This is a genomic window from Rhodococcus tibetensis, from assembly GCF_024438035.1.
In the GTDB taxonomy this organism is placed as follows: Bacteria; Actinomycetota; Actinomycetes; order Mycobacteriales; family Mycobacteriaceae; genus Rhodococcus_F; species Rhodococcus_F tibetensis.
The window spans coordinates 1-115,343 of record NZ_JANFQF010000019.1 but is presented as its reverse complement, the minus strand read 5'-3'; the positions used below and the strand labels follow the sequence as shown (position 1 = coordinate 115,343).

General features: G+C 64.8%; 90 protein-coding genes and 4 pseudogenes (1 of these 94 running past the window's edge). 54 read left to right on the top strand and 40 right to left on the bottom strand.

All coding sequences use genetic code 11. The annotated features are described in order from the left end of the window. The 12 genes from NOF53_RS20765 to NOF53_RS20710 form a co-directional block, all read left to right on the top strand. Positions 1–145, top strand: the 3' portion of a protein-coding gene (locus NOF53_RS20765) for an ArsR/SmtB family transcription factor (protein ID WP_255972228.1). 242 nt of this gene lie to the left of the window's left edge; only the last 145 of its 387 coding nucleotides appear in the window; its start codon lies off the left edge, out of view; it ends in the stop codon at positions 143–145. Continuing rightward, complete coding sequence (arsB, locus tag NOF53_RS20760) at positions 142–1,257, top strand: ACR3 family arsenite efflux transporter (protein ID WP_255972226.1); 1,116 nt, start codon at positions 142–144, stop codon at positions 1,255–1,257. Before NOF53_RS20765 ends, arsB begins: the two co-directional genes overlap by 4 nt. Further along, entirely contained in the window at positions 1,257–1,940 is a 684-nt protein-coding gene (locus NOF53_RS20755) for an arsenate reductase ArsC (protein WP_255972224.1), read from the top strand. The genes arsB and NOF53_RS20755 overlap by 1 nt, the downstream gene beginning before the upstream one ends. 35 nt (positions 1,941–1,975) lie before the next feature. Next, complete coding sequence (locus NOF53_RS20750) at positions 1,976–2,386, top strand: arsenate reductase ArsC (RefSeq protein WP_255972222.1); 411 nt, start codon at positions 1,976–1,978, stop codon at positions 2,384–2,386. 16 nt (positions 2,387–2,402) lie between these two features. Beyond that, complete coding sequence (locus tag NOF53_RS20745; RefSeq protein WP_255972220.1) at positions 2,403–2,816, top strand: arsenate-mycothiol transferase ArsC; 414 nt, start codon at positions 2,403–2,405, stop codon at positions 2,814–2,816. Positions 2,817–2,840: 24 nt separating this feature from the next. Beyond that, positions 2,841–3,260, top strand: a complete 420-nt coding sequence (gene arsD, locus NOF53_RS20740) for an arsenite efflux transporter metallochaperone ArsD (protein ID WP_255972218.1) — start codon at positions 2,841–2,843, stop codon at positions 3,258–3,260. A gap of 16 nt (positions 3,261–3,276) precedes the next feature. Continuing rightward, complete coding sequence (gene arsA / locus NOF53_RS20735; protein WP_255972216.1) at positions 3,277–5,043, top strand: arsenical pump-driving ATPase; 1,767 nt, start codon at positions 3,277–3,279, stop codon at positions 5,041–5,043. 202 nt (positions 5,044–5,245) lie between these two features. Continuing rightward, on the top strand, positions 5,246–5,620 hold the full coding sequence (locus tag NOF53_RS20730) for a PLDc N-terminal domain-containing protein (RefSeq protein ID WP_255972244.1): 375 nt from the start codon (positions 5,246–5,248) through the stop codon (positions 5,618–5,620). Between the two features lie 166 nt (positions 5,621–5,786). Continuing rightward, a complete protein-coding gene (locus tag NOF53_RS20725) occupies positions 5,787–6,230 on the top strand; it encodes a hypothetical protein (RefSeq protein ID WP_255972214.1) in 444 nt (147 codons plus the stop codon). Between the two features lie 124 nt (positions 6,231–6,354). Continuing rightward, positions 6,355–7,437: a M48 family metallopeptidase gene (locus NOF53_RS20720; RefSeq protein ID WP_255972211.1), complete on the top strand. Its 1,083-nt coding sequence runs from the start codon at positions 6,355–6,357 to the stop codon at positions 7,435–7,437. 179 nt (positions 7,438–7,616) lie between these two features. Continuing rightward, a complete protein-coding gene (locus NOF53_RS20715; RefSeq protein ID WP_255972209.1) occupies positions 7,617–8,084 on the top strand; it encodes an SRPBCC family protein in 468 nt (155 codons plus the stop codon). Positions 8,085–8,188: 104 nt separating this feature from the next. Further along, entirely contained in the window at positions 8,189–8,713 is a 525-nt protein-coding gene (locus NOF53_RS20710; protein ID WP_255972206.1) for a DUF488 domain-containing protein, read from the top strand. Between the two features lie 11 nt (positions 8,714–8,724). Here NOF53_RS20710 and folE read toward each other — a convergent pair. Together folE and NOF53_RS20700 are read right to left on the bottom strand one after the other, a co-directional pair. Further along, positions 8,725–9,319 (bottom strand): annotated as a pseudogene (gene folE / locus NOF53_RS20705) (GTP cyclohydrolase I FolE). 102 nt (positions 9,320–9,421) lie between these two features. Then, complete coding sequence (locus NOF53_RS20700; protein WP_255972204.1) at positions 9,422–9,913, bottom strand: DoxX family protein; 492 nt, start codon at positions 9,911–9,913, stop codon at positions 9,422–9,424. 90 nt (positions 9,914–10,003) lie between these two features. Between NOF53_RS20700 and NOF53_RS20695 the strand changes: the two genes are divergently transcribed. Beyond that, positions 10,004–10,762, top strand: a complete 759-nt coding sequence (locus NOF53_RS20695) for a helix-turn-helix transcriptional regulator (RefSeq protein WP_255972202.1) — start codon at positions 10,004–10,006, stop codon at positions 10,760–10,762. Beyond that, a complete protein-coding gene (locus tag NOF53_RS20690; protein WP_308213852.1) occupies positions 10,647–11,042 on the top strand; it encodes a DUF2254 family protein in 396 nt (131 codons plus the stop codon). The genes NOF53_RS20695 and NOF53_RS20690 overlap by 116 nt, the downstream gene beginning before the upstream one ends. Positions 11,043–11,107: 65 nt before the next feature. Here the strand turns inward: NOF53_RS20690 and NOF53_RS20685 are convergent, their stop codons facing one another. Together NOF53_RS20685 and NOF53_RS20680 are read right to left on the bottom strand one after the other, a co-directional pair. Next, entirely contained in the window at positions 11,108–11,737 is a 630-nt protein-coding gene (locus NOF53_RS20685) for a putative quinol monooxygenase (protein WP_255972197.1), read from the bottom strand. Positions 11,738–11,962: 225 nt separating this feature from the next. Next, positions 11,963–13,180 carry an NAD(P)/FAD-dependent oxidoreductase gene (locus tag NOF53_RS20680; RefSeq protein WP_255972243.1) on the bottom strand — a complete coding sequence of 406 codons (1,218 nt, stop codon included), beginning with the start codon at positions 13,178–13,180 and terminating at the stop codon, positions 11,963–11,965. 289 nt (positions 13,181–13,469) lie between these two features. Here NOF53_RS20680 and NOF53_RS20675 point away from each other — a divergent pair, with 289 nt between their 5' ends. Further along, entirely contained in the window at positions 13,470–13,880 is a 411-nt protein-coding gene (locus NOF53_RS20675) for a hypothetical protein (RefSeq protein ID WP_255972194.1), read from the top strand. On the opposite strand, the gene NOF53_RS20670 is transcribed toward NOF53_RS20675, so the two are convergent. From NOF53_RS20670 to NOF53_RS20635, 8 genes are all read right to left on the bottom strand, one after another. Continuing rightward, entirely contained in the window at positions 13,837–14,385 is a 549-nt protein-coding gene (locus NOF53_RS20670; protein ID WP_255972191.1) for an FUSC family protein, read from the bottom strand. The genes NOF53_RS20675 and NOF53_RS20670 overlap by 44 nt on opposite strands. A gap of 201 nt (positions 14,386–14,586) precedes the next feature. Beyond that, positions 14,587–16,023 carry an aldehyde dehydrogenase family protein gene (locus tag NOF53_RS20665; RefSeq protein ID WP_255972189.1) on the bottom strand — a complete coding sequence of 479 codons (1,437 nt, stop codon included), beginning with the start codon at positions 16,021–16,023 and terminating at the stop codon, positions 14,587–14,589. A gap of 247 nt (positions 16,024–16,270) precedes the next feature. Further along, the gene (locus NOF53_RS20660) at positions 16,271–16,801 is read right to left on the bottom strand and encodes a MaoC family dehydratase (protein WP_255972187.1); all 531 of its coding nucleotides are present in this window, start codon (positions 16,799–16,801) and stop codon (positions 16,271–16,273) included. Between the two features lie 3 nt (positions 16,802–16,804). Continuing rightward, positions 16,805–17,782 (bottom strand): HpcH/HpaI aldolase/citrate lyase family protein, encoded by a 978-nt coding sequence (locus tag NOF53_RS20655; RefSeq protein ID WP_255972185.1) that lies wholly within the window; start codon positions 17,780–17,782, stop codon positions 16,805–16,807. 9 nt (positions 17,783–17,791) lie between these two features. After that, a complete protein-coding gene (locus NOF53_RS20650; RefSeq protein WP_255972183.1) occupies positions 17,792–19,003 on the bottom strand; it encodes a CaiB/BaiF CoA transferase family protein in 1,212 nt (403 codons plus the stop codon). Continuing rightward, positions 19,000–20,190, bottom strand: a complete 1,191-nt coding sequence (locus tag NOF53_RS20645) for an acyl-CoA dehydrogenase family protein (protein WP_255972181.1) — start codon at positions 20,188–20,190, stop codon at positions 19,000–19,002. The genes NOF53_RS20650 and NOF53_RS20645 overlap by 4 nt, the downstream gene beginning before the upstream one ends. A 459-nt stretch (positions 20,191–20,649) precedes the next feature. Next, complete coding sequence (gene hisC, locus NOF53_RS20640) at positions 20,650–21,732, bottom strand: histidinol-phosphate transaminase (RefSeq protein WP_255972179.1); 1,083 nt, start codon at positions 21,730–21,732, stop codon at positions 20,650–20,652. Then, positions 21,729–23,411: a nitrite/sulfite reductase gene (locus NOF53_RS20635; RefSeq protein ID WP_255972177.1), complete on the bottom strand. Its 1,683-nt coding sequence runs from the start codon at positions 23,409–23,411 to the stop codon at positions 21,729–21,731. Before NOF53_RS20635 ends, hisC begins: the two co-directional genes overlap by 4 nt. 96 nt (positions 23,412–23,507) lie before the next feature. On the opposite strand from NOF53_RS20635, the gene NOF53_RS20630 reads away from it, so the two are divergent. From NOF53_RS20630 to NOF53_RS20610, 5 genes and pseudogenes are all read left to right on the top strand, one after another. Next, positions 23,508–24,335, top strand: a complete 828-nt coding sequence (locus NOF53_RS20630; protein ID WP_255972175.1) for a sulfurtransferase — start codon at positions 23,508–23,510, stop codon at positions 24,333–24,335. A gap of 6 nt (positions 24,336–24,341) precedes the next feature. Further along, a pseudogene (gene hemQ / locus NOF53_RS20625) lies at positions 24,342–25,050 on the top strand (hydrogen peroxide-dependent heme synthase). Positions 25,051–25,094: 44 nt separating this feature from the next. Then, entirely contained in the window at positions 25,095–25,571 is a 477-nt protein-coding gene (locus NOF53_RS20620) for a MarR family winged helix-turn-helix transcriptional regulator (RefSeq protein ID WP_255972173.1), read from the top strand. 49 nt (positions 25,572–25,620) lie between these two features. Beyond that, a complete protein-coding gene (locus NOF53_RS20615; protein WP_255972171.1) occupies positions 25,621–26,055 on the top strand; it encodes a DUF5313 family protein in 435 nt (144 codons plus the stop codon). A 96-nt stretch (positions 26,056–26,151) separates the two neighbouring features. Further along, positions 26,152–29,487 carry a protein kinase domain-containing protein gene (locus NOF53_RS20610; protein WP_255972169.1) on the top strand — a complete coding sequence of 1,112 codons (3,336 nt, stop codon included), beginning with the start codon at positions 26,152–26,154 and terminating at the stop codon, positions 29,485–29,487. A gap of 61 nt (positions 29,488–29,548) precedes the next feature. Here NOF53_RS20610 and NOF53_RS20605 read toward each other — a convergent pair whose 3' ends face one another. After that, on the bottom strand, positions 29,549–30,751 hold the full coding sequence (locus NOF53_RS20605) for an MFS transporter (protein WP_255972167.1): 1,203 nt from the start codon (positions 30,749–30,751) through the stop codon (positions 29,549–29,551). A gap of 151 nt (positions 30,752–30,902) precedes the next feature. On the opposite strand from NOF53_RS20605, the gene NOF53_RS20600 reads away from it, so the two are divergent. The 7 genes from NOF53_RS20600 (at position 30,903) to NOF53_RS20570 (ending at position 36,922) form a co-directional block, all read left to right on the top strand. After that, the gene (locus NOF53_RS20600; protein WP_255972165.1) at positions 30,903–31,283 is read left to right on the top strand and encodes an ArsR/SmtB family transcription factor; all 381 of its coding nucleotides are present in this window, start codon (positions 30,903–30,905) and stop codon (positions 31,281–31,283) included. A gap of 388 nt (positions 31,284–31,671) precedes the next feature. Continuing rightward, entirely contained in the window at positions 31,672–32,685 is a 1,014-nt protein-coding gene (locus tag NOF53_RS20595) for an alcohol dehydrogenase catalytic domain-containing protein (RefSeq protein ID WP_255972163.1), read from the top strand. A gap of 332 nt (positions 32,686–33,017) precedes the next feature. Continuing rightward, entirely contained in the window at positions 33,018–33,425 is a 408-nt protein-coding gene (locus tag NOF53_RS20590) for a hypothetical protein (protein ID WP_255972161.1), read from the top strand. Beyond that, on the top strand, positions 33,422–34,306 hold the full coding sequence (locus tag NOF53_RS20585) for an alpha/beta fold hydrolase (protein WP_255972159.1): 885 nt from the start codon (positions 33,422–33,424) through the stop codon (positions 34,304–34,306). The genes NOF53_RS20590 and NOF53_RS20585 overlap by 4 nt, the downstream gene beginning before the upstream one ends. Before the next feature lie 263 nt (positions 34,307–34,569). Then, complete coding sequence (locus tag NOF53_RS20580) at positions 34,570–34,965, top strand: PaaI family thioesterase (protein WP_255972242.1); 396 nt, start codon at positions 34,570–34,572, stop codon at positions 34,963–34,965. Positions 34,966–35,082: 117 nt separating this feature from the next. After that, complete coding sequence (locus NOF53_RS20575) at positions 35,083–35,820, top strand: IclR family transcriptional regulator (RefSeq protein ID WP_255972157.1); 738 nt, start codon at positions 35,083–35,085, stop codon at positions 35,818–35,820. 337 nt (positions 35,821–36,157) lie between these two features. Next, positions 36,158–36,922 (top strand): GntR family transcriptional regulator, encoded by a 765-nt coding sequence (locus NOF53_RS20570; RefSeq protein ID WP_255972155.1) that lies wholly within the window; start codon positions 36,158–36,160, stop codon positions 36,920–36,922. 676 nt (positions 36,923–37,598) lie between these two features. On the opposite strand, the gene NOF53_RS20565 is transcribed toward NOF53_RS20570, so the two are convergent. Continuing rightward, the gene (locus NOF53_RS20565; protein ID WP_255972241.1) at positions 37,599–38,918 is read right to left on the bottom strand and encodes an MFS transporter; all 1,320 of its coding nucleotides are present in this window, start codon (positions 38,916–38,918) and stop codon (positions 37,599–37,601) included. 485 nt (positions 38,919–39,403) lie between these two features. On the opposite strand from NOF53_RS20565, the gene NOF53_RS20560 reads away from it, so the two are divergent. Then, a complete protein-coding gene (locus NOF53_RS20560) occupies positions 39,404–40,624 on the top strand; it encodes an MmgE/PrpD family protein (protein ID WP_255972153.1) in 1,221 nt (406 codons plus the stop codon). 327 nt (positions 40,625–40,951) lie between these two features. On the opposite strand, the gene NOF53_RS20555 is transcribed toward NOF53_RS20560, so the two are convergent. The 7 genes and pseudogenes from NOF53_RS20555 to NOF53_RS20525 form a co-directional block, all read right to left on the bottom strand. After that, entirely contained in the window at positions 40,952–41,365 is a 414-nt protein-coding gene (locus NOF53_RS20555) for an ester cyclase (RefSeq protein ID WP_255972151.1), read from the bottom strand. Positions 41,366–41,549: 184 nt separating this feature from the next. Next, complete coding sequence (locus NOF53_RS20550; RefSeq protein WP_255972149.1) at positions 41,550–42,023, bottom strand: winged helix-turn-helix transcriptional regulator; 474 nt, start codon at positions 42,021–42,023, stop codon at positions 41,550–41,552. A 110-nt stretch (positions 42,024–42,133) separates the two neighbouring features. After that, complete coding sequence (locus tag NOF53_RS20545; RefSeq protein WP_255972146.1) at positions 42,134–42,709, bottom strand: TetR/AcrR family transcriptional regulator; 576 nt, start codon at positions 42,707–42,709, stop codon at positions 42,134–42,136. Positions 42,710–42,763: 54 nt separating this feature from the next. Then, positions 42,764–43,344: pseudogene (locus NOF53_RS20540) on the bottom strand (TetR/AcrR family transcriptional regulator). 35 nt (positions 43,345–43,379) lie between these two features. Further along, positions 43,380–44,573 carry an acetyl-CoA C-acyltransferase gene (locus NOF53_RS20535; RefSeq protein ID WP_255972144.1) on the bottom strand — a complete coding sequence of 398 codons (1,194 nt, stop codon included), beginning with the start codon at positions 44,571–44,573 and terminating at the stop codon, positions 43,380–43,382. Positions 44,574–44,645: 72 nt separating this feature from the next. Continuing rightward, on the bottom strand, positions 44,646–45,833 hold the full coding sequence (locus NOF53_RS20530; RefSeq protein WP_255972142.1) for an acyl-CoA dehydrogenase family protein: 1,188 nt from the start codon (positions 45,831–45,833) through the stop codon (positions 44,646–44,648). A 34-nt stretch (positions 45,834–45,867) separates the two neighbouring features. After that, on the bottom strand, positions 45,868–46,611 hold the full coding sequence (locus tag NOF53_RS20525; protein WP_255972140.1) for an SDR family NAD(P)-dependent oxidoreductase: 744 nt from the start codon (positions 46,609–46,611) through the stop codon (positions 45,868–45,870). 299 nt (positions 46,612–46,910) lie between these two features. Between NOF53_RS20525 and NOF53_RS20520 the strand changes: the two genes are divergently transcribed. The 3 genes from NOF53_RS20520 to NOF53_RS20510 are packed head-to-tail and all read left to right on the top strand — an operon-like array spanning position 46,911 to position 50,828. Further along, positions 46,911–48,200: an MFS transporter gene (locus NOF53_RS20520; RefSeq protein ID WP_255972137.1), complete on the top strand. Its 1,290-nt coding sequence runs from the start codon at positions 46,911–46,913 to the stop codon at positions 48,198–48,200. Further along, positions 48,200–49,840, top strand: coding sequence for an AMP-binding protein (locus tag NOF53_RS20515; protein WP_255972135.1), 1,641 nt, complete (start codon positions 48,200–48,202; stop codon positions 49,838–49,840). Before NOF53_RS20520 ends, NOF53_RS20515 begins: the two co-directional genes overlap by 1 nt. A 13-nt stretch (positions 49,841–49,853) precedes the next feature. Then, positions 49,854–50,828 carry an NADPH:quinone oxidoreductase family protein gene (locus NOF53_RS20510; RefSeq protein ID WP_255972133.1) on the top strand — a complete coding sequence of 325 codons (975 nt, stop codon included), beginning with the start codon at positions 49,854–49,856 and terminating at the stop codon, positions 50,826–50,828. On the opposite strand, the gene NOF53_RS20505 is transcribed toward NOF53_RS20510, so the two are convergent. Next, complete coding sequence (locus tag NOF53_RS20505) at positions 50,815–51,150, bottom strand: Dabb family protein (protein ID WP_308213851.1); 336 nt, start codon at positions 51,148–51,150, stop codon at positions 50,815–50,817. The two genes, NOF53_RS20510 and NOF53_RS20505, sit on opposite strands and share 14 nt — an antisense overlap. A gap of 477 nt (positions 51,151–51,627) precedes the next feature. Here NOF53_RS20505 and NOF53_RS20500 point away from each other — a divergent pair, with 477 nt between their 5' ends. The 4 genes from NOF53_RS20500 to NOF53_RS20485 all read left to right on the top strand — a co-directional run bounded on the left by NOF53_RS20500 (position 51,628) and on the right by NOF53_RS20485 (position 80,706). Further along, positions 51,628–51,897 (top strand): hypothetical protein, encoded by a 270-nt coding sequence (locus tag NOF53_RS20500; RefSeq protein ID WP_255972131.1) that lies wholly within the window; start codon positions 51,628–51,630, stop codon positions 51,895–51,897. Positions 51,898–52,024: 127 nt separating this feature from the next. Continuing rightward, positions 52,025–52,390, top strand: coding sequence for an HNH endonuclease (locus NOF53_RS20495; protein WP_308213850.1), 366 nt, complete (start codon positions 52,025–52,027; stop codon positions 52,388–52,390). Between the two features lie 269 nt (positions 52,391–52,659). Further along, complete coding sequence (locus tag NOF53_RS20490) at positions 52,660–79,314, top strand: non-ribosomal peptide synthase/polyketide synthase (protein WP_255972127.1); 26,655 nt, start codon at positions 52,660–52,662, stop codon at positions 79,312–79,314. Between the two features lie 261 nt (positions 79,315–79,575). Beyond that, on the top strand, positions 79,576–80,706 hold the full coding sequence (locus NOF53_RS20485) for a magnesium and cobalt transport protein CorA (protein ID WP_255972125.1): 1,131 nt from the start codon (positions 79,576–79,578) through the stop codon (positions 80,704–80,706). 110 nt (positions 80,707–80,816) lie between these two features. On the opposite strand, the gene lppU is transcribed toward NOF53_RS20485, so the two are convergent. Next, positions 80,817–81,407, bottom strand: coding sequence for an LppU family putative lipoprotein (gene lppU / locus NOF53_RS20480; protein WP_255972123.1), 591 nt, complete (start codon positions 81,405–81,407; stop codon positions 80,817–80,819). Positions 81,408–81,604: 197 nt separating this feature from the next. Between lppU and NOF53_RS20475 the strand changes: the two genes are divergently transcribed. The 7 genes from NOF53_RS20475 to NOF53_RS20445 all read left to right on the top strand — a co-directional run bounded on the left by NOF53_RS20475 (position 81,605) and on the right by NOF53_RS20445 (position 88,674). Beyond that, positions 81,605–82,648, top strand: coding sequence for an ATP-dependent DNA ligase (locus NOF53_RS20475; protein ID WP_255972121.1), 1,044 nt, complete (start codon positions 81,605–81,607; stop codon positions 82,646–82,648). Then, the gene (locus NOF53_RS20470; RefSeq protein WP_255972119.1) at positions 82,649–83,677 is read left to right on the top strand and encodes a DNA polymerase domain-containing protein; all 1,029 of its coding nucleotides are present in this window, start codon (positions 82,649–82,651) and stop codon (positions 83,675–83,677) included. A gap of 56 nt (positions 83,678–83,733) precedes the next feature. After that, positions 83,734–84,249, top strand: coding sequence for a DUF6764 family protein (locus tag NOF53_RS20465; RefSeq protein ID WP_255972117.1), 516 nt, complete (start codon positions 83,734–83,736; stop codon positions 84,247–84,249). Between the two features lie 90 nt (positions 84,250–84,339). Then, positions 84,340–85,545, top strand: a complete 1,206-nt coding sequence (locus NOF53_RS20460) for a serine hydrolase domain-containing protein (protein WP_255972115.1) — start codon at positions 84,340–84,342, stop codon at positions 85,543–85,545. Between the two features lie 17 nt (positions 85,546–85,562). Next, on the top strand, positions 85,563–85,784 hold the full coding sequence (locus NOF53_RS20455; RefSeq protein WP_255972113.1) for a dodecin: 222 nt from the start codon (positions 85,563–85,565) through the stop codon (positions 85,782–85,784). Positions 85,785–85,911: 127 nt separating this feature from the next. Continuing rightward, complete coding sequence (locus NOF53_RS20450) at positions 85,912–87,591, top strand: FAD-dependent oxidoreductase (protein ID WP_255972111.1); 1,680 nt, start codon at positions 85,912–85,914, stop codon at positions 87,589–87,591. 171 nt (positions 87,592–87,762) lie between these two features. After that, complete coding sequence (locus tag NOF53_RS20445) at positions 87,763–88,674, top strand: L,D-transpeptidase (RefSeq protein ID WP_255972109.1); 912 nt, start codon at positions 87,763–87,765, stop codon at positions 88,672–88,674. A 103-nt stretch (positions 88,675–88,777) separates the two neighbouring features. Here NOF53_RS20445 and NOF53_RS20440 read toward each other — a convergent pair whose 3' ends face one another. Then, positions 88,778–90,727: a M13 family metallopeptidase gene (locus tag NOF53_RS20440; protein ID WP_255972107.1), complete on the bottom strand. Its 1,950-nt coding sequence runs from the start codon at positions 90,725–90,727 to the stop codon at positions 88,778–88,780. 19 nt (positions 90,728–90,746) lie between these two features. Beyond that, positions 90,747–91,511, bottom strand: a complete 765-nt coding sequence (locus NOF53_RS20435; protein ID WP_255972105.1) for a pirin family protein — start codon at positions 91,509–91,511, stop codon at positions 90,747–90,749. Between the two features lie 338 nt (positions 91,512–91,849). Between NOF53_RS20435 and NOF53_RS20430 the strand changes: the two genes are divergently transcribed. After that, positions 91,850–92,029, top strand: a complete 180-nt coding sequence (locus NOF53_RS20430; protein WP_255972103.1) for a hypothetical protein — start codon at positions 91,850–91,852, stop codon at positions 92,027–92,029. Between the two features lie 12 nt (positions 92,030–92,041). Here the strand turns inward: NOF53_RS20430 and couM are convergent, their stop codons facing one another. From couM to couN, 3 genes are read right to left on the bottom strand one after another with little or no spacing between them, the layout of a single operon-like run. Continuing rightward, positions 92,042–92,515, bottom strand: coding sequence for a p-hydroxycinnamoyl-CoA hydratase (gene couM, locus NOF53_RS20425; RefSeq protein WP_255972101.1), 474 nt, complete (start codon positions 92,513–92,515; stop codon positions 92,042–92,044). Positions 92,516–92,525: 10 nt separating this feature from the next. Continuing rightward, complete coding sequence (couO, locus tag NOF53_RS20420) at positions 92,526–93,416, bottom strand: 4-hydroxyphenyl-beta-ketoacyl-CoA hydrolase (RefSeq protein WP_255972099.1); 891 nt, start codon at positions 93,414–93,416, stop codon at positions 92,526–92,528. Then, a complete protein-coding gene (gene couN, locus NOF53_RS20415) occupies positions 93,413–94,324 on the bottom strand; it encodes a 4-hydroxyphenyl-beta-hydroxyacyl-CoA dehydrogenase (protein WP_255972097.1) in 912 nt (303 codons plus the stop codon). Before couN ends, couO begins: the two co-directional genes overlap by 4 nt. 114 nt (positions 94,325–94,438) lie before the next feature. Here couN and couR point away from each other — a divergent pair, with 114 nt between their 5' ends. Continuing rightward, positions 94,439–94,879 (top strand): MarR family transcriptional repressor CouR, encoded by a 441-nt coding sequence (couR, locus tag NOF53_RS20410; protein WP_255972095.1) that lies wholly within the window; start codon positions 94,439–94,441, stop codon positions 94,877–94,879. Between the two features lie 114 nt (positions 94,880–94,993). Here the strand turns inward: couR and couL are convergent, their stop codons facing one another. Together couL and couT are read right to left on the bottom strand one after the other, a co-directional pair. Beyond that, positions 94,994–96,544, bottom strand: coding sequence for a p-hydroxycinnamoyl-CoA synthetase (gene couL / locus NOF53_RS20405; RefSeq protein WP_255972093.1), 1,551 nt, complete (start codon positions 96,542–96,544; stop codon positions 94,994–94,996). Between the two features lie 52 nt (positions 96,545–96,596). Beyond that, the gene (gene couT / locus NOF53_RS20400) at positions 96,597–97,925 is read right to left on the bottom strand and encodes a p-hydroxycinnamate MFS transporter (protein ID WP_255972091.1); all 1,329 of its coding nucleotides are present in this window, start codon (positions 97,923–97,925) and stop codon (positions 96,597–96,599) included. A 164-nt stretch (positions 97,926–98,089) separates the two neighbouring features. On the opposite strand from couT, the gene NOF53_RS20395 reads away from it, so the two are divergent. Both NOF53_RS20395 and NOF53_RS20390 read left to right on the top strand, forming a co-directional pair. Next, on the top strand, positions 98,090–98,422 hold the full coding sequence (locus NOF53_RS20395; protein ID WP_255972089.1) for an ArsR/SmtB family transcription factor: 333 nt from the start codon (positions 98,090–98,092) through the stop codon (positions 98,420–98,422). A gap of 13 nt (positions 98,423–98,435) precedes the next feature. Further along, on the top strand, positions 98,436–98,933 hold the full coding sequence (locus tag NOF53_RS20390) for an SRPBCC family protein (protein WP_255972087.1): 498 nt from the start codon (positions 98,436–98,438) through the stop codon (positions 98,931–98,933). A 253-nt stretch (positions 98,934–99,186) separates the two neighbouring features. Here the strand turns inward: NOF53_RS20390 and NOF53_RS20385 are convergent, their stop codons facing one another. The 3 genes from NOF53_RS20385 to NOF53_RS20375 all read right to left on the bottom strand — a co-directional run bounded on the left by NOF53_RS20385 (position 99,187) and on the right by NOF53_RS20375 (position 100,173). After that, positions 99,187–99,342, bottom strand: a complete 156-nt coding sequence (locus NOF53_RS20385; protein ID WP_255972085.1) for a DUF6131 family protein — start codon at positions 99,340–99,342, stop codon at positions 99,187–99,189. Between the two features lie 34 nt (positions 99,343–99,376). After that, positions 99,377–99,583, bottom strand: a complete 207-nt coding sequence (locus tag NOF53_RS20380) for a hypothetical protein (RefSeq protein WP_255972082.1) — start codon at positions 99,581–99,583, stop codon at positions 99,377–99,379. Between the two features lie 89 nt (positions 99,584–99,672). Beyond that, positions 99,673–100,173 (bottom strand): hypothetical protein, encoded by a 501-nt coding sequence (locus NOF53_RS20375; RefSeq protein ID WP_255972079.1) that lies wholly within the window; start codon positions 100,171–100,173, stop codon positions 99,673–99,675. A gap of 147 nt (positions 100,174–100,320) precedes the next feature. On the opposite strand from NOF53_RS20375, the gene NOF53_RS20370 reads away from it, so the two are divergent. Both NOF53_RS20370 and NOF53_RS20365 read left to right on the top strand, forming a co-directional pair. Beyond that, positions 100,321–100,950: an alpha/beta hydrolase family protein gene (locus NOF53_RS20370; RefSeq protein WP_255972076.1), complete on the top strand. Its 630-nt coding sequence runs from the start codon at positions 100,321–100,323 to the stop codon at positions 100,948–100,950. 31 nt (positions 100,951–100,981) lie between these two features. Beyond that, a complete protein-coding gene (locus tag NOF53_RS20365) occupies positions 100,982–101,878 on the top strand; it encodes an alpha/beta fold hydrolase (RefSeq protein WP_255972073.1) in 897 nt (298 codons plus the stop codon). Between the two features lie 2 nt (positions 101,879–101,880). On the opposite strand, the gene NOF53_RS20360 is transcribed toward NOF53_RS20365, so the two are convergent. Beyond that, positions 101,881–102,468 carry a phosphoribosylanthranilate isomerase gene (locus NOF53_RS20360; RefSeq protein WP_255972071.1) on the bottom strand — a complete coding sequence of 196 codons (588 nt, stop codon included), beginning with the start codon at positions 102,466–102,468 and terminating at the stop codon, positions 101,881–101,883. 64 nt (positions 102,469–102,532) lie between these two features. Here NOF53_RS20360 and NOF53_RS20355 point away from each other — a divergent pair, with 64 nt between their 5' ends. The 3 genes from NOF53_RS20355 to NOF53_RS20345 all read left to right on the top strand — a co-directional run bounded on the left by NOF53_RS20355 (position 102,533) and on the right by NOF53_RS20345 (position 105,613). Further along, the gene (locus NOF53_RS20355; RefSeq protein ID WP_255972068.1) at positions 102,533–103,837 is read left to right on the top strand and encodes an alpha/beta hydrolase; all 1,305 of its coding nucleotides are present in this window, start codon (positions 102,533–102,535) and stop codon (positions 103,835–103,837) included. A gap of 89 nt (positions 103,838–103,926) precedes the next feature. Beyond that, a complete protein-coding gene (locus tag NOF53_RS20350; RefSeq protein WP_255972065.1) occupies positions 103,927–105,162 on the top strand; it encodes an acyl-CoA dehydrogenase family protein in 1,236 nt (411 codons plus the stop codon). Positions 105,163–105,235: 73 nt separating this feature from the next. Continuing rightward, positions 105,236–105,613 carry a VOC family protein gene (locus tag NOF53_RS20345; RefSeq protein WP_255972063.1) on the top strand — a complete coding sequence of 126 codons (378 nt, stop codon included), beginning with the start codon at positions 105,236–105,238 and terminating at the stop codon, positions 105,611–105,613. A 3-nt stretch (positions 105,614–105,616) separates the two neighbouring features. Here the strand turns inward: NOF53_RS20345 and NOF53_RS20340 are convergent, their stop codons facing one another. The 3 genes from NOF53_RS20340 to abmR form a co-directional block, all read right to left on the bottom strand. Continuing rightward, positions 105,617–106,423 carry an alpha/beta fold hydrolase gene (locus NOF53_RS20340; protein WP_255972061.1) on the bottom strand — a complete coding sequence of 269 codons (807 nt, stop codon included), beginning with the start codon at positions 106,421–106,423 and terminating at the stop codon, positions 105,617–105,619. A 13-nt stretch (positions 106,424–106,436) separates the two neighbouring features. After that, the gene (locus tag NOF53_RS20335) at positions 106,437–108,017 is read right to left on the bottom strand and encodes an ABC-F family ATP-binding cassette domain-containing protein (protein ID WP_255972059.1); all 1,581 of its coding nucleotides are present in this window, start codon (positions 108,015–108,017) and stop codon (positions 106,437–106,439) included. Positions 108,018–108,159: 142 nt separating this feature from the next. Continuing rightward, positions 108,160–108,726: an ATP-binding transcription factor AbmR gene (gene abmR, locus NOF53_RS20330; RefSeq protein WP_255972057.1), complete on the bottom strand. Its 567-nt coding sequence runs from the start codon at positions 108,724–108,726 to the stop codon at positions 108,160–108,162. Positions 108,727–108,820: 94 nt separating this feature from the next. Between abmR and NOF53_RS20325 the strand changes: the two genes are divergently transcribed. The 3 genes from NOF53_RS20325 to NOF53_RS20315 all read left to right on the top strand — a co-directional run bounded on the left by NOF53_RS20325 (position 108,821) and on the right by NOF53_RS20315 (position 113,206). Then, entirely contained in the window at positions 108,821–110,623 is a 1,803-nt protein-coding gene (locus NOF53_RS20325) for a penicillin-binding transpeptidase domain-containing protein (protein WP_255972055.1), read from the top strand. Between the two features lie 97 nt (positions 110,624–110,720). Beyond that, on the top strand, positions 110,721–112,400 hold the full coding sequence (locus NOF53_RS20320; protein WP_255972239.1) for an NTF2-like N-terminal transpeptidase domain-containing protein: 1,680 nt from the start codon (positions 110,721–110,723) through the stop codon (positions 112,398–112,400). A 68-nt stretch (positions 112,401–112,468) separates the two neighbouring features. Beyond that, the gene (locus NOF53_RS20315) at positions 112,469–113,206 is read left to right on the top strand and encodes a sulfite exporter TauE/SafE family protein (RefSeq protein ID WP_255972053.1); all 738 of its coding nucleotides are present in this window, start codon (positions 112,469–112,471) and stop codon (positions 113,204–113,206) included. A 24-nt stretch (positions 113,207–113,230) separates the two neighbouring features. Here the strand turns inward: NOF53_RS20315 and NOF53_RS20310 are convergent, their stop codons facing one another. The 3 genes and pseudogenes from NOF53_RS20310 to NOF53_RS20300 all read right to left on the bottom strand — a co-directional run. Further along, positions 113,231–114,703 carry a peptide MFS transporter gene (locus tag NOF53_RS20310; protein WP_255972051.1) on the bottom strand — a complete coding sequence of 491 codons (1,473 nt, stop codon included), beginning with the start codon at positions 114,701–114,703 and terminating at the stop codon, positions 113,231–113,233. A gap of 60 nt (positions 114,704–114,763) precedes the next feature. After that, positions 114,764–115,141, bottom strand: a complete 378-nt coding sequence (locus NOF53_RS20305) for a DUF3054 domain-containing protein (protein WP_255972049.1) — start codon at positions 115,139–115,141, stop codon at positions 114,764–114,766. Between the two features lie 85 nt (positions 115,142–115,226). Then, positions 115,227–115,343: pseudogene (locus NOF53_RS20300) on the bottom strand (YceI family protein); the annotation flags it as partial.

The following is a 115,343-nucleotide window of genomic DNA, read 5'->3' as shown; positions in this document are numbered from 1 at the left end:
CGGACTGCTGGACTGTGAACGCCGCGGCACCTGGGTGTACTACTGGGTGATCCCGTCCGCGCTGCAGCAACTGTCTGCCGTGCTGCTGACCGAGGGCGGGCCCGTCGCGCCGTCCGAGGCGTGCGTGTCGGGGGTGCCCGCATGAGCGAAGTCGCTGCCACCGATCACCCCGCCGTTGTCGGCAAACTGTCCACCCTCGACCGATTTCTGCCGGTGTGGATCGGTGTCGCCATGGTCGCCGGTCTGCTGCTGGGCCGAATGATTCCCGGCCTCGGTGACGCCCTCAGCGCCGTGGAAATCGACGGCATCTCGCTGCCGATTGCCCTGGGCCTGCTGATCATGATGTACCCCGTGCTGGCGAAGGTCCGCTACGACCGACTCGACACCGTCACCGGCGACCGCAAACTCCTCATCGGCTCGTTGGTACTGAACTGGGTCCTCGGTCCGGCACTGATGTTCGCCCTGGCCTGGCTGTTGCTGCCGGATCTGCCCGAGTACCGCACCGGTCTGATCATCGTCGGGTTGGCCCGCTGCATCGCCATGGTCATCATCTGGAACGACCTGGCCTGCGGTGATCGGGAGGCCGCCGCCGTGCTGGTCGCGATCAACTCGGTGTTCCAGGTGATCATGTTCGCCGTCCTCGGCTGGTTCTACCTCTCGGTGCTGCCGGGCTGGCTCGGCCTCGAGCAAACCACTATCGACACCTCACCGTGGCAGATCGCGAAGTCGGTGCTGATCTTCCTCGGCATCCCGCTGCTCGCCGGTTACCTCACCCGTCGTTACGGCGAAAAGGCGAAGGGCCGTACCTGGTACGAGTCGAAGTTCATCCCGAGAATCGGCCCTTGGGCCCTCTACGGGCTGCTGTTCACCATCGTGATCCTCTTCGCTCTGCAGGGTGAGCAGATCACCTCCCACCCGCTTGACGTCGTCCGGATCGCGATCCCGCTGCTCGCCTACTTCGCGATCATGTGGGGCGGGGGTTACGCCCTCGGAGCAGCGATGGGGCTCGGCTACGAACGCACCACCACACTCGCGTTCACCGCCGCGGGCAACAACTTCGAGCTCGCCATCGCCGTCGCCATCGCCACCTACGGTGCCACCTCCGGCCAAGCCCTCGCCGGTGTCGTCGGCCCACTGATCGAGGTGCCCGTCCTCGTCGGACTCGTGTATGTGTCCCTGGCGCTGCGCAACCGCTTCTCGCACTCCGCCGGTTTCATTCCCGCATCTGAATCTTCCTCTGTGACAAAGGAGTTCTAGTGTCCGAGAACCCGCTCGATGAGGAACTGCGCTCCCAGATCCATCGGGCGCAACCGGAACTGCTGATGCCGCAAGCGATCCTCGACCGCACCGCCGCGGACCTGGCCGCCAAGTACACCGGCATCTTCTCCCCACAGACGGTGGAGCGCTATGTCTTCGAGTCCTACACCGCGCTGCGCCGCACCGCGAAGGTTCACACCCATTTGACGACGCTGGCCGGCCGGTTCGCCGCCGACCGACTCACCGCCCTCGCGCAATCGCACGGTGCGGCGCCGAAGGACGTGCCCGAGGTGCTGTTCATCTGCGTCCACAACGCCGGCCGCTCCCAGATGGCCGCCGCCCTGCTCGATCACCACGCCCAGGGGCGGGTGCACGTCCGCTCCGCCGGGTCTGCTCCGATTCACGCGATCAACCCGACGGTGGTCGAGGCGATGACCGAACTCGGCCTGGACCTGGGCGCCGAATACCCCAAGCCCTTGACCGACGACGTCGTCGCCGCCGCGGACGTGGTGGTCTCGATGGGCTGCGGCGACGCCTGCGCGATCTACCCCGGCAAGCGATATCTCGACTGGGCCCTCGACGACCCCGAAGGCCAACCGATCGAGACCGTCCGGGTGATCCGCGACGACCTCGATGCCCGGGTGCGGCAGCTGCTACGCGAACTCACCACCGTCCCTGCCTGACCCGCCCAAACTTCTTCCTCTGAAAGGATTTCCTTATGTCCACGACCCCGAGTGTGTTGTTCGTCTGCGTCCACAATGCCGGCCGCTCCCAGATGGCCGCAGGGTTCCTGCACCACCTCGCCGGTGATCAGATCGAGGTCCGCTCGGCCGGATCCGCCCCCGCCGAGAGCATCAACTCCGCCGCAGTGGAGGCCATGGCCGAGATCGGTATCGACATCTCCGATCAGTCCCCGAAGATCCTTACCCCGGACACCGTCCAGGCCTCCGACGTGGTGATCACCATGGGGTGCGGAGACGCCTGCCCTGTCTTTCCCGGGGTCAGCTACCGGGACTGGGCGCTCGAGGATCCGGCAGGCAAGGGCGTCGACGCGGTTCGCCCGATCCGCGACGAGATCAAGGGCCGGGTCGAGGCACTGATCGCCGAACTCGTTCCCGTCACCGCGTGAGAGGCGGGGACGACTGATGAACAAACCCTCCGTGTTGTTCGTGTGCGTGAAGAACGGCGGCAAGTCGCAGATGGCCGCCGGGCTGATGCGTAAGGCCGCCGGCGATTCCGTCGACGTGTACTCCGCCGGAACCAAGCCCGGCACCGCCGTGAACGCCCTCTCGGCGGAGTCGATGCTCGAGGTCGGTGTCGACATCACCGGCGAGACCCCGACTCTCGTCGACCCGCAGCTGGTCCGCGACGTCGATGTGGTGGTCACCCTCGGCCGCGAGGCGCACGTCGACCCCGTGGACGGGACCAGGTTCGAGAACTGGGACACCGTTGAGCCGTCCGAGCACGGCATCGACGGGATCGCGCGGATGCGGCTGGTCCGTGACGACATCGCCGCCCGTGTCGACCAGCTCCACAGCACCATCACCCATCCTGCCTGAAATCGGCCGAGGAGCATTATCCCCATGAGCACCATCGAAGTTTTCGAACCCGCCCTGTGTTGCAACACCGGCGTCTGCGGCGACGACGTCGACCAGGCATTGGTCACCTTCTCCGCCGACATGGACTGGGTCCACTCCAAGGGCGGTGACATCGCCCGGTTCAACCTGGCCAGCGAACCGCTCGCCTTCGCCGAGCGGGAACCAGTCAAGCAGTTCCTGCAGGTCTCCGGATCCGAGGGCCTGCCGCTGGTCCTTGTCGACGGCGTCACCGCGATCACCGGTCGCTACCCGGACCGCACCCAGCTCGCCAAGTGGGCCGGAATCATCACCGACGCCCCGGATGTGGTCGCACCGGCGGGGATCGCGGTGCTCGGGCTCACGGACACCACCGACACCGGATCCTGCTGCGCCACAGATGACAACAACAGCACCAGCTGCTGCTGAAAGGTTTTCCCCTGTTATGAAGTTTCTCGACACCCCGCCCCGCTTCCTGTTCTTCACCGGTAAGGGCGGGGTCGGGAAGACCTCGATCGCCTGTGCCGCAGCGATTCACCTCGCCCGCGCCGGCCACAGGGTGCTGCTCGTCAGCACCGACCCGGCCTCGAACGTCGGACAGGTCTTCGGGCTCACCATCGGCAACACCATCACCGACGTTGTCACCGTGCCGGGGCTCTCCGCGCTCGAGATCGACCCCGAACAAGCCGCCGACGCCTACCGCGAACGGATCATCGGACCGGTGCGCGGGCTGCTGCCGGAGAAGGAACTGGCCGCGATCACCGAGCAGCTGTCCGGGTCGTGCACCACCGAGATCGCCTCGTTCAACGAGTTCACCGCCCTGCTCACCGACAACGACACCGTCGCCGGGTTCGACCACGTGCTCTTCGATACCGCCCCTACCGGACACACCATCCGGCTGCTGCAGCTGCCCGGATCGTGGACCGACTTTCTCAACGACGGCAAAGGTGATGCGTCCTGCCTCGGCCCGATGTCCGGGCTCGAAAGGCAGCGCGCCGTTTACTCCGAGGCGGTTGCCGCTCTCGCCGACCGGCAGCGCACCCGCCTGGTTCTCGTCACCCGCGCCCAGCGTGCGGCGCTCGCTGAGATCGCCCGCACTCACACCGAACTCGCTGCCATCGGTCTCACGCACCAGCACGTCGTCGTCAACGGGCTACTTCCTAGTCCCGCGGATGGGGACGAGCTCGCCGCCGCGATTTATCGGCGCGAGCAGGGCGCCCTCGATGATCTTCCTCGCGAGTTGCGCGGCCTGCCGATTGACGAGGTCGAGCTCAAAGCCACCAATATGGTCGGCATCAGCGCACTCGAGCGCCTGTTCACCCCGGACCCTGCCGCGGCCCCGCAGGCCGCGGCAGGAGCAACTCCGTTGCCCGATGCTCCGCTGTCCGCCCTGATCGACGAACTTTCCGTATCCGATCACGGGCTGATCATGTGCATGGGTAAGGGCGGCGTCGGCAAGACCACCATCGCAGCCGCGATCGCCGTCGCCCTCGCCCAGCGCGGCCATCAGGTGCACCTGACCACCACGGATCCGGCCGCTCATCTCACCGAAACCCTCGACGGACTTCTCGAAGGCCTCGAGGTATCACGCATCGACCCCGCCGAGGCCACCGCGCAGTACCGGGACCGGGTGCTGGCCACCAAGGGCGCGGCCCTCGACGAACAGGGTCGCGCTACCCTGACCGAGGACCTGCTCTCGCCGTGCACCGAGGAGGTCGCGGTGTTCCAAGCGTTCTCCCGCGTCATTCACGAATCGCGGCGCAAGTTCGTCGTCGTCGACACCGCCCCCACCGGACACACCCTGCTGCTGCTCGACGCCACCGGGTCGTATCACCGGGAGATCGCCCGCCAGATGGGTGACACGGCGAATTTCACCACCCCGTTAATGCGGCTGCAGGACCCCGACCAGACGAGAGTTCTGCTGGTTACCCTGGCTGAAACCACGCCCCGCCTAGAGGCGGAGGGACTGCACGCGGATCTGCAGCGTGCTGGTATCCAGCCGTGGGCGTGGGTAATCAACAGTTCTCTCGCCGCGGCCGCGCCATCGTCCGAGCTCCTGCGACAACGAGCGGCCACCGAGCTCGGCGAGATCGACACGATCACCAGGACACACAGCAGGTATGTGGTGGTGCCACTACTCCAGTCGGAGCCGACCGGTGTCGGCGCCCTCGCTGCACTATCGACAACTCTCACCTCCGTGCCCACGCCCTGACAGCACGCCGGAACCGGGAGGTGCCGAGACCACACGAGCAAGCCGTTCCGGTGGCGTGAGGGCCAGCGAGATCGAAACCGATGCCTCCTCACCCCTCGGCGCACCGGCTGGGGAGCGACACGACGGATGTCGTAACGCAGGCACTCGATGCGGTGATGAATAGAGGGGCCGGTACCGGCCGGAAGTGACACAGGGGGTGGGTATGCCGTATCTAGGGTTGATCGTGCTGATTGTGTGGGTGGGTTGTCTGATCGACGTGATCTGCGCCGAGGAGTACCGGGTTCGGCATCTGCCGAAGACGTTGTGGTTGATCATCGTGATCCTGCTCCCGTTGATCGGATCGGTGCTGTGGCTACTCGTGGGCCGCCCGCACGGCGGCAGTTGGGCTGGGCCGCGGCAGCCGGCGGCGTCGGGGTTCCCGGAGTACGACCGGCCCGGCCGGCACGTCGCCCAGCAGTCCGAATCGGACGAGGAGTTCCTGCGCCGGTGCCGCGAACGGGCCGAGGAACAACGCCGCATCGCCAAAGAGCAGGAGAAGCGACGGCGTGAAGCAGGTGGTGACGACCCCACCGTGTGACCGCGATCGAGTTGCACAGGATCGGCGGTCGGTGCGCGGAACAGATCCACCGTGTTCCTGACATTCCCGCCCGCGGCTCCGTCAGAACATGATCCGACTGCACGGGTCGACTTCGGTCTGGCGTTTGTGTTTGTAACGGTTGTGCTCTCCAAACCGACCTGCTGGTATGAGACGTTCGCGGACTGCCCGGTCCACACCGCTGGCCGCGGCCGTGTGCGCCGTTGCGGCCATCTGGTCGGCACCATCGGCTGCGGCAGAGGTCATTGACGTCACAATCGTTCCCGGACTCGGCGGCGGCCCGACAACGCCGTACGGGGCCGGCTGTACGTATCTCGTGGTGGCCAGGACTGCCGCTCCGGCAGAGGCGGGCGTGTCAATCGTCGACTACACCGGTGCTTCCACGATGTTCCCGCAAGAATTGATCTGGGACACCGTCGATCCCTATTACAACTCGCCCGTCGCACTCGGTCATGCGTTCACCCTGTGGACCCCGACGGAACCCGGTGAACATTCACTGATGGCGTATCAGACGTCCGCCGGTGGACCGATCGAAACAGTGACAGTCAATCCGGGAACACCGATCGGGCCCGGTTGCATCGTCGCCCCGTGACCCCTGTGCCCCGGCACGAGCAGGGGCCAGGTGCACAGGTGCAAACACGCCCCGGAGGCGTGAACCACGATGGACGCCAAACACAGATTCGGCCCTGGGACAGGGCCGAGGTGAGGAGAATACGTTGAGCGCAGCACCGGATCGCACCCGGATGGAGTTTCCGGGGATCAGCTCGCGGGCGTGGGAACACCCTGCTGACCGCGCAGCTTTGGTCACCCTTCGCACGTTGAAGGGGTTCGACACCGTGTTGCGGACGCTGTCAGGATTGTTGCAGGAGCGCCAGCATCGGCTGATGTATCTGGCGACGTCGGTGCGGGTGGATGGACGTCAGTTCAGTGACCTGAATGACCTACGCGCGGACTGTATCCGCATCCTCGGCGCCGAGGAGACCCCGGAGTTGTTCGTGTTGCAGACCCCGGTGGTGCAGTCCTTCACCATCGGTATGGACAAACCATTCATCGTGGTCACCACCGGATTGTTGGATGTGCTGAACTACGAGGAGCAACGGTTCGTCATCGGCCACGAACTCGGCCATGCCCTGTCCGGGCACGCGGTGTACCGCACGATTTTGCTGCATCTGATGCGGCTGGCCGGGACGATCGGCTGGCTTCCGGTCGGTGGGTGGGCACTGCGGGCGATCATCGCAGGGTTGATGGAATGGCAACGCAAATCCGAACTCTCGGGTGATCGAGCCGGCTTGTTGTGCGGTCAGGACGTGCATACCGCGTTGCGGGTGCAGATGAAGCTGGCCGGCGGATCGCGGGTGAGCGAGATCGATACCGACGCCTTCCTCGCCCAGGCGGCCGAGTACGACGCCTCCGGCGATCTGCGGGACGGGGTTCTGAAGCTGTTGAACATCGAGCTGCTTGCGCACCCGTTCTCGGTGTTGCGGGCGGCGGAGCTGAAGAAGTGGGTCGACGACGGCGGGTATGCGGCGGTGCTCCGCGGGGAGTACCCGCGGCGCGGCGAGGACGACACCCGGATCGGCGACGAGTTCCGCAGTGCGGCACGCACGTATAAGCAGAACTTCGATGCGTCGAACGATCCGTTGATCCGGATGCTGCGGGAGATCGGCTCCGGGCTCGGGGGTGCGGCCACCGTGGTCGGCAATGGTGTGGGGGAGGTGGCCACCGACATCAAGGACCGATTCAACCACTGGCGCCGGGGGTCCGGGAACAACAGTGCGGGGCCCGAGACCCCCGAATAACCCGCCTCTCCTGCTTCCGTACACAGCGACAAGGGCAGTCAGTACACCGCGCTGCGATTCACCCAGCAGCTCGTCGACGCCCATGAATGTGTCCCGAGCCACTGATCGCCTACCGTTGCTGAGAAGTTTGCCGATCACACGCCCGCCCGCCGCGCGCGGGCTCGAAGAACGGAAGAATCATGTCAGCTTCGGAAATTCGGTTGAGTCGAACAATCGATGCGCCCGTCGGCGCGGTCTGGGCGGTCCTCACCGACCTGGATAACGCGGAGTCGGTGCTGAGCGGTGTGGAGAAGCTCGAAAGACTGGACTCGACGAAATACGAAGTCGGTACGCGGTGGCGTGAGACTCGGGTGCTGTTCGGTAAGTCGTCGACCGAGGAGATGTGGGTAGCAGAGATCGACCCCGAGAAGCGCACCGTGGTGAAGGCGTCGTCCCACGGTGCGGACTATACGACCGTCTTCACCTTGTCGCCTGCTGGCGACGGCACGACCCTGACCTTTCATTTCTCGGCGGAAGCTGCTGGCCTCGGCGCCTTTCCGAGATTCATGATGAAAGTTTTCGGCTCCTTCGCGCTGAAGGCCACCACTAAGGCGATCCGGCGCGATCTCGACGACATCGCCGACGCCGCCGAGAAGCGGGCCGGCTGACACCCTGCACCCATCCCGCCTCCGCGGCCGGGAGCTGCTGGCGCGCGCACCCAGCGGACACTCAGCGGGTGACGGTGGCCGGTCCCGAACGAAGGAGGTAGTCGATGCTGATCTCGGTGGGGCACGGCAGGCTCGGCCGGGAGGATATGGTGACGCTGCTACAGACGTCCGGCATCGAAGCGGTAGTTGACATCCGCCGATTTCCCGGCAGTCGTCACAACCCCGATGTCAGTAGTGGGGCGATGACGCGATGGTTACCGGACGCAGGAATCGACTATCGACACGAACCGCGGCTGGGCGGGCGCCTACGCCTGACGCCCGGCGTTGCGCGTGAAGACCCCTGGTGGCAGGTCGAGCAGTTCGCCGCGTACGCCGCGCATACCCGCACCACCGGGTTCGCCGACGCCCTTGCCGATTTGGTGGAGCAGGCGAGTCGGCAGCGAACGGCGATGATGTGCAGTGAGAGTGTGTGGTGGCGTTGCCACCGCCGTCTCGTCGCCGACGTCGCCGTCCTCGGCCATGAGGTCGAAGTCGAGCACCTCATGCACGACGGCCGACGAACACCTCATCTGCCCGCGGCGGGTGCCCGTGTCCGATCCGACGGCGAGGTGGTCTGGGACCGTGAGTAGCCCTTTCGGGGTCATCCGTTGACGCCGGCAAGCGCGAAGAATTCCTGACGCGAGCGCGGATCGTCGCGGAGCACGCCCAACAGAGCCGATGTGACGGTGGCCGATCCCACCGAATGCACCCCCGCAGGGTCATACAACTGTGCTCGGCCTCGATGACCACCCCGGCGCCTCGCGCATGCAGGTGTTCGGCCACCCAGTCGGCAATCTGCTTGGTGAGCCGTTCCTGAACCTGGGGACGGCAAGCGAAATGCTCGGCGATGCGGGCGAGTTTGGATAGTCCGATGATGCGTTCGCCGGGCAGGTACCCGATGTGGACGGTGCCGACGAACGGCAGCAGATGATGTTCGCACACCGATCGCAGTGGGACGTTGCGGACCAGAACGAGTTCGTCGTAGTCCTCGTCGTTCGGGAACGTGGTCAGATCGAAGGCGCGGGGAGTGAACAATTCGGCGTAACCGTGGGCCATGCGCCGGGGCGTCTCGCGCATGCTTTCCGAGTCCAAGTGATCCCGAGTGCTTCCAGAAACCCCGCTGCCGCCTCTTCGGCCGCAACCAAATCCCTACCTGGTGCATGAGGGAGAACGTGGAGGTTCGCGGTTGAAGGCATCATCGTTCCTTTTCGTCAGAAGGCGTGGTGGGAGGCCCACCGGGGTGGGCCTCGACGGATGGAAGTGTGAAGTTCGTGCGTCTGAAAATCGACGAACCCACGTCAGTGTCGCTGAGCCGCAGTCAGAGTCGGGGCAGGTGCGGTCCGCCGGTGCCAGGCCGGGTCGTACACGGATGCCAACCGGCCGAGGGTGAGGGCGGCGAGAAGCAGCCCGAAGTCACGCAAGGCGACATCGTAGAAGCCGGGGTAGCTCAGCAGGTTGACGATGATGCCGGCGAGCCATGCGGCGACGACGTAGGCCGCATAGCGTGGTTTGACCGCCACGGCAATGCCCGCGGCAATTTCGATCACCCCTACCACCAGCATGCCCTGATGGGCGGTGAAAGGAATGATGTCGACGATCCACGGCGCCAGATAGTGCTCCCAGTTGGTGAGCACGTTGGTGAACTTGTCGATGCCCATGGCGATCGGGAGCACGGTGAACCCGATCCGCAGTAGCAGGAACACCCCGTAGGCGGGATCGCTGCGGGCGCGTTGCAGGGCGTCCCCGTCGGCGTGGGTGGTGGTCGGCGATTGGGGCGTTGGAGTGGTCATCATGACCCCTTCTGTAAAAAGAATAAGATCTGTTTTTAGAATCGCCGCAGTCAACGCTTTTGTCAATACTCTTTGGTGTTACAGTGGGGCATGTCCACCCCGGGATCCGCTGACCCCGCGGTGCTGGCGGCGCTGAGTAACCTGGACGACCCGCTGCGGCGCAGGCTGTTCGAGTACGTGACCGAAGGCGACGCGCCTGTCTCGCGGGAGCAGGCGGCCGCCGCCGTCGAGATCGGACGGACCCTCGCGGCCTATCACCTCGACAAGCTTGCCGCCGCCGGCCTGTTGACGGTCAGCTACCAGCGGCCACCCGGGCGCGGCGGGCCCGGCGGCGGACGTCCGGCAAAGCTCTACACCCGGGCCACGACGGAACTGTCTCTCAGCGTGCCGCCACGGGACTACGAGATGCTCGCCCGGTTGCTCGTCTCCTCGGTGGAACAGGACACCAGGGGAGCGGTGCGGGCGGCGGTGAACGAGGCCGCCGTCGACGCCGGCAAGGCCGCTGCCGTCGCCGCGGGCGGAGATCTACTGACCGCTCTTCGCGGCTGCGGCTACTTACCCCAAGTCGACGACGACGGCCGCATCAATTTGCGCAACTGTCCCTTCCACCTCGTCGCCCGCGACCACCTGGACGTCGTGTGCGGGCTGAACTTACGCCTGGTCGAAGGCGTGATCGCCGGAAGTACCCAGCCCACGTCCCACGCGGAACTGAACCCGCGACCGGACCGGTGCTGTGTGGTGGTTCAACTCGCTACCGCAGACCCGGACCGTGAAAGAGAGGACCAAGGGACTGAGCTCGGCGATCAACGATCCGACGACCTCGACCGAAGTCGTCCTGCGCCTCGGTAGCATTCTGCGGTCGCTACTGACTGCGGACGTACCGGCGTTGTCGGTCGCCGGACCGCAACACCGGGTTCTCCTCCGTCCGTGGGTGCTCTCGCACAAGGAGTCCATAGAGCACGCTTTCGACCAGATACGTGCACAGGCAGATCCGCATGCTGATGGACACCATGCGGACCGATCCCGATATTCACCCTGCAGATTTGCGGCGGCTCGAGACCGTTGCGCAGGGTACGAACGATCCGGCAGAACATCCTCTACGGGAACCACATTCACCGCACAGCGATGAGTAGGGGTGCCCGCAGTGTCGAAGGCGAGGGGCGAGTCGCGCGCGGGAAGCGACAACTGGACAGTTCACGCCATCTCGGGGACGTGCAGGTGCGCGATGGCGAGCTCGAACTCGCAGGTATCGAGCACCTCGACGTTCGCGCTACGGACTGATTCGTCCCGGATGCTGTCGATGCGTTCTCTGTTGCGTTCCATTGCCTCGGTGCTGTCGAACGTCAGTGACGACACCCCGCGACCCGCGGCGTGGTCGAGCATCAGGCTGGCGCTGCAGAAGCCGTCGAGCTCCTCCATCGCGGGCAGGGCGGCCATCTTCCACACGTCGACGCCGCGGTCCATGTGGGCCGGCTCGGTCTTGACCCACGTGACCCGGCAGCAGGCCCCACGAGTTGAATGGTGGTCGCGATGCATGACAGCGATGTCCCACCGCGACACCTCCGTCGTGCCGTGGAACACCTCGGCGGCCGCGTCACGCAGATTCTGCACCGGTCCCTCGCTTGCGCGAAGCGATTCCTCGTCGCGCCACGAGCTGGTCGCGATGCACCGGCCCGAATCGCGATCGACCAGCAGGGACATTCCGAGGCAGCCCTCGATGTCCGCCAGCGTGGGCATCACGGTGTCGCGTATGTGCTTGATCCCGGCATCGATGTACGACGGATGCGCTTGAATTGTGGTTGAGCGTGCGAACATGATCGGCACCTTTCTCCTGAGGGCGGCGCCGACGCGGCGTCGCCGGTCATTCCCCGTGTTTCACACTGCTCCCCCAATCCGTCGGAGGCAATGGGTTGTGGCCGACATCGGGGGCAGCACGTGGTCTCTTTCGCTTCCTCGAGGTCGAGATGCGATCCAGCCCGGGTGTCCACGTCCTTGCCGATGCGCGGTCGGTGCGATCGAGACTCACTTCTACGTGCATTCGAGCTGGAGTCATTGTCCGGGGTCGGGTCGTGCCTGCAGCGCCGGCGCGGCGGCCGCCAGCAGCGCGCCGCGGTCTCGGTTCAACGGGGGATAGATGCGTCGGGTGTTGATGGTGATCTTGGTGGCTTTTGCTCGAGCGCCGCGCGACACCACCTGGCGATCCCACCCCTCGGTGTACACCGCACCAGCCGGTCCCAGGTCGAGAACCGTGGCGTACCAGGGAATGCGGAGCGGGAGCATCGGCGCTGCGAGCAGATCGCTTATGACGTTGTAGCCCGCGTAGCGGCCCATCGGGCGCCCATGCTGGCACGACATTACCGACAGGTGGTGGTCGTCCACCCTCGCCGCGGCGACGTCACCTGCGGCGAATACTCCGGGCGAGCCGATCACCCGCAGATAGTCGTCGACCGGCAGGCGACCGAACCGGTCGTGGTCGGCAGCGAGCTGTGCGGTCAGCGGGTTCGCCCGCATGCCCGCACACCAGACGACGGTGCCCGCGGCCAGCACCTCGCCAGAGGTGAGCTTCACGCCGTGCTCATCGACAGCTGCGACGCCGACACCCGTCATCGTCTCGACGCCGTTGTCGGACAGGGCGGCTTCGATCACCGGTCGCGCCGATGCCCCCATGTCGGACCCGACATGTGGGTTGTGGTCGATCAGCAGCACGCGCGGTGCGACATTGCGCCCTGCGTACACCTTTGCCAGCATCCCGGGCAACTCGGACGCCGTTTCGATGCCTGTAAGGCCGGCGCCGACCACCACCGCGGTCGCCGCGCCCACGTCCGCACGGCCGTCGGGAAGCGTGGTCAGGTGACGCTGCAGCTTCATTGCGCCGTCGTAGGTGTCCACGTCGAAGCCGAATTCTCGCAAACCGGGGATATCGGGTTTCGCTACCCGGCTGCCCAGCGCCATGACCAAGCGGTCGTACCTTCGGGTGCCCTGTTCCCCGTCGCCCGAGACGGTGACGGTGCGCGCCGTGGTGTCGATCGCCGTCACCTCGGCGGTGATGTGCCCGACGTCGACCGGGTCGAGCAGGTCGCTGAGCGGGATGCGGCAAGCGCTCAGGTCTGCCTCGTAGTTGCGGACCCGGATGTCGTGGAACGGCCGCTTGCTGATCAACGTGACATCGACGGTGCCTGCCGCGCCGAGTTCGTCGAGCCGCCGTGCCGCGCCCAGCGCTGCCCACAGACCGGCGAATCCCGAGCCGAGGACGAGGACGCGTTTCACATCGATCATTCCGACATCGTTTCAGGTCTAGGCCGGATGGTGGCTCGATTGTCATTAGGCGCGATGGTTCATCAGCTGAGTTGGTAGGCGGAGCGAGCGACCTACTGGGCCTGTTGCCGGCTGCCGCAATCGTTACCTTTCCGAAGTAGGAACCGGGACCGAAAACCCCGAAAACGTTGCGGCTCAGGAGCAACATCCGAGTATGAACCACTTTTCGGAAGATGCCGCACCGAGGCGGCCGCATGACCGATCGGTCCGCCCGATTCCCGCGCTGGCACCTGGTCAGCGTGTGTATATCGTTGAGGGCCGGCCGTGGTGGAGAGCGCTCGATCGACTGGTCGACGCCGATATGGACGGCACAAGGCGGTGGATCGGTGCCAAGAATTGCCGCGACGGCGACCTGCTACTCACCGTGTTGTCGACGGTTCCGCGGATGGTGGTCTCTCTGGAAACCGCGGACGGTGACGCCGAAGTTTCCACGGACAATATCCGGGTGCGGGAGGAGCGCACGGTCCTGTTCCGCCACGGCATTTCCTTCGATGCTGTGAAAGCTGGAGCGGAAATCAACCTTCAGCTGTACCGGCATTACGAAGATGAGGAGGCGGCGGTAATTTTGACCGCACTCGACGAGCAGTACCGTCTGAACAAGCCGTGGTTCACGCCGCAACGGTGGATTGAAGACCAGGGATTCGCGGTGTGAAAGGCGAAGATCGGGTTGCAGACCGGGTGACGACCCTGCACCTACCGTCACGACTGCTGCGGCAGCGGACCTCAGCCCATGCCGGGTCGGCGTGGGCTGCGGTGATCGCGGCGGTGGTGGAAGCGTGCAGGTCGAACTCCAGATCGTGGCAGAGTTCGGCGCCGGTGCCGGCGCCGGTGTCACGGTATCGGCGATTCGCGAGGATCGTGCCGGCGACTTGGTCGTCCGCATCGCACAGAATTCGCCGATACGAACGCGGAAGCACGGTCCACAGCACGACGAGCGCGACCGCGACACCGAGAACGGTTTCGGCGAGTCGGTCCCGGGTGACTACGACGAGGTCCACCTGAGTCCCGAGACTCCCGACTACCAGGGCGAGCGGCGCGATGAGCGCCATCGCCAGGCCGTAATGGCGGATGAGGAAAGCTTCCGTCCCCGCCATCAGGAGTGCCACGACGAGCACCAGCGCGGCGGCCGGAAGGTCGAGAGTCGACAGCGCGGCCACCGGGATGATCGCCTTCCGTGCCTGTCTCGTCCAATCAGCACGCAGCCAATCGGTGGCATGTGCCAGCGAATGCAGGGCCGACGCTGCCGCAGGTGCTGGGCGACGCCTCCCCGAAGCCGACCGATGAGGGCACCAAACGCTGGAGCGGATGCCTCGAAGAGCAGGATGCGGGTTCCTTCTCTGAGGTGTTGCCGCACGCCATCACAGGCGGGCGGTGATCGTCTTCAGTTGGCAGTAGTGCTTGAGTGCCTCGAAACCCTTCTCTCGGCCAAACCCGCTCAACTTGTAACCGCCGAACGGGGTTTCAACACCACCGGCAAAGTACTGGTTGATGAAGACTTGGCCCGCCTCGATCGCGCCGGCGACTCGGTGAGCGCGGCCGTGGTCTCGAGTCCAAACCCCCGCGACAAGTCCGTAATCGCTGTCGTTGGCGATCCCGACCGCCTCCTGGTCGGAATCGAATCGGAGCACGGTCAACACTGGGCCGAAGATCTCCTCGCGGGCAATGCGCATGGTGTTGTCGACGTCGACGAAGATGGTCGGCTCGATGAACAATCCGCGGCCGAGTCGCCCGCTGTCGGCGACTTTCCCACCGGCGACGACACGCGCACCTTCACGGGGCCCTAGTTCGAGATATGAGCGGACCTTGTCGAACTGGCCTCGGGTCGCCAATGATCCGATGTCCGGGTCCTCGATGCCGGGTCCGATGACCGTCTCCTTCGCCTGGTGGACGAGCCGATCGACCAGCTCGTCGTGCACTGACGAATGCACCAGCAACCGGCTGCCGGCAGAACAGACCTGTCCAGCTTTGGTGGTGAAAGCGGTCCACGCGCCTGCCGCCGCCGCGTCGAGATCGGCATCGCCGAAGACGATGTTAGGCGACTTGCCACCCAACTCGAGAGTGAGTGGAATCAACCGTTGGGCGGCAGCTCGCATGATGGACCGGCCAGTCTCGACTGAGCCGGTGAAGACAACCTTGCGAACCAGGGGGTGGCCTGTCAGCGCAGCTCCCGCGTCGGCACCGAATCCGGGGACGACATTGAGGATACCCGCGGGTAATCCCGCTTCCACGGCGAAGCGGCCCATCTCGAGGGCCGATAGTGGTGTGTCCTCGGCGGGTTTGAGAACCACCACATTGCCCATTGCGAGCGCCGGCGCGATTGCCCGCGCGGCCTGATTGATCGGCGCGTTCCACGGGGTGACGACACCAATCACGCCGAACGGTTCATTGCGGGTGTACGAGAGATACTCGGGCCCGAGTGGGATCGTCTCGCCGTGGACCTTGTCTGCGGCTCCGCCGTAATACTCGAAGTATCGTGCGGCAGTCTCGACATCCAGCTTCGACTGCGAGAGCGTCTGACCAGTGTCCAGCGTTTCGATTCGCGCGAGCTCGTCCGCGTGTACACGCAGTGTGCGAGCGATTTCGAGGAGGATTCGGCCGCGAGTAGCGGCCGGGGTATCACGCCATGGGGCGAAGGCGCTCTGCGCTACGGCAACAGCTGCCTCGATGTCTTCCGCCTCACCGAGGGCAACCTCGGCGATGACGTCACCCGTGGCGGGGTCGTGGGTGGGAAAGTATTGCCCACCCTTGCTGCGCTCGTCATGTCCGCCGACGAACGCTTCGTAACGTTCTCGCATAGTGCTTCCTTTTCCGGGGTGGTGCACCGCGTGGCCGGTCACGCCGCGGTTGTGCCGGGATCTGCGCAGCATTTCGCCGTAGCGTCGAACTTTCAGCGATCTCTGTCAAGCTCCGTCGGATCGTGAGATCCGTTGCGGTGGCTGAATCTCTATCAGGCGGGCTGGGTGCTGGCCTCATCGGGTGAACACCCAGCCCGCTTCGGATCGGCGGACGAACCAAGTACCCTCGATCGGCCCGCGCCGGCGACTACGCTTGTGGCAGAGGTCGAGCGGGTTGGTCGCCGCCGTGCGTGTCAGCGTAGCTTCGCTTGGGTACGAGAACTTTGCGTCTGAAAATACACACGACTTGCCCGTCCTGCTTGTAGCCGCGGGTCTCGACATACACGACGCCTCGGTCCTCCTTGGACTTCGAGGCGGTGACTTCCAGGACCTCGGTTTCACCGTAGATAGTGTCACCATGGAACGTAGGTTTGACGTGCCGCAATGATTCGATCTCGAGATTAGCGATCGCTTTGCCGGACACATCCTGTACCGACATGCCGAGCAGGAGCGAGTAGATGTAGTTGCCTACCACCACGTTGCGACCGAAATCTGTTGTTTCGCTGGCGAAGTGAGTGTTGATGTGCAAGGGGTGGTGGTTCATCGTGAGCAGGCAGAACAAGTGATCGTCGTATTCGGTGACGGTCTTGCCTGGCCAGTGCTTGTAGATGGCGCCCACCTCGAAGTCCTCCAGGTAACGGCCGAACTGCATGTTCTGTTCTTTCTCGGTGGTTGTCACGGTTCAGACTCCGGTCTTCGCGGTTTCGGGTTCGGCCTGCCATATGTCGAGGCGTTCCATGCCCGCGGCGCGGCCCTGACCTGCGATGACAAGCGCCATTTTGCGGGATGCTTCGTCGATCATCTCGTCACCCAGCATGACGGCGCCCTTGCGGCCACCTCGATCGGAGGTGAACCACTCGTAGGCGGCGAGGATGTTTTCGGCATGGTCGTAATCGGCCTGTGCGGGACTGAAGGTGTGGTTCGCCGCCTCGATCTGGCCAGGGTGCAGCACCCACTTTCCGTCGTAGCCGAGGGCGGCGGCACGGCCGGCTACCTGACGGAAGCCGTCGACGTTTCGGATTTGCACATAGGGACCGTCGATCGCCTGTAGTCCGTTTGCCCTAGCTGCCATCAAGATTCGCATCAGCGGGTAGTGAAACGCGTCCCCGATTTCGTAGCCTGGGGGCTGCTCACCGATGACCAGTGACTTCATGTTGATGCTTGCCATGAAGTCTGCCGGTCCGAAGATGATCGTTTCGGTGCGCGCAGAGGCGGCCGCGATCTCGTCGACGTTGATCAGTCCGGCGGCGTCCTCGATCTGCGCTTCGATGCCGATACGCCCGACCTCGAACCCCATGGTCTTTTCGATCTGGGTCAAAGTCAGGTCCAGCCAAGCGATCTGGGCTGCGGACTGCACCTTGGGAAGCATGATGCAGTCGAGGTTCTCACCCGCTCCTTCGACGACCTCGACCACGTCCCGGTAGGTCCAATGGGTGGTGAGGTCGTTGACTCGCACTACGCGGATCTTCGATCCCCAGCCGCCTTCGTTGAGTGCGGCGACGATGGTCTTGCGCGCGCCGGGCTTCGCGAGTGGTGCGCAGGCGTCCTCGAGGTCGAGGAAGACTTGATCGGCGTCGAGGCCCTTCGCCTTCTCGATCATCTTGGGGCTCGAGCCTGGCACCGCGAGGCAGGACCGCCGCGGGCGTTGCGATTTCGACATGGGATCTCCCTATCTTGTTTCTTCGAGTTGGTATACAGCTGTGGTGTTCTCGAACTGGGCCAACACTTCATCGGTATGTTCGCCCAGCAGCGGCGCTCGCCGAAGTTGGGTCGGGGGCGCATCCGCGAATTTGATCGGGGTGTTGGCGATCGTCAACGGACGGGGTACGCCGGGATGATCGACCTCGACCAACATGTTACGGGCGTGTACATGTGGATCGGTGTAGATGTCCTCGACGGTATTGACTGGTGCGACAGGCACCTTGCCGCCGAGTGCTTCCATGATCTGATTCTTTGTCCGCGTGGTGGTCCATTCGGTGACCGCAGACATCGTGAAGTCACGATTGGCGAGCCGACTGACGTTGTCCAGTGTGCGCTTGTCCGTTGCCAACTCGGGGCGACCGATCACCACGCAGAGTTGCTGCCAGTGATTATTGCCCGGCGCAGCAATACTGACCCACCCGTCAGCGGCCGGGACCACATCGAAAGGGCAGAGTAGGGGGTGGCTGTTTCCTTGCCGCGTCGGCACATCACCCGTGTAGGAGTGCTGGTACACGGTGCGTTCGCACATTGCCAGCATGGCGTCGTACATCGACACGTCGACGAAACTACCGACCCCGTCGCGGCGTGCACGGTGCACGGCCGACAGCACGCCGATAACCGCGAACAGTGCGGGCACGGTGTCCCCGAGCCCGGGACCCGTCTTGATCGGGGGGCGGTCGGGTTCGCCAGTGATCTCCATGAGGCCGCTGAGGGCTTGGACGGTGATGTCGTAGGCGGGCCAGTCCCGCATCGGGCTGCTACCGGTGCGTTCGTCACCGAATCCGCGGATCGCCGCGTACACGAGGTGGGGATTGGCCTCTCGGAGGCGCTCGTAGGATAGTCCGAGCCGGTCCATCACCCCGTGGCGAAAGTTCTCGACTACGACGTCAGCGTGTGCGACGAGTTCGAGCAACGAGGTGCGGCCCGCTTCAGTGGTGAGGTCGAGAACTACCCCACGTTTGTTGCGATTGACGCTCTGAAAATAGCCGCCGAATGCGTGTAATTCGTCGTCCGGTGCGAACGGTCCCTGTTCTCGGATGAAGTCACCATGAGGTGGTTCGACCTTGATCACGTCGGCACCCAGGTCCGCCAAGACCATGGTGGCGAATGGCCCGGCGAGCATTGTGGTCAGGTCGACCACCACCACATCGTTCAGTGGTCCCTCGGGCGGAAATCTCATCGTGCTTGCCTTCCGAGGATCGAATCCGAGATGATCTTCAGCTGGATTTCTGAGGTGCCCTCGAAGATTTTGGTGAGTTTCGCGTCCCGCCAGTGCCGTTCGACGGCGAAGTCGGTGGTGTATCCGGCACCTCCATGGATCTGAAGTGCCTCGCTGGTTACCCGCTCGGCCATCTCCGTCGCGAAGTACTTGACCATGGACGCCTCCACCGTGCTGGACTTGCCAGCGTCGACCGCCGCGCATATGCGATACATCAGTGAGCGCGCTGCCTCCACCTCGGTGGCCATGTGCGCGATCTTGAATCGGATGGCCTGGTTGTCCCCGATCGGTCGCCCGAATTGAACGCGTTGCTGTACATAGGAAATCGAGTCCTCGAGCGCACCGCGCGCGACACCAATCGCTCGTGCAGCGGTGTGGATTCGGGCAGTCTCGAGGTCTCCCATCGCGACCTTGAAGCCTTCACCCTCCGGCCCCACCAGGGCATCAGCCGCGGCGTAGGCGTTGTCGAATGAAAGTTCCCACGTTCGCCACCCGTGGTACCCGATCTTGCGTACCGGCGTACCTGTGACACCCTCGGGCAGCTCCCCACGAGGTTTCGGCATGATGAAGCAGCTGATTCCGCGGGACCGATGTTCGCGGTCGAGTGGTGCCGTACGAGCAAAAACCTGGAGGTAGTCGGCTCCGTCGGCGAACGTGCACCACATCTTCTGGCCGTTGATCCGCCACCCATCTGCGTCCCTGGCCGCCCGAGTGGATAGAGCTGCCACATCGGATCCAGCATCGGGCTCGGAAAGGGCAAAAGCGCTGAGGAAGTCTCCAGTCGCCATCCGAGGCAGGTACTTTCGGCGCTGCTCCTCGGTGAAGCCCGCTGTGAACTGCTGTCCACGAGCGATCAAACTGGACACACTCATCCACGCGCGGGCAAGTTCCTCGACAATGACGGCGTACTCGAAGACACCGAGGCCCAATCCGCCGTACTGCTCCGGAATGAGAACCCCGAAGAAACCCAGATCCGCCATCTTCCGGCGCAATTCCATCGGAATGTCACCCTTGACCGGGTCGAGCTCGTTCGCCACCGGCAGTACTTCCTTGGTGGCGAACTCCCGCGCCATCGCCTGGATCGCGAGACGCTCTTCGGTGAGGAATTCGGTTCCGGACGACCCGATGTCGTCAACTACTGCAGTCATGAGGCTGAACCCTTCGATGTGTGCCTCTCAGTGGCACGCTGTTCCATTAATGACCAGGATGCCCGACTGGCGCCAGTTGGTCAACCCTCCCCGCCAGTGAAGCGTTGATTGATCGAATCGGCGTCGGTGCACGCGTAGCGGACCAGTGGGATGGGCGGCCTCTCTCGCGGGTGTGACAGAACCATGCGACCGGTGCTGTGCTGGAAGAGCGTCATACCGGTACTGAGAGCGACCTGGAGGCGCACGCATATACGAGGCGTGCTCGCGCGCGTGGGGACGGCACCGCGTTGCCATCGACGAGGTCGATGCTGCCCTTACGCGGTGCGATGGGCCCGACCGCGAACCTTTCGGTCCTAGTGGTCGGTCCACAGCGTCCGTAGCGACGGCATCTCGTTGTGTCGTCAGACACTAGATGGGCTCCCACTGCGATTGTCTGCGCGAGTGAAAGCCGTCTGTCGATTAGCCGGCCATGACCTGCCGGTTGCTCAGAACGTCAACGCACGCGAGTAGATGGTCGTTGTCGCGCCGACTGCCTATTGAGATTCGAATTCCCTCGGGTCCGACCTGTCGGACGAACACACTGCGATCCGCCAGCTGTCGGACCTTCGCCATGGCACCGTGTTGCCGGGGGAGGAACAAGAAATTCGCCTGGCTGGGGACGACCTCGACTCCCTCGGCCGACAACGCACGAGAAATCCGGCTTCGCTCCGACACCGTTGCGGTGATCCGGGATTCGAGTGCACTCATCGCCTCGGGTTCGAGACACGCGAGGGCAGCAGCCTGGGCGACAGATGAGACGGAGAAGGGAACCTGTACCGCCCTGAGGAGAGCGCAGACCTCCGGGGACGACAGTGCATAACCGATACGCAGCCCCGCCAATCCTGCCGACTTCGACAGTGACTTCAGGACGACAACGTTGGGAAACCGGCCGAGAAGTCTGGTACCGCTGGCCGCGTTCGGGTCGGTGACGAACTCGCGGTAGCATTCGTCGACCACGACTACTAGATCATCGGGCACAGCCTCCAAGAAGGATTCGAGGGCGGCCTGATCGACGGTCGTGCCGGTGGGGTTGTTGGGAAGGCACAGGAACACCACACGTGTGCGGTCGGTGATTGCGGCGGCGATGCGGTCCAGGTCGAGTCGGTACTCGGAAGTGAGCTCGACTCGAATGGGGGTCGCGCCCACTAATTGCGCAGCGTGTTCGTAACTCGAGAAGGACGGCCACGGGTAGAGAACATCTGTTCCGGGGCCGGCGCAGGCGATGACGATGTTACGAAGCAGTGTGCTCGAGCCGCTGTCGACGACGACGTGATCGGCCGGGAGATGCCATCGTTGTGCGAGAGCGCCGGTCAGGTCATTGCTTGCGAAGTCGGGGTAGCGGTTCGTGTGCGTAATGCTGGTGCGGATCGCCGCCTGCACCCTCTCCAGCGGGGGAAAGGGTGATTCGTTCGATGCAAGCATCGCTGCCGAGCGAGCGAGCGGCCCGACGCGCCCGGGTATGTAACCGTCCATTTCGAGGATGCTGGCGCGATGCCGAATCATGTGAGATCAGATTCCGCGGCGCGCTGCACCCAGGACGCGAACTTTTCTGCTTCGACGCGGTCGGCGACATAGCGGCGAACCACGCGTTCGACGTAGTCGGCGACCTCGGTCGCAGGCAGTTTGTGTCCACGCAACTTGCGCCCGAAGCTTGTGTCCAAGCCGAGGCTGCCCCCGAGATGCACCTGGAATCCCTCTACCTGGTTCGAGTCGGCGTCGGCGACGATCATTCCTTTGAGGCCGATGTCTGCGACTTGTATCCGTGCGCAGGAATTAGGGCAACCGTTGAAATGCATAGTGATCGGGTGTTCGAGCTGATCCTCGATATCGGTCAGGCGTTGTTCGACCTCGGTGATGACGGTGGCCGCCCGCGCCTTGGTCTCGACGATTCCGTACTTGCAGAATTCGATGCCGGTGCATGCCATGGTGCTTCGTCGCCATGGCGTCGGCCGCGACGGGAATCCTAGGGTTTCGAGGTCGGATTGCAGTGAACCGATGTGTTCGTCAGGCACATCGAGGATCACCAGTTTCTGCATCGGGGTGATGCGGACTCGACGCGACCCGGCGGCCTCGGCGGCACCCGCGAGGTCGATGAGCATGGTTCCGCCGACCCTGCCGACGACGGGTGCGATTCCTACCGCGTGGAGACCATTCTTCTGGCGCTGAATACCGACGTGGTCGCGTGGTTCGTCGAGCGGTTCCGGCGCGGGCCCATCTGCCATCGGCCGTCCGAGGTACTCCTGCTCCAGCACGTTGCGGAACTTTTCGACGCCCCAGTCCGCCACCAGGAACTTGAGCCGTGCCTTCGCCCGCAGGCGTCGGTACCCGTGGTCACGAAAGAGGGACACAATGCCGATCCACACGTCGGGCACGTCCTCGAGCGGCACCCAGGCGCCCAGGCGCTCGCCGATCCGAGGATTCGTCGAGAGCCCACCGCCGACCCAGACGTCGAGTCCCGGGCCGAAGTCCGGGTGTTCTACCCCGATGAACGCGACATCGTTGATCTCGTGAACCACGTCCTGTAGTCCGGAGATGGCGGTCTTGAACTTGCGAGGCAAGTTGGAGTACTCAGGGTTGGCGATCAACCGCCGGGTGATCTCATGTAAGGCGGGCGTAGCGTCGAGGACTTCGTCGGCAGAGATCCCGGCCATGGGTGAACCGAGTACGACACGGGGAGTGTCTCCGGCGGATTCTGCGGTCGTCAGGCCGACACCTTCGAGTCGACGCCAGATCTCCGGCAAATCCTCCACTCGAATCCAGTGCAGCTGAATATTCTGACGGTCGGTCAGATCCGCTGTATCGCGGGCGAACTGCCTGGAGACTTCGCCGACGACCCTTAGCTGCTCGGTTGTCAGAGCCCCACCGTCGATTCGGATGCGGAGCATGAAGTGCTCGTCCTCGAGCTCCTCGGGGGTCAGGGTGGCTGTTCGACCGCCGTCGATGCCGGGTGCTCTCTGGGTGTAGAGGCCCCACCAGCGAAAGCGACTGCGTCGATCGGTCGGGTCGATGCCGGCGACACCGGTGTGGCAGTACACCTCCTCGATCCGCTTGCGGACATTAAGGCCGTCGTCGTCCTGCTTCACCTGCTCATTGATGTTGAGCGGTTCGCGTTCGCCCTGTGCCCACTGCCCCTCTTTTCGTAGGGGCTTCACTGCGGTAGGGCGGGTTCTCGGTGTCGTCATCGATGGTCCTCCAAATAGTGTGGCCAAAATATAGCGCACGAATAGATCGTGTGCTAACTATGTATGCACGAGCTATTACCCGAGCGAAGGATGAACATGAGTAGAAGCACTTTTCTGGTCGACGCCGACTGGGTCATCGACCACGCGCCGGACCCTGATGTCGTACTGGTCGAGGTGGACGAGGACACCGCGCAATACGACATCAACCACATCGACGGCGCGGTCCGCATCGACTGGAAGCGCGATCTGCAAGATCCGGTCCGCCGCGACTTCATCGACCAGCGATCGTTCGGAAATCTCCTGTCGGCCAAAGGTATCGCGAACAACGATACGGTGATTTTGTACGGCGGAAACAACAACTGGTTTGCCGCCTACGCCTACTGGTACTTCAAGCTCTACGGGCACCGAGACGTGCGACTGCTCGACGGCGGACGCAAGAAGTGGGAACTCGACGGGCGCCCGCTCTCGAGCGGAGACGTCATCCGACCGGTCACCGACTACGTCGCGTCCGAACCGGTGTCCGGGATTCGCGCGCACCGCGACGAGGTCATCGAGCAGATCGGAAGGACAGGCATTGTCGACGTCCGCTCTCCCGACGAATTCTCTGGCAAGATCCTCGCCCCGGCGCATTATCCGCAAGAGCAACCGCAGGTTGCCGGGCATATTCCGACGGCCGTCAACGTCCCGTGGTCCAAGACGGCAGCCGACGACGGCACCTTCCTGGGAGAGAACGAGCTCCGCGCCCTCTACGCCGATGCGGGTCTCGACGAGGCGGACGACATCATCGTCTACTGCAGGATCGGGGAACGTTCGGCGCACAGTTGGTTCGTGCTCCACGAACTGCTCGGCTACCCTGAAGTTCGAAACTACGACGGCTCGTGGGTCGAATACGGCTCGCTGGTCGGTGTACCGGTCGAGAAGTAATCAGCCGTGTCGCGCTCTCACATCAACGAACTCAACCAACGGGTCCGCTACATGATGTTCACGGTCTTCAAGGTGACCCCAGGTGCACTTCCGGATCTGCGGGGCGGCGTTGCCGAGGACGCGCAGGCAGCCTCGATGGGTTCGCAGATTTCGGTGTCACTGTCCGCGGGATCTACGAAGTCTCGGGTCTGCGCGCAGACGCCGATTTCATGGTCTGGACGCATGCCGAGTCCATCGAGGAATTGCAGCGTGCGTACTCGCGCTTTCGGCATTGCCGCCTCGGGCGGGTATGCGCACCCGTCTGGAGCGCGGCCGCGCTCCACCGACCCGCCGAATTCAACCGCAGCCACGTCGCCGCATACGTGGCCGATGAGCAACCGGGGCGGTTCGTATGTGTGTACCCGTTCAATCGGTCAGTCGAGTGGTATCTGCTGCCGGACGCCGAACGGCGCCGACAGCTTGTCGGGCACGGTCGCGCGGCCCGCAATTACGCGGACGTGCGGGCCAATACCGTGAGTTCCTTCGGGTTGAGTGACTACGGATGGATCCTGGCGTTCGAACGCGCCGGATCCAAGTCGAATCGTGGACCATGATGCGGGATTTGCGCGCTACGGACGCGCGTCGTCATGTCCGGTTGGAGACGCCCTTCTTCTCGGGCCTCGCACGGAGCTGGGCGTCCTCGTCGTTCCCTCCCGTGAACGGCCAGAATGGTTAGTGCAATATTAGTTATTGCACTAACCATTTTGGTATGATGATCATATGACCTTGGACAGTGACCAGCGAACTGCGGGTAACGACTTGCTCGCGCTCGATCGGCAGGTGTGTTTTGCGCTCGCCATCGCGAACCGAGCCGTGCTCTCCGTCTACCGTCCACTGCTCGAGCCGATGGGTTTGACCCATCCGCAATACCTGGTGATGCTCGCCCTTTGGGGAAAGTCGCCGATGGCTGTCAAGGAGATTGGCACAGCCTTGCAACTCGATTCCCCAACCCTCTCGCCGCTCCTCAAACGCCTCGAGGCTTCCGGACTGGTCACGAGGACCCGCAGCCGCGCCGACGAGCGGCAACTGAACGTCGAGTTGACCGATGCCGGTGTTGCACTACGTGCCGAGGCCGAGAAGATTCCGCCGGCCGTCATCGACAAGCTCGGCGTCAGCTTGGCCGAACTCGAAGATCTCCACAAGATTCTCACCCGGATCAATCAAGCCGCGATTCGAGCGGGAGCGCTGGATCACTGACGGCCCAGGTGTCGATGTCAACCTCAGCGCAATGTGAACAGGATTTGTGATGTCGCGACAGACCGAACGCACACGGCCGGGCCCGATTCAATGGCTCGGATACGCAGTAGGCCGCAAACTCCCTCACTCCATGCAGGATTGGGTTCGAAACGACCTGATAGGGGATCGGGCGGTTCCAAGGCACCTCGTACGCAGCATGGTGCCGTTCATCCCCGTCTTCGCCACCTTCCTACTTTTTCCCGGTCCCTTGTGGTTGCGCGGCTCCATGATTTTGCTCGGCCTCTTGCTCGCCCTCTTCTACGCGGTGTCGTACATGGCCCAGAATCGCGCACGACGACTCGAGCGGCACGGATTACCCTCCGATCTCGAGAACCCCAAAAAGGCCTCTCGGCACGAAGCAGAAAAGGCGGCGTACGAAAGACTTCACGGTCCGACGTACCATGGGCATGTAGAAGTACGACGGAGCGGAAACGAACTCGCCTAGCGTCGTAGATCGGGTGACAAGTCCTTCTGGAACCCGCGTGAATGTACGCTGGATTTCCTGAGGAAGCTGTGTCAGCCTCCGGATTGAAGCAGTCCGATGACGGAACCTGGATCGCAAGATACACAGCGCGCCGACCTGGACGCGGTCGCAGGTGAATTAACAGCGGCCGGCTTCGAGGACGTGCGGGAAATCGGCCGCGGTGGATTCGGCGTGGTGTACCGCTGTACACAACCGATGCTGGATCGAACGGTGGCGGTGAAGGTCCTGACCGCGCATCTGGACGAAGAGAACCGAGCCCGCTTCTTTCGCGAACAACGCGCGATGGGCCGCCTCACAGGGCACCCGAATATCGTCAGCGTTCTCAATGTCGGTTCGACCGTCAGCGGGCGTCCTTACCTCGTGATGCAATATCATCCGCAAGACTCACTTCAGGCCAGGCTTCGACTATCCGGCCCGTTGGGCTGGTCCGAAGCACTCCGCTTGGGCGTGAAGATTGCGGGTGCACTGGAGTCCACGCACCGGGTCGGTGTCCTGCACCGAGACGTCAAGCCAGCGAACATCCTGCTCACCGACTACGGCGACCCTCAGCTGACCGACTTCGGCATCGCTCACATCGCCGGTGCCTTCCAGACCGTGGAAGGCACCATCACAGGATCCCCGGCTTTCACCGCCCCTGAGGTCCTCGCCGGCGGTCCCCCGAACGCGGCTTCAGACATCTACGGCTTAGGTACGACACTTTTCTGCGTCATCACCGCGCACGCACCGTTCGAACGGCAAGAGGGTGAGCAAGTAGTCGCCCAATTTCTTCGTATCACCACGGCACCCGCACCTCGCTTCGAGGATCAGGACGTTCCTGGCGACGTCCGGGAGATCGTCGAACGAGCGATGGCTCGCGACCCGGCGAACCGGTTTGCCACCGCCGAACAATTCGGGCAGCAGCTGCGGACTGCGCAGGCACGACACGGTCTTCGTGTCGACGACATGGCGATACCGAACGGTTCTCGGCAGGACCCAGCCGATCCTTCCTCGCCCGGCGGGCTGATGAGCGGGCGCACGCTTCCACCCGCGACGCCGAATACTGCAGAAGTGGCATCCGCGGTCGGGCACAGTGCTGACATTCCGCCGCGGCGGCGCAGTAGTGCTGGAAACCTTCCCCTGGATCTGACCGGCTTCGTCGGTCGCCGACACGAGATTGCTGAGACACGCCGACAGCTCGCAGCCTCCAGGATCGTCACACTCACAGGTATGGGCGGCGTCGGCAAGACGCGGCTTGCCCTTCGGGTCGCGCACGATGCGCGACGAGGATTTGCGAACGGAGTCTGGTTGGTCGAACTGGGTGAGCTTCGGGATGCGCAGCTGGTGACCAACACCATCTCGGAGGCCCTGGGGTGCCGGCACCAATCGGGTAACTCGGCCCTATCGGCGCTCACCGAGTATCTCGCCGATAAGCAGCTGCTTCTCGTTATCGACAATTGTGAGCATCTACTCGAAGCGGTAGCTGCACAGGCAAATACGCTGTTGCGTTCGTGCCCGGGACTGCGCATTCTGGCTACGAGCCGCGAGCCTGTAGGACTCGCCGGGGAGGTGGTGCTGCGCGTACCACCACTGTCGGTGCCGGATGACCGGCGAGTTCCATCGCTTCGAGAGCTACCACAATACGAATCCGTCATGCTCTTCGTCGAGCGGGCCACGAAAGTCCAGCCCGACTTCGAACTTACGGCCGACAACCAGTCCGCAGTGACTCGGATTTGTCAACGACTGGACGGGCTTCCGCTCTCCATCGAGCTGGCAGCGGTGCGTTTGCGGGCCATGTCCGTGCAGCAAGTGCTCGATCGACTGACCGATCGACTTCAATTGTTGAAACTTGGTAGTCGCGCAGCGCCGAGTCGCCAACAGACACTTCGAATGTCTATCGATTGGAGTTACGAGCTGTGCTCGCCCGACGAACAGCAACTGTGGGCGCGGTTGACAATATTCGCTGGCAGCTTCGAACTCGACGCGGCCGAAGACATATGTGTCAGCGCCATGGCTTCGGCCGATCTACTCGACATGCTTGCGGCCTTGGTCGACAAATCGATCTTGATGAAGGAAGAAGCAGGTCCGGTGGTCCGCTACCGCCTTCTCGAAACCCTGCGAGACTACGGGCGGGAAAAACTCCAGGGACTGGGCGGCCTCGCAATTCTGCGGGAGCGACATCGCTGCTGGTACGAGAAACTGGTCGTCGGAGCGGAGACGGACTGGGTGAGTCCCCGGCAACTGGACTGTATCCACCGGCTCGATCGCGAACAGCCCAACCTGCGAGACACCCTTCGATTCTGTACAGAAACAGCGGAAGGCGCCGAAACTGGTCTACACATCGCGTCCGCCCTCTTCCCGTACTGGATCTCCCGGGGACATCTCAGCGAAGGCCGCCTCTGGTTCGGACGGCTACTGGAGGCGCACGACGGGCAGCCCATAGCTGATCGCACCAAAGTCCTCTACCAGAGCAGTGTTTTCGCCGGCATGCAAGGCGACACCGCTGACGAAGCGGCGCTACTTGTCGAGGCTGACACTGCGACCAATCAAAGCCGCGATCGCTCGATACCCGCGTTGGCACATTTTGCCGCCGGATGTTTGGCCCTTTACAGCGCCGACCCGGTGCGCGCCGCTGCCTCGTTCAACAGCGCTGTCACCGCTGCGGTGGACGAAAACTACCTTTTCTGTCGTATCTCCAGTCTGTTAGGTCTCGAGTTTTGCAGCATCTCGACAGGTGACGCGCGAAGCGGGTACCGGTTTCATGAGGAAATGTATTCGCTGACCGAACAATTCGGCGAGATCGTGTACCGCGGACGGTCCTGCATGACCGGCGGATGGGCATTGTGGATCGAAGGTGAGCCGGAGGGTGCTGTGGCTGTGCTCGAGGAGGGTCTACGGCTGTCGAGCCAGGTCGATGACCAGGTCGGCGTCGCTCGGTGCCTCCAAGTCCTGGCTTGGGTGGAAGCCGACCGACGCCATGCAGTTCGTGCCGCGACCTTGCTCGGCGCGGCTGACGGCATGTGGCGGGAGATCGGCGGGTCGGTTTCGACCTTCCTCGACAAGACTCACTATCAGCGCGAGTGTGAACAATGGACCCGCCGTGCGCTTTCCGAGCGGGAATACCAGCGGCAACTTCTGTATGGCCGGAATTTGGGCGACGACGAGGCAGTCGCCTTCGCCCTCGGCAGGCAGTCGCACAGTGCAAAGACGTCTCGGCCGGATACCCCGGTCGCATTGACCCGCCGTGAACGCGAAGTGGCGAACCTCGTCGCAGAGGGGTTGACCAATAGAGAGATCGCCGAGCGGTTGGTCATCGCGCAACGTACGGCGCAAGGGCATGTCGAACATATCTTGTCCAAGCTCGGATTCACTTCGCGCACGCAGATCGCCGCATGGGTTGCCGGCCGGTCGCCTTGACGATGTGCAGAAATCTCGCATCTGCGCGCTGGCGAATCGATCGCCCTGATGGGTGCCGCGCTCAGACAGCAATCGCGTCGTCGGCCCGCTCGAGAATTGTCAGGCTTTCTGGAGCAGGGTGGTCTGGGTGTCGACCTGTACTGATCCGCACGGCGATAAGTGCGACGAGTGAGCACACGATGACGATTGCTGCGAAGGTGGTGACGGCCGAGTGGAAGGAGGTGAACTGTATGAGGTAACCGGTTCCTACGGGAAGTAGAGCAGCCGGGATGTAACCGGCGATGTTGAGTGCCGCGTTAGATTCTGCGCCGTTTCGTGGTGGGACCCGGGTGCTTATCAGCGTCAGGGCGGCCAGCTGCCCCAGGCCCTGCGCGGCACCGGCAAGACCCGCAGCAATGACGAACACCGCGGGTGTCGAGGCGACGGTAATACTCACTATGAGGGTCGACATCGAGGCAAACGCGGCTATCGAACTCAACGCAAGGTGGGTCCGGAAATCGAAACGGGCGAGGGCGAACTGAACGCCGGTAGCCACGAGGAACATGCTGCATGCCGTCACCCCGGCGAGTAGGGCGCTGTGGTTGCCGATCCCGGTGACGAGGACGGTTGGGCCCAGGGAAAGAAAGAAGGACGTCGACGTTATTCCTGGGGCGAAGGCAGCGATCCCCCATGCCAGTTCGCGTCGATTGGGACGAGGAGCCGAAGGCCACGTCCAGAGGGGGTCAGAAGGGCGCTGCTCTACGATGGCACGTTGAATCGGTAGCTTTGTTGCGAGGACGAGTGCAAACAAGGATATGGAAACCACGATTCCGAATATCCAGAGCTGAGGCGTATCCACCGCTTGTGTAAGGGCGCCGGACAGCATTGGTCCGAGCCCGGCGCCGAATACCATTGCTGCAGAGGCGATCATGGAACCCGCCCGGCGGCGGTGTTCAGGTGCAAGGTCGATCGTTGCCGACATCCCTGCGGTGACGGCCGCGCCTACTGCGGCACCCGCCAAGAGCCTGGCCGCGAACAACCATGAGACGTCGGTGGCCAACAGGAAGAGTGAGGACGCCACTACTGCGGCAATCAGGCCGGGAACGAGAACGACCTTCCGTCCGTGTCGGTCGGCGAGCTTACCGGCGACGACGAGCGTGCTGATCAATCCAACTATGTACGCGCCGAAAACGACGGTCAAGGTTCCGGAGCTGAAACCCCAAGCGGCCTGCCAGCGCGCGTACAGCGGCGTAGGCGCATTCGACAGTACGAATATGGCTGTCACTGTGCTAGCGGCCGCCAGGGACCATTTCAGCTTCCTTCGGGGGATCGATGTCGCCATGCGAAGGTCCTCCTGTTCGATACTGGTCGTACCAGTACGTGATTTTTCGTACTTCATAGTACGACAAAATTCGTACTTAGACTATGGTGAATTCATGACTCGCCTCGCGCCGACTTACCGCAAGACAGAGAGCGAGGCGGCTCTGCCGCCGGCGCTCCCTGAACCGGCAACATCCGCACTACGCCTGGAGCGAGTGATGGGCGTGCTTGCCGACCCGCTCCGGCTGACGATCGTCAAGCGACTCCTGACGGACTCCGAGGAGTACGACCACACGTGCGGTTGGTTCGGCTTCGACCGCCCCAAGTCGAGCCTCACCCACCATTTCAGGGCACTCAGGGAAGCGGGCGTCATTCGGCAGCGGCAGCATGGTCTCGAGCGCCGTAGCCGCGTTCGGCTCGAGGACCTCAATGAACGTTTTCCCGGCCTCGTGGAGCTTGTTCTCAACTGGCAACCGGCCGACGGCGATGTTCTGTGAGCTCATCACCCGTGGAAACGGTCCCAAGTCCGCGGACAACCGAACGTTCGCCTTTCTGTCCGCGGCGCGGACCCCAGGTAATCGGTGCAAGGTGATCAGCCACTCGCGGCCGGCTCACCTCTCGAAGGCTTGATCTCTGTCAACCCTTGTCAGGAGCGTCGCTCAGGCGTTTGACTGAGGTATGGGCTTCGATGGCTCACGATGCCGGCCTGGGTCCTCTCTCGACTCGGACTTGGCAATGTGTTGTGCCTGTGGCGTCGTGCGGTGCGCCCGGTTGCGGAGTCGCAGCGTCTGCCCCTATTCGAGGGTGGATTCGAACGCTCGTCATCCCCTGACGAGCACGCCGCCATCGCGCACAGCGGTGCCCGGCCCGACAGTGAGGATCTAGATGCCGACCCATCAGGCAGTTCACGTTCAGTCCGCCGGTGAACGGATGACACTGGTCGATGTAGAAACGACGTCACCTCCAGGTAATTACGTCCGGATCGCCGTCTCTGCCTGTGGAGTCTGCGGTACCGACCACGCCTTCGTCAACGGCGGATTCCCCGACATGTCCTGGCCCCTCACCCCTGGGCATGAAATTGCCGGAACGATTGCCGAACTCGGTGCCGGGGTCGACAACTACACAGTTGGCGACCGGGTCTCGGTAGGTTGGTTCGGTGGACACTGCAGCCGATGCATCCCCTGCCGTCAAGGTGCCTTCATCTACTGCGAGAAGCTGCAGGTGCCGAGCTGGCAATACCCCGGAGGCTACGCCGAGTCGGTGACCGTACCTGCCAACGCACTCGCCCGGATACCGGGTGAACTTTCCTTTGCTGAGGCAGCGCCGATGAGCTGTGCCGGCGTCACAACATTCGACGCGCTACGGAAATCCAAGGCTGTCCCGGGTGACCGGGTTGCCATCCTCGGAATCGGCGGCCTTGGCCACCTCGGTGTGCAGTTCGCACGGGCGATGGGATTCGAAACGATTGCTGTCGCCCGTGGTGCCGGCAAGCGCGAGGACGCTCGCGCACTCGGCGCCGACCACTATATCGACTCCACCGACGGCGACGTCAGTCAAGCTCTGCGGGCACTGGGGGGCGTGGCGGTCATTCTGGCAACCGCAGCGAACTCGAAGGCGATGGGGGAGATGGTTGGCGGGCTGCTTCCGCGCGGAGAACTCACGGTCGTCGGTGTCACGCCCGAGCCATTACCCATCAGCCCCCTTCAGCTGATCACTCCGGGCATCACCGTGACGGGCCACCCCTCCGGTACCGCCCGTGATGTCGAGGAGGCAATGCAATTCGCTGTCTTGTCGGGGGTGCGCGCCCGAATCGAGGAACGACCACTGGCCCGAGCTGCGGAGGCCTATGCCGCGATGGAGGAAGGACGGGCGCGCTATCGCATGGTCCTCACGATGTAAACTGTCTTCGCGGAATGCGTTGCACCAGACGTTACTTCGTTGAAAGTAAGCGTCATCTACGAGCCTGGGCGTGCTCGGCACCTCCATGAGATGCGCGAGCGCTGAATCGCCGCCATGAACTCTGCCCAGGCGCCGCGAGAAGCGTTGTGACGGCAACCGTCGGTCTTCCACCTCGATCTCCATTGACTTTCCGTGAAACCGTGCACATACTCATTACTGACACGGCGTACCGCAGAGCGGCACGGAGTCGGGCGTCGTGGTCGTCGAGCCCACCGCGTGGTCGGTGTGGTTCGCGGTCGGACAGCGACTTCCCCCTGGAAAGGAACAGAATCATGCCATTTGTGGACACGGAGAGGTTCACCGAGGCGCTCAACTTGGATCCGGAATTCAAGATTGCGGCACGCTTCTGGGACGCCATCATCCGTTTGGAGATCGGCGACGAGACATACATATTGGTGGTCCGCGATGGGCGGCTGGAGTCGATGGCACCGCCGGGGGGCAACAACTTCATGACAGTCTCGCGGAACTACGATATCGAGGTCTCGGCACCGGCCGAGGAATGGAACAGGTTCTTTCAGCGAGTGCCTCGGCCGTTCTATCAGGACCTCTTTTCGGCGATTTCCCGGCACAACTTCCGATATGGCGGGGACATGAAGATGTTCTTCGCCTACTACGCCGCCTTACGGAGGCTGTTCGACTTCATGCGTTCCTACACCAGGGTTGCCGAGGAGGCGAAGTGACTACGACCAAGTTCGACAAAGCAGTTGGACGGTATGTGCATCTGATGATCGACGATATCGAGTATCGGGTCTACTACGAGGAGAGCGGCTCGGGTATTCCCTTGCTGCTGCAGCACACCGCAGGCTGCGATGCCCGCCAGTATCGCCATCTACTGGAGGATGAGGAGATCACGGCGAACTTCCGGGTGATCGCATGGGACCTGCCCTATCATGGCCGGTCCCTGCCGCCGCTGTCGGTACGTTGGTGGGAGCAGGAGTACACCCTGACCCAGGATTTTTTCATGAAGTTCGTGGTGGCCCTCGCCGACGCTCTCGACTGCCCGGACGCGGTCTACATGGGTAGTTCGATGGGCGGCAATCTCGCCCCGGATCTGGCTCTGCATTACCCGGGGATGTTCCGTGCCGTGATCGGCCTGGAGGCGGCCTTGCATTCGCCGGGCTTCTACCTCGACTACTGGTTCCACCCCGAAATCAGCAACGACTCGAAGCCGGCAGCGATGTACGCGCTCACATCGCCGACTGCACCCGAGGTCGGCCGCCGGGAGACAACATGGGTCTACAGTCAGGGGTCGCCGCCGGTGTTCAAGGGTGATCTGCAGTACTACAGCGTCGAGCATGATCTTCGGGATACGGCGAAGGACATCGATACCTCGAAGACCGCCGTATACATCCTCAATGGTGAATACGATTTCGCTACAGGACCCGAGGAGGCTGAGGAACTCGGGGCGCAGATCAAGGGTGCGAAGGTAGTCCCGATGAGTGGCCTCGGCCACTTCCCGATGAGCGAGGATGCGGAGCAATTCTTCCGCTGCATCAAGCCGGTGCTCTGGGAGATTCGGGACGCTGCCGTGCCGTCGAAGGCCCTTTCGGCTACCCAGTAGCTCCACCGACCGGTTGCGCGGCCGCGGACTCGTGGTGGTCGCGAGGGTCAAGCCGACGCAACCCGCGCGGGGCCGCCAGCGGTGGGGCGCCTCCAACCCCCGCCGTTGGTGGCCGCGCCACCCTCCACCGAAGGCGGGTCCGGCATTTCTGCCGTTGCGGTCGGCCGGCCCGTTGGGTAGGAGAGGCCGAAGCAAGAAAGGGGAATAGGGTTGTGGTGACTGAGGCCGCGTGGGCGGAGATACACGACGACGGGTTCATCGGGATGATTGGTCCATTACTCCGCCGCCACACAGCAACTGGCGCGCGAGAATACGGGCTGCGGTGCGGACTGAAGCACCGAAACCTTCGAGGAGTAGTGCAAGGGGGATTGATTACGGCCTTCGCAGACCGGGCACTAGGATCGACTGCCCTCCATGAATCCGGCACGCAGAACATGGCCACCGTGCAGCTGAACGTCAACTTTCTCAGTACCGTTCGGGTGGGCGACCTGCTGACGAGTTCGCCACGCATCGTGCGGCGTACGGCATCGATCGTTTTTGCCGATTCTGACCTGCGCGTCGACAACGTGGTAGTCGCTACGGCAACCGGAGTCTTCAAGATCCTTGCCAACAGTTCGCCATCAAGAAGATGTGGCACAGGCGAGGGCGGATACAGCTGACCTGCGAGTGCGTCGACCCGAGGGCTGGACATTTCGACATGCTGTGCCGATAATCGGCACAAGAGGAAATGTGTGCTGTCAGCGGCGCTCATTCAACGGCGGTCGAAGGGATTGCAAGTGCAGGGCATCGAACGGGGTTTGCGGGTACTCGAAGCTGTGGCAGAGGCTCAGCCGGTGGGGGTCGGGGAACTGTCACGGACCCTTCAGCTGCCGAAATCGACGGTTCAGCGCACTTTGCAGGCTTTGGCGTCGGCGGGTTGGATCCGTAGTGACGGAAGCGAATACACGAGGTGGAAGCTGACCTCTCGGGCGCTCGCGGTGGGTAGGCGTGGATGGGACAAGGGTGACCTGCGCACCGTAGCCCTCGAGCCGATGCGGGAGCTCCGGGATTTGACGAACGAAACCATCACTCTACAGGTTCGCGATGGCGCCGAGCGTGTCGTGCAGATCGAGCGGATGGACTCACATCAGGCGGTCCGCACATTTATCAAGGTCGGTGCCACGTATCAGCTACCCCACACTTCGGGAGGGTTGGCGATCCTCGCGCAGTTGCCGGACGACGAGGTAGACCGAGTGTTGTCGAGTCCAATCGAACAGCTGACTCCGCAGACCGACACCGATCCTGAGTCGATCAGGAAGAAGATCGACGAGATCCGTAGGGTCGGATATGCGGTAAGCATCAACCAGAATCGCATGGGTGTGTGCGCTGTCGGAGCGGCCGTGCTGGGAGAGGACCGATGCCCTGTCGGGGGCATCGGAATCTCGATGCCCGAGACACGGTTCGACGAACAGCGAGTGTCTTGGTGGGGAAGGCAAGTGAGCGACACAGCAGCGAATGTGAGCTCCCTGCTCTGATCCCGTGAGAGGTGTGTCGCATCGATCCGTGCGTTGCGACTCCCGCGCAGCGACCGTCACGAATTTCGGCTGGCGCGACGGGATCCGCGCAGCCGCGCAGCCGCGTAGCCGCGCCGCCGCGCCGCCGCGCGAGATCGATGAGCGTTCGGTCTCGATTGACGGTGAACGGTGCTGTCACGAGCTGCGCATTTCCACGGCAGCGTACCCGGCGGTAGGCGTGCGTGCCGCACACTGGCATAGCGTCTCAAACAACGCTACTCTGATGGCTGGACCTTCCCGACGGATCGGTATGCGATGGACGGCGCGGCGCGACACATGAACAAACCGGTGCGGGCTCATGGGTGACCGCAACAATGGAAATGAGCCAGCACATCGACGGGTGTCTCATGCGCTGCGCGAGCAGATTGCTGCAGGTCACTTCCACGGTGGCAGACAGCTTCCTACTGAACTTTTGCTTGCTGAAGAATTTGCTGTGAGTCGGCAGACAGTGCGCCGAGCATTCTACGATCTGGTAGCGGATGGCCTTGTGTACCGAATTCCGGGCCGGGGCACGTTCGTCTCCGAACACGCGAGTATGCGCCTTCGCCGTCTTGGATTCATTGAGGCACTGACCAACCTTCCCGCTGATACCACCACCGAAATCGTTGCGCCTCTTCGGCGCCGGATTGACATCGAAGCCGCAAGTCGACTGCGCCTCGACAGCGATTTCGTCAGCACGATCACGTACGTACGTCGTCATGCAGGTGGTGTGTTCGCGACGACGACCGTTTATCTTCCCGACGCGCATGCGCGCCACCTGTCTGGCGGCACGGAGATGCAATCAGGTGAGATCGGGTCGCAGACGATCATTGGTCTTCTGGAACCTCATCTGGCGTCACCAGTGGCAGATCTTGTGCAGTCGATCACGGTCGCACCGGCCGCCGAGTATATCGCCCATCATCTCGGCTGCCCCACCGGGCACCCGTTACTCCGTGCCGATCGCTTGTACCTCGACTCGGACAGTCAGGTAGTCGAGCTGGCGGTCAACTACTACTTACCCGAGAACTACACCTACCGAATCACTATGGGCAGAAGTCGACAGTCCGCGGCGAGCCACTACTGACGTCGACAGGAATCCGGGCCGTCGGCGGAATCCTCCAAATCGCTATGTCCGATCAACACTCGAGAAGGACCAACCCGGCCCTGTGAGTCATGGTTCAGGTGGAGTGTCGACTACAGGGGCGGCCTGTAACAGATTCGCTCGATCGCGTACTGAATGGGGCAGGGTGTTGGAGGCCCGGGTGGCGGTGGATACCCGCTCGCTAAAGCGCACAGATCGGCAGAAGCACAATGTGATGCAGGGGTGACCTGGCAGAAGCGTTCGATGAACCGGCGGGTTGTCATGCCGAAATGCTCGAGGATTTTCTCGGAGATAGGGTCCCCGTATGGGGCCCACATGCTGGCGAAGAGACTGATGCGCTCAGACTCGAGCCCAAGGCTTGGTCTGCAACGACGGTTTGAGGGACACGTACCGAATCTGCAGAATGTCCGCTGCTGGGGCTTCGGCGTCCGAGTGTTTGCGTCCTTTGCCGGCTTCGATCGGAGCAGCACGACGCCGTTCACGCCATCGGCGATACTCACGCGAGTCCACGTACTTTCCGCACTCATCGGAATCGGTGACGCCTGGCACCGTGGAAATGATGTTTCGATCGGTCAACCGCTCGGCCGCTACAGTGTTTGGCGTGATGCCGTCTGTAGCGACCGAGCGCTGGCGGTAACCGCCGGCAGCGCGAAGTAAGCTACGCCGGCACCGAGGGTTTCCGATCGGCATCACCCGATATGTCGCTTCGATACGTTTCCGGCACCGATATGGCACCTAGCAGCGTGACTATGGCGGTGACCACGATGTACCACGGAAAAAACTGGGCGTAGCCGGCATTGGCCAGGCTAGTGGCAACAAGCGGGACCGTTCCGCCGAAGAGTGCCACCGAGAGCGAGTACGGGAATCCTAGGCCGCTCACTCGGACGTGCGGTGGGAAATTCTCGACCATCACGGCTGACGTGATCGATGTGCACAGGCTCAACAGCAGTAGGCCGATGAGCTGGATGAAGATGAGTGTTGTGAAGTTCGTGCTCGAGATCGAGAGCAGGAAAGGCGTGACGATCACAGTGCCGATGCTGAATGCATACATGCACGGTTTGCGCCCGTATCTGTCGGAGATCAGCCCGGCGAGTGGCTGGGCAGCGGTGTAAAGAATCAGGGTGATGATCCCGACCGTCATGGCGGTGGTGGCAGAGGCACCGTTCTGGATCTGGAAGTAAGTTGTCAAGTAGGTAGCCCAGAAGTACTGTCCCACGCCCATTCCGGTTGCGATCGCGAACACAATGATGGACTGTCGGGGATAACGTTGCAGAGCAGCCAGTGGATTGCGGCCTGTCGGCGTGGCACCCGATTCGGAGTCGGCCACTTTGAGCGTTTCTTGGGTCCCGCGGCGAATATACCAGGCCGCGACCGCAGCTAATGCCCCGACAGCGAAGGGGATTCGCCAACCGTAGTCGCGCATAGCGTCTTCACCGATGAGTGCGACGAACACGGTAATGAAAGCAAGGCACGTCAATTTCCCCAGGCCGGAGGCGACGAACATGAAGCTCGAGTAGAAGCCGCGCCGCCCGTCTGGCGCGGATTCGACGATGAAGGCACCCGCCGTCGTGTACTCGCCTCCTGCGGACAATCCCTGCAGGATGCGGGCAACAGTCAAGATTATCGGCGCGGCGACGCCGATCTGGTTGTACGTGGGGCATAGGGCGATTAGCAAGCTACCGCCGGCCATAAGGGTGATGGTCAGACTCAGGGCTCGTCGGCGGCCGTACCGATCTGCGAAGAGTCCAATGAAGAGTCCTGCCAACGGTCGTGCGAGGAACCCGACGGCGAAAACTCCGAATGCGCCTAGGAGGGGCACTAGTCCCGACGATTCCGAGGAAGGGAAGAAGGAAGACGCGAAGTACACCGCTAGGTAGGAGTATGCGAGGAAATCGAAGAACTCGACCGAGTGTCCGATAGTGCCGGCAATCAGCTGCCGTCTCGGGTTTATTATCGCCGTCTCATCGGATGTGTCCATTTTCATTTGCTGAGCGCCTTTCGCGGAGGATGAGGTCGTTGACGGTGGTTTTGAAGGTTCTTGGGTGGTTCCGCGTGGTGGCGTTCGGCCCGGTAGGAACCGTCAGGAACCTTCGAATTCGCGGAACAAGATGCACGGGAGTGCCTCTACAGGTGAAACTTCGTTCAACTCGGTCCGGCTTCGATGCCACTGCGGCACGGTCGTTGCAGTTGGAAGTGAGACGTTCGATGCGAGTGCGGAAGCAGGAGAGGCAATCCGTCCGTGCTGCTGAGCGGCACAGTGTTTCGCCAGGTAAGTATCGTGCTTAGGGTCACAGCTGTCAAGGTTGACGTGCATGTGGTTGCTGCCGCCATATTCCCCGGGTTGAACGGCTCAGTAGCTGATGGTGAAGGCCTCCCACAAGGCTTGTGGGGTATGCCGCTCAGCGGTATGGTGTTCCGAACTGAAGTTCTTTTCAGGAGAACTCTGCAGAAAAGGAGTGGGTAATGACTGGTGCGGTGCAGGAGTCGAGCGTCGTCAGCATGCGTGATCTCGCACGATGGGCTGCCGGTATCGACCCAACGTCCGCAGATCTCGAGCTTGCGCAACGTGCTCTGATTGATACCGTCACCGTTACCCTTGCGGCACTCGATGATCCGGTAGCGGCGTGGACTGATGGCCTGCCGGCTGCGCTGCGTTGGGCAACGGTCGGGCACGTACTCGATTTCGACGATCTGCACATACCGTCCACGACGCACATCAGTGTGGTGTGCGTACCCGCCACCTTGGCAGCGGGCGGTGGTGCGCGAGAGTACCTAGCGGCGGCGGGCGTGATGGCGCGCCTTGGTAGCGCTCTCGGTTGGAACCATTACACGCAGGGATGGCATTCCACCGCGACGGTCGGTGCCATCGCGGCTGCTGTCGCAGCGGGGCTGTCTCTCGGGCTCGACTCGGACGGCGTTGCTACAGCGATGGCGCACGCTGTTCCCGCCGCGGGCGGTGTCCGTCAAGCATTTGGCACCGCAGGCAAGCCGATGCAGGTGGGATTCGCTGCGGATGCCGGCGTACGTGCAGCCCGACTCGCCGCAGCAGGCGCGACTGCCGACCCGCGCGCTGTCGATGAGTGGTTTCGGCTCGTCGGAGGCCGGAACTCCCCGCAACTTGCAGGTCCCCCCATTCCGGATGGTCTGGGGCTAAAGCTTCATCCGTGCTGTTACGCCCTTCAGCGCCCTATCACCGCGATTCGGTCGCTGGGTGCGCTTCCGATCGACGAGATTGCCCGCATACGACTGCACACTCCACGGAGTGCAGTTCTACCGTTGATTCACGACTATCCGAGTACGGGTCTGGAAGGCAAGTTTTCGCTGAATTACGGCATAGCCGCCACCCTGTTGGACGGGTTCCCCGATATCACAAGCTTCACGGATACTGCTGTACAGCGCCCGGAGGTGCGGAGCATCCTTGACCGCATCGGCCTGATAGCTGATCCTGAGGGGGATGGGGTACTCGCCGGCAACTGCAGGGTAACTGTCGAGTTCAGTGACGGATCACAGGTCGAAGCGGTAGAGGAACTCCCGATGGGGCATCCGCGTAGGCCTGCATCCAGCGAGGACTTCGAGGCTAAAGTTCGCGGATGTGTTGGTGAGGAGCGCTCAGGGGAGGTAATGACATTGGACTGGCTTTCGGCAGCGGAGTTGTTGCGGCGGTGTCTGCCAGGTAGTGGGTAAGGGCCCGCTCGATTCCAAAACGCATGCTGCACCGGTGGTTTCTGTGCTTCTTGTGGGTATAACCCGAGCCGTGTGCGGTTGCAACCTGAGGTGCATGTAAGCGCTCCTTGGGATCGTCGGTCGATGGGGACCGGCGAACGCACAGGACGGTTCCGGCTCGGCGGTAGGCTGGATTGGACACGGGCTGCAGACTGCTCCGGTGACGTGAGGAGGGGAACCTCACGTCACCGGGTTGGGTATCGCCGCGATGAGCAGGGGAGTCGGAGGTCGTGGCTGGACGAGTCACGCCACGACAAATCGTCTTCGGCGCCGTGAGTGGAGTGAATCCTAGGCCGTCAGCCGCCGGTACAGCTCCCATGCATTGCGCTCGACGCGGTTGGACTCGAGCATCCCATCGGTGCGGACGTTCCACACAGCGGTGCCCGTCAGATGAATGGGTTGCCCGTCCGGTTCGGTGCCCATGATGCCGCGGTTACGCCCGGTCATTTCCCAGAGCGAGGCGACGCGCGAACCGTCCGAGTTTTGGAAGGTCTCGATGGCGATGAACTCCAGATCCTCGACAGTGGCTTGGAAATTGAGCACCCATTCCTTGAAGTCGGCTCGGCCGCGGATCGCCTGTCCGCCGGTGACGATGACGAAATCATCGACGACGAGTTCGTCGATCGCGTGGGGATTCTGGGGTGACTGCCACACCCGGGCCCAGAAATTCTCGACTGCGCGAACTCCGTGTTGCACTGTCATTTTGCCTCAATTCTTTCTAACTTGGAAATACCAAGTTAGCATGGGTATGACGAGGCACCTCTGCCGGGCTGCACGAGTTACCCATGCGCCTGTGAGCTGCCGCCCTCGAGTTGCTGTGCGGGGAGGCACTTCTCGTCAAGGCATAGGGAGTTTCACGGACAGAATGGGCTGCGATCGACGAGGACTAACCCTGTGTGCCGGCCGTCAAAGCCGGATCAGATTGCTGGACATGAAGGCTGGACGCGCTCACGCGTCGACCGTCGTCGGTGACGAACGCCAGGGACACGGCCTCGCCGGTGGTCTCGTCGGTGTACTCGGGGGAGGTGCTACCCGGACGCGGCAGATGGTCGCGACCGAACTGGCCCAGTGCCCCGATAACGACGTGCAACTGCTTGCCTTTCTCGGTCAGAACGTACTCCTGACGTTCCCGCGACCCTTCCTGGCGATAGGCGCGGCGTTCGAGGATTCCTTCGTCGACGAGCATCGCCAACCGTGCGGTGAGCACATCGGACGCCACCCCGAGGCTGCGGGTGAACTCCGAGAACCGACTGTGGCCCCAGAAGGCGTCGCGGACGATGAGCAGCGTCCACTTGTCCCCCAGGACTGCGAGGGTGCGCGCGATGGAGCAACGGGCAGGGGTGGCCGGCGACGGACTCATGCGACGAGGATAGTCCTCACTGGCTTGGTGCGTCCAAGTCAGCGGCTCCGCCGCCCGTGAGTGGTTAACGAGTCCCTGCACTCGTTAACCACTCACGGGCGCGAAGCGCCTCACGCCCGCATCCCCGTGACGACGGCGTCGAGGAACTCGTCCGCGATCTCCTCGGGAGTCTCGGCGCCGGTCGGTGTGATCCACAGGTAGCTGTAGTTGAACATGCCCAGCAGGCCCTTGACCATCAGCCGTGGGAGAGGACGGAACTGTCCGTCGCGAATGCCCTCCGCCAGCGCGTTCCGCCAATGTGATTCGTAGCGTTCACGTTCCGCGATGATGCGATCTCGACGCACGTCGGTCAGGGCGTGGTACTCGCGGAAGAAGACCGTCCACTCCGCACGGTGCTCGGCGATGTTCCGCATGAGTGCACGTGCAAGACCGCGCAGCCGTTTCTCCGGATCGGCCTCGGACAGCGCGAGTCCGTCGGCCACCGTGTTCATCTGCGCGAGTTGCCGGCTGCTGATCTCGTAGAGGATTGCCTCCTTGCTGCCGATGTAGTGGTATAGCGCGCCCCGGCCCAGTCCGGTGGCCTCACCGATCTCGGCGACCCCGGTGCCGTGGTAGCCCGACTTCGCGAACAATTCGGCGGCCACCTGCAGGACTCGGTCCCGGTTGGCGTCGTACTTGTCGCTCATCGAAGGGCCCCTCTGTCTCCCGGCGGTCGAAGGTGTGAGTCTAGACGGCCCGGGTCACGGGTTCGGCGCGGCGAGCCCGGTGATCAGGGCGTCGAGAAACCCGTCGGCGATCTCCTCGGGGTGCGGGCGCCGTCGGCGGTGAGCCAGAGGTAGCTGTGTTGAACATGCCGAGCACACCCTTGATCGTCAACGGCGGTAACAGTGTGAACACCCCGCCTGGACGCCTTGGTCGAACGCGTGCCGCCAATGCGATTCGTACCGTTCGCGTGCCGCGACGACCCGCGCACGTCGCTCACCGGTCAGGGCGTGATACTCGCGGAAGAACACCGTCCACTCCGCGCGGTGTTCGGCGAGGTTGCGGAGCAGGGCCGCGCGAGACCGCGGAGGCGGCGCTCCAGATCCGGTTCGGTCAGGGCGAGCTCGTCGGCCAACTCGTTCATCTGCGCGAGTTGCCGGCTGCTGATCGCGAACAGGACTTCCCCCTTGCTGCCGATGTAGTGGTCGAGGGCCCCGCGGCGGAGCCCCACCGCCGTGCCCAGGTCGGCGATCCCGGTGCCGTGGTAGCCCGACCTCGCGAACAGCTCGGCGGACACGCGCAGAATCTCGGCGCGGTTGAGGTCGTATTTGGTGCTCATCGGCGTGATACCTCCGCGTTCTTGCCGGTCCGCGATCAGCGTGCGACGTGCACGATCAGGGCCTGCCCCTGGCCGCCGCCCCCGCACAGGGCCGCTGCGCCGACGCCACCGCCGCGGCGTCGCAATTCGAGCGCGAGGTGCAGGACGATCCGTGCCCCGGAGACGCCGATCGGGTGGCCGAGCGCGATCGCGCCGCCATTGACGTTCACCCGGTCCGCGTCGAGACCGAGGCGTGCGGATGAGACGAGTGTGACGGCGGCGAATGCCTCGTTGATCTCGACGAGATCGAGGTCGCGAGGCGCGATCCCTTCGCGTCGACACGCGGCCTGGAGGGCGTTCGACGGCTGCTCGTGCAGACCCGAGTCGGGCCCGGCGACCACGGCGCGTGATCCGATCTCGGCCAGCCATGACAGGCCGAGCCGGACGGCCGTCGACTTCCGCGTGACCACGACGGCGCAGGCACCGTCGGAGATCGGTGACGAGTTCCCTGCCGTCAGCGAGCCGCCTGCGGCGAAAGCCGGAGGCAGACCGGCGAGGTCCGCTGCCGAGGTGTCGGCCCGGATGCCCTCGTCGTGGCTCACGTCGGTCGTCTCACCCCGGCTGGACGTGATCGGAACGGGAACGATCTCGGCCGCGAAGACGCCGTCCTTGCGCGCGCGTGCCGCCGCACGGTGCGATCGTGCGGCCCAATGGTCCTGGGCCTCCCGGGTGACCCCGTACGCGGAATTCCTCGACTCGGTCAGTGCCCCCATCGAAGACCCGGTGAAGGCGTCCTGGAGCCCGTCGAACGCGAGGTGGTCGATCAGGACGGTGTCGCCGTACTTGTGCCCACGACGACTGTTCCTCAGGAGGTGCGGCGCATCGCTCATCGATTCCTGACCGCCGGCGACCACGATGTCCGCGTCGCCGGCGATGATCATCTGGTGCGCCAGCGTTATCGCGTCGATTCCGGAGAGGCACATCCGGTTGATGTTCAGTGCCGGTGTCGTCATGGGGATTCCGGCGGCCGCCGCCGCGACGCGCGCCGGCAGTTGGCCGCTGCCTGCTGTGAGCACCTGGCCCATGACGACGTGGTCGACGGCGCGTGCGGCGACACCGGCGGATTCCAGCGCACCACCGATCGCGTGGCTACCCAGTTCCGGGGCGCTCAGGCTCGACAGCGATCCCATGAAACGTGCGAACGGGGTTCGGGCCCCCGCAACGAGGACGGTGGGGTCGTGGTCCGTCATTGTTCTTCTCCTTCGGAAGAGTTGTGCCGTCCTGCGGCCGTTTCCGACCGCAGGACGGCTGTCGTGCGGATGTCAGGGCTTACGCGACGTCTCGAAGGCGTCGGAGAACGCGAACCCGTCGAGCAGTCGTCCCGCCGTGACCAGGTACTGGATCGTCGGGGTCCCCTCCTCGAGCCAGTTGAGGCGGGCGTCCCGGTAGAGGCGCTCGATCGGATGCGCGCGCGTGTATCCGATTCCGCCGTGGATGAGCAGTGCCCGGTCGGTCACCCGGCCGACGGCCTCGAGGCCGAACAGCTTGCACATGCTGGCCTCGGCGGGAATCCGTTCGCCGGCATCCCACTTCTGTGCTGCGTCGGCGAGGATCCCGCGCAAGGCGTACACATCGGTGGCCATCTCCGCCAGGTAACGCTGGATGGCCTGCCGTGTGCCGATCGGCTTGCCGAACGTGACACGGCTCTTCGCGTGCGCGATCGACAGTTCGAGGGCGCGTTCGGACGTGCCGAGGGAGCTTGCCGCGATGAACACCCGGCTGATCTCGAGTGCGCGTTCGAGGTGCTCGTTGCCCTGCCCTTCGGCGCCGACGAGCGCGGTGGCGGGAATCCGGACGGAGTCGAGGGTGACGCGACCGTGCTCGGTGCCCTTGCACCCCATCGTCTCGGGGAGCGCTGCGATCGAGAGACCGTCGGTCTCGCGGGGGACGAGGAACGCGGAGACGTCGGTGGCGGTCGTCTTCGCGAAGACGATGAAGTGAGAAGCGATGTCCGAGTTGGTGATCAACCACTTCTCGCCGTTCAGGACGTAGTCGTCGCCCTCGCGCACCGCGGTCGACCCGAGGTCCGCGCCGGTCCCGAAACCCGGCTCCGTCAGCGCGAACGCGACCGAGTTCCGGCCCGTGGCCGCGCCCGGCAGCACGTCCGCCTTCTGCCGGTCGCTGCCGATCTCGGAGAGCGCGTGGGCAAAGGAGTTGTGCACGTGGACGATGACCCGGAGCCCGCCCTGCACCTTGGCGAACTCGGCGATGATCGGCAGGTACTGGGCGATCGAGAGGCCGCTGCCGCCGTACTCGCGGGGGACGAGCAGGCCGAGAGCGCCGATCCGCTCGAGGATGGGCATGACGATGTCGTGCGGAACCTGCTCGTCGTCCTCGATCCGCTGTTCGAGCGGATCGAGTTCGGACCAGATCGCCTCGAAAATGCGGTCCCGGAGCGCCAGGTACTCCGACTCCGGAATGCCGATTGAATGCGTGAGTGTCGCGGTCATGGTGTTGCTTCCTTTCGTTGTTGGTCGTGGTGTGTCACAGCGCCCAGCCACCGTCGACGGTGAGGACGGAGCCTGTGCAGAATGTGGCGTCTTCGCTGAGGAAGACTGCGGCCTTGGCGATTTCGTCGACGGTTCCGAATCGGCCGAGGACGGTTTCTCGTTCGATGCGCCGGCGTGCGGACTCGGGCACCGCATCGGTCATGTCGGTGGTGACGAAGCCGGGGGCCAGCACGTTGACCCGGATGCCGTCACGCGCGACCTCCTTGGCGAGCGACCGGCCGAAGCCGATCATCGCGGACTTCGCACCCGCGTACGCGGTGTCGCCCGCGTGACCGATCACGCCGACGACCGACGACACCAGCACGATGCTCGGTGTCCTGCCGTGCACGAGGTGGGGTAGCGCGGCCCGGGCGAGGGCGACGGTGCCGCGGAGGTTCGTCTCTATCACGCTCCACCAGGCGTCCGGGTCCGTCTCGACGAGCCGCCCGCCCGACCACTGGCCCGCGTTCAGGACGAGCGAGTCGAGGCGGCCCCAGTGGGAGACGACGCGCTCCACCGCCGTGGGCGCGGTGGTGTCGTCGTGCAGGTCGAAGTGGATCGGGAGTACCTGTTCGGGAGCGTCCGCGGCGAGCTTCTCGGCGTCGTCACGTCTGGTTCGGTACGTGCATCCCACCCGGCAACCGCGCTGTGTCAGGGCCGTGGTGACGGCGGCTCCGATGCCGCGGGAGCCGCCGGAGACCAGCGCGACGCGGGGGTCGTCGTGATCGTTCTCGTTCATGCACGGAAATGTACTGATCGATCCAAGAATAGTCCAGGTCCTTCGATAAAGTCTCGTTAAACGGCACGTATGCTCGATTATTGGACGAAGTCATCGAGTGGATCGATCGGTACAAAAAGTCTTGCGGACGACGTCCGGGATGTGCTAGACCTGTGACCGTGGCCACACTGGGTGACGGCACGGACTATGTCCGATCAGCGAACCCCGGACGAGGCCCGAGGACCCGATCACACCGCAGTGGCACCGGATCGACACATGGCAGCCGCACCGCCCCACATCAACAGCGAGGGAGATTCGATATGAGAGTTATCGACGACCTGGAGGTCACTCGGGTCAAACCCCGGAAGGTTGCCTTCGCGTCCTTCGTCGGAACGGCAATCGAGTGGTACGACTTCTTCATCTTCGGGACCGCGGCCGCCCTGGTATTCGGGAAGGCGTTCTTCCCGTCATTGAGTCCGCTGTCGGGAACGCTGGCAGCCTTCGCGACATTCGGTGTCGCGTTCGTGTCGCGTCCCGCAGGCGCGATCGTCTTCGGGCACTTCGGAGACCGGATCGGCCGCAAGAAGATGCTGGTGTTCTCCCTGGTGCTGATGGGGTCGTCGACTGTCGCGATCGGACTGATCCCCTCCTACGGAGCCATCGGTCTCGCGGCGCCCGTGCTGCTCGTCCTCGCGCGCCTGGCACAGGGCTTCGCGGTCGGCGGAGAATGGGGCGGCGCGGTGCTGATGGCAGTCGAACACGCACCGCGCGAGAAGCGGGCGTTCTACGGCAGTTGGCCGCAGGCCGGCGTGCCAGCCGGACTCGTTCTCGCGACGCTCGCGTTCCTCCTGGTCGAGCAGCTTCCGGAGGACCAGGTACAGGCGTGGGGATGGCGGCTTCCGTTCCTGGCCAGTGCCGGGTTGGTCGCGGTCGGCATGTACGTGCGACTGAAGGTCGTCGAATCGCCGGAGTTCGAGAACGTCAAGCGCAACAAGAAGATTGCCGACTTCCCGATCCTCGCGGTCCTGCGGGGTGAGAAGCGCGCGCTGGGCGTCGGGATTCTCACCCAGGCCGCCTCCCTCGTGCCGTTTTACCTTGTCACCGTCTTCGTGCTGTCGTACGGTCCGAAGGAACTCGGCATCTCGCGGCAGACGATTCTGTTGAGCATCCTCGTCGCGTGTGTCCTCGACATCCTGTCGGTGCCCTACGCGTCGATGATCGCGGACCGGATCGGAGCACGGAAGATGTTGATCTACGGGTCCCTCTACATGGCCGCGATCGCGTATCCGTTCTTCTGGTTGCTGTCGACCGGTGTGGGTCTCGCCGTCCTGCTGGCGATGATTCTGATCATCACCATCGGTCACGCCGTCACCTATTCCGCGGTGGCCGGATACGTCACCGGTCTGTTCCCGGCCGAAGTCCGGTACACCGGCGCGTCCGTCGCCTATCAGTTCGGTGGTGTCGTGTTCAGTGCTCCCGCTCCGTTCATCGCGGTGGCGATCGCTGCCGAGACGGACGGTTCGTGGGCATTGGCCGCTTACATCGCCGCGGCGTGCGCCATCACGGTCCTGGTCCTGACCCTGACGAAAACTGCAAAGGTGAATCACTGATGTCTTTCGACAGACTCGCAACGTCCGCACTCGCCGGTGCCTGGCAGGACATCGAATCCCTGCTGGACCGCGACCCGTTCGGTGGCGACTTCAACACGGCCCACGAACTCTGCACCCGCTATGCGGCCGACCCGAATCGGGTGGCGCTGACCGTCCGGCACGAGGACGGCTCGGCCGACCGCTGGACGTACCGCGAACTCGACAGGCTCGCCGCCAAGGCGGCACGGGTGTTCGCACGCGCGGGGCTGAAGCGGGGTGATCGCGTCGGCGGACTCCTCTCGCGACAGGTCGAGAGTTGGATCACCGCCCTGGCGGTGTGGCGCTCCGGGCTGGTGTACGTGCCCTTGTTCGGCGGGTTCGCCCCGGATGCGATCGGCCTGCGCCTCGACGCGGCGGGAGTCCGCGCGGTCGTGGTCGATCAGCGGTACCGGCCTGCGCTCGCGGAGGCTCAGGCGACCCACGGACTCGATCCCGCCGTGTTCGTCGTCGGCGACGGCGCGGGCGGCAAGGACGACCGGTCCTTCTGGACCGAGATCGAGCGGGCCGACGCCGACGGCCCGCTCGCGACCACGGCACTCGGGGACACCGCCACCATGCTGTTCACCAGCGGAACATCGGGAACACCGAAGGCGTGCACCATGACCCACGCCACTTTCGTCTCCGTCATGCCCTACGCGAAGAGCGTCCTCGGGGCGACCCGCGACAGCGTCGTCTTCTCGACATCGGACCCGGCGTGGGCGTTCGGGCTGTACAGCACCGGTGCCGCCGTCATGGCGCTGGGCGTGCCGCGCGTCATGTACTCGGGGAAGTTCGTCCCCGACGCCTGGCATCGCGTCATCCGGGAAGAGAAGGCTACGATCCTCACCACCGCGCCGGCCGCGTTGCGGCGACTGACGGCGACCTTCGCGCAGGATGGGGTGCCGCCGACGCTCCGTACCGTCGCCGCTGCCGGAGAACCGCTCACCGCAGCGGTCGCCGCGGCCTGGGCCGGCACCGGTGCACCCGCCGTGCGCAACGGGTACGGACTGTCCGAGGTCGGCATGCTCCTGGGCGACACCCAGGGCACCGAAACGAGGTCCGGCCCGGGCTGGATGTCCGCCACGATTCCGGGATTCGACACCTTCCTCGCCGACCGCGACGGACAACCGGTAGCCGACGGCCAACCGGGATTGATCGCGGTACGGCAGCCCCGGCACCAGATGTCCACCGGCTACGAGAACGCCCCCGACCTGTGGGCCGACCGCTGGCGCGGCGACGTATTCCTCACCGAGGACCGAGCCGTCACAGACCCCAGGGGACGGTGGCAGATACTGGGCCGGGACGACGACATGATCATCGCGTCGGGGCACAACATCAGCCCGGTCGAGGTCGAGAACGCCCTGTTGCAGCACCCGGCGGTCGCCGATGCCGCGGCAGTCGCGTACGACGATCCGATCCGCGGCGGAGTGGTCCGGGCCGTCGTCGTCCGCGCGGACACCCGGGCCGACGACAGCGACCTCGTCACGCAACTCACACACCTCGTCGCGCAGCGCGTCGGACCCTATGCGGCACCCAAAGTCGTCGACTTCCTGCCCGACCTCCCGCGCACCGAAGTCGGCAAGCTGCGCCGAGCGGCCGTCCGCGAACTCCCGATCACATGAACGGGGCAACCGCATGCGCGCATTGATGGTCACCGCGCTCGACGGTCCCCGGGCGCTCGCGCCGGTCGAGGTCGATGAACCCGTCGCGAACGAATCCGCGATCCTCGTCGAGGTTCATGCGGTCGGGGTGTCGTTCCCGGATCTGCTTCTCACGCAGGGCCGGTACCAGTACAAGCCGGAACTGCCCTTCGTCCCCGGCGGAGAGGTCGCCGGGATCGTGCGGTCAGCGCCTGCCGGCAGCGGATATTTTCCGGGCGACCGGGTCGTCGGATTGACCGGTGTGGGCGGCGCGATGGCCGAAGTGGTCGCACTGCTGCCGGAGACGACGTTCTCCCTGCCGGACGCGATTTCGATGGCCGCGGGTGCCGCCCTGCTGTTCAACTACCTCACCGTGCATTTCGCGCTGGTACGTCGTGGACGCCTCGAGGCGGGGGAGTCGGTGCTCGTCCAGGGCGCGGCGGGAGGCATCGGCACCGCTGCTTTGACACTGGCGCCGCACCTCGGCGCGTCGCGGACCATCGCGGTCGTCAGCAGTGAGGAGAAGGCGGAGTACGTGCGGAGGCTCGGCGCCTCCGACGTCGTGACCACCGGGAACTGGCGGGACGAGGTCCTCGCGATCACCGACGGCCGCGGGGTGGACGTCGTGGTCGATCCCGTCGGGGGGGATCGCTTCACCGACAGCGTCCGATCCCTGGCGACGGGCGGGAGGATTCTCGTGCTGGGCTTCACCGGCCGGGACATCCCCTCGGTGAAGGTGAACCGACTGCTCCTGAAGAACGCGTCCGCAGTCGGAGTCGCGTGGGGCTCGTGGTGGGCCGAGGACCCCCGACGGCTGTCCGCGCAGTGGAGCGAATTATGTCCCTTACTCGCGTCGGGCGCGTTGACGATTCCGGAGCCGAACCGGTACCCGTTCGAGGCGGCGGCCGAGGCCCTGCTCGATCTGGAACACCGCCGAACGGTCGGGAAGAGTGTCCTCACCCTCCGGTGAGGCGATTCTGCATTGCCGACACGGTGACCATGTCGTAACGACCGAAATAGCAGGAGCGGTCCGCCCGATCCGGCCGGTAGAACTCGACCTGGTATCGGCGATTCGTATGGCACACGCGGTCTCGAACGATGATGTCGCTGCACTCGGGGTCCAACCACCGGTCCACGACACTCCAGTGGATCGGGTGGTTCAAGTACTGACCCAGTACGGCACCATGGTCGGTGAACTCCTGCTCGAACACATGGGTCCACCGCTGGGAGCCAGAACCGCATTTGACTCGGCTGAGCTGCCACGCCGCGATCGACGAAATGTGTTTTGGCATCCGAAGCCGGTCCCGCTCGCTCGAACCATTCGACGACGGAGTCCGGCGTGCTCGACTGGACGCGCAGGAGCAGGGCGCGGTAGAGGCGGCTCGGGCGCTGTCCCGATCAGGTCGCCGCCATTGATGGCGCCGGGCAAAGTCGGGGCGACGAGTACTCGTTTCGCGCCGGCGGCAAGGACTGCGTGATAAGCATTTCGGCGTACTCATCCCGTGGACTGGTGTCGGCTGTCGCGGTGAAGTGGAGGACCCTCGTGACGTTATTCATCGCACACACCGTCGACGTCCTCGACGGCGCTGCCGGGTCATTTTCCACCATGACGCGGAGCCTGAGCCGATGTAATCCTCTGCAGCAGGGCTTTCCGTGTTCGCGGGAGCTGAAGTTTTCAGGGTTACGCAGGTCGAGACGAAATGGCATCGGGCGTCGTTCGCACGATAGACCGCAGTAACAAATGAGCTGGCGATCGCGAAGTTGATCTTGTGTGGACACTGATACTGATCGGAACGGCCCTCGGACTCGCCGCGGGCTTGGTGTGCACCGGCCTGTTCGCCTGGTGGCTGTCGTATCCGGTGCGCTTCTACGTGGGGAGCTACGAACCGCTTGGCGCCGAGGGAAGCGCCGGACACATGGACTCCGTGAACCCCATACCGTTTCTCGCGGCCGGCCTGATTGTCAGCGCGGTCCTTGGAGCGGTCTCCGGCTTCATCGCTGCACGCCGTGGCTGGCAGCTGACACGACGCAGCGCCTGATACCTCCGACAGCCGATGCAGTCGCAGACGCCGGTGGTGGTTCTCTGACGGCGTCTGGAGAGGGGAGAGAAGGGTCGCGGACGGGCCGGCGCTGGCAATCGGCGAGCAGCTCGGTCACGATCGAGGGGTGAACCGCACCGCCAGACTTGCCCTCGCTGTCGACAGACAGGGTGGACGATGCCTGTGGTGTGGTCGTCGTTTCGGACCGCTGATCCCGCCGACCACCGAACATTTGGTGCCAAGACTCAAAGGCGGTCCCAGCATCGCGGCCAACGAGGCCGCCGCGTGTCCGCGGTGCAACGCGGACCGTGGCCACACGGGTCCGGTCGATTGGCTCGCGCAGTGCCGTCGCCGGCACGATTGGGCTCCGCAGGCGAGCCTGCTCGCGGCGCTCCTGAACGCGTTGGACATCGAACTCGACAACGTGGGTGGACATCGCCGAGCCAAGCGATACCTGTCCGGCCAGTTGCGACGCTGCCGGACCAGCCCCTGATGCGGGTGCAGCGCGCTTGTCTCGTTGCGTGCACTGTCATGGGTCGAGTTTCCACAGCTCAGCCGACCTGAAACGCCGGTAATTGCGGCGGGCAAATACGCCCAAAAGAGCCGCACAGCTATGCAACCATGAAGTGTTGTGATTTGTGGTGATGCCGAACGAATGATCCGGGGGGCGGGGAGAACTGTCCGCCTCGCGTATGCGCATGTCCGGATTCGGACGCGGCCACGTTTTCACCGGTCGGGGATACCGTACGCGGAGGAGCCGCCGTGAAACGTCTCGACACGCCCAACCCGGGGACACCAATTCCGGACGCGGTGCTCTTCCCGCTGTCCGCGGCGCAGCGCGCCACCTGGTTCGCTCAGCAACTCGAGCCTGCGGTACCGATCTCGATAGCGCAGTACGTGGAGTTGCACGGCGATCTCGACGTGGATCTGTTGCGTAAGGAAACCGTCGCCGCGGGTCGCGAGTTCCAGTCACCCTTTCTCAAGGTGATCGAGGTCGACGGCCGGCCGATGCAGTACGTGGACCACGCGACCGACACGTCGATCGTCTTCCTCGACTTTCGCGGCGAGGACGACCCGGTCGCGGCCGCGCACGAATGGATGGACAAGGACTACCGAACACCACTCGATCTCGATGTCGATCGACTGGTCGAGACCTCGATCCTGTGCGTGGGAGAGTCGCACTACCTCTGGTACAGCCGCATCCACCATGTCGCGCTCGACGGATACGCCGCCATGACGATGCTCAGCCGCATCGCGCACCGCTACTCGGCCTCGGCGGCTGCTCGGGAACCGGATCCGAGGCGAGCGGCAACTCTGCGTGAGCTGTACGACATCGACGCCCGCTATCGATCCTCGGATCGATACTCGGCGGATCGGGAGTACTGGGCCGAGCGCATCAAGGGCGTCGAAGGATCGACTTTGGCCGCACGGTCTGCGCCGGCAGTCGCTCGGAGCAAGATCGAGAGCGCCTTGCTGTCCGAGGCGGCCGTTGCCGGCATCCACGGTTCCGGACGGCAGGCGACTGCGACCGCTGCCGCCACGATCATCGCCGCCTTCGCCTGTTACCTGTCGCGCCTGACCGGGAAGACCCGTGTACTGGTGCACGTTCCGCTGTCCGGCCGGACAACGTCATTGCTGCGCAATTCGGGCGGCATGATGGTCAATGTCGCGCCCCTGTCGATCTCGCTCGAAGAAGGAGACACCCTCGCCGACCTGGTGTCGCGGGTTCAGCGTGAGCTGATGGGCGCGTTGCGGCACCAGCGGTGCAGTCTCGACGACATCCGCCGCGACATGAGCGCGAGCAGTGGTGCCCGGCTGTACGGGCCGATGGTCAACGTCATGCTCTTCCGTCACGACGTTCAGCTCGGAAGTCTGGTCGGCGAATACCACATCGTCACGTCCGGTCCGGTGGAAGATCTCCTGGTCAACGTGTACTCGAGCGGCACTCCAGCCGACATCTCCGTCGATTTTCGGGCGAATCCGAATCGGTACGAGGACGCGGCCCTGCGCACGCACCACCGCCAATTCGTCGAGTTGCTGGAAGAGTTCATCGCGGCCGACCCCCATGCCTCGCTCTCGACCGTTCACCGGGCGACAGCCCGCGAAGGCGAGCGGCTACGCCTCGCAGCAGGGCATATCGAGTTCTGGACGGAACGGCTGTCGGGTCTTCCCGAAGTGCTGAACCTGCCTTCCGATCGGGCTCGACCTGCCGCGCAATCCCTGCGGGTGGATCGGGTCGGCCTCCCGATCGGTGCAGAAACTCATCGCAGAGTGGTCGCGCTGGCGCGAGAACACGACACGACGACCCTTCCTGTCCTGCATGCGGCCCTGGCAGTTCTTCTGAACCGGGTTGCGGGTACCTCGGATGTGGGCATCGGAACGACTGCCGCGGTGGACGGCAGTCAGAACATCGTGGTGCTGCGGAGCCGCGTCCGACCGGACATGTCCTTCACCGCCCTGCTCAGCCACGTTCGAGAAGTGGAAGAGGAGGCGTTCGAGCACTCCGACCTTCCTTTCGAGCAGTTGGTGCGGGCGCTCGAGGTCGCCGATTCCGCGGCGTATTCGCCGATCGTCCAGGTGCTCTTCGACCGCCACGACAAGGCAGCGGGTATTCGACCCGAGATCGGACGATTCGACCTTCGGGTGACTACGGCGGCATTCTTCGACACCGGCGGCCTCCCGGCCGGCATCACGGTGAGCCTCGTATTCGCCACCGATCTCTTCGACCCCGAAACGATGGTGCGCCTGGGAACACGGTTCCGCCGAATTCTGGAGACGATCACCGCCGACCCGGGGATCGGTGTCGGAGACATCGATATCCTCTCCGACGCCGAACGAGCGACCCTCGTTCCGGTTTCCGGCGTGCCGGGTGGCTCGGAACGCACGCTGCCCGAACTGTTCGAAGCGGCAGCGAGAACCCATCCTGCCGGTATCGCACTCTCCACTCGCGACGTCGAGATGACCTATCGAGAATTGGACGAGCGCTCGAACCAACTGGCGCGGGTCTTGGTCGCACGCGGCATCGGTCCGGAAAACGCTGTCGCATTGGGCATGGCGCGCTCGATCGAGTCGGTCCTGTCAATGCTGGCGGTAGCTAAATCGGGCGCGGCATTCGTGCCGGTGGACCCGAACTATCCGGCCGAGCGCATCGAGCACATGCTCGCCGATTCGTGTGCAGCCGTGGGTGTGACGGTGTCTGCCGAGTGTTCCCGCCTGCCCGATTCGATCCCGTGGCTGGTACTCGACGACGCCGAATTCCGAACTCTCTGCGCGGCTCAGCCGGTATCCGTCGTCACGGACGACGAGCGGGTCCGACCCCTCCGCATGGGGAATGCGGCATACGTGATCTACACGTCCGGTTCGACGGGTATGCCCAAAGGAGTGTCGGTCACCCACGCTGGCCTGGACAGCTTCGCAGCCGAGCAACGCTCACGATTCGGGGCGACGCACACATCACGGACTCTGCACTTCTCGACCCCGAGCTTCGACGCGTCCCTCTTCGAGTACCTGCAAGCCTTCGGTGCCGGTGCAACCATGGTGATCGTCCCGCCGACGGTCTACGGCGGAACCGAGTTGGCTCGGCTCCTGAAAGCGGAGCGGGTCACTCACGGGTTCATCACAACTGCTGCGCTCGGATCGATCGACCCGGACGGGCTCACCGACTTTCAGGACGTGGTGTTCGGTGGCGAGGTGTGTCCGCCGGAACTCGTCAAGCGGTGGGCGCCGGGCCGCCGCTTGTGCAACGCGTACGGGCCGACCGAGACCACCATCATGGCAAACATCAGTGAACCGATGTCGCAGGCGGGAGCAATCACCCTGGGTGGACCGCTTCGCGGATTCCACGAGGTCGTCCTCGATGCGCGGATGAAGCCGGTACCGGTCGGGGTGGCCGGGGAGCTGTATCTCGCGGGCGACGCGCTGGCGCGCGGATATCACGGCAAACCTGCGTTGACTGCGGAACGCTTCGTGGCCGACCCCTTCGGCGGTCCTGGCAGCCGAATGTATCGAACGGGCGATGTGGTGCGGTGGCGAGCGGACCACACCATCGAGTACATGGGCCGCACCGACTTCCAGGTGAAGGTCCGTGGGTTCCGCGTCGAACCCGGTGAGATCGACACAGTCCTCTACACTCACCCGCGCGTGAGAAATGCCGTGACGATGCCGCGAACGGCGCCGTCCGGAGACACGGTCCTCGTCTCGTACGTACTGCCGGTAGCCGGGCAGCGGCTCGCAACCGCCGAGCTGATGAACTATGCCCACGAGCAACTGCCGACTCACTTGATTCCGTCAGCGATCGTGGTGCTGCACGAGCTACCGATGACGCCGGTGGGCAAGCTCGACCGTGCGGCTTTGCCGGCGCCGGAATTCGTCGGGGCGGCGACCGAATCTCGTGCACCGGCGAACCCGGTGGAGCAGGCCGTGGCGCAGGTCTTCGGGGACGTCCTGGGAGTGAAGCAATTCAGTGTCGACGACGACTTCTTCGACCTCGGCGGAAACTCGCTGGTTGCAACAAGAGTCATCGCGCGCGTCAATGTCGCACTGGGCGTCGACCTCGGTGTCCGGGACCTGTTCGAGGCGCCGACGGCGGCAGCGTTGGCGGTGCGGATCGATCGTGCCGGCTTGCGGGGCACCGACCGCCCGAGCCTGGTGGCACAGAAGCGTCCGGATCGAATCCCCCTTTCGCTTGCGCAGCAGCGTGTGTGGTTCATCAATCAGTTCGACACGTCCTCGCCTGCATACAACATTCCAATGGCGGTCCGACTGTCCGGCGCCCTCGAGGTGGACGCGCTGCGGGTCGCAGTCGGGGATGTCATCGAACGACACGAATCGCTTCGCACCAGGTATCCGGCGTCGGCGGACGGACCGCAGCAAGTGATCGTGCCCTCGGCGCACGTGGTTCCGGATCTTGCGCCGAGATTCTTCGGAGACGAGGAGGCGGTGCGCGAACGGCTTGCCGCGCTGACGGCTCAGGGCTTCGACGTCAGCGCGGAGGTGCCCGTGCGTGGTGCACTGCTGCGGACCGGCCCCGACGAGCACGTCCTCGTGCTCGTGGTGCACCACATTGCGGCGGATGGGGCGTCGCTGGCGCCTCTGGCCCGCGACCTGATGGTGGCGTACTCGGCGCGGGTTCAGCAGCAGATACCGGACTGGCTCCCACTCCCGGTGCAGTACGCCGACTACAGCCTCTGGCAGAGGGCGATCCTCGGCAGTGATCGGGATCCCCAGAGCGTGATGTCGGCGCAGTTGGCGTACTGGAAGAAGACGCTCTCCGGTCTTCCCGACGCGATAACCCTCCCCTTGGATCGGCCGCGACCCGCGAACAGGTCGTTGCGGGGAGAGACTGCCTCGTTCTCGGTGCCTGCGGAACTGCATCGGGACCTTCTCCTGCTCGCGCGAAAACACGACGCGACGATGTTCATGGTGATGCACGCGGTTCTCGCGGTGTTGTCCGCCCGGCTGAGCGGATCGGATGACATCGCAATCGGGACACCGATCGCAGGACGTGGCGAAGAAGCACTCGATGACCTGGTGGGCATGTTCGTCAACACACTGGTACTGCGGACGGCGGTGGAACCCGGAATGACGTTTGCCCAGATGCTTTCGTGCGCCCGAGAAGCGGATCTCGGGGCATTCGGTCACACGGAAGTGCCCTTCGAGAGTGTCGTGGAGGCGCTCGAGCCGGGTCGATCGACCACCTATTCACCGCTGTTCCAGGTGTTGCTGGAGTTCCAGAACACGGTGACGGCCCACCTGGAACTGCCGGGACTCACCGCGGAGACGGTCGAGGTCGGAAGCGGTGTGTGCAAGTTCGATCTGCAGTTGACGCTCGCGGAGCGATACGACGGGTCGGGAATCGCAGCGGGCATCTCCGCAGCGTTCACGTTCGCTTCGGACGTATTCGACCGGGCGACGGTGGTGGGGTTCGGTGAGCGGTTGGTCCGGATTCTACGGGCTGTGGTGTCGAGTCCCGTTGTCCCGGTAGGAGATATCGACGTGCTCGCGCCGGGGGAGCGAGGTTTGGTGGTGGGGTCGTGGAATGCGACGGTGCGTGAGGTGCCGTGGGTGACGTTGGTGGGGTTGTTCGAGGCGCGGGTCGTGGGTAGTCGGGATGCTGCGGCGGTGGTGTGTGGGGGGGTGGTGTTGTCGTATGGGGAGTTCGGTGTGCGGGTCCGTCGGTTGGCGCGGTACTTGATCGGCGTGGGGGTGGGTCCGGAGTCGTTGGTGGGGATCGCGATCGGGCGTTCGGTCGAGTTGTTGGTGGGGATTTACGCGGTGCTCGAGGCGGGTGGTGGGTATGTTCCGGTTGATCTGGATCAGCCTGGTGAGCGAGTCGAGTATGTGTTGGGTGTGGTGTGTCCGGTGGTGGTCTTGAGTACGTCGGGGGATCGGGGGTTGTTGCCGGGAGGGGTTGTTGTTGTCGAGGTCGATGTTGTTGATGTGTCGGGGTTGTCGGGGGATGTGATTGGTGATGGTGATCGGTTGGGGCCGTTGCGTCCGGACAATGTTGCGTATGTGATGTTCACGTCGGGTTCGACGGGTCGGCCGAAGGGTGTGGCGGTGTCGCATGCGGGCATCGTGAATCGGTTGTTGTGGATGCAGGATCGGTATGGGTTGGGGGCCGACGATGTGGTGTTGCAGAAGACGCCGGTGACGTTCGATGTGTCGGTGTGGGAGTTGATCTGGCCGTTGCAGGTGGGGGCGCGGTTGGTGGTTGCGGAGCCGGGTGGGCATCGGGATCCGGTGTATTTGGCGAGGGTGATCGTCGAGTATGGGGTGACGACGGTGCATTTCGTGCCGTCGATGTTGGCGGTGTTCGTTGCGGAGCCGGCGGCGGTGGGGTGTACGAGTGTGCGGCGGGTGTTCGTCTCGGGTGAGGCGTTGGCTGCGCAGGTGGCGTCGAGGACGCGGGCGTTGGTGCCTGGTGTTCGGGTGCACAATTTGTACGGTCCGACGGAGGCGTCGGTGGATGTGACGTTTCATGAGGTTACCGATGCGGATACGGCGGGGGTGCCGATCGGGGTGCCGGTGTGGAACACGCAGACGTATGTGCTGGACGGGCGGTTGCGGCCGGTGCCGGTGGGGGTGGTGGGGGAGTTGTATTTGGGGGGTGCGCAGTTGGCGCGGGGGTATCACGGTCGGGTGGATTTGACGGCGGATCGGTTTGTGGCGGATCCGTTCGGTGCGGGTTCGCGGTTGTATCGGACGGGGGATCGGGCTCGGTGGTTGTCGGGTGGGGAGCTCGAGTATGTGGGGCGGACTGATTTTCAGGTGAAGGTGCGGGGTCAGCGGGTGGAGTTGGGGGAGATCGAGGCGGTGTTGTTGCGGCACGAGGGTGTGGCGCAGGCGGTGGTGGTGCTGCGTAGTGGTGGGTCGTCGGGGGATTATCTGGCCGGGTATGTGGTGCCGGCGGGCGGTGCGGTGGTGGACGAGCGGGAGGTGCGGGAGGCGGCGGCGGCGGTGCTTCCGGGGTTCATGGTGCCGTCGGTGGTGGTGGTGTTGGACGAGTTGCCGATGAGCGCGAACGGTAAGCTCGACCGAAAGGCGTTACCGGAACCCAACTTCAGTGCGGCGGCTTCAGTATTCACAGCTCCTCGCAACCCGATCGAAGAGATAGTGGCCTCTGTGGTCGCCGACCTGCTCGGGATCGCACGGGTGGGAGTCAACGACAACTTCTTCGCACTCGGCGGGAACTCCCTCATTGCCACTCGCCTGGTGGCGCGGGTCAATGCAGCGGTCGGGGACCGGATCAGTGTTCGCGACGTGTTCGACGCCCCCACTGTGGCAGGTCTGGCAATGCTTGCACAGTCGCACGAAGGGTTGGAGGCGCGAGCGCCGTTGAAGGCGAGGGAAGGTACTGCCGAAGTGCCCGTGTCGCCCGCCCAGCAGCGGATGTGGTTCATCAACCAGTTCGACACCACGTCAGCCGCGTACAACGTGGCCTTCGCATTGAGCCTCGAGGGTTCGCTCGACGTACCCGCTCTCCAGATGGCAGTGGCCGACGTGATCGAACGACACGAGGCCGTGCGCACCATATTTCCCCTCACCGACAACGGACCGCGCCAAGTGATCGTGCCCGCGACGAGCGCGGTGCCGGGCCTCGTTCCGATCGGCGTGTCGAGTGAAGCCGAGCTCCGCGAACACTGCCTGCGAGTGCTGTCCGAGGGGTTCGATGTTACGAAGCAAGTCCCCTTGCGCGCACGCCTTTTCGAACTCGACGGGCACGTGCACGTGCTCGCCGTGGTGGTACACCACATCGCAGCCGACGGTTTCTCCATGGCTCCGCTGGCTCGAGACGTCATGGATGCCTACGTGTCGCGAGTGAACGGGTCGGCGCCGGATTGGGCCCCGCTCGAGGTGCAGTACGCCGATTACACGCTGTGGCAGTACGAGTGGCTGGGCTCGGAAACCGATGAGAATTCGCCCATGTCGAGGCAGCTGGCCTACTGGATGACCACGCTGTCGGACCTGCCGGAAGTGCTGGACTTACCCACCGACCGTCCCCGCCCCGCTCTGCGATCTCTTCGCGGCGGGCGCGTCGAATTCGTCATCGGCCCGCAGGTTCACGCCGGTGTGGTGACTCTGGCGCGGAAACACAATACGACGGTGTTCATGACGGTGCATGCCGCGCTGGCGATTTTGCTGGCACGGCTGAGTGGTTCGAACGACATTGCCGTCGGGACGCCGATCGCCGGACGCGGTGAGCGAGAGCTCGATGACGTGGTGGGCATGTTCGTGAACACGCTCGTGCTACGCACCCGTGTCGACGGCGGCGCCACCTTCGCCGAGTTCTTGGAGAATGTTCGGGAAACCGACCTCGGTGCTTTCCTGCATGCGGAGGTTCCCTTCGAACGGGTTGTGGAGATAGTGAGTCCCTCCCGCTCGACGGCCTACTCGCCGCTCTTCCAGGTGATGTTCGAGTTTCAGAACATCGAGCGCCCCACACTGGAACTGCCCGATTTGCAGGTGCGGAGCGTTGACGTCGACATCGAGACCGCCAACTTCGACCTGCAATTGACACTGGCCGAGAACGCGGACACGGATGGCAACCCGGCTGGTATCGCAGCGGGGCTCGGTTACGCGAGCGATCTTTTCGACGAGGCTACGGTGGCCGGATTCGCGACACGACTCCAGCGCATCCTCACGACCGTCACGGCCACCCCGGGTACCCCGGTGGGAGACATCGACATCCTCGGCACTCGCGAGCGCGCCGAACTGACCCCGGTGACGGGCGGAGCCGCAGGTGCAGCGCGGACGCTACCGGAACTGCTGGCAGCGGCCGTCGCCAACAATCCGGACGCCGTGGCTCTGGTCTTCGAACGGCGTCACGTACGCTACCGCGAGCTCGATGAACGCTCGAATCAGTGGGCTCGCCTGTTGATCGAGCGCGGCGCCGGCCCGGAAACCGTGGTGGGCCTGTGCGTGCCCCGCTCCGTCGAATCGGTTCTGGCCGTGTGGGCAGTGGCCAAGTCGGGCGCGGCGTTCCTTCCAGTGGATCCGAATCACCCGGCTGCGCGCATCGAATACATGCTCACCGACTCCGAGGCCGTGTTGGGTGTGACGACGTCGTCACAACGCAGCGCTCTGCCCGATGTCGTGCCGTGGCTGGTGGTGGACGATGCGGACATGCTGTCGCAGTACCCGGCTTCGGCGGTCACCGATGACGAGCGGACGTCGAACGTGCGGCTCGACAATCCGGCCTACCTGATCTACACCTCGGGGTCGACGGGCAGGCCGAAAGGTGTGGTCACCACGCATCGCGGGCTGGCCGACTTTGCTCGGCAGGAAAGAGAGACATTCGCGACGACGGCCGAGTCCAGAACTCTGCATTTCGCATCACCGAGCTTCGATGCCTCCGTACTCGAGCTGCTGTTAACTCTCGGCGCGGCAGCCACAATGGTGATCGCACCGCCCACCGTGTACGGCGGTGCCGAATTGGGGCAGCTCCTGAAAACCGAACAGGTCACGCATTGCTTTGTCACGCCGGCGGCGCTGGCGTCGGTCGAGGCCGCCGATCTCACCGGCCTCGAATGTGTGGTGACGGGCGGCGAGGCTTGTCCTCCGGAGCTGATTGCACGGTGGTCGCCGGGCAGACGAATGTTCAACGCCTACGGGCCGACCGAAGCGACGGTCGTGTCCAGTATCAGCGACGTCCTGGTACCGGGGGCTCCGATCACCATCGGCGCGCCCACTCGTGGTTTCTCCCAAGTCGTGCTGGACTCGCGTCTGCAGCCGGTGCCGGTGGGTGTCCCGGGGGAGTTGTATCTCGCAGGTCCCGCCCTCGCACGCGGTTATCATCGGCGGCTCACGCTGACGGCAGAACGCTTCGTCGCCGGTCCCTTCGGCCCGGCAGGCGGTCGGATGTACCGCACCGGAGATCGGGTGCGTTGGACGAGCGACGGGCAGTTGGAGTATCTCGGCCGCAACGACTCCCAGGTGAAGATCCGTGGCTTCCGCATCGAACTCGGTGAGGTCGAGTCGGCCCTGCTTGCCCACGACGGTGTGGCCCAGGCCGTGGCGAGCGTGTGGAACGGGGACGGCGGTGGCGATCGGTTGATCGGCTACCTGGTGCCGGAATCCGGCGTGTCGATCGATTCGGGGGCGGTCCTCGACTTTGTCGGTGGCCGGTTGGCGTGGTACATGGTGCCGGCGGCATTGGTGGTACTCGACGCTCTTCCGTTGACGGTCCACGGAAAGCTGGACCGCGCAGCGCTTCCCGCACCCGAGTTCGCAGCGTCGACGGCCCGAAGCCGGCCGCCGCAAACCGAGACGGAGGAGCTTCTCGCCGGATTGTTCGAGCAGGTCCTGGGGATCGATTCGGTGGGTGCCACCGCCGACTTCTTCGCGCTCGGCGGCGACAGCATCATGTCGATACAGTTGGTGGCCCGAGCCAGGGACGCCGGGGTGATCCTCTCTCCCCGAGACGTATTCGACCGCAGAACCGTCGCCGGTCTCGCCGAGGTGGCGCGATTCGACGACGACGGCACAGTCGCTCTCGATGAGTTGCCGGGCGGCGGCGACGGCCCCATGCCATTGACGCCCGTCGCGCGATGGGTGATCGAGCGAAGCGGCGGCAGACTCGACAGATTCTCGCAGGCGTTGCTGCTGGCAGTCCCCGCCGGTCTCCACCGGGAGGTTCTGGTCGGAGCCGTCGAGGCGGTCCTGGATCGGCACGACATGCTCCGGGCGCGGCTGCTCGCCGATGAACAGAGTATGGAAGTGCTGCCCGCGGGATCGGTGCGGGCGCACGCGCTGGTACGCCACGTGCCGGTCGAGACGGTGCACGGAGAGGACTTCACGGCGTTCGCGGCAGCAGAACTCGATGCTGCGGCCGACCATTTGGATCCGGCTGAGGCCGCCATGGTGCGGGTGGTCTGGTTCGACGTTTCGAACGACGTCGGGCGACTGCTGGTGGTGGTCCACCACCTCGCGGTCGACGGTGTCTCCTGGCGGATTCTCATCGCGGATCTCGCGTTGGCCTGCACGCAACTTCAAGCCGGCGCGACTCCTGCTCTGCCGGGAGTAGGAACGTCGATGCGGCGGTGGTCGCACGGCCTGCGTGATGCGGTGCGGCAACGGACGTCCGAACTGGCGATGTGGGAGAGGATCCTGGACGGTCCGGATCCGGTGATCGGTTCGCGCCCCCTCAATCCTGAGGTGGACGTTTTCGCGACCGTCGAAACGGCTGCCGTCGAGGTGTCGTCTAGCGTGACCGCCGCCCTGCTCACCACGCTTCCGGCAGCCTTCCACGGCAGCGTGAGCGACGGGTTGCTGACCGCGCTGGCGTTGGCACTGACGGCATGGCGACGGGAACGGGGCAGTGCCGTATCGGACACCCTGATCACCCTCGAGGGGCACGGCCGCGAGGAGTACGTCGTGGCGGGCGCAGACCTGTCCCGCACCGTAGGCTGGTTCACCACCCTGTTCCCGGTGCGGTTGGATCTCACCGGAACCGACGTCGACGACGCCATGGCCGGGGGGCCGGCGGCAGGACAGGCAGTCAAGGCGGTCAAGGAACGGATGCTCGCGATCCCGGATCACGGGATCGGATTCGGAATGCTGCGCTACCTGGACGACGAGACGTCGGCGTCGCTCCTTCGATTCCGTTCTCCGCAGGTGAGTTTCAACTATCTGGGACGGGTGACCGCCACCGGCGGCGCGGGGGACTGGCTGCCGGTGAAGAGTGAGTTCGGTGGGGCCCGGAACCCCGACATGCCGGTTGCGTCCGTGATCGACATCAACGCCTTTGTCGAGGACAGTGCTGAGGGACCCCGACTGATCGCATCGCTCGCCTATCCCAGCGGGGTGCTCGGCGAGGCCGATGTCACGGCATTCGCGGATCTGTGGCAACGCGCCCTCGGTGCGCTCGCGGCGTACACGGCACGGCCGGGGGCGGGCGGGTTGACACCGTCCGACGTCCCGCTGGTGTCGGTGAGTCAGCAGCAGATCGAGCGCTGGGAGCAGCGGTTCCCGGCCCTGCGCGACGTGTGGTCGTTGTCGCCGTTGCAGTCGGGGTTGCTGTTTCATGCTTCGCTGGCCGCGCGCGCGGTGGATGTGTACACAGCGCAGCTGCGGATCGACTTCGAGGGTGCGGTCGACGTCTCTCGGCTACGCGCCGCCGCAGCCGGGCTGCTGGACCGCCACCCGAATCTGCGGACCGCGTTCGTCTACGACGACAACGGGGTCCCGGCGCAGCTGGTGGTCGACAAGGTGGAGCTACCGTGGCGTGAGGTGGATCTGACCGCGCAGGGGCACGGGGAGACCGAACTCCAGCAGTTCCTGGACAAGGACCGCAGCACCCGGTTCGACCTCGACGCACCCCCGCTGCTGCGGTTGACGTTGCTGCGGACGGCACCGCAGCAGTACGTCCTCGCGATCACGAACCATCACATCATTCTCGACGGCTGGTCGATGCCGTTGCTGGTGCGTGAGTTGCTGCTGCGCTACGCCGCCGACGGCGCCCCGGCCGGTCTGCCGGAGCCGCCTTCGTACCGCACATATCTGGAATGGATAGCGAGCCTGGACGGATTCGCGTCGGCTCGGGCCTGGGAACGGGCACTGGAGGGCGTCGAGGAGCCGACGCTGGTGGCCCCGAAGGCGTCTGCGGCGCACTACGGTGTACCCGGCGAGGTCGACATCACTCTGCCTGCCGGGGTGGTCGACGGGCTCGTGGCGGTGACTCGGCGCCTCGGCGCCACGATGAACACGGTAGTCCAGGCCGCATGGGGAGTGTTCCTGTCCCGCTACCTCTCCCGCGACGACGTGGTCTTCGGTGCCACCGTGTCCGGTCGTCCGCCGCAGCTGTCCGGTGTGGAGAACATGCTGGGGCTCTTCATCAACACCCTGCCGGTGCGGGTACGGGTGGGCCCGGACGAGAGTTTCGCGCAGTTGCTCACCCGCCTGCAGGAGGAGCAGGCGTCCTTGCTCGACCACCATCACCTCGGGCTCGGTGAGATCCAGTCACACGCGGGCCTGGGTAATTTGTTCGACACGCTGTCGGTGTTCGAGTCCTATCCCGTCGACACCTCCGGATTGGACGAGAACACCGACATCGCCGGGATGCGGGTGACCGCCCTCGACGCCCGCGATGCCACCCACTATCCCCTCACGCTGCTGTCCATCCTCGAACCCCGGCTGCGGCTCGGCCTGCGCTACCAGCCGGGAGTCTTCGACCACGAGACGGTCACCCGATTCGCCGAGCGACTGACCGCAATCCTCGAGACCGTCGCTGCGGACACGGACACCGCGGTCGGTGATGTGGAGGTTCTTGCTCGGGGTGAGCGGGAGTTGGTGGTGGGGTCGTGGAATGCGACGGGGCGTTCCGTGCCGGGGGTGGGTTTGGATGAGTTGTTCGATGCGCAGGTGGTGCGGAGTCCGGGTGCGGTGGCTGTGGTTTTCGACGGCGTGGTGTTGTCGTATGCGGCGTTCGATGTGCGGGTGAATCGGTTGGCGCGGTATTTGATTTCGGTGGGGGTGGGGCCGGAGTCGTTGGTGGGTGTGGGGGTGCGTCGTTCGGTGGAGTTGGTGGTGGGGATCTATGCGGTGATCAAGGCGGGTGGGGCGTATGTTCCGATCGATCCGGATTTGCCGGCGGAGCGGATCGGGTATGTGGTGGCGACGGCGGATCCGGTGTTGGTGTTGGTGAGTGGGGCGGATCGGGGGGTGTTCGCCGGTGTGGATGTTGTGGAGTTGGACGCTGTGGATGTGTCCGGGTTTTCCGGTGATCGGGTGCTGGATGGGGAGAGGTTGGCGCCGTTGAATTCTCGTCATCCGGCGTATGTGATGTTCACGTCGGGTTCGACTGGGCGACCGAAGGGGGTGGTGGTGCCGCATGGGGGGATCGTGAATCGGTTGTTGTGGATGCAGGAGGTGTATGGGCTGGGTTCGGATGATGTGGTGTTGCAGAAGACGCCGGTGACGTTCGATGTGTCGGTGTGGGAGTTGTTCTGGCCGTTGATGTGTGGGGCTCGTTTGGTGGTTGCGGTGCCGGGTGGGCATCGTGATCCGGTGTATCTGGAGCGGGTGATTCGGGAGGAGTCGGTGACGACGGTGCATTTCGTGCCGTCGATGCTCGAGGTGTTCTTGGCGGGGGCGGAGGTGGGTGGGTGTGGTTCGTTGCGTCGGGTGGTGACCAGTGGTGAGGCGTTGGCGCCGGCCACGGTGGGGCGGTGGTTCCGGGCCGGTGGGGCGGAGTTGCACAACTTGTATGGGCCGACGGAGGCGTCGGTGGATGTGACGTTTCATGAGGTGGGGGTGGGTGATGGTGGTGGTGTGACGGTGCCGATCGGGGTGCCGGTGTGGAACACGCAGACGTATGTGCTCGATGGGCGGTTACGTCCGGTGCCGGTCGGGGTGGCGGGGGAGTTGTATTTGGGGGGCGTGCAGTTGGCGCGGGGGTATCAGGGTCGGGTGGATTTGACGGCGGAGCGGTTCGTGGCGAATCCGTTCGGGGTGGCGGGTTCGCGGTTGTATCGGACCGGTGATGTGGTGCGGTGGTCGCCGTCGGGGGAGTTGGAGTATCTGGGGCGGACGGATTTTCAGGTCAAGTTGCGTGGTCAGCGGGTGGAGTTGGGGGAGGTAGAGGCGGCGTTGTTGCGGCATGAGGGTGTCGCGCAGGCGGTGGTGGTGCTTCGTTGGGGGTCGGCGGGTGATTATCTGGCGGGGTATGTGGTGCCGGTGGGTGGTCGGATCGATGAGGGAGAGGTTCTCGGGTTTGTTGCGTCCCGGCTTCCGGGGTATATGGTGCCGTCGGTGTTGGTGGTGCTGGCGGAGTTGCCGGTGACCGCGAACGGCAAACTTGATCGTAAGGCATTGCCGGAACCCGACTTCGGGACTACCACGTTTCGTGCGCCGACCACCCCCGTGGAAGAGGCGGTCGCGACGGCTTTCGCCGAGGTCCTCGGTGTCGACCGCGTCGGAGCCGATGACAGTTTCTTCACCCTCGGCGGAGACTCACTCAGCGCCACCCGTGCGGTGGCGCGTATCAATAGCGTGCTGGGGACGAGCCTGGGTGTCGCCACCCTCTTCGACGCGCCCGTCGTGTCGGCGCTGGCGAGCCGAATCGAGTCGACCGTGATGACGGGTTCCGCCGCTCCGGTACTCACCGCGAGGCCGCGGCCCGCTCGGATTCCCCTTTCTCTCGCGCAGCAACGGATGTGGTTCGTCAACCAGTTCGACACCTCCTCACCGGCCTACAACATCCCGGTCGCCCTGCAGCTGGAGGGAGTGATGGACCCGGGGACTCTACGAGCGGCACTCGGGGACGTCATCGAACGGCACGAATCACTGCGTACCGTGTTTCCCGGCTCTCCCGACGGACCCCGGCAGGTGATCGTCGATTCCGGGATCGCCACTCCCGACATTGATTCCGTCCCCGTTGCCGACCCGGACCTCCGAGATTTCCTCGCCGCCTTCTTCAATACGGGATTCGATGTCGCCGAGGAACTCCCCATCCGGGTGAGGCTATCGAGGCTCGCTCCCGAGCGGCACGTGCTCGCCCTCGCCGTTCACCACATTGCGGCCGACGGCTTCTCGATGACGCCCCTGGCGCGCGATGTGATGCTCGCCTACACCGCGCGCACGCAGCAGCGAGCCCCCGGTTGGGCACCGCTGCCCGTGCAGTACGCCGACTACAGTCTGTGGCAGCGCGAGGTCCTCGGCACCGAGGACCAGCCCGAGTCGGTGATATCGGAACAGCTCGACTACTGGATCCGGACTCTGTCGGGCGGCCCGGAGGTTATGCCGCTGCCACTGGACCGCCCGCGACCCGCACAGAGGTCCTTCCAGGGTGCCGTCGTCGCCTTCGACATCGCACCTACCGTGCATAACGCCTTGCTCGGCATTGCACGCCATGCTCATTCAACTCTGTTCATGGTGATGCACACGGCCTTGGCGGTATTGCTCGAGAGGTTGTCGGGCCAACCCGACGTGGTGGTGGGAACGCCGGTCGCGGGACGCGGCCACCGAGCACTCGACGATGTCGTGGGGATGTTCGTCAACACGCTGGTACTCCGCACGCCGGTGCCTCCAGAAGCCTCGTTCGCCGACGTGCTCACCGCGGTCCGCACGGTGGACCTCGGCGCATTCGAGCACGCGGACATTCCCTTCGAACGGCTGGTAGACGTACTCGCACCCGAGCGGTCCACCGCGCACGCACCGCTGTTCCAAGTGTTGCTCGAGTTCCAGAACGACACCCGGGCGCACCTGGAGCTACCGGGATTGACAGTCGAATCACTCGACGTCGATCTCGAGGTGGCGAAGTTCGACTTGCAGCTGAGCCTGGCTGAGCGAGTCGACGAGAATGGGCTGCCGGCTGGGATCAGCGCCGGTTTCCGTTACGCGACCGACGTATTCGACAGGACGTCGGTCGAGCGTCTTGCAGAGCGCTTCGTTCGCGTTGTGGAGGCCGTGTCGGCAGACCCGACCGTGCCCGTGGGAGACATCGACCTCCTGCACCCGGCCGAGCGCGAGTTCGTACTCAACGCCGTGCACCGACCGGGAATCGATGTCGCACCGACGACGTTGGCGGACGTACTCGACCGTGCGGTGGCCGCCACAGGCGATGCCGTCGCGGTGCGCTGCGACGGCTCGTCCACGACATACCGGGAACTCGACGATCGGGCAAACCGGCTTGCGAGACTGCTGGTAGAGCGGGGGGCGGGCGCGGAAACACTAGTAGCGGTGGGGATGACGCGGTCGGTCGACTTGGTGGTGGCACTGCTCGCTGTGGTGAAATCGGGTGCCGGTTACCTACCGGTCGACGTAACCTCTCCGACGGAGCGGCTGACCTTCCTGCTGAGCGATGCGCGCCCGAGGTGTGTGCTCACTACTACCGCGGACGCGCCGGCAATCCACACCGTCGACGCGGCGGTCATTGTCGTCGATGATCCAGACACCCTGACTGCGGTGCAACGGTACTCGCCGCTGCCGATCACCGACGAAGACCGGCGGAGTCCGCTGCGCGCGGACTCGGTGGCGTACGTGATCTACACCTCGGGATCCACTGGACGGCCGAAGGGTGTGCACGTCTCGCATCGCAACGTGGTCACGTTGCTGGCAAACACGCAAGCCCTGTTCGGGTTCGGCCAGGCCGACGTGTGGACCATGTTTCATTCCGCAGCATTCGACTTTTCGGTGTGGGAAATGTGGGGAGCCCTCGCGTACGGAGGCCGGCTGGTGCTGGTGGACTACTTCACTGCGCGCTCACCCGAGAAGTTTCTCGCACTTCTGCGCGACGAACGTGTGACGGTCCTGAACCAGACCCCCACTGCTTTCTACCAGTTGGCAGAGGCGGATCGTCTCATCGGTGGTCCCGGTCTGTCTCTGCGGTACGTGATCTTCGGCGGGGAGGCCCTCGAATTCGGGCAACTGACGCGCTGGTACGCACGCCGCGGCGACACCGCGCCGGTTCTGGTCAACATGTACGGCATCACGGAAACGACGGTGCATGTCAGCCATCTGCCGCTCGACCGAGACCTGGTGAAGGAGCCCGCATCGGTGATCGGCCGGGGCCTGCCCGGTCTGCGCGTGTACGTGCTCGACGAACGGCTGCATCCGGTGCCGCCGGGCGTGATCGGGGAGATGTACGTCTCCGGGGCTCAGGTCTCGCGCGGGTACCTCGGCCGGCCCGCGCTCACGTCCACCCGATTCGTTCCCGACCCCTTCGCAGTTGGGTTACGGATGTACCGGTCCGGTGATCTGGGCAAGTGGAATCGAGACGGACAGCTGGAGTACCTCGGCCGTAACGACCTCCAAGTGCAGGTGAAGGGCTACCGGATCGAACTCGGCGAGGTGGAGTCGGCTCTCCTCGCGTGCGAGGGAGTGGCGCAGTCGGTGGTGACGGTACGCGGGGATCGGTTGGTGGGGTACGCCGTGCCGGAGACCGGCGTCGCGATCGACCCGGGCGCAATCATCGACACAGCCGCGGAGAGGCTGGCGTCGCACATGGTGCCGGCCGCAGTGGTGGTTCTCGACGAGATGCCGGTGACAGCGAACGGCAAACTCGACCGAAACGCGTTGCCCGAACCGGACTTCAGACAACAAGTCACTACGAGCCGTGCCCCAGTCACCGAAACGGAACGGATTCTCGCAGGTCTGTTCGCCGAGGTCCTGGGCCTCGACTCGGTGGGCGTCGACGACTCGTTCTTCACCATCGGCGGGGATTCGATCATGTCCATTCAGCTGGTCACCCGCGCCAAGGCGGCCGGCGTCCTGATCTCGCCGCGAGAGGTGTTCGAACGCAGAACCGTTGCGGCTCTGGCCGAGATAGCCGGTCAGGGTGATGAGACTGTGGTTCTCGACGAGTTGCCCGGAGGCGGCGTCGGCGAGATTCCGTTGACCCCGATCGCGCGGTGGCTACTCGGCCGCGGCGGAGATTTCCGCCGCTACTCGCAGACCGCACTGTTCACAGTTCCGGCAACCTTGGACGAATACACCCTGACTCAGGCCGTACAGGCCGTGCTGGACCGCCACGACCTCCTGCGGTCGCGCCTGTACCGCACCTCCCGCACCGAAGAAGGCTGGTCGATGGAGGTGCAGGCCGAAGGGGCGGTGCGGGCGGCCACGGTGGTTCGCCGGGTGCCGGTGTACGGCGGATTCTCCGTCCTCTCTGCGCAGGAACTCGACGCAGCGCTCGATCGGCTCGACCCGGAGTCGGGCGTGATGATCCAAGTGGTGTGGCTCGACACGAGCCGGCACGGGGATGCTCGATTGTTGATCGCCGTCCATCATCTGGCGATGGACGGCGTGTCCTGGCGGATTCTGATCCCCGACCTCGCCATGGCGTGCGCGCAACTGCAGTCCGGTCCGGCACCGGCACCGGCGCTGGAGCGACCGGGGACGTCGATGCGCCGATGGGCGTACGCGCTCGCCGATGCGGCGCACGAGCCGTATCGCACAGCGGAACTCGAATTGTGGCAACGGATGCTGGCCGCGCCCGACCCGATGCTGGGGTCGCGTCCGGTGGCCGAATCGGACACCGCCCTCATCGCCGAGGACGTCGAGGTGCGCATTCCGGTGCCGTTGACCGAAACACTCCTGACGACCGTGCCGCAGGCTTTTCACGGCGGCGTGGGAGATGCATTGCTGACGGCGCTGACGATGGCACTGATCCGATGGCGGCGCCGCCGGGAGATCGAGGTCGCAGACGCGTTGGTGAATCTCGAGGGACACGGCCGTGAAGAGCAGGTGGTGCCAGGGGCGGATCTCTCTCGCACGGTCGGATGGTTCACCACGATCTTCCCCGTCCGACTGGATCTTTTCGGCGTGGACCTCGACGACGCGTTCGCCGGAGGTCCGTCCGCAGGGGTCGCGCTGAAAACTGTGAAGGAGCAGCTCCTCGCCGTACCCGACCACGGGATCGGCTTCGGACTCCTGCGGTACCTGAACAACGAGACTGCCAAGGAGCTTTCACCGCTGTCGCTGCCGCAGGTCAGCTTCAACTATCTCGGAAGAATGGGCCGGACCGCTACGGAGGACGCCGAGGGGTGGATGCCGGTCGAGGAACCCGCTCTGCGTGAGAAGGCCGCTGCCGACGTGCCCGTCGCGGCGGTCGTCGACGTCAATGCGATGGCAATCGACGCCGGCGACGGCCCCCAGCTGAACTCCACGTGGAGTTATCCACCGGGCGTCCTGACCCGCGAGGACATCGACGAACTCGCGCAGCTGTGGGTACAGGCACTCGCTGCTCTCGGCGCGCACGTCGAGTCGGGCGGCGGCGGATTCACGCCGTCGGATTTCGATCTCGTCGAACTAGGGCAGGACGTGATCGAGGCCCTCGAAAGTCGCTGCCACGACCTGACCGACGTGTGGCCGTTGTCGCCGTTGCAGTTCGGCATGCTCTTTCAGGCCGAACTCGCCGACGCATCCGTCGACGCCTACCTCGTGCAGGTCGGTCTCGACCTTCGTGGTGAGGTAGATCCGCGTCGTCTCCGTCGCGCTGTCGCCGCCTTGCTGAACAGGCACGCCAACCTGCGCACCGCTTTCCTGCACGACGACGAGGGCAACACGGTGCAAGTCGTCCGGCGACAGGTCGAAGCGCTCTGGCGTGATATCGATCTGACCGCGCTCGACGACGACGCGGCGGCGTCCGAGACCGAGCGCCTGCTGGCCGAAGACAGGGTCCGTCCGTTCGACCTGAGCCGCACCCCGCTGATCCGCTTCATGCTGATCGCGACCGCGCAGAACCGATACCGGCTGGTCTCGACCAACCACCACATCCTTCTCGACGGCTGGTCTATGCCGCTGCTGGTCAAGGAGTTGCTGACGCTCTACGTCACCGACGGCGACCCGGCACCGCTGCCACGCGTGCGCGGGTACCGCGACTATCTGGCGTGGATGAAGCACCGCGATCTCGCGCCCTCCCGGGAGGTTTGGGCCCGGGTTCTGGCGGGGGTGGAGGGGCCGACGTTGCTTGCGGGCGGAGCGACGGGGAATGTCTTCGGGGAACGGGGACGGCGGCTGTCGACCACCCCTCGAGAGTGGGTGTTCGACCTGGACGAAGACAGCACCACCCGCCTGCGCGAGGTCGCGCGTTCCCGAGGATGGACGATCAACACTGTCGTTCAAGTGTCCTGGGGAATTGTGCTCGGTACGTTGACGGCCCGCGACGACGTCCTGTTCGGTGCCACCGTCTCCGGGCGGCCTCCCGAGCTGGCCGGCATCGAGACGATGATCGGACTGTTCATCAACACCCTGCCCGTCCGCATCGAGCTGCGTCCCGACGAATCGGTGGGTGCGCTGTTGGATCGTGTCCAGGCCGAGCAGGCGGCGTTGTTGGATCACCACTACATAGGCCTGGCCGAGATTCAGCGCGCCACGGGGCCGGAGGTCGGATTCGACACGTTGACCGTGTTCGAGTCGTACCCGGTCGACCGCACCGGGCTGTCGACTGACACCGATATCGCCGGAATGCGCGTCGCGGGGGTGGATGCGCGCGATGCCGCGCACTATCCGCTCAGCCTGGTGGCGTCCGTCGACACCCGTCTGCACCTGAAGTTCGAGTACCTGCCCGACGTCTTCGAGGTGGACGCAGTCGAAGAAATCGCCGAGCGTGTGCAGCGGGTACTCGACGCCTGCACCCGGCCGGAACAGCCGTTGGCCGCGCTGTCGCTGCTCACCGACGCGGAACGCGCCGAGTTGGTGCCGGTCCGCGGTCGTCCGGGCGGGTCGGCCCGCACTCTGCCCGAGATTTTCGCCGATGCCGCCGCGCTCGATCCGGACGCGATCGCACTGTCCTTCGAAGACGAGCACGTGAGCTACCGCGAGCTGGACGAGCGGTCGAATCGTCTAGCCCGTGCACTCATCGCCCGCGGTGTCGGACCGGAGAGCTTCGTGGCCATCGGAATACCGCGGTCCCTCGACTCCATGCTGTCGGTGTGGGCGGTGGCGAAGACGGGAGCGGCGTTCGTGCCGATCGACCCCAGCTACCCCGACGAGCGAATCAGGCATATGCTCACCGATTCCGGAGCGGCACTCGGCGTGACCACCACGCAGCACCGTGGCCGCCTCCCCGGCGCCGCGCAGTGGCTGGTCCTGGACGAGTCCGACTTCGCGACCGAATGCGCCGAATATTCAGCAGCGCCCGTGACCGATGTCGATCGAAGCGGTCCGATTGCGCTGGACACCGCCGCGTATCTGGTCTACACCTCGGGGTCCACGGGCCTGCCCAAGGGTGTCCTCGTCACCCATCGTGGTCTCGACAACTTCGCCCTCGACCAACTCGAAAGATGCGGCGCGACAGCACAATCACGCACCCTGCACTTCTCGACGCCCAGCTTCGACGGATCGGTATACGAGTATCTGCAGGCCTTCGGGGCCGGCGCGACGATGGTGATCGCGCCGCCCACGGTATTCGGCGGCGAAGATCTGGCACGGCTCCTCGCGGAACGGGAGGTCACCCACGCGTTCATCACCACCGCGGCGCTGGCGTCACTCGACCCAGGCGGGTTGGATCACCTGGCGGACGTGGTGTTCGGCGGTGAAGCGTGCCCACCCGATCTGATCGCCCGCTGGGCACCGGGCCGTCGGCTCTACAACGGGTACGGGCCGACCGAGACGACGATCATGTCCAACATCAGCGAACCGCTGGTTCCCGGCGGTCCGATCACCATCGGCGGGCCCATCCGCGGCGTGACGGAACTGGTGCTCGACTCCCGACTGCAACCGGTCCCCGTCGGAGTGCCGGGCGAGCTGTATCTCGCTGGGGCAGGTCTGGCCCGCGGCTACCACCGTCGGCCGGCGCTCACGGCCGAACGGTTCGTTGCCGATCCCACACGACCCGGCGAGAGGATGTACCGCACTGGGGATGTCGTGCGGTGGACCGCCGACCACAGCATCGAGTACCTCGGCCGCAGCGACTTCCAGGTCAAGGTCCGGGGTTTCCGCGTCGAACTCGGCGAAATCGACGCCACCCTCATGTCGGAGCCGGATGTCGGGTTCGCGGCCACGATCGCGCACCGCGGTCCCGCCGGTGACACGCTGCTGGTGTCCTACGTCGTGCCGGCGGCGGGTCGCGTCCTCGTCAGTGCCGTGCTCACCAGGAGTCTGGAGCGCCGTCTGCCGTCGCACATGGTGCCGTTCTCGATCGTGCTGCTGGATCGAATCCCGTTGACGGCAGTCGGCAAGCTGGACCGCACGGCACTGCCGGAGCCCGACTTCCTTTCCACGACAGGTCCATACCGGCCGCCGGCCGACCCGATCGAGGAAGCGGTAGCCGACGTCTTCGCGGACGTACTCGGACTAGGGCGGGTGGGTGCCGATGCCGGGTTCTTCGACCTCGGCGGCAATTCCCTGAGCGCGACCCGCGCGATGGCCCGGTTGCGGGCGTTGCTCGGCACCGACTGTGGGGTCCGTGACCTGTTCGAGGCGCCCACCGTGGCCGCGCTGGCCGCACGGATCGAGCACGCTGGTGCGCGGCAGTCCGAACGCCCGGTGCTCGCACCCCGCACGCGACCCGAGAACATTCCACTGTCGTTCGCGCAGCAGCGCATGTGGTTTGTCAACCAGCTCGACACCAGATCGGCCGCCTACAACATCCCGATCGTGGTGCGGCTCAGCGGTGTACTGGACGTGCCGGCGCTGAACTCGGCGATCACGGACGTCGTCGCTCGACACGAGTCGCTGCGAACGCTGTTCCCGATCCGCGGGGCCGGGCCCGTTCAGCAGATCCTGCCCACCGAGAGCGGGGTGAACTCGCTGGCTCCTGTCTCAGTCGTAAACGAGCATCACCTGCGAGAGCAGCTTGCCCGGCTCGAGTCGACGGGTTTCGATGTCACCGCGCAGGTTCCGCTGCGCGTGCGACTGTTCTCCCTCACCGCCACCGAGCATGTGCTCGCCGTTGTGGTGCATCACATCTCGGCAGACGGGTTCTCGATGGTCCCCCTGGTACGCGACGTGATGACGGCGTACGGGTCCCGTGCCCGCGGTGGAGCGCCGGAGTGGGCACCGCTGCCGGTTCAGTACGCCGACTACACGCTGTGGCAACGGGAGCTGCTGGGCTCGGCCGACGACCCCGAATCCCTGATCGGGACGCAGCTCGATTACTGGCGAACCGCGCTGGCGGGAATACCCGACCTCCTGGAACTGCCCACCGATCGTGACCGGCCTCCCCAGCAATCCTTCCGCGGCGCACGCATCCACTTCACCGTCGAGCGCGGCCTTCATCGACGGATCAAAGAACTGTCGCGACGTCTTCGCTCCACCGAGTTCATGACCGTCCATGCCGCACTCGCCGTCCTGTTGGCGCGGCTCGGCCGCACCGACGACGTCGTGATCGGAACTCCGATCGCCGGCCGGGGAGAACCCGCTTTGGACGATCTTGTCGGGATGTTCGTGGGCACGCTCGCTTTGCGCACACAGGTCGATGCGGCGAAGTCGTTCACCACGCTGTCGGCGCAGTGCCGTGACGTCGACCTCGGCGCCTTCACCCACGCCGACGTTCCCTTCGAGCGTGTGGTGGAAGCCGTCGGGCCGACTCGCTCGACCGCCCACGCACCGATCATCCAGGTCTCCTTGGAGTTTCAGAACAATGAGCAACCGGTCCTGACACTGCCGGACTTGGCGGTCCGCGCACTCGACCCCGAGCTCGCCGTCGTCAAGGTGGATCTCGAATTCCTCCTGGCCGAGGAGTTCGACGCGAGCGGTGCGCCGGCAGGCATGAACGGCGCGGTCGATTTCGCCACCGATCTCTTCGATGCCGACACCGTACAAAGTTTCGCCGACCGGTTCGTGCGGATTCTCGATGCTGTCACCGAGAACCCCGACCGCCCGATCGGCGACCTCCCACTTCTCGACGAGGTGGAGATGCGAGCATTGGTGCCGGCCCGCGGCGCACCTGAAGTACGCCCGGAGCTGTGGCCCGACCTACTCACCGCCGCCGCCGGACTCGACCCCGACTCGGTGGCCCTGTCCTGTGAGGGCAGGCACGTCCGCTACCGGGAACTCGACGAGTGGTCCAATCGGCTGGCGCGGGTCCTCCGTGACCGCGGGGTGGGGCCGGAAACCTTCGTGGCGCTCGGAATGCCCCGCTCGATCGAGGCGGTGGTCTCGATCTGGTCGGTCACCAAGGCAGGCGCGGCCTTCGTGCCCGTCGATCCGGCATACCCGGCCGAGCGCATCGACTTCATGCTCTCCGACTGTCGTGCTTCGGTCGGGCTCACCGTGAGAGGTCACCGGGGCACTCTGCCCGACACGGTTCCGTGGCTGGTGCTGGGTGACGACGACTTCGACGAGCAGGTGGCGGGGGAGTCGTCGGCGCCGATCACCGACGAGGACCGGACGAGCCGGTTGTCTCTCGCCCATCCGGCGTACCTCATTTACACGTCGGGGTCGACGGGAAAACCGAAGGGTGTGGTGGTCACTCATCGAGGCATCGCCAATTTCGCGGAGGAAACCCGCGAATGTTTCGAGGTCACGCCCGAGGCCAGGGTGTCGCATCTGGCCTCCCCGAGTTTCGACGCGTCGGTGTTCGAGCTGACGATGGCGTTCAGCGGCGGGGCGCGGGTGGTGATCGTGCCGCCCACCATCGTCGGTGGAAGCGAATTGGCGAGTCTGTTCCGCCGAGAGCGGGTGACCCATGCCACCATCACACCCACCGCGCTGGCCGCCCTCGACAACAAGGAACTCGATTCGCTTCGCGTCCTCGATCTGGTGGGTGAGGCGTGCCCGCCGGAAGTGGTCGCGCAGTGGGCGCCGGGCCGCAGCCTGCACAGTGGATACGGGCCCACGGAGACCACCGTTCAGGCGAGTGTCAGCGCCCCGATGCGTTCCGGGGAGCCCGTGAACATCGGGGCGCCGGCAGTGGGACTCGCGTTCTTGGTTCTCGACGAGCGACTGCAACCCGTGCCCGTCGGCGTGCATGGCGAGTTGTACATCGTCGGTCCAGGTATGGCACGCGGGTACCACAGCCGGTCTGCGCTCACCTCGGAACGCTTCGTCGCCTGCCCCTTCTGCGAGCCGGGTTGCCGGATGTACCGGACCGGTGACGTGGTGCGCTGGCGGAAGTCGACGAGAGGAGCGACGGGGGAATCCGTAAGCCACACCCTCGAGTACATCGGCCGCAGCGATTTCCAGGTCAAGGTTCGCGGTTTCCGCATCGAGCTCGGCGAGATCGACGCCGTGCTCGCCCGCCATCCGGCGGTGGCGTTCGCTGCCACCATCGGCCACACCGGACCTTCGGGCGACGCGGTGCTCGCCTCCTATGTGCGCGCGCAGGACGGGCAGAAGGTGAAGCCTGCGGAACTGCGCACTTACGCGTCCGAGCGCCTGCCCGCACACATGGCGCCGGCCGCGGTGATCGTCCTGGACGAGATTCCCATGACCCCGGTGGGTAAGCTCGACCGGAAGGCTTTGCCCGCACCAGAATTCGGTTCCACAGTGGCGGCGTTCCGGGCGCCGGCCACGGACACGGAGCGGGTGATCGTGGATGCGTTCGCAGAGGTCCTCGGCGTGGATCGGGTAGGCACCGCAGACAGTTTCTTCGACCTTGGTGGGAATTCCCTCCTCGCCACCAGGATCGTCAGTGCCCTGGAGGCCGGACTGGATCGGACAGTTCCGCTGCAGTGGATGTTCCTCGACCCCACCCCGGCGGGGATCGCCCACCGTCTCGACCATCCGGCCCGCGCCGCCGGTGTGGAAGAGGCACTCGCCGTCGTGATTCCGTTGCGCGCGCAAGGCAAGGGAACCCCGTTGTTCTGCGTGCATCCGGGAATCGGACTCTCGTGGGGTTACGCCGGTCTCGTCCGATATCTACCGCCGGACCGGCCGGTGTACGGATTGCAGCTGCCTGCGATCAGTGGTGAGCCGTTACCCGAGTCGCTCGAACAACTTGCGCGGCGCTACGTCGAGGAAATCAGAACGATTCAGCCCGACGGTCCCTACGACTTATTGGGCTGGTCGCTCGGCGGTGTGATCGCACATGCCATGGCCGTCGAACTCCGGTCGTCGGGAGACGAGGTTTCTACCCTGGCCCTCATGGACAGCTACCCCGAAAACGGTGAGCAACCCGTCGTTGATCAGCTCGATCTTCGGGAACTGCTCCGGGGACTCGGAGTAGAGACCCACCTGCCTGACAATCAGCTCACCTTCGAGCGTGCGGCCGAGCTGCTCGGTGAAGCGTTCGGGGCCGAAGCCGGCGTCACCGCGGAACATCTTGAACGGATCGCGGCCGGGTACGAGAACTCCAGGCGGCTCGGGCACCGGTTCGTTCCCCGGGTCTATGACGGGGACCTGCTCATCTTCCCTGCCACCCGCGACGGAGACAGCGCCACCGGTCCGCGGTCGGCCGACGAGTGGCGATCGCTCGTGACCGGCCGGATCGACGAGCGGCCCGTGGACTGCGAGCACAACGACATGATCGCACCGCAGTCCCTGGCCGTCATCGGGCCCGTCCTGGCCCGCTCGCTCGAAGTGCGTACGCAATGACCTCGAGTGGGTGGGCCAATGACCTTGCCGGCGGGCAGGGCCTGCTTCCCTGATTCGCCCGTCGGTAGTAGTCTGGCCTGCGGTCTGTAGAGTGCAGTCGTCGCTCACGTCTGTGAGCATGTCGAGGAAGTGGAGGTGAGGCGTCCGATGAGAAGCCAACCTCCCAGTACGAGCTGAAACCGTTTCATTTCTGCCGGAAACGGTTTCACAGTCGTGTGTCCATTTGCCGCGCTGCATATCCTTCCTCGAAAGACCAGTGCCATGCCACAATTGCGTCCCATTCGTTCCCTCCGGCCCAGCCGTTCCGCCGGTCTGTCCGACGCGGAAACCGGTCACGTGACCCCGCGTCGCGCCCCCGAACCGACGCCGGCCGAAGAAACTGTGGTCAACAGCGCCGTGTACCGCGGCGGGAAGAAGATCGCCGCACCGGCCACGCTGTCGGAGGCGCTGGGCAGCCTGCCGGACGCGTCGTCGATGGCATGGATCGGCATGTACCGACCCAACGACGCCCAGTTGTATGCCGCCGCAGAACAATTCGATCTGCACGAGCTGGCGGTCGAGGACGCGATCGTCGCGCACCAGCGCCCCAAGCTCGAACGATACGGCGACACGTTGTTTGTGGTGCTGCGGGCCGCGCGGTACTGCGACGAGACCGAGCGTGTCGAATTCGGTGAGCTGCACGTCTTCTGCGGGCCGACATTCGTGCTCACCGTCCGGCACAGTGAGTCACCCGACCTGTCGGCGGTGCGCCGGAGGATGGAAGGAAACCCCGACCTGCTGAAGCTGGGGCCGGAGGCGGTCCTGTACGCGATCCTCGACGCGGTGGTCGACGGCTATGCCCCGGTGGTGTCGGGACTGCAGAACGACATCGACGAAATCGAAACCGAGGTGTTCAGCGGTGAACCCGGTGTGTCACGGCGAATCTACGAACTCACCCGCGAGGTGATCGAGTTCCAGAGGGCCACAAGGCCACTGCTCGGAATGCTGCGCGGGCTGTCTGCCGGGTTCGAAAAGTACAACACCGACGAGGAACTGCAGCGGTATCTCCGCGACGTCACCGACCATGCGACGGTCGTCGTGGAGCGCGCCGACGGTTTCCGTCAGTTACTCGGCAACATCCTCACCGTCAACGCAACGCTGGTGTCGCAGGAACAGAACGAGGAGATGCGGAACCTCACGCAGGCGAGCTACGCGCAGAACGAAGAAATCAAGAAAGTGTCGGCGTGGGCGGCAATCCTCTTCGCCCCCACCCTCATCGGGACGGTGTACGGCATGAACTTCGACCACATGCCCGAATTGCACTGGGTGGGCGGCTATCCGTTCGCGCTGTCGCTGATGATGCTCACCTGCGCGGGCCTGTACACCATCTTCAAACGGCGCGGCTGGTTGTGAGCGAGGTCGGCTGCGGGGTGAACCCGCAGCCGACCTGATCGTCTGTCGTCAGAGTTCGTCGACCCGCAGCCTCGGGCTGTCAGAGTTCGTCGACCCGCAGCCTCGGGCTGTCAGATTTCGTCGACACAGACGACGAACTTGCGCTCGGGGTACTCGTACCCATTGGAGGACGTGTTGCACGAATCGACGGACGTGGCTCCCTGCACGATCTCCGTCACCTTGACCCCGTCGACGGCGGTGGGGTCGGTGCACTCGATGCGCTTCGGATCCTCACCGCCGACGTCCATGCATCCGCCGATGACCCAGTCGACGTCGAGGCAGATCGCGCCCTGCTCGACGCCGCCGAGGGTCTCGTAGTAGTACGAGTCGGCGTCGCTGATGCACTGGCTGTTCTGCTCCGCCTTGGCAATCACCTTGTAGTTCGACTCGGGGCTACCGCATTCTGCCTTGTCGATCTCGGCGTCGGTGATCGTGCCACCGAGCTTCACGCACTCGCCGATCGCCACCTCGAAGTCGACGTCCCCGCCGGCGTCCACACCTTCCTGTCCGTCGATCACGGTCGTCGACTTGGTGGTCGTGGCCGAGGCCCCCGACTCCGGGACTGCCGTGGGGGTGACCTCCGAACCGCACCCTGCGACGAGAATTGCCGTCGCCGACAGTGTGACGACCGCGGTACACACCCGCCGAACCAGACCTGCCATGTCAACCCCACCTCGTTCTGGATGGCTGCGCCACCCCGTTTGCCTGGATGGCGGTGCCACCCCGTCTTCCTGGATAGCGGTGCCACCGAAATTTCCGGATGACCCCTTGCCACCCCGGTTCCACGGCAAATGCCGTGTCGCGCATTATTTGATTACATCGGTCACCGATTTACCAATCGTGATGACACTATGGACGTGTGGATCTCCCCGTGATGCCTCCTCTGCAACCGATGCTCGCGAAGTCCGCGTCGTCCGTTCCGACGCAACCGGAGTCGGGGCTCGCCTGGTCGTACGAGCCCAAGTGGGACGGTTTCCGGGCCCTCGTCTTCCGGGACGGTGACGAAGTGGTGCTCGGCTCCCGCGGCGGAAAAGACCTGGCCAGGTACTTTCCCGAGATGGTCCGGGCCGCCGTCGCGGAACTCCCGGAGCGCTGCGTGCTGGACGGCGAACTGGTGGTGCCCCGCACTGTCGACGGCCACACGCGGCTCGACTGGGAGTCGCTGTCGGAGCGCATTCATCCGGCGGAGAGCCGAGTGACCTTGTTGTCGGAGCGGACCCCGGCGCAACTCATCGCCTTCGACCTGCTGGCCCTGGGTGATCGCGACCTCAGTCGGGAAGACTTCTCGATCCGCCGGGAGGAACTGGTCGGCGCGGTCGGCGGCGGCCCGAGTTGCCATGTCACAGCGGCCACGGAGTCGAGTGAGCGGGCCACCGAGTGGTTTCAGACATTCGAGGGCGCCGGCCTCGACGGAGTGGTTGCGAAGAAGCTCGCCGGCCCGTACCTGCCGAACAAGCGTGAAATGGTGAAGGTGAAGCACGCCCGCACCGCGGACTGCGTCGTCATCGGCTACCGGCCACACAAGAGCCAGCCCGGAATCGGGTCGATGCTTCTGGGGCTCTACGAAGGTGACCAGTTGTCGATGGTGGGTGGTGCATCGGCCTTCACCTCGGCGCGGCGGATCGAACTGCTCGCCGAGTTGGACGAACTGCGCGTCGGTGACGACGTCGTCGCCGAGGGAGAGCCCACCCGCTGGCGGTCTGGTAACGACCGCACGTGGGTGCCACTACGACCTGAACGGGTGGTGGAGGTGGCGTACGACCAGATGGAAGGGGCACGCTTCCGGCACGCCGCACGGTTCCTGCGCTGGCGGCCGGACCGGATGCCCGACGAGTGCACATTCGAACAACTGGAGGTACCGGTGCGATACGACCTTGCCGACGTGCTGGCCGGAGGTTCCTAGATGGCGAGCCCGGCCGTCGAACTCGACGTGGACGGCGTTGCCGTTCGCCTGTCGAACCCCGACAAGATCTACTACCCGAAACTCGGTGCGGACGGCGGCACCAAACGACACCTGGTGGAGTACTACCGGTCCGTCGCCTTGCACGGGGCCCTGCTGGACGCGCTGCGGGACCGTCCGACGCATCTGCAACGGTTCCCCGACGGGGTCGAGGGCGAGGAGATCTACCAGAAACGGGTGCCGGCCAAGCGCCCGGAGCACGTCGGCTCCTGCGAGGTGACCTTCCCGTCGGGACGGACGGCCGACGTGCTCCGCGTCCGCAGCGCACCCGACATCGTGTGGGCGGCGAACCTCGGCAACATCACCTTCCACCCGTGGGCGGTCCGCTGCCCCGACGTCGACCATCCCGACGAGCTGCGAATCGACCTGGACCCGCAGCCTGGCACCGGCTTCGACGATGCCCGTGCGGTGGCTCTCGACGTCGTGCAGCCCCTGCTGGACGAGCTCGGCCTGGTCGGCTTCCCGAAGACGTCGGGTGGTCGTGGCCTGCACATCTACTTGAGCATCGCGCAGCGGTCGGACTTCGTGGAGGTGCGCCGGGCGGGCATCGCCCTCGCGCGGGAGATCGAGCGGCGCAGCGGTGACCGGGCCACCACGTCGTGGTGGAAGGAGGAACGCGGCGAACGGATCTTCCTCGACTTCAACCAGAATGCGCGCGACAAGACCATCGCCTCCGCGTACTCCGCCCGCAAGACTCCTATCGCGACGGTGTCGACGCCGGTGACCTGGGCGGAACTCGTCGACGTCGACCCTGACGACTTCACCATCGCCACCGTGCCCGCCCTGCTCGACAAGCGTGGAGACCCCATGGCGACCATCCGTGACGTGGAGCAGTCGCTCGACGTCCTGCTCGACATGGCAGACCGGGACGCCGCGAACGGTCTGGGCGATCTCCCGTATCCGCCCAACTATCCCAAGATGCCGGGCGAGCCGAAGCGAGTGCAACCGAGTCGGGACCGAGACCGAAAGTAGGCACAGCTGACGTACGCTCGGGCGGACGAGTCGCGTCCGAACATGGGGAGGTCTTCATGGAGCGTTCGACAGCCGGTGCTGCCGGACTCGTTCTCGGTGTCGTTGCCACGGCACTCGGATCGCTGATGATTACGCCGGCCATTGCGTCGGCCGGGTCGCTGTCCTGCGTGTCGCCACCGGGCCGCGACGCCACCTCGGTCGTCGACCGCACTGCCTGCGGCGCGAAGTCCGATCCGAGTAGCAACTCGGCGTCGCTCGGTACCGATGGTGTCGGTTTCGCCGACGCCGCTGAGGCTGGTGCGGCGTTCGGCGCCGGTGTCGGCGGGGGCGTCGGCGCTGCCGAAGCTCGCCGTGGAGCTGTCGCCGCGATCGCGGTCGGACCGAAAAGCGTCGCCATCGGGACGGTCGCCGAATCAGGCCCAGCGTTGGTGCTGAGCGGCCCGGGTGGACAGGCGCTCGTCGCCGACCCGGCGCGGGGCGTGGTGTGCTCCGGCGGTCCGGCGCTGGCGATCAATTTCCTTGCAGGTCAGGCGTGTTTCACCGATGGGATAACGGTCTGGCGGGTTTCCTGATCGCACCCCCGGTCGGCATCGTATGGTGACGATAGTCACAATGGGTTGACGCATCTGCCGCGGGAAGCGGTAGCAGATCGGAGGTGGTCGATGACGACCAGCGTTCGAAGTCCCCGGCCCGCGGCGGCGCCACGGACCGAGTTGCATGTCGACCCTCGTTTCCTTCCTCTCGCCGACCGCTTCTTCGCGATGTACCGGCAGCCTCACCAGGGCGGTGGTGCGCTCTCCGCGTATTTCCGCGGCGAGAAGGTACTCGATATCTGGGCTGGTTGGGCGGATCGCGACCGCCGCTGGGACCGCGACACCGTCGCCTTGTCGTTCTCGACAGGTAAAGGGGTGGCCAGCACCGTCGTGCACAGGCTCGCCGAACGCGGCTTGATCGACTACGACGCGAGGGTGGCCGACTACTGGCCCGAATTCGGTGCGGCGGGCAAGGACGTCATCACGGTTCGCGAACTTCTCACGCATCGCGCCGGACTGCATCGAGTGCGCGGTCTGATGCGCAGCCCGCTCGATCTCCTCGACTACGACGCGGTCGTGCACGCGCTCGCCTCGACACCGGCCGACCCGCGCAGACTCCGCGGTCCCGGGTATCACGCCGTCACGTATGGGTGGTTGGTGGCCGAACTCGTCGCGCGGGTGGCGGCGGAGCCGTTCGTTCGGGTAGTCGAGGAGGAGATCGCCGGTCCCCTCGGGATCGACGACTTCTGGTACCTGGTCCCCGAACACCACCGGCCCCGGATCGCGAAGCTGTTTCCGCACATCAACCCCGCCGGACTGAACTGGGAGCTCACGTCCACAGTCCTCTCCCGCGTCGGACCCACGCGTGGGCTCGCCGAGGCGGCCATGCCCACCGGATTCGACGTGCTGGTGCGCAACCCCGCTGTGCACGGTGCCGTGATGCCCGGGTGGAACGGTGTGTTCAGCGCCCGCGCCCTCGCGCGCATGTACGGGGCCATCGCCAACGGCGGTGTGCTCGACGGGCGCCGTTTCCTGGGCCGATCCACCATCGAGCAGATGTCGACCGTGCAGACCAAGGACCGCGACTACGTCCTCGGTATCCGGCCCCAGTGGTCGCTCGGCTACCACCGCCCCATCCTGGCGTCCCGCGAACAACCACGGAATGCGATCGGGCACTACGGCGTCGGTGGGTCCGGGGCCTACGCCGACCTCGACAGCGGATTGTCCCTCGGCTTCGTCACCAACCGGCTCGGCAGTTCGTTTACCGCTCTCGGTGATCTGCGTCTTGCGCGGCTCGGGGTCGAAGCGCAGGCGCTCGTACGCAACGCCAAGTAACCACGAAAGGAATCATGATGAGTGATCACGTGTACCGGGTCGTCGAGGTCGTGGGTTCGTCGGGAGACAGCATCGACGGTGCAATCAGAAACGCCATCGGGCGCGCCCACGAGACCGTGCGCAACCTCGAATGGTTCGAGGTCGTCTCGACACGGGGCCACATCGAGGACGGTGCGGTGGCGCACTTCCAGGTGACACTCAAGGTCGGCTTCCGCCTGGAGCCGGGCGGAGCGGTCTGACGAAATCGGGGACGGACGCGTTCTGGGCGAACGTCCCCTTCGTCACATCCTCGCGCAAAAATGGAACACGTTATAGTCTGAGCTTCCATTCGACATCGGACTGCGTGTACTCAGGTAGGGGAGAGCCGTGACTTATGTGATTACGCAGCCGTGCTGCAACGACGCCTCGTGCGTCGATGTCTGTCCGGTCAACTGCATCCATCCCACTCCGGACGAGAAACCGTTCGCGACCACGGAAATGCTGTACATCGACCCGGACACCTGCATCGACTGCGGTGCCTGCGTCGAGGAATGCCCGGTCGAGGCCATCTACGCCGAGAACGACCTCGAAGAAGTCGATGCCCCCTACCTCGACATCAACGCGCAGTACTACACCAAACACCCCATCGGCCCCGACTGGCCGGAACCGGTGAAGTTGCCGTCGATCGACGCGGCGCTCGGCACGCTGCACGTCGCGATCGTCGGTTCCGGGCCCGCGGCCTGTTACGCCGCGATGGAACTGACCGCCAAACCGCGCATGGAGGTCGACATGTTCGACCGCCTACCCACCCCGTACGGGCTGGTACGGGCCGGTGTCGCCCCAGACCATCCGGGCACGAAGGGGGTCACCGACCAGTTCCGTTCGGCAGTGGCCAAGCGGAACGTGCATTGCCACTTCAACGTGGAAGTGGGCAAGGACGTCACCCACGAGGAACTGCTCCGGCATCACCACGCCGTGATCTACGCGGTGGGCGCTGCGGGTGACCGCAGACTCGACGTCCCCGGAGAGGATCTACCGGGCAGCCACGCGGCCACCGAGTTCGTAGCCTGGTACAACGGCCACCCTGACTACGCCGACCGCACCTTCGACCTCTCGGGCGAGCGCGCCGTCATCGTCGGCAACGGCAATGTGGCACTCGACGTGGCCCGGATCCTGGTCACCGACCCCGATGTCCTGGCGACCACCGATCTGGCCGACCATGCGCTCGAAGCGCTGCGGTCGAGCAACATCCGGGAGGTCGTGATCCTCGGACGCAGAGGTCCTGCCCAGGCGGCATACACCAACCCCGAACTCCTGGCCCTGGGGCGGATGCCCAATGTGGACATCGTCGTCGACCCCGAGGAGGCCGTGCTGGATCCGGCCAGCCGTGCTCTGGTCGACGGGGAGGACGCGGAGCCGTCGCTTCAGCTGAAGGTGAAGCAGGTGGAGGAGTTCGCCCAGCGCACCGCCGACCCCGCACGCAAGCGCATCGTGCTCCGCTTCCTCACCTCACCGGTGGAAATCCTCGGTGACGGGCGCGTCGAATCCGTGCGGATCGCCCGGAACGAGATGGTCGCGGATGCCTCCGGGGTGCTCGGTGCCAAACCGTCGGATGTCATCGAGACAGTCGACACCGGACTTATCCTGCGATCAATCGGGTATCGCGGGCGTCCGGTGGCCGGCCTCCCGTTCGACGACCGCCGCGGCGTCATCCCCAACGAGAACGGCCGAGTGATCGACCCGGAGACCGGTACGCCGGTACCCGGTGTGTACGTGGCGGGATGGATCAAGCGGGGTCCGACAGGCGTGATCGGCACCAACAAGTACTGCTCGGCAGAGACCGTCCACATGGTGATCGATGATTTCTCGGCGGGTCGGCTCGACGCGCCCGAGGACCGGGACGCCCTCGATCGGTTGATTGCCGAACGTGCGCCCGACGCGATCGACTACCAGGGTTGGCAGCGTATCGACAAGACCGAGCGCGCCGGGGGACGGGCCGCCGGGAGGGCCCGAACCAAGCTCGTCACCATCGAGAGCATGCTGGCCGCTGCGCGTGCCGACACCTGACCGTGAGCACTTCTTGACCACCTAGTGATAACACGTACTCGCAGGGCTCGGAGCGGCAACGATTGCGAGCAAATTGCTCGGCGCCGGATGATGTGTGTTAATGGCAGTGCGCGATTTGTGAGGTCCGTCGGGGACGCGCGTCAATACACGTCGTCGAACGAGAGTGGTCATATGGGCAAGACAGGAATCTGTACTTCGCGGAACAAGCGCTGGTCATCGCGCGTCGCCGTCGCAGTGGCCGGAGTGGTGGTTTCCGGAACGGCGCTGGTCGGGCCCGCTCAGGCCGTTCCGCTGTTCCCCGGTGGACCGGAGATTCCCACCCTTCCCGGCCTGCCCAGCGCACCGCAGCTCCCGCTGCCCGAGCCCGCGCCTGCGCCTGCGAACTTCTCTGCCCCGTCCCTCAATCCCGGTGAGGGTGAAGTCGTGGGTGTCGCGCAGCCAGTGATTATCCGGTTCAACGAGGCGATCGGTGACCGCGCCGCGGCCGAGCGCGCTATCAAGGTCACCACCAGCCAGCCCGTCGACGGTGGTTTCTACTGGATCAACGACAGCCAGGTGCGCTGGAAGCCTGCCGAGTTCTGGCCGGCGAACACGCAGGTCACCGTCGACGCCGGAGATGCGCATTCGACGTTCACCATCGGCGACGCCCTGGTCGCGACCGCCGACGACAACACCAAGCAGATCACGATCACCCGCAACGGTGAGGTGGTCAAGACCATGCCGACCTCGATGGGCAAGCCGGATCACGAGACCCCGAACGGCACCTACATCATCGGCGAGAAGTTCCGCGACATGTACATGGATTCGTCCACGTACGGGGTGCCGATCGACTCCGAGGAGGGGTACCGCACCTACGTCGAGTACGCGACACGCATGTCGTACAGCGGCATCTTCGTCCATGCCGCGCCGTGGTCGTTGGACGCGCAGGGCAACACCAACGTCAGCCACGGGTGCCTCAACGTGAGCACCGAGAACGCCAAGTGGTTCTACGAGAACTCGAAGAAGGGCGACGCGGTGGTCGTGCAGAACACCGCCGGTGGCGTGCTCAGCGGCTCCGACGGTCTGGGCGACTGGAACCGCTGAATCTGATCCCTTCAAAGAACACCACTGCCGTAGCCCGCACAGTTCGCTGTGCGGGCTACGGCATGTTTACGGCCGTGGCGTCGTTGGTGCGCGGACCCGACCGTTACCAGATCTTGACGCGCTGCTCCGGATCGAGATAGAGGGCGTCACCGGGCTGGACGTCGAAAGTGTCGTGGAAGGTGTCGAGGTTGCGCACCACTCCGTTGCACCGGAACTCGGGCGGCGAGTGCGGATCTACGGCGAGACGCCGGAGGGCTTCGGCGTCTCGCGCCTTGGTACGCCACACCTGCGCCCAACCGAAGAACACGCGCTGAAGACCGGTGAGCCCGTCGAGGACCGGGGGTTCTGTTTCCTCGGTCGCGATCTTGTAGGCGGCGATCGCGATGGACAGGCCGCCGAGGTCGCCGATGTTCTCGCCGATCGTGAACTCCCCGTTGACGGCGTGGCCGGGCAGTGCCCTCGGTTCGAACTGGTTGTACTGTTCGATCAAAGCCTTGGTCCGCTTACCGAACTCACTGCGGTCGTCGTCGGTCCACCAGTCGACCATGTTTCCGTCGCCGTCGTACTTGGCGCCCTGATCGTCGAATCCGTGGCCGATCTCGTGGCCGATGACCGCACCGATTCCGCCGTAATTCGCGGCATCGTCCGCTGCGGCATCGAAGAACGGCGGCTGCAGGATCGCGGCAGGAAACACGATCTCGTTCATTCCCGGGTTGTAGTAGGCGTTCACCGTCTGCGGAGTCATGAACCATTCGTCGCGGTCGACGGGGCCACCCAACTTGCCCAGGTCACGGTCGTATTCGGCCGCATACCCGCGGCGATAATTGCCCACCAGGTCATCGCGGGAGATGGTGACTGACGAGTAGTCGCGCCACTTGTCCGGGTAGCCGATCTTCGGCGTGAACTTCTCGAGCTTGCGCAGCGCAGCCTCCCGGGTGGCCGGGCTCATCCACTCGAGGTCGGAGATGTTGCGCCGGTACGCCTCCTGCAGGTTGGCGACAAGTTCCTGCATACGGGCCTTGGCGTCGGCGGGGAAGTGGCGCTCGACGTACAACTTTCCGACGGCCTCACCGAGGAGGTCCTGAACCAGGGACACCCCCCGCTTCCATCGCTCGCGGTTCTCCTCCGTTCCGGTGAGCGTCTTGCCGTAGAACGCGAAATTCTGGTCGACGAGTGCCTGCGTCAGGTACGGCGCCCGTGAGCGGATGACGTTCCACGTAGCCCACGCCTTCCACGTCTCGAGATTCTCGGATGTCCACAGCTCCGTGAGCGTGGTGAGGAAGTCGGGCTGGCGGACCACGATCTCGGCGAACTGGTCACGAGTGCCGCCCAGCCCGTCGACCCACGCGACCCAATCCAGACCCTCGGGCAGCTGATCGAGGGTTACCAGGTTGTAGCTCAACTCCGCGTCGCGCCGCTTCACGACGTCCCAGTGGCCGGCCGCGATCTTCGTCTCCAGGTCGAACACGCGCTGTGCGTCGTACCCGACACCGGCGAGCTCGAACATCTTGCCGATGTGCGCCACGTACGCGGCACGGATCTCCGAATGCTCGTCCTGGCGGTAGTAGGACTCGTCGGGAAGTCCGAGGCCGGACTGGCTGAAATGCACGAGGTAGCGTTGCGAGTTCTTGGCGTCCGTGTCGACGTAGTGGCCGACCGCTCCGCCCACGCCCGTCCGCTGCAGTCGGCCGATCACTCCGGCCAGCGCCGAGAGATCCCCGGCTCCGCCGACGGCCGCGAGTTCGTCGGCGATGGGTGTCAGACCTGCGGACTCGACGGCGTCGGAGTCCATGAAGCTGCCGTACAGGTCTCCGATTCTCTGCGCGTCGGTCCCGGCCGGGGCAGCCGATCCGGCAGCTTCCTCGATGATGTTCTGGACGTCGACTTCGGCCTTGTCGTACAGCGTGCGAAACGCGCCGTCGATGGCCCGGTCCGCGGGTATTTCGTACCCGTCGATCCATCCCCCGTTGACGTGGAGGAAGAGGTCGTCTTGAGCGCGGGTGTCGCCGTCGAGGTGGGTGAGGTCGATGCCTGAGCGTTGAGCCGTGGTCATGGCTCCATACTTACACCGTTTACCCGCCGATGCGGGCGTGCATTTCCCAGACCAGGACCTCTGCGCCGGAGTGCGAGGAAATCTCCTGACCACCCGAAGCGCTCGTACGGACCGCATCGCCCTCGTACAGGGTGCCGACACCTTCCATGTCGGCGGTGCCCTGAGCGATGAAGACGTGCAGGAACGGTGCCTCGGGCAGCCTGATGGGTTTGCCCGGGTGGACCCGCGCGACGTGCAGTGCCGCGTGCTTGTTGTTGATGCGGATTGCCGAATCATCGCGGTATTCGGGCATTCCGGACGCAACCGGCACCAGCCCGCCCTTCAGGATTTCGTCCTCGACCTCGAGCTGTTCGTAACTCGGTGTCAGCCCGGCCTCGTCGGGCACCACCCACATCTGCACGAAGTGAACGGGTTCATGGTGTTGTTCCCCGGTGAGCCGCCAGCTGTCGTTCTTCTCGGAATGCATGATCCCTTTGCCCGCACTCATGCGTTGAGCCAGACCGGGATAGATGATGCCCGAGTGGCCGATCGAATCTTGGTGCACGAGTGAGCCGCGCAACACCCAGGTGACGATCTCCATGTCCTTGTGGGGATGCGTCTCGAAGCCCTGGCCCGGAAGCACGGTGTCGTCGTTGTTCACGAGCAGGAGTCCGTGATGGGTGTTGTCGGGATCGTAGTGCTGACCGAAGGAGAACGAATGCTTCGAATCCAACCAGGAAATCCTGGTTTTCAGCCGATCTCCGGCGCGGTGCACGTAGACGTGGGGGGTGGTGACTGCCGGCATCTCGATCCTCCTTCGGGTGGTACCCGGTCCAGAGTACGAGGTGCCGGCCGTACGTATGCACAAGACGGTGTCGATTGGATATCGAATCACTCGCCGCCGGGGGGAGGATGAGTCGACGCAACGGTGAAATGCTGTTGCGCAGTGCGGCATTCGGGCTGCGATCGCACGTATCTGATTGCTTTGCAACGTGTTTCATCTCGCGGTGTCCATGACCAAGACGAGCGTCCAGTACGTGTGTTGCATTTCCCGACGCCGGACGCCGATCGGCGTACAGTTCGGAATGTGCGGACCTGAGTCGGACCGATACCGAACTCTCGCACCCATCCGGAAGGAGCGTGATGAAGGCGAACCAAGATCGACATGGTCAGCACCTCCCCGAGCATCAGCGGATAGCCGACCTCGTCGACGACATGGAAGACCGTCTGACCGCCGAGCGTGAGGCCAAAAATGTCGACGGCAACGCGACCGATCGTGCCGAGGTAGAGCAGGTTGAGCCCGAGGACCAGGCGCCCGAGTAGCGCCACAGGGGGTCACTCGAAGTAGCGGTACACGGCCTCGACGACGACCGCGGGACGCTCGCTGCCCTCGAGTTCGATCTGCCCGGCGACGGTCACCTGGACGCCGCCCTTGGGTAGCTCCTCGACGGACTGCAGTGTGGCGTTGAGTCGAACGCGTCCCTGGGCGGGCACGGGGTGGGTGAATCGGACCTTGTTGAGACCGTAGTTGACGGCCATGGTGACGCTGTCGACGGTGAGTACCTCGTCCCACATGGGGATGATCAGCGACAGGGTGAGGTAGCCGTGGGCGATGGGCCCGCCGAACGGGCTCTCCGCCTTGGCGCGCTCGGGATCGACGTGAATCCACTGGTGGTCGTCGGTGGCCTGGGCGAACGTGTTGATCCGCTGCTGGGGGATGTCGATCCACGAGCTGGTTCCCAGCGACTGGCCCTCGAGGGCGGCGAGGTCGGCCAGGGTGGCGACCCGGGTGGTCGTTGCAGTGGTCATGGTGGTGCTCCTAGTTCTTGATGCCGAGGACGCGGAGGGCGTTCTTTTTGAAGATCAGGGGTGTGACCTCGGGTTTGATGTCGAGGTTCTCGAAGTCGCTCATCCAGCGGTCGACCTGGATGACGGGGAAGTCGGAGCCGAACAGCACCTTGTGGCGGAGCATGCTGTTGGCGGCTTTGACCAGCTGCGGCGGGAAGTACTTCGGCGACCACCCGGACAGGTCGATGAAGACGTTGGCCTTGTGGGTGGCGATGGAGATCTGCGAGTCGACCCACGGCACCGACGGGTGGGCCATGATCACGGTGAGCTCGGGGAAGTCGGCGGCGACGTCGTCGAGCAGCATCGGGTCGGAGTAGCGCAGTTTGATGCCGTGCCCGCCCGGCAGGCCGGCGCCGATCCCGGTCTGGCCGGTGTGGAAGAGGGCGGGGACCCCGGCCTCGGTGATGGCCTCGTAGAGCGGGTAGAACTGCCGGTCGTTCGGTTCGAATCCCTGCATGCTGGGGTGGAACTTGAATCCCTTGACGCCGTAGTCGTCGACCAACCTGTGTACACGTTTGACGGCGGCTTTGCCCTGCCAGGGGTCGACGGAGCCGAACGGGATCAGGACGTCGTTGTGGCGGGCTGCGCCCTCGGCAATCTCCTCGACCGAGTTCGCGGCGTGCCCGGTGGCCGAGGCCGCGTCGACGGTGAACACGACCGCGGCCATGTTCCGCTGCCGGTAGTGGTCGGCAACCGCGTCGATCGACGGGCTGCGCTCCTCCCCGGACTTGAAGTACTTCTCCGACGCGGCCATCAGTTCGTCATCGAGGGAGCGGTGGCCGCAGCCGTCGATCTCGACGTGGGTGTGGATGTCGAGGGCATCGATCTTGTCGAAGTCGATGCCGTACTCGTAGCGACTCACTGTGCCGTCAGCTCCTCGGGAAATTTCTCGCCGACCGATTCGATGCGGTCGGCGAACACGATCGGCCACTGCGCGGCAATATCGTCTGCGGTGAAGCCGCCATCGTGGAAGGCCGTCGCGGTGAGTTCGGGGTGCGACCACAGAGCGAGGCGATCGCCGCCGATGGAGAAGGTCTGACCGGTGATGTCGGCGGCCTCGTCCGAAGCGAGGAACGACACGATGCCGGCGGCGTCGTCGGGAGTACCCATGCCGACCTCGTGGCGGATGATCGGGGGGAGTTCGCCGGTCTCCTTCATCTTTTCGATGTAGGGGGCGAAGAGCGGGACGGTCTCGGTCATTGCGGTGACCGCGACGGGGCAGACTGCGTTGGCCGTGATTCCCGCCCGCTGCAGTTCCATCGCCCAGGTGCGCACCATGCCGACGATGCCCGCCTTGGCGCCCGAGTAGTTGGTCTGTCCGAAGTTGCCGCGCTGGCCTGCCGGGGAGCCGATGGCGATGATGCGACCACCGTCACCCTGCTCGCGGAACTTCAGGACTGCTTCGCGGACGCAGGTGAAGGTGCCGCGCAGGTGCACGCCCACCACCGCGTCGAAGTCTTCGTCGGTCATCTTCCACAGCACCTTGTCGCGGAGGATGCCGGCGTTGGTGACCATGACGTCGAGGCGTCCGAATGCGTCGATCGCGCCGGCGACCAGTTTCTGGGCGGTTTCGGTGCTGCCGACCGGGGCGACGACGGCGACGGCCCGGCCGCCCGCGGCGGTGATCTCGGCGACGGCGGCGTCGGCGGTGGCGTGGTTGACGTCGTTGATCACGACCGCGGCGCCGTGGCGCGCCAGGTCCTTGGCGTAGGCCAGCCCGAGGCCCTGCCCGCTGCCGGTGACGACCGCGACTTTGTTGCTGAGGTCCATGTGGTGATTCTCCTAAGGTCGTGTTCGCTGAATCACACGTAATCATTGATGATTGATAATGTCAATGATTAAGATCTGCTACTCTACCGGCAATTACCAGAAGGGGGTCGTCGCATGGCAGAGTCGCAGGCGTTATCGGACGACATCGGGTTCCTGCTCTCGCGCGTCGGCGGAATGGTGCTGGGAGCCGTGAACAAAGCCCTCGTTCCCACGGGTCTTCGGGTGCGCTCCTATTCGGTCCTGGTCCTCGCGTGCGAACAGGCCGAGGGCGTCAACCAGCGCGGGGTGGCCGCCACCATGGGTCTCGACCCCAGTCAGATCGTGGGGCTCGTCGATGAACTCGAGGAACGCGGACTCGTCATGCGCACCCTCGACCCCTCGGATCGCCGCAACAAACTGATCGCTGCCACCGAGGAAGGTCGCCGGCTCCGCGACGACGCCAAGACACGTGTCGACGCCGCTCACGGACGCTACTTCGAGGGCATCCCCGAAACGGTCGTGGATCAGATGCGGCACACGTTGCAGAGCATCGTCTTTCCCCCCTTCGTCGAGTAGGGCGCGACGACCGGCCTGCTCGACCCGGGGACTGCAGCCTCAATACCAGCGAATTTGACTGCATCACATCGGAATTCGCACTAGCTCACCAGACTGTGCGCACAGGGCTGTGTGTTACCCCAGTCGCGTGTCGCTGTCTGTGATGCGCCGCGAAGCGGCAAGCTTGCGCAGGTCGGGTTTGCGGATCTTGCCGGTGGCCGTGCGGGGGAGCGCCTCCGCCACCTGGATAAACGTGGGAATCTTGAACCCCGCGAGCTTTTCTCGCAGCCGGGCACGCACCGTCTCCTCGTCGAATACCGTGCCGTCGGCCGCGACGACGAAGGCCATACCCGTCTCACCCCACTTTTCGTGGGGGACGCCGATCACCGCCGCTTCCCGGATACCCTCCAGTTTCAGCAGCGCCGCCTCGACCTCTGCGGGGTAGACGTTCTCACCTCCGGAGATGTACATGTCCTTGTAGCGGTCGCAGATGAAGAGGAAACCATCGTCGTCGAAGTAGCCGGCGTCGCCGGTGTGCAGCCAGCCGTCGACGATCGTGTGGACGGTCGCTTCCGGCTGATTCAGGTAGCCGAGCATCACATTCGGGCCTTTGGCGACGATCTCGCCGATCTCGTTCGGTTCGGCGCTCGACCCGTCGGGGCGCACGACGTCGACGTCGGTGAAGAATGTCCGCTTGCCGGCGGAACCGATCTTGGTGCGCACGTCCGCACTCGACAGCATGGTCACCGACGGCGCGGTCTCCGTCAGGCCGTACGCCTGCGTGATCGCGACGTCCCGGTCCTGCCACGGGGTGATCAACGCTTCGGGCAGCGGAGCCCCGGCGACGCAGATGGCCCGCAGGCTGGACAGGTCGGCGTCCGCGAACCGGGGGTGGTGCCAGAGTTCCTGGATCATCGTGGGGACCGCGAAGAACGTGGTGATGCGTTCCTTCTCGATCGTGTCGAGGACGACGCCGGCATCGAACTTGCGCAGCAGCACCACGGTGCCGCCGCCCAGCAGTGTCGGTGTGACCGCGCCGCCGATCCCACCGATGTGGAACAGCGGCGCCACCGACAGTGTGCGTTCCTTTGACGTCATGTCCTGGGCGAGAAGCTGGTTCAGTGCGTTCCACAGCATGTTGCCGTGGCTGAGCATGACGCCCTTCGGTGCGCCGGTGGTGCCCGACGAGTACATCAGCACCGACAGGTCGTCGAGGCCCACCTGCTCGGCGATGCGGGTGTCCGGCTGCCCGGCGCGCACGCCCTCGTACGTGTAAGTGGACCACGACTCGCCCAGGCCTATCCAGGCGGTGACCGGGATGTCCGACAGCGCCAACTCCTGTGCGACGTCGGCTTGCTGATCACCGAAGATCACTGTGGTGCAGCGTGAATCGCCGAGCACGTAGCGCGCTTCCTCGGCGGTGAGGCGTGCGTTGAGCGGGAGATACGTGGCGCCGAGCAGCCCGGTCGCGAACATCACCTCGAGCGCCGCCGGGTCGTTGAAACCGAAGAAGCCGACGCAGTCACCCTTCTCGACCCCGAGAGCGCGCAGGCCGTGGGCGAGTCGTCGTGTCCGCAGGGCCATCTCCTCGTACGTGACGGCCCGTCCGTCGAAGACGAGCGCCTCGTTCTTCGGCGTCATGGTCATGCGGCGCTCGAGCCACGAGCCGATGCCTTCGTTGTCCATGGTGACTCCTTGTTCTTTTCGAAACTACGCTCGAGCTTGTGGCAGGGCAGTGTCAGGCCGACGGGGTGTCGGCGCTCAGGTCGTTGTCCTTACTCTCTTTCGTAGCAACGAGGAAGACGGCGCTGACCACGCACAGCGCGATGATGAATAACCCGACCGGGAGGATCGATTTGCCGGACGACGCGAACAATGACGCCAGGATGACGGGGGTGAATCCCGCGCCGATGAGGGTGGCCAGCTGATATCCGAGCGACGCCCCCGTGTAGCGCGCGCGGGTGCCGAACTGTTCGGAGATGAAGGCGGCCATCGGCCCGTAGGTGGCCGAGTGGCAGAGGGTGTAGCCGACGAAGGCGAGCGCGATGAACAGGAACTGTCCCGTGCTCAGCAGCAGGAACAGAGGGTAGACGCAGATAATCATCGCGCCGAGCCCCGCGAGCATGACCGGTCGGCGGCCGATCCGGTCGGACAGTCGCGCTGATGCGAGGACCAGGAAGATCGCACAGAACTGGCAGAAGGAGAACGCCAGCAGCGCTTCGGACCGCGGGGCGCCGCTCGACACGGCGTAGGTGATGGCGAACGTGGTGAACGCGGTCTGCATTCCGAAGCTCGCGATGCAGCTCATCGACGCCACCACCACCGCGCGCGGCCGCTTCAGGATGGTGACGATCGGCGGGGTGGTTTCCTTCTTCGCGGACTCCTTCAGTGCCGCTGTGAACAGCGGACTCTCCGACACCTTGGACCGGATGAACAGGCCGAGGGCCAGCATGAACGCGGAGATCAGGAAGGGAATGCGCCAGCCCCACGTCAGGAACTGTTCGTCGGGGAGGAGGGACACGGCCGCCAGCGCGAGAGTGCCGAGCAGGGCGCCGGTCGGGGCGCCCGCGTTGGTGAACGCCGCGGCGAAACCGCGCTTGCCGGGTTCGGCGTGCTCGAGCGACATCAGCGCCGCGCCGCCCCATTCGCCGCCGACAGCGAGTCCCTGGCAGACGCGGAGAAGGACGAGGATCACCGCGGCCCAGGACCCGATCATCTCCGGTGGAGGAATGAGCCCGATCCCGAACGAGGCGATGCCCATGACGGTCATCGAGATCAGCAGCATGGCCTTGCGGCCGACGGTGTCGCCGAAGTGACCGAAGACGATTCCGCCCAGCGGGCGCGCGACGTAGCCGGCGGCGAACGTTCCCATCGAGGCGATGCTCGCGGCCAGCGGGTCGAGACCGGCGAAGAACACCGGACCGAAGACCAAGGACGCTGCGGTGGCGTAGAGCAGGAAGTCGTAGAACTCGATGGTGCTGCCCAGGTAGCTCGACAGGATCACCCTGCGAACTTCTCTCTTGCGTTGGGTGGCCGACATGCTGCCGGCGGTGGCGGTGACCGTCATCGATACTCCTTGGCCGAGCGTGGGACAACAGAGCGGATCGTGTGTAGCGCGGATCACAATTAATCATTAATCATTGAGTATGTCAATGAAAGTGTTTCGCAACGTTCACCTCCGTTCCGGCTACCCCTTGACGGGAGCCCGCAGCTCTTCTAATCTACAACCAAATGGTTGTACATAAGTTGAGTGACGAGGAAGTCGATCGCCTGTTCCAGGCGCTCGCAGACAGCACTCGTCGCGACATCGTCGCCCGGGTGATCACCGAGGAGTACTCGGTGTCGGGGTTGGCGGCGCACTACGCCATGAGTTTCGCTGCCGTGCAGAAGCACGTCGCGATTTTGGAACGCGCCTCCCTCGTCACAAAAGAGAAGCGCGGACGGGAGCAGATTGTGCGAATTCACTTCGAGGGCATCAGAAAAGCGCGCAGGCTGCTCGACGAATACGAACTGATCTGGCGGCAGCGCGTCGACCGGATCGCCGACATTCTGGCCGAGGATTAGAGAGGGTCCCATCATGGCAGTCATCAGCACGCACAAGAATGCGGAGGCACTGAGCCTCACAATCGTCGCGGAGTTCGACGCCACCGTCGAACGCGTATGGCGCATCTGGGAAGACCCGCGCCAACTCGAGCGTTGGTGGGGTCCGCCCACCAGGCCGGCCACGTTCGAGATCCACGAGTTCGTGCCCGGCGGCAAGGCCACCTACTACATGACCGGGCCCGAGGGTGAGAAGAGCCGCGGATGGTGGGTATTCACGGCGATCGAGGCCCCGCACCGCCTCGCCTTCGATGACGGATTCGCCGACGACAACGGTGACCCGGTCGCCGATATGGGCACCAGTCACGCCGTCGTGACGCTCGAAACAGTCGACGGCCGCACGCGGATGACCACGGTATCGACCTTCGATTCCGCCGAGCAGTTGGAGCAGGTGCTCGAGATGGGAATGGAAGAGGGCATCAAGCAGGCGATGGGGCAGATCGACGCGCTCCTCGCCGAATCCGCTGTGGGCTGATCGGCCTCCCGCTCGCGGCGGCTACGTCGCCGTCGCCTGCGGGACTCTATCGGCGCCACGATCTCGAACCACCGGGTCACTCGAACCACGGCGCTTGCGCATGCCGGCTTCGTCCTCTCCTTCGTCCTCGCTACCGTCTGGGATCGGACAGTCGCGAAGTTCTTCCTGAAGAGCGCTTTCCCGTATGCCTCCGACCGCCGTCGAGGACGGCGGTCGGGCGGGGGTAGGCCGGTTGCAGCAGGGCGTCAGACCGTCAATACCAGTACTTTCGCCCGCCGACTGCGCGTCCCGTCGTACCGAGCACCATCAGAACGAGACCGATGACCAGGAGGATGATCCCGATCGTCGTGAGGATGGAAATCCCCGCGACGAGACCGATGATCAGCAAGATGATTCCGAGGACGATCACGGTATTGCCTCATTTCCTTCTCGACGGACCGAGACTACTGACTCGGTTGTGGCACTTCACAATCGACCTTTGGGTTCACACCCGCGTAGTTGAGTGGGCCCGCGATGACGGTGACGGCGATGGTCCCCGCGCTCGCACAGTTGGCATCGGCCTCTTTGAAGTAGCCGCGCTGCCAGACGGCGATAGCCCCGATGATCAACCACACCACGACGATGAACGTGACGAGTCGTCCGATGCGCATTTCCGACCTCCCATGGTGAGTGCCGGCTCGGGCCGGCGCACAGTGTCACACTTTGCTTCTCTGGAGCGAGGCAGGCCGCGCCGACTGTTCTACGTCGGCGTTGTATCGGTCGGCTTTGAATGGGCACCGGGCGTGCCGTTCGACCGGGTGTCGTTCGTCCGGGTCTCGTTCGACCGGGACTCGTTCGACCGGGTCTCGTTCGACCGGGCGCCGGTCGCGTCGGTGTTCGTGTTGGTGGACTTGACATTGGGGTCGAGCTTGTCGGCCCGCTTCCACTCCTGGTCCAGCTCGTCACGGGACGTGCTGGCAGTGCGCTGATGCGTCGCCGCTTCGTGCTGAAGTCGTGAAGCCTCCGCAGCCTTGGCTTCGGCATCTGCCTGGGCGCGCCTTGCCTCGGCGGCAGTCTGATCGGCGATAGCTTCACGCTGTCCGACCACGGACGTCTGTTCCTGGGCTTTCGCCCGGATGTTCTCGGCCTCGCGGTGCCGTGTTTGCTTGCGCTTGCGTGATGCGACAAGGGCAAGAGCGATCAGGGCAAGGACGACGACGATCGCGACGATGATCCAGATGACGGTCGTGGTGGTATCCATGTGCTACTCCCAGCAGTCGTAGGGTAAAGATACCCACTACGGACCCTTGGCAAACAGAATTGAAAGCCAATCGAAACCAACTGTCGTCCGGCGCGGTGATCCCTCCGGCCGCGGTGATCGCGGATCGGAACCGGCTACCGTGATCGAATGAGTGAACCGCTGCAGAAGCACGGGGTGCGGGGGCAGCTGCATCGACCGGAGGGTGATCCGGTTGCCGGGTTGGTGCTGACGCACGGGGCGGGAAGTAACTGCGACACAAAACTGTTGCAGGCGGTGGCCGACGGGTTCGTGAAACGGGGTGTGCTGGTCCTGCGATTCGATCTTCCGTTCCGGCAGCGCCGTGAGTCGGGCCCGCCGCATCCGTCGAGGGCGCCGGAGGACCGCGAGGGCGTCGCGGAGGCGGTGGCCGTGATGCGGGATTTCGCGCCGGGGCCCGTGTGGGCCGGCGGGCATTCCTACGGCGGCCGGCAAGCGTCCATGCTGGCCGCGGAGAGACCCGGGGTGGTCGATGCTCTGCTGTTGCTGTCGTATCCGCTGCATCCACCGGCGAAGCCCGAGAACCTCCGTACCGACCACCTGCCGAACCTCCATACTCCCGCTGTGATCGTCCACGGTTCGAAGGATCCGTTCGCGACGACCGACGAGATACGATCGGCGCTCGAACTGATTCCCGCGGCGGCGATCCTGGTCGAGTTCGAAGGTGCACGTCACGACCTGGCTCCGGACAAGTTTCCCGTGGTCGACCGAGCTGTTGCCGCGATGTTCGGCCTTCGTTAGCGTCGGGAAAAGCGATCGGTATGTTCGGTTGATGAGCAACGTGCACCGCGAAGCGCCCCGATGGTTCGACTCGGCCCTGGCTTTCCCGGTGGAGGTCGGCCAGGTGGACGTCGCCGGTGCGCAGATCCAGTACCGAGCGTGGGGGCCGACGGGATCCCCCGGAATCGTCTTGGTGCACGGTGGGGCCGCACACAGCAGGTGGTGGGATCACGTCGCACCCATGCTGGCCACCGGTCGCCGGGTGGTGGCCCTGGATCTCTCCGGACACGGTGACAGCGACTTTCGCGGGCACTACGGGCTGGAGCAATGGGCGGAAGAAGCCCTCGCCGTCGCGAAACCCGCCGGCATCTCCGGTCCACCGGTCTTCGTCGGGCACAGTATGGGCGGAATGGTGTCGTACGTGGCCGCGCAGCTGTTCGGCGAGGAACTGGCAGGCGTCCAACTGATCGATTCACCTGTCCGCGCCCGGACGCCCGAGGAGGAAGAGGCGCGGCAGCAGCGGGCGTTCGGCCCCAAGAAGGTGTACCCCACCAAAGCTGATGCGCTCGAGCATTTCCGGTTCGTGCCCCCGCAGGACACGGTGGTCCCGGCCGTCCGCGACCACGTGGCGGAGACGTCGATGCGGGAGGTGGAGGGCGGCTGGTCGTGGAAGTTCGATTCCGCATTTTTTGCACGCAGCAGCAGTGACCATCTGGGCGGGGCCGATCCTCGCTGCCGCATCGCCTTCTTCCGCGCCGAGAACGGCATTGTCGACGACGCGACGATGGAGAGCATGAGGGCGCGCTTCGGCCCGACAGCGTTGGTGGTGGACATTCCCGACGCGGGTCACCACGTGATGGTCGACCAACCGTTGGCGCTGGTGGTGGGTATCCGTACCGTTCTTGCGTCCTGGGACGCCGAAGATTCTGTGACGGGGATGCCCGACTGAAGTTATGCCCCTGATCGGACTGCGGAAACGAACTGCTCGATCAGCGCCGCGTCCTTGACGCCGCGGGAAGACTCGACGCCGCTCGACACGTCGACGCCCCAAGCGCCGGTGGCGTCGACAGCGGCTCGGACGTTGCCGGGATTCAGCCCGCCGGCCAGTATCCACTCACCGTCGGGCCTGCGCTGCCCCGCCCAGTCCCACGGCACTCCTGCGCCGGCTGTCGCTCCGTCGACGAGGAGTCGGTCGGCTCCGAAATCGCCGGACGAATCGCCGGCGACCACCGCGCGGATCACCGCGAGCCCCGCGTCTCGTAATCGGTCGACGTCCTCGGCGGAGGTCAGATCGTGCACTTGGACGGTGCCGAGCCCGGCTACGGCCGCGACCTCGATCACCTCCGGCACAGGACTTCCCTTGAACACCCCCACCGCCACGGTGTGGCCGGTGACGTGCCGGATCAGCGACGCCGCATCCTCGACCGCAATTCGGCGCACGCTCTCGGCGAAGACGAAGCCTACGGCGTCGACACCGAGTCGCACGGCCAGGTCGACCGAGCCGTGGTCGCGCAGACCGCAGACCTTGATGAATGTCACCACACGATTTTACCGCCGGGGTCGAGTCGCCGACGCGACGCCCGGACGACGCTAGGCTGCGGGGGTGGACCGACTCCTCGACCTCAGCGTGATATCGGGTCCTCTGCCCTGGCTCCTCACAGGCCTGGGCGTGCTCGGCGGCATGTGGTTGCTGGTTGCCCGCGCCCCGTGGTTCCGCAGGAAAGCCCTACCTCTCTGTCTCGCCGTGGCCGCCGTCGTCACCATTGCCGTCTATATCGCCGTCGAGAAGGTTCTCAGACCTTTTCCCGACCCCATCGAGATTCCTGTCTACGTGTGGATCGGCGTGGGTCTGGCCGCAATCACGCTCGTGTTACCGAGGATTCGGGCAGGACGCACGGCAGCATCCGCGGCGGTGTCGGTACTGGCGGTGATTGCCGTTGTGCTGGCGGCGGCGACGCAGATCAATCTCGTGTTCGATGCGTATCCGACGGTGGGCACGGCGTTCGGGGACGAACCTTTCGACCACGTGCAGTTGCAGGATCTCGGTGGTGCCACCGAGCGGGTGGTCACCGGGACGCCGCTCGACGCGTCGTGGACTCCTCCGCCGGGAATGGACGATCATGGTCGCGTCCTCACCACGCATATTCCCGGCGCCGCGTCGAACTTCACCGCGCGCGACGCCGAAATCTACCTCCCGCCCGCGTATTTCACGAACCCGCGGCCCTTGTTGCCCGTGCTGGTCCTACTCGCCGGCCAGCCCGGCGCTCCGGAGGACTGGCTCGCGGGCGGAAAGCTGACCACTACGATGGATGCCTTCGCCGCGAAGCACGAAGGTCTCGCTCCCGTCGTGGTGGTCGCGGATGCTACCGGCTCACAGATCGCAAACCCGTTGTGCGTCGACTCCCCCCTGGGCAACGTGGCGACCTATCTGGCGAAGGACGTTCCGGCGTGGGTGACCTCGAATCTCCAGGTGAATGCGGACCCTCGAGCCTGGGCAATAGGCGGCTTGTCCTACGGCGGCACCTGTTCGCTGCAGATGGCCACCAACTATCCCGAGGTGTACCCCACGTTCCTCGACATCTCCGGGCAGGAACAGCCAACACTCGGTGATCGCCAGAGGACGCTCGACGAAGCGTTCGGTGGAAGCGAGTCCGCGTTCGAGAAGGTCAATCCGCTCGACCTGATGGCGGCGAAGAAGTACCCGAATTCGGCCGGCGTCTTCGTCGTCGGCAGCGACGACGCGAACTACCGGCCAGGGGCGCAGAGGGTTTTCCAGGCCGCGAAGGAGGCAGGCATGGATGTGCAGTACCTCGAGGTCCCCGGCGGTCACAGCTTCGCCGTGTGGTCTGCCGGCCTGGAGAAGGAGACGCCCTGGCTGGCGCGCCGGTTGGAGCTGATCGGTTCCTGACGGGAGGAGTCGGTCTTCTGTCCAAGGACGAGAACCTGTTCTATATTTGCGGGGAAACCCATTGTCTTCCAGCGACTGGAGTCCCCGGCATGTATCAGTGGTCCGACACCGACCTGATGTTCCGCGACGCGATCCGCGGCTTCATCGACAAGGAGATTCGACCGCACGTCGACAAACTGGAGACCGGAGAGTTGCCTCCATTCGACATCATCCGCAAGCTCTTCGCCACCTTCGGTATCGACGAGATGGCGCGGGACGCCCTCGAGAAGTCGCTGGCCCGCGAGCGTAGCGACAACCCCGATGCCGCAGGGAAGGCCGAGAAATCAGCCGGCCTCGGTGCGGGGAGCATGGGCGTCATCATGAATGCCGAGCTGGCGGGCGTGAGTCTCGGACTCGTCGCCTCGCTCGGCGTGAGCCTGGGCTTGGCGGCGGGAACCATTCGCAGTCGAGGCACGCTGGCGCAGAAGGAGCGTTGGCTGCCCGGTCTGGTCACCTTCGAGAAGGTGGGTGCCTGGGCCATCACCGAACCCGACTCCGGCTCGGATGCCTTCGGCGGCATGAAGTCCTATGTCCGGCGCGACGGAGACGACTACATCCTCAACGGGCAGAAGACCTTCATCACCAACGGACCCTATGCCGACGTCATGATCGTGTACGCAAAGCTCGACGACGGCGACACGTCGATCGACCGCCGCGACCGCAAGGTGCTCACCTTCGTCCTCGATGCGGGCATGGAAGGGCTCACCCAGGGGGCGCCGTTCAAGAAGATGGGCATGAACTCTTCGCCCACCGGCGAGTTGTTCTTCGACAACGTGCGCGTGAGCCGCGACCGCCTGCTCGGTGAGACCGAGGACGGCGGCAAATCGGACGGGAAGTCCAGTGCCAAGGAGAGCTTCGCCGCAGAACGAATCGGCATCGCCTCGCTCTCGCTCGGCATCATCAACGAATGTCACCGCCTGTGTGTCGACTACGCCAAGTCGCGCAAGCTGTGGGGCAAGGAGATCGCACAGTTCCAGTTGGTGCAGCTCAAACTGGCCGAGATGGAAATCGCCCGGATGAACGTGCAGAACATGGTCTTCAACGCCATCGAACGGGCGGAGGCGGGCGAGCCGGTGACGCTGGCTGAGGCGTCCGCGATGAAGCTGTACTCCTCGCGCGCGGCCACCGAGGTGGCGATGGAGGCGGTGCAGTTGTTCGGTGGCAACGGTTACATGGCCGAATACCGGGTCGAGCAGCTGGCCCGGGACGCGAAGTCGCTGATGATCTACGCCGGGAGCAACGAGATCCAGGTGACCCATATCGCGAAAGGTCTGCTCGGCGTCTGACCTCGTCCACGAACCGGGAACAAATATCGTACGGCGTACGTTAGAGGAGAGTCGTCAAGGAAAGGACACCATCGTGAAGGTCACGGCAAGCGCACTGTCACTGAACGTCGCCGACCCGACTGCCTCGGCCGATTTCGCCAAGACCCACCTCGGTTTTGTCGAGGACATGGCAGCCGACGGGTTCGTGTCGCTGAAGCGTGAGGACGTCGGCTTCAGCCTGGTCTTCCTGCGGACAGGGCTCGAATCCTTCAAGCCCGCGCACATCGCGGGTGCGGCCGGGGAGGGGCTGCTCATCGCGCTGGTAGTCGACGGCATCGACACCGAGTACGAGCGGCTGCAGGCCGAAGGTGTCCCGATCGTCACGCCGATCGAAACGGAACCCTGGGGTGAACGCTACTTCCAGATGAGCGACCCGAATGGGGTGATCATCCAACTGGTCGAGTGGGTGTAGCCGTCACACCGAGGCCAGGAACGGCTCGACGGCCGCGAGCACTTCGGTGCTCGCGGCCACCGCGGTCGAATGGTCGAAGCCGGGAAGAACCACCGACGATGCCTCCGGAATGAGGGACGCCGCCCGCTGCGTGTCACCCAGTCGCTCGGCATCCTTGGACCCGACGAACAGCAGGGTGGGAACGGTGATCCGGCGCAGGACCTCATCGTCCACGCCTGGTTCATCGCCGGAACGGCGCATGTACGCGGCCAGTGCCTTCGCGTCGTTGGCTTTGAACGCCGCACGGGTGCCCGCATCGACAGGCCAGGGGCGCCGCGCATTCCATTGTTCGAGAAAGGCATCCATCCCACCCTGCTCGAGCACGTCGATGCAGCCGGGAAAGAACAAGCGGTCGAAAGCGCCGGCCTGCGGGAGGCTGCTGCCGCCTCCGATGATCAGACTCTCGAGGCGTTCCGGAGTGTGCACCGCTAGTGCGAGCGCGACCCGTCCACCCAGTGAATAGCCCAGAACGTGCGCGCTGGGCAGCCCGATCTCGTCGAGGACCGCCACGAGGTCGGCGCTCATCAAGTCCATGGCATACGCAGTCGGATCGTGCGGTTTGTCGCTGCGTCCGTGTCCACGCAGATCGACGAGGATCAGCCGGTACCGGTCACGGAGCGCGGCAACGTAACCGAACCCCCGCCAGATCGCGTGCGACAGCGCAGTGCCGTGAATGAGGACGAAGGGTTCTCCGTCGCCGACGGTCTCGTATGCGACCCGGACGCCGTCGACGGGATTGGTAGCGTGCTCCACCCGCCCAGTCTGCATCATCTTCGTAACGTGTCTAGATCAGCCCGTCTTCGGTGAGTTCGAGCCGCCGCGTCACCCCGATGTCCTCGAGGAATCGCCGGTCGTGACTCACCACGATCAATGCCCCCCGGAAACTGCGGAGCGCCTGCGTGAGATGCGACAGACTCGGGAGATCGAGATTGTTGGTCGGCTCGTCCAGCAGTAGCAGGCGAGGCGCAGGTTCGGCCAGCAAGATCGTTGCGAGAGCTGCCCGCAGCCGTTCGCCGCCGGACAACGCCGAGGCGAGGACGTCGGAGTCATTGCCGCGGAAGAGGAATCGAGCCAGCTGCGCGCGGATCTGCTCTTGTGAGGCGTGTGGCGCCGCGGCGGCGACATTCTGCGCCACCGTCAGCTCTTCGTCGAATACGTCGAGTCGTTGCGGCAGGGACCGGAACGGTACACGCGGTCCCGCCTCCACGATCGCGTCGAGCAGCGTCGTCTTGCCCACACCGTTGCGCCCGACCAGTGCGATCCGCTCAGGTCCGACGACGTGCAGCGACACCCGTTGTCTGCTGACGAGTTCCACGTCCTGCACCGAGATCACCTCCTGGCCCGAATGCACCTCGGTGTCGGGAAGTTCGATCCGCACCTCGCGGTCGTCCCGGACGGCGCTCTCGGCTTCGGTCAACGACTCCTTGGCATCGTCGACCTTGGCGATGTGGTTGTTCCGCAACTTTCCCGCCGATTCCTGGGCTTGCCGCTTCCGCATGCCCATCACAATCTTCGGTTCGCGCTTGTTCTCGAACATCTTCTGCCCGTAGCGTTTCCGCCTATCCAGTTTGATGCGCGCCTCGACGAGCTCCCGTTTCTGCTTCTGCACGTCCCCGCGCGCGTCCCGCACCGCAGCCAGTGCAGCTTCCTGTTCCGCCTCGACGATTGCCTGATAGGCGCTGAAGTTGCCGCCGAACATGCGGATGCTGCCGCCGCGCAGTTCCGCGGTGGCGTCCATCAGGTCGAGCAGGTCACGGTCGTGGCTGACCACCAGCATCGTGCCCGAGAACTGCTCGACCACCGAGTAGAGCCTGCGTCGCGAACTCCCGTCCAGATTGTTCGTGGGCTCGTCGAGTAGGAGTATCTCCGGTTCGGTCAACAGTTCCGCGGTGAGGCCGAGTAGAACCGTCTCACCCCCGGACAGTGTGCCGACAGTGCGATCGAGGTCCCTCGCGGACCCGAGCACTCGTTCGAGCCCGAGTTTGTGCAGGGTGGAAACCGCGCGTTCTTCGATGTCCCAGCGACCCTGGGCGGCGTCGAAATCCTCAGGTGTGCCCACTCCGGATTCGATGCGGTGCAGCGCGTCGCGAAGATCGGCGATACCCAGAATGCGGTCTACCCGCAGATTCGGATCGAGAGTGATGTCCTGCGGCAGATAGGCCACCTCGCCCCGCGTGACGATCGACCCCCGGTCGGGCTGCAACAGGCCGGCGATCAGGCGGAGCAGCGTGGACTTTCCCGTGCCGTTGAGACCGACCACGCCGGTACGGCCCGAACCGAACACGGCGTCCACGCCGTCGCAGACCGGGTCGCCGTCAGGCCACGAGAACGTGAGATCGGACAGGGACAAATATGACTGGGCCATGGAGTACTCCGAGGTGTGTGCGGATGAAGACTCGCGGAACTACCTCGTCAGGAGCAACGGCCCATGTCCTTTCGTCTGACGCGACCTGTGCGCATCGGGTGAGGGTCAGGGTAGGGCCCCACCCGATGTCGCCGCAATCGAATTAAATCTGCGGGCCGTCCGCACGCAGTTCGTCCACCTTCGCCATCGCCTCGCGCAGTTCGGTGAGCCATTGTTCACTGTGTTTGCCCGCGAGCCGAACCGTCCACATCAGGGCGTCCGAGCGCGACCGCGCCACCCCGGCGTCGACCAGTGTGTCGAGGACCTTGCGCTCGGGTTGCCGGAGTCGGGTCATCACCGGGACGGCGAGGTGAGTGAAGAGCGACCGGCGGCCGTCGAGGGTGACCCCCCACGCCACCTTCCGCCCGTAGCGGAGTTCGGCCTCGGCAGCGATGCGCATCCTGTCGGCTCGAGTGGTTTCGCGGAATCGGGCGATGCGTCCGTCGACGGCTGCCTCCGACGGGGAGTCGCCGGACTCGACGGGAGGCAACTCGCCCACGACGACGATCTCCTCGCGGTCGACCTCGACGGTCGCCGGCCCGGTGAACCAGTCGTCGGGGAGGCGTCCGCCGAACCAGTCGGCCGCGTCGCTCGCGTCGGGAACATCTGCTTGCTGCCATCCGCCGGGACGGCCGAAACGACGGTCTCCGGGGGCCTGGGCGTTCTTCATGGCGTCCTCCTGGGAGCCTGGGTGCCCGGTCGGATTGACGAAGCACTGATTACATGATTACACGCTTGTGTCGAGCACCGCCAGCATCTCAGGCATGATCGATTGGGTGCGCACCTCAACCGTTCGTCGCAGTCCCACGGGCCCCACCCGTAAGGCCGCCGCCGGAGTAGCCGTCCTCGCGATGGTGCTCTCCGCGTGTGGCCTCTTCGGACCGGATCAGCCGGACACCGTCACACAGGAATTCATCGACGCATTGAACGGCGACGACATACAGGCGGCCGCGGCACTCACCACCGACCCTGCCGCCGCGTCCGCCGCCATCACTGCGCTCTACGACGGGCTGGGCAACAAGGACGGAACCTTCACTCGTACCGAGGTACAGGAGTCGGGCGACGACGCGGGAACCTTCACGATGGACGTCACCTGGCCATTCGCCGAGGGCCAGGAATGGAAATACAGCACCGGCGGGAACGCCATCAAGCAGGGCGAAAACTGGAAGATCACCTGGGACCCGGCCGTGCTCGCGCCCGGCCTCACGAACGACACAACAATTCGCTACACCCCGACAACCGGGCGTCCGCCGAAGGTGCTGGCGGCGTCGGGCGCGCCGATCCTCACCGAGCAAGTGGTCACGCTGGTGAACCTCGACCAGCGTGCGGACACTGCCGCAGTCGCAGCGCTACTGTCCCCCCTCGCGCCCACGATCACCTCCGCATCCCTGCAGAAGGATCTAGCCGACGCGCAGGGTAAGCCCGTCACCGCGATCAGTCTGCGTGCAGAGGACCTGGCGCCGATCGAGGCGCAACTGGCTTCGTTGCCCGGGGTGACGCTGGCACCGCAGGCACGACTTCTGAGCACCGACAAGGCACTGGCGTCCCCGACACTGTCCGGGCTCGCCGACCTGTGGCAGCAAGGGCAGGACGCCTCGGCCGGATGGGCCGTGCAGCTGGTGTCGCCCGACGGTTCCGCCGAGAGCATCGCGGGGGAGGACGGGCCCGTGGCCCCCGACATCGCGACCACCCTCGACCTTCCGATGCAGACGGCGGCCGAGCGGGCTCTGGCAGACATGCCGCAGCAGGCCGCAATCGTCGCTCTGCAGCCGTCCACGGGTGCCGTGCTGGCAGTCGCGCAGAACGCACCCGCCGACGCGCTCGGCCCGATCGCGCTGACCGGCCTGTACCCGCCGGGGTCCACATTCAAGACAGTCACGACCTCGGCGGCCCTGCAGGCGGGTGCCGCCACCATCGACACCGTGCTGCCCTGCCCCGGAACCGAGAACATCGAGGGTAGGCAGATCCCCAACGACGATCAGTTCGACCTGGGCCAGGTTCCGCTGCACACCGCCTTCGCCCGCTCGTGCAATACCACGATGGGCCGATTGGCTGTGGGGCTTCCGGCAGATGCGTTGCAGAACGCTGCCCTGCAGTTCGGACTCGGGGTCGATTATGTGACACCGGGATTGACAACGGTGACCGGGAACGTACCGATCGCCGACAGCTCGGCGGCCCGTGTCGAGTCGGCGATCGGTCAGGGTCAGGTGACCGCGTCCCCCTTCGGGATGGCGTTGGTCGCCGCCTCGATCGCCCGCGGTTCCACTCCGGCGCCCATGATCGTGGCGGGGCAGCCGGGAACTGCCGATCGTTCGGCTCCGGCCGTACCCGCCGAAGTGACCGCGGATCTTCGGACGATGATGCGTGAAACCGTGACCGGAGGTACCGCCACTGCGCTGCAGGACATTCCGGGACTTCTCGGAAAAACCGGTACGGCGGAGTCCGGAAACGGCCCGGCCCACGGTTGGTTCGTCGGGATCAAGGACGATCTGGCATTCGCGGTATTTGTTGCCACAGGGGACAGTTCTGCCCCAGCTGTGCAGGCTGCGGGGCGTTTTCTGCGTTAAACCGGTTCGGCGAGCGTGCTCGACGAGATAAGTTGTGGCTCAACCGTAACTCCTTCGTAGGCATGTTGTGCTTGTTACGCATGTGACTGAAAGCAAGATGGTGGACATGGGGAATGGACGATCGCTTGGACGCCGCAACAAATACGTGATCGCCCTCGTTACAGCTGTGATATCAGCGGTTGTTCTGGCATCCTGCGTGATGGCAAAAGAAGAGGCCGACGCGCAGTCGGTCGTCGCAGATTTCGTCGAAGCGCTGAACGAGCGCGATGCAGCTGCTGCTGCTGCGCACACTTCGTATCCCAACGCTGCGGAGTCGGCAATTCAACAGATGTTCGACGGATTGAAACCTGAGGACGCCCAGTTCGACCTCACACAATTCATGGACCTCGGCTCCGACTCCGGGTTCTTCACCCTCGGTGCCGCCTGGAATTTCGGTGAGGGCAAGGATTGGAGCTATCAGGTTCAGGGCGGAGTGCGGAATCTGTCGGTGGGCTGGCGCATTTCGTGGGATCCGTCGATCCTCGCTCCCGACCTCGGTAACGGGCGTATCGTCCGCTACGACAGGACGGACGCCGCTCCGCCCAGAATTTTCGATGCCGCCGGTGCACTCTTGATGAACGAGCAGACCATCAACGCCGTCACTCTCGATCCGGCCACGATGTCCGATCCCGTCGCGACCACCCGCCGCCTGGCCGAGGTTCTCGAACCGGTGGCTCCGCTGGTGACGGCAGACACGATGATGGCCGACCTGGCCCAGAAACCGGGAGAGCAGGTCACCGCAGTCCTCCTGCGCGATCAGGACTACCTGTACCTCGAGGAGGACTTGAACATCCCCGGTGTCGTGGTGATCAAGACGCCGAAACTGATCACGGCCGATCGGCGCATCACGACGCCGCTCCTCGACCCCCTGCGGAAGGTGTGGCAAGCCAACCGCGACGCCACTGCCGGCTGGGCCGTCCACCTCGTCGATCCGGATGGCACGCTGATCCCGCAGGCAGGATTCCAGGGTCCACCCGGACCCGATATCGCCGCCACCATGGATTCGCGGCTGCAGTTGGCCGCGGAGGAAGCGGTGGTCAGTGTGGGCACCCCCGCTACGATCATTGCGATTCAGCCGTCCACCGGAGCCGTGCTCGCCGCGGCGCAGAACAACCAGGCGATGGAACAGGGGCCGATCACTTTCGAGGGTTTGTACCCGGCCGGGTCGAATCTCGATCTGGTGAAGAAGGCCGCCGGACTGCAGAAGGGTGTAGACCCGTCGTCGCTGTCGATGGAGGACATCGCGAAGGCGGGAAACCAGCTCGGTCTCGGAATGAACTACAAGGTTCCCGGACTCGACCAGCAGACCGCGGTGTTCACCGCCGACCAGTCGGGAATGAACCAGGTGATGAACCGCAAGAACGACGACCTGCCTGCGGTGACACCGTTCGGGATGGCCATGGTGGCGGCCTCGATTGCCCGGGGCAGCGCGCCTGCGCCGATGATCGTGCAGGGGCAGCCGGGGACCACCGACGCGGCAGCCCAGCCGCTTCCCCCGAACGTCACCGATCAGCTGCGCGCGATGATGCGGGACAACGTCGTGCGCGGCGGTGCTTCCCTGCTGAACGGCTACCCCGACCTGATCGGCATGAACGGGGCCAGCGGCGATGACCGCTGGTTCTACGGATCCCGCGGAGACCTCGCCTTCGCGGTGTTCGTCGCCGACGCGGACGGTGGCGACCGCGCGGTGAAGATGACCGACATGCTGTTCCGTGAGATGGCGAAGCCGGCGAGCTGACGCCACTTCCGAACCGGTGTGAGGCGGCGCGCTGAAGGAGTAAGTACGCAAGGGTAAGTTTCTACCCTGTGCCCCTGCTCGATATCGGTCTACTCGTCATAGCAGGGTTCTTCGCGGGACTGGTCGGCTTCGTCACCGGCCTGGCCTCCATCGTGTCGTACCCAGCCCTGCTCGCAGTGGGTTTGCCGCCCGTGACCGCGAACGTCACCAACACCGTCGCGATGGTGGCCGTCGGTGTAGGGGCGCTGTCCAACTCGACGCGCGAGGTGGCGGACACGGGCCCGAAGTTGTGGGGCTGGGTGCTGGCTTCCGCTGCCGGTGGAATTGTCGGGGCCGCGGTCCTGCTGGGCGCCCCCGAGGGATCGTTCGAGGCCGTGGTCCCCTTCATGGTGGCTTTTGCTGCACTTGCCCTGCTGCTGCAGCCGCGGATCCGCGCGTTCGCCGGGGAGCGCGACCTACCGCGTACCTACCTGCTGTCGCTGTTCGTCGTCGCAATCTACGGCGGCTATTTCGGTGCGGGGGCCGGGGTGATCTTCCTGGCGAGCGCGCTGATCCTCACTTCGGAGTCGATCTGGCGCGCCACCATCTTGAAGAGCTTCCTGCTGGGAATCGCCAACCTCGTGGCGGCGATCGGCTTTGCAGTGTTCGGCCCCGTTTCCTGGGGTGCCGCGGCAGCGATGGCGATCGGTGCCCTTGCGGGAGGCTGGTGCGGTCCACCGGTGGTCAAGCGGATACCGCCGTCGATACTCCGTGTCGTGATCGCGGTGGCGGGATTCGGCCTGGCCGGGTGGCTGTGGGTGCGGTGAGCGGAACCGTGCGGGGCGAAGGGTTCAGTGCACACCCTTCATCAGACGCTTTATCCACGGTGATCCGACCGCAAGCAGCACGCCGACCGCGATGGACCCGAGGCCGATGGCGGTGAAGTAGGGGACCTCGTTGTTCTCGTCGTAGAAGCCGGCCAACGTACCCGCCATCGCGGTACCCAGCGCCACGGACAGGAAGAACAAGGCGACCATCTGGGTGTGGAACGCCTCCGGCGCGAGCTTGGTCGAGAGCGACAACCCGACCGGTGACAGGAACAGTTCCGCGAAGGTGAACAGCAGAAGGATGCCGCACAACCCGAGTAACGGGGCACTGTTGGCGCCGCCGCCGGACATCGGAATGAACGCCAGGAACGCCAGGCCCATGATGATGGTGCCCGCCGCGAACTTGATGGGGGACGACGGCTGGCGCGGCCCGAGTTTTGTCCACATGGCCGCGAAGACGCCCGCGAAGATGATGATGAAGACCGGGTTGATCGATTGCACCCAGGACGGCGGGAAGTCCCATCCGAACAGGTTGCGGTCGAGTACTTTGTCGGCGAAGAGAGCCACCATGGTGAACTGCTGCTGGAACAGCGACCAGAAGACGGCGCTCGCGATGAACATCGGAATGAACGCGTAGACCCGGCTCCGCTCGATCGCGGTGACGCGTCGACTCGACAGAATGACGGCAAAGTAGCCGATGGCCGCGACGACAGTGAGTGCCACGACGACGTCCGACATATTGCTCGTGGTGACCATACCGGTCAGGGATGCCGCAGCGATTACGACCACTGCTGCGGCGGCGATGGCGATCCACTTGGTGCGCTGGTCCGACGGAAGCGGATTGGGGGCGGACGCACCGATACCGTGCAGATGCTTGCGGCCCAGCGTGTACTGCACGAGGCCGAGTGCCATACCGACCGCTGCGAGCGCGAAACCGGCGTGGAAACCGAGGGCGTCCTGTGCCCAGCCGGTGAGGAGGGGGCCGACCAGGGCGCCGAGGTTGATGCCCATGTAGAAGATGGAGAACCCGGCGTCGCGGCGCTCGTCGTGCTCGTCGTAGAGGTCGCCGACCAGCGAAGTCGCGTTGGCCTTGAGGCCGCCGCTGCCGAAGGCGACGCAGACGAGTCCGACCCCGACACCCCACAGGCCGGGGAAGACGGCCAGGGCGATGTGTCCGAGCATGACGAGCACCGCGCTGTAGAACAGCGTGCGTTCCGAGCCGAGGAGCCGGTCGGCGATCCACGCCCCGAGGATCGTCGAGAGGTACACCGTGCCGCCGTAGGCGCCGACGATGCTGGTGGCCGAGGCTTCGGAGATGCCGAGACCGCCGTCGGCCGCCGAATAGTAGAGGTAGTAGATCAGGATGCCTTGCATCCCGTAGAACGAGAACCTCTCCCACATCTCCACGCCGAACAGGTTCGCGAGGGCGAACGGTTGGCCGAAGAACCCGGTGTCGGCCTTCTTCTCGTCCTGCCGCGGATCGATGGTGTCACTCATGCAACGACTGTCCCACTTCACCCGTCGGTTCGGGCGGCGACGCGGCGGATTCGCTGCTGCTCAGCTGTGGGTGCGTACCTTCGCGATGGCCCTCAGGGCCGCACGCCAACCGAGGAGGAATACCGCCAGAACAGTGGCCGCCACCAGGATGAAACTGAATGCCGTGCCCTGACCGCTGACGACCCGAAGCAGCATGCCTACCACCAGCGTCGAGAACCACACCAGCAGCCCGGTCGGCACGATCAGGAACGCATCGAACTTGTCGCGGTACAGCGCAACGGTCGCGATCCAGCCGACGGCGAGACCGCTGAGGAAGGGCCACGCCGTGGTGACGAGTCCCGTCAGTGCGTTGGCTTCGTCGTGGCTCCGGCGGCCGATGGCGCAGAACACGACCACGAGGACGACATCGAGGACGAGTGCGGGAAGGAACTTCTTCACCCGATCAGCGTAATCCGCGGCGGATACGACAAACGCGCACGGCCACCGGGTGTGGCCGTGCGCATCCGAGGAACGCTGGGGGTGATCAGGCCTGGAGGCCGGCTTCGATTTCGAGGGTGATGGTGATCTTGTCGCCGACGACGGCTCCGCCGCCTTCGAGGGGCATGTCGATGCTGATGCCGAAGTCCTTGCGGTTGAGGAC

Bases quoted from the DNA above. Each gene is read 5' to 3' on its own strand.
- arsB (WP_255972226.1), top strand. From the start codon at position 142: ATGAGCGAAGTCGCTGCCACCGATCACCCCGCCGTTGTCGGCAAACTG.
- NOF53_RS20750 (WP_255972222.1), top strand. From the start codon at position 1,976: ATGTCCACGACCCCGAGTGTGTTGTTCGTCTGCGTCCACAATGCCGGC.
- NOF53_RS20745 (WP_255972220.1), top strand. From the start codon at position 2,403: ATGAACAAACCCTCCGTGTTGTTCGTGTGCGTGAAGAACGGCGGCAAG.
- arsD (WP_255972218.1), top strand. From the start codon at position 2,841: ATGAGCACCATCGAAGTTTTCGAACCCGCCCTGTGTTGCAACACCGGC.
- arsA (WP_255972216.1), top strand. From the start codon at position 3,277: ATGAAGTTTCTCGACACCCCGCCCCGCTTCCTGTTCTTCACCGGTAAG.
- NOF53_RS20730 (WP_255972244.1), top strand. From the start codon at position 5,246: ATGCCGTATCTAGGGTTGATCGTGCTGATTGTGTGGGTGGGTTGTCTG.
- NOF53_RS20725 (WP_255972214.1), top strand. From the start codon at position 5,787: ATGAGACGTTCGCGGACTGCCCGGTCCACACCGCTGGCCGCGGCCGTG.
- NOF53_RS20715 (WP_255972209.1), top strand. From the start codon at position 7,617: ATGTCAGCTTCGGAAATTCGGTTGAGTCGAACAATCGATGCGCCCGTC.
- NOF53_RS20710 (WP_255972206.1), top strand. From the start codon at position 8,189: ATGCTGATCTCGGTGGGGCACGGCAGGCTCGGCCGGGAGGATATGGTG.
- NOF53_RS20700 (WP_255972204.1), bottom strand. From the start codon at position 9,913: ATGACCACTCCAACGCCCCAATCGCCGACCACCACCCACGCCGACGGG.
- NOF53_RS20695 (WP_255972202.1), top strand. From the start codon at position 10,004: ATGTCCACCCCGGGATCCGCTGACCCCGCGGTGCTGGCGGCGCTGAGT.
- NOF53_RS20665 (WP_255972189.1), bottom strand. From the start codon at position 16,023: ATGCGAGAACGTTACGAAGCGTTCGTCGGCGGACATGACGAGCGCAGC.
- NOF53_RS20655 (WP_255972185.1), bottom strand. From the start codon at position 17,782: ATGTCGAAATCGCAACGCCCGCGGCGGTCCTGCCTCGCGGTGCCAGGC.
- NOF53_RS20650 (WP_255972183.1), bottom strand. From the start codon at position 19,003: ATGAGATTTCCGCCCGAGGGACCACTGAACGATGTGGTGGTGGTCGAC.
- NOF53_RS20645 (WP_255972181.1), bottom strand. From the start codon at position 20,190: ATGACTGCAGTAGTTGACGACATCGGGTCGTCCGGAACCGAATTCCTC.
- hisC (WP_255972179.1), bottom strand. From the start codon at position 21,732: ATGATTCGGCATCGCGCCAGCATCCTCGAAATGGACGGTTACATACCC.
- NOF53_RS20635 (WP_255972177.1), bottom strand. From the start codon at position 23,411: ATGACGACACCGAGAACCCGCCCTACCGCAGTGAAGCCCCTACGAAAA.
- NOF53_RS20630 (WP_255972175.1), top strand. From the start codon at position 23,508: ATGAGTAGAAGCACTTTTCTGGTCGACGCCGACTGGGTCATCGACCAC.
- NOF53_RS20620 (WP_255972173.1), top strand. From the start codon at position 25,095: ATGACCTTGGACAGTGACCAGCGAACTGCGGGTAACGACTTGCTCGCG.
- NOF53_RS20615 (WP_255972171.1), top strand. From the start codon at position 25,621: ATGTCGCGACAGACCGAACGCACACGGCCGGGCCCGATTCAATGGCTC.
- NOF53_RS20610 (WP_255972169.1), top strand. From the start codon at position 26,152: ATGACGGAACCTGGATCGCAAGATACACAGCGCGCCGACCTGGACGCG.
- NOF53_RS20600 (WP_255972165.1), top strand. From the start codon at position 30,903: ATGACTCGCCTCGCGCCGACTTACCGCAAGACAGAGAGCGAGGCGGCT.
- NOF53_RS20595 (WP_255972163.1), top strand. From the start codon at position 31,672: ATGCCGACCCATCAGGCAGTTCACGTTCAGTCCGCCGGTGAACGGATG.
- NOF53_RS20590 (WP_255972161.1), top strand. From the start codon at position 33,018: ATGCCATTTGTGGACACGGAGAGGTTCACCGAGGCGCTCAACTTGGAT.
- NOF53_RS20580 (WP_255972242.1), top strand. From the start codon at position 34,570: ATGATTGGTCCATTACTCCGCCGCCACACAGCAACTGGCGCGCGAGAA.
- NOF53_RS20570 (WP_255972155.1), top strand. From the start codon at position 36,158: ATGGGTGACCGCAACAATGGAAATGAGCCAGCACATCGACGGGTGTCT.
- NOF53_RS20565 (WP_255972241.1), bottom strand. From the start codon at position 38,918: ATGGACACATCCGATGAGACGGCGATAATAAACCCGAGACGGCAGCTG.
- NOF53_RS20560 (WP_255972153.1), top strand. From the start codon at position 39,404: ATGACTGGTGCGGTGCAGGAGTCGAGCGTCGTCAGCATGCGTGATCTC.
- NOF53_RS20555 (WP_255972151.1), bottom strand. From the start codon at position 41,365: ATGACAGTGCAACACGGAGTTCGCGCAGTCGAGAATTTCTGGGCCCGG.
- NOF53_RS20550 (WP_255972149.1), bottom strand. From the start codon at position 42,023: ATGAGTCCGTCGCCGGCCACCCCTGCCCGTTGCTCCATCGCGCGCACC.
- NOF53_RS20545 (WP_255972146.1), bottom strand. From the start codon at position 42,709: ATGAGCGACAAGTACGACGCCAACCGGGACCGAGTCCTGCAGGTGGCC.
- NOF53_RS20535 (WP_255972144.1), bottom strand. From the start codon at position 44,573: ATGACGGACCACGACCCCACCGTCCTCGTTGCGGGGGCCCGAACCCCG.
- NOF53_RS20530 (WP_255972142.1), bottom strand. From the start codon at position 45,833: ATGACCGCGACACTCACGCATTCAATCGGCATTCCGGAGTCGGAGTAC.
- NOF53_RS20525 (WP_255972140.1), bottom strand. From the start codon at position 46,611: ATGAACGAGAACGATCACGACGACCCCCGCGTCGCGCTGGTCTCCGGC.
- NOF53_RS20520 (WP_255972137.1), top strand. From the start codon at position 46,911: ATGAGAGTTATCGACGACCTGGAGGTCACTCGGGTCAAACCCCGGAAG.
- NOF53_RS20515 (WP_255972135.1), top strand. From the start codon at position 48,200: ATGTCTTTCGACAGACTCGCAACGTCCGCACTCGCCGGTGCCTGGCAG.
- NOF53_RS20510 (WP_255972133.1), top strand. From the start codon at position 49,854: ATGCGCGCATTGATGGTCACCGCGCTCGACGGTCCCCGGGCGCTCGCG.
- NOF53_RS20505 (WP_308213851.1), bottom strand. From the start codon at position 51,150: ATGCCAAAACACATTTCGTCGATCGCGGCGTGGCAGCTCAGCCGAGTC.
- NOF53_RS20485 (WP_255972125.1), top strand. From the start codon at position 79,576: ATGCCACAATTGCGTCCCATTCGTTCCCTCCGGCCCAGCCGTTCCGCC.
- lppU (WP_255972123.1), bottom strand. From the start codon at position 81,407: ATGGCAGGTCTGGTTCGGCGGGTGTGTACCGCGGTCGTCACACTGTCG.
- NOF53_RS20470 (WP_255972119.1), top strand. From the start codon at position 82,649: ATGGCGAGCCCGGCCGTCGAACTCGACGTGGACGGCGTTGCCGTTCGC.
- NOF53_RS20465 (WP_255972117.1), top strand. From the start codon at position 83,734: ATGGAGCGTTCGACAGCCGGTGCTGCCGGACTCGTTCTCGGTGTCGTT.
- NOF53_RS20460 (WP_255972115.1), top strand. From the start codon at position 84,340: ATGACGACCAGCGTTCGAAGTCCCCGGCCCGCGGCGGCGCCACGGACC.
- NOF53_RS20455 (WP_255972113.1), top strand. From the start codon at position 85,563: ATGAGTGATCACGTGTACCGGGTCGTCGAGGTCGTGGGTTCGTCGGGA.
- NOF53_RS20445 (WP_255972109.1), top strand. From the start codon at position 87,763: ATGGGCAAGACAGGAATCTGTACTTCGCGGAACAAGCGCTGGTCATCG.
- NOF53_RS20440 (WP_255972107.1), bottom strand. From the start codon at position 90,727: ATGACCACGGCTCAACGCTCAGGCATCGACCTCACCCACCTCGACGGC.
- NOF53_RS20435 (WP_255972105.1), bottom strand. From the start codon at position 91,511: ATGCCGGCAGTCACCACCCCCCACGTCTACGTGCACCGCGCCGGAGAT.
- NOF53_RS20430 (WP_255972103.1), top strand. From the start codon at position 91,850: ATGAAGGCGAACCAAGATCGACATGGTCAGCACCTCCCCGAGCATCAG.
- couM (WP_255972101.1), bottom strand. From the start codon at position 92,515: ATGACCACTGCAACGACCACCCGGGTCGCCACCCTGGCCGACCTCGCC.
- couN (WP_255972097.1), bottom strand. From the start codon at position 94,324: ATGGACCTCAGCAACAAAGTCGCGGTCGTCACCGGCAGCGGGCAGGGC.
- couR (WP_255972095.1), top strand. From the start codon at position 94,439: ATGGCAGAGTCGCAGGCGTTATCGGACGACATCGGGTTCCTGCTCTCG.
- couL (WP_255972093.1), bottom strand. From the start codon at position 96,544: ATGGACAACGAAGGCATCGGCTCGTGGCTCGAGCGCCGCATGACCATG.
- couT (WP_255972091.1), bottom strand. From the start codon at position 97,925: ATGACGGTCACCGCCACCGCCGGCAGCATGTCGGCCACCCAACGCAAG.
- NOF53_RS20395 (WP_255972089.1), top strand. From the start codon at position 98,090: ATGGTTGTACATAAGTTGAGTGACGAGGAAGTCGATCGCCTGTTCCAG.
- NOF53_RS20390 (WP_255972087.1), top strand. From the start codon at position 98,436: ATGGCAGTCATCAGCACGCACAAGAATGCGGAGGCACTGAGCCTCACA.
- NOF53_RS20380 (WP_255972082.1), bottom strand. From the start codon at position 99,583: ATGCGCATCGGACGACTCGTCACGTTCATCGTCGTGGTGTGGTTGATC.
- NOF53_RS20375 (WP_255972079.1), bottom strand. From the start codon at position 100,173: ATGGATACCACCACGACCGTCATCTGGATCATCGTCGCGATCGTCGTC.
- NOF53_RS20370 (WP_255972076.1), top strand. From the start codon at position 100,321: ATGAGTGAACCGCTGCAGAAGCACGGGGTGCGGGGGCAGCTGCATCGA.
- NOF53_RS20365 (WP_255972073.1), top strand. From the start codon at position 100,982: ATGAGCAACGTGCACCGCGAAGCGCCCCGATGGTTCGACTCGGCCCTG.
- NOF53_RS20350 (WP_255972065.1), top strand. From the start codon at position 103,927: ATGTATCAGTGGTCCGACACCGACCTGATGTTCCGCGACGCGATCCGC.
- NOF53_RS20340 (WP_255972061.1), bottom strand. From the start codon at position 106,423: ATGATGCAGACTGGGCGGGTGGAGCACGCTACCAATCCCGTCGACGGC.
- NOF53_RS20335 (WP_255972059.1), bottom strand. From the start codon at position 108,017: ATGGCCCAGTCATATTTGTCCCTGTCCGATCTCACGTTCTCGTGGCCT.
- abmR (WP_255972057.1), bottom strand. From the start codon at position 108,726: ATGAAGAACGCCCAGGCCCCCGGAGACCGTCGTTTCGGCCGTCCCGGC.
- NOF53_RS20325 (WP_255972055.1), top strand. From the start codon at position 108,821: ATGATCGATTGGGTGCGCACCTCAACCGTTCGTCGCAGTCCCACGGGC.
- NOF53_RS20320 (WP_255972239.1), top strand. From the start codon at position 110,721: ATGGTGGACATGGGGAATGGACGATCGCTTGGACGCCGCAACAAATAC.
- NOF53_RS20310 (WP_255972051.1), bottom strand. From the start codon at position 114,703: ATGAGTGACACCATCGATCCGCGGCAGGACGAGAAGAAGGCCGACACC.